Source organism: Caballeronia glebae (assembly GCF_001545035.1).
In the GTDB taxonomy this organism is placed as follows: domain Bacteria; phylum Pseudomonadota; class Gammaproteobacteria; order Burkholderiales; family Burkholderiaceae; genus Caballeronia; species Caballeronia glebae.
The window spans coordinates 1-111,628 of sequence record NZ_FCOJ02000021.1 but is presented as its reverse complement, the minus strand read 5'-3'; the positions used below and the strand labels follow the sequence as shown (position 1 = coordinate 111,628).

Genomic DNA, 111,628 nt, shown 5'->3' with positions numbered 1-111,628 from the left:
CCTCAAGGGTTCGCTGCGCCGGGCTCCCGCCCGCCCTTGACCCGCACAAACACCCACTCTGAATTCAAAAGAGGCAATCTTTCACTAACGCGACATGGTACAAGCCGACGATCACTTGCCCAGTCATGCGCCGTCTGAGGACGAGCCCGTTGCCAACCTCCTCCGTTAACACCTCGCGTTCCAGTTTGATAGTCCGGACGACTCGGTACCGCCCGGGTCGTTTGGCGCTAGGCGGGACACCAGGGAGCCTATCTCCTGGTAGTCGTCGCGCTGCGCGCCGCGCATCCCCGCCGGGCCCTGCCTTCCCTTTCTTTAGCGATTCCATTCGATAGCCCCGCACGTGGAAGAAACGTGCATCGACCGTCCGTATCTGCTGCGTGCTGCCGGCCACACGCTTCGCGTGTTGACCGCCACTGACTTTCTGCCGGCGCACATCGCAACGCGGACCCGCTTCGCGGTTATCTCGTCGTTGTGTGCTTTGCCCGCTGCTGCCAGCAATCGACTCGCGTGCCTTTCGGTGCGCGAATCGGCTATGCCGCCTCTACGGCTACCGCGCCGGCCCTGACGCATCTCTGCGCCCGTGTGCCCTGTCTTGCGACGGCACGACCTTGGCCATTTGCTCGGTAATTCGTTTGCGCTGTTCTCTCTCCGGTCGCGCCTACCGTTCGTCTTCCGTACAGGGTGTAGCGATGCCTCCAAGGCTCCCTACACCCCCATCCCCAAGTGCGTTCAATCGGCCGCGGTGTGTCGGGCGTCGTGCAACGTACCCAGCTTCGTATGCTGAAAGGATGTGTCGATGCGCATTGAGATAGAGGTGTTCGCAACACGGCGAAAGTGTCCGTGTGTCCGCATCCAATCCGTCTCAACTTGCTGATTCGGGCAAAACCGCCCGCAAACCCAATAGATATCGCGTGTCCGGCTTCCTCACCTTGGGTCGCCTTGTGCTTGACTAGCTTCAGAAAAAGGCCGCATCAATTTGCGGCCTGTGACAGAGGGCTTTTCGCTAGGCAAAGCGACGCCCTCGATGGTCCGTTCAGGAGGTCGATGCGCTGTTCGCGCAGTGGGTAATTAGCAGGATAGCGCGCAGACATGGCTGTGCGTACCCAAAAGCTGCCTAAATCATGCGAGCTTTTGCATCCTTGACATTGCGCGCCGCTCGGTACAGTGCAACAGGCGTATCGGAGAGTTTTCTCACCGATTTCGTCCCGATAACTGACAGATTAAGTCGCGCTTCGTGCATTCGGTCTTCATCTCACCGTTAAGGTGGAGATAACTGACACTCATCCGGACGTTTAGAGAAACCGAGCCGTCGCCACCGCCAATCTGCCACTTTTCTGTCAGATAACGAGCAGATAAGCAAACGAACTGATTCACCTCTGGAGAGAGAATGAACGCACTTAAGACGCATGCACCCGTCCTCGCTGTCGACGTTGGATATGGCAACACCAAGGTCGCTTTTCGCAACGGCTCAGACGTGTCAACGTTTATGTTTCCGTCGCTGACACCGCCGTACAAGGCGCATACGATCGCAAAAGAGAGCGCCGGGTTAATCACCACGCCCAAGACAGTCGCGGTGGAGGTCGAGGGTAAGCGCTATCAGGTTGGTCCGGGCGTACTTTTGAGCTCGCGCAACGGCGATGCGGGTGCCACGCTCAACGACGACTATTGCACGACGTCGAGCTATGCTGCGCTGCTGGCTGGTGCTTTTCATTTCGCGAACATCGCGTCGGTCGACCGCCTGGTTCTCGGCCTGCCGATGAGGAACTTTCACACCCGCGTGGCGCATCTGCGTGGTGCGTTCGCCGGCAACAACGCGTACGGCGAAGTCGAATTCGATGTTGGGAGCGTCATTGTGCTGCCGCAGCCTCTCGGTGCGTTGGTCAACTTCTCGCGGTATCACGAGTTCGACAAAGAGGACCCACACCTCATCATCGATGTCGGCTACTTCACCACGGACTGGGTAGTGGCAACCGGGCTGACGATCGACGAAGAGCGTAGCGGCGGTCATCACAGCGGCGCGTCTCACTACTACGAAGCCATCGCCGCTGTTATCAAGGAGAAACTGCATATCGACACGCAGGGAATTGAGCGGATCGATAAGGCGCTGCGCACCGGAGCGACGCTGCTGCTCAACGGGAACGACTATAACCTGCAGGAGTTTCTGCCTGAGGCGCAGACGGTCATCGACGCCGCGGTCAAAGCTATCCAAGCGGGCGTAAAGAACACAGTGGATATTCGGTCGATCGTACTCACTGGTGGAGGTGCGGCTCTATATAGGCACGAGATCCAGGCGCGCTTTCCCCAATTGAGGATCGACCATATGGCAGATCCATGCTTCACAAATGTAAGGGGGTTCCTTGCCGCTGGCGAGGCCACGCTGCTGCGCGATAAGAAGCGCAAGGAAGGAGTGCCCGCATGACAGGCGCCCTGGAGATCAAGGTAACAATCAGCGAAATCGCCACACCAACGCTGTTCGATGCTTTAGTTGCGGTCTCCAACCCTAGGCAACGCGCGGCACTCCTGAAGCGGCTGGCCGAAGAAGCTTTGAGAAGCAGCGTCTCGGGTCCTCGCGCCTCATTGGATCCCGGCATTGCGGACGCCGCCACGGTCTCGCCAAACAGGGACTCGGCCATCCAGCCTCACATCGGCGAGGCGGCAGTCGCTCCTCCACGAAGGGAAGCGCACAACGAAGCCGAGCCTGACTTCGACTACGCTTTTCTCGCTGAGAATTTAAACCTAGGATGACCCGGCGATGGTGATCAGGAGGCACACTTGACTTGCATTGCCGTCAAGTTCCGTCCGTTATCCGAGGTCGTGTGTGCTTTTCACGGCGACTTGACTTGGATCGAATGCTGGCAAAATAGAGACGTATCGACTAGGCCTGTAACGGCGGCGGAGAAAACATGAGCTTTTTGGATAACTTGCCGCAATTCGACTGGACACGAGGCGTGCGCATGTGGATCTTGGTCGCCGCAGGGCTGGCCTTGTGCGAGGCTGCGTGCCTTTTCAGCCGCGCGATCAAAAATCGTAAGCAACGAGGAGCATGATGTACGCGAAATTTATGGCACTACCGTTTGTGACCCGGCGCGTCATCATCGCGGCCGCGGCGTTCTTCTCGATGTTCTTGATTGTGCATTTGCCGAAGAACGGATTCAGCGAAACGTTGTTGTTCGCGGCCGGGCTCACCATGTTATGGGCGGTGGGTATTCTGATTCCTTTCCTAAAAATACTGTTCTTCGTGTTGAAGTGGCGTTTGAACTACGTCGTGCGCTTCAAATAGTCCCATTGTGACGAGAATCGGGATAGGGGCAGGCCTCGCGGCCCGACCCCTCCCACACCACCGTGCGTACGGGTCCGTACACGGCGGTTCGGATCGGTTGATCGGCTAGGGACGCAGTGATGGAAGACCGAGGGATCGCAGAAAGCGATTGGTCAACGCCCGTTGCAGTGCAGGGCTATTACTCAGCCGCCATGCATTGTGGGGTGACCCGGCTGTCTGGGCAGCAAGGGACCGGTCCACCCCTCGCGCCGTCAGTTCCCGGAAGCGGGTGTTCCCGCGTCGCCACTGCTTCCAGAAGAAGCAGCGAACCCGGCGGCGCACCCATTCGTCCAGACGCTGAAGGACGCTCGGCGTTTCGCAGAATCCAAAGTAGCCGCGCCATCCAGTCAGGTAACGGTTCAGCATGCCGATCAGTTGGTCAACGCTGACCCCGTGCGAGCGCTGGGTCATTTCCCGGATTCGCTCCTTGAACCGGCTCAGTGCCTTGGGCGCGATGCGCCGTTTGACGTGATCCCGGGTCCCGAAGGTGAATCCCAGAAACTTCCGCGTGTGAGGCTCGGCCACTGCGCTCTTCGTCTCGTTGACCGTCAACTTGAGCTTGCTGGTGAGGAAGGCTTTCAGCCCCGCCATCACCCGTTGGCCCGCGCGTTCGCTGCGTACATAGACGTTACAGTCGTCGGCGTACCTCGCAAATCGCAGTCCGCGTCGCTCAAGTTCCCGGTCGAGGTCGTCGAGCATCAGATTGGATAACAACGGTGACAGCGGACCGCCCTGGGGCGTCCCTTCGTCCGTTGCGCCAACCAGCCCGTCTTCCAGCACGCCCGCCGTCAGAAAGGAGCGGATCAGCTTCAGCACTCGCCTGTCGCTGACACGCTTTGCCACCCTGCTCATCAGGATATCGTGGCTTACGCGATCGAAGAATTTCTCGAGGTCCAAATCTACAATCCATCGATGCCCCGACTGGATGTAGCTTTGCGCCTTTGCCACGGCCTGATGCGCCGAGCGTCCCGGACGGAAACCATAACTGGAATCCGAGAACGTCGGGTCCCACCGCTGTTGCAGCACCTGCAATACCGCCTGCTGAACGAATCGATCAAGCGCGCACGGAATGCCAAGCTTGCGCACGCCACCTCCATCCGGCTTGGGTATCTCGACTCGTCTGACAGGTTGTGGCTTGTACGTGCCTTCCAGCAGCATGGACCGTATCGTCGGCCAGTGCTCACGCAGGTACGCCGGTAGTGCCTGAACCGTCATGCCGTCCACGCCCGGTGCGCCTTTGTTTGCTCTCACACGTTTCAACGCCTGCTTCAGGTTCTCCCGTTCGCAGACTTCCTCCATCAGTCGGTCACTAGCCGACGGGCTTTCAGACTCGGGGTTCGCCGCCATAGGTTCAGCCCCTCGATCAGCAGCCCTCGGGGCTTCACCCCTGCCTCCGCTATCGAGGACGCGATGCGTTTTCTGCTGCGCTCCCATGTCGAGTTCTCCGGCTTACTCGCCGCTCCTCTCCGTTTGGGCCTTCAGGCATCGCTGCCCTACTATGCCCGCTGCTGACTCCTGCGCGGTGGTCAACAACCCTTGCGAGCCGTTCAGTCCTGAGTCCAGGACACCGCGCAGGCCTCCCGAGGTAAGCCCAACCGCCTTCGCCACACACTCGCCAGATCTACCACCCCGGACCTTGATGGCTATGGACTTCGCGATCATTGGCTCGCTCGTCCGTCCGGGTAGGCCTCCCATCTGGTTTCTGTTCGTCAGGTCGTGGCTTTGCTACACGCTTCCTTCAGACCCCGCCTCACGACGACGCCCTTGCGTTTCGCTAGTCCTTCACCACCATCAGGTTGGACAGGGGACTCGCACCCCCAAGCTGTTGTGCATGCTCGGCGCACCAAAAAAAACCCCGACCAATGGTCGGGGTTTCGTTTAAACGGGGTGCTCAGTGCAGCAGAGATACGCCTTGTGCGCTCGCCTGTCGACGAATACAGTAAAACCAAGCAGTGTCCAGCGTGACGCCTTGTTGTTCCAGTCGGGCATGACCGCCTCGCTTCCGGTCGATGACGTCATAGGCTTCCGCCTTCGACTTCCCTACTCTGACCGAGCCGTTCTCCACGCCGGAAGTTGCCACGATCTCATACCGGCCAACAATCATGCTGAAGCTCATTTCCTCGTCTCCATTGGAAAAGCTCGGGCGGATTGCGGCCCCAGTAGGGACGAATCCCCACCGGGCAAAAGTTATTTTTAGCGGCCAGAAGGCCGTGGAATATCAGACGCGCAGTGCTTCGCGTCGCTCGCGGCAAACCACCATTCCAACTACAGGGCGATGCGCTGCATGAGATGCGCACCACTCGTCGGCAAAATCGGTTTCCCGCTTTTTAGGTCGGTGAACGAGAGCCGTGTACCCTTCCGCTCGCAGCCGCTTCGCGAGTCGCAGGGCCGCATCTACGCCGGGCGATTTGCCGGTGCGTGAATCGACCGCATCAAAGTCTGCGAAGATATGGACGACGCGGATGCCAAGGCCGTCCGGCACAACAAAATCGGCAAGAAGGATTCGATTCAGGCAATACCAGACCGGCACACCAAAGAGCATGTGCGCGGCGTACGCCGTCTCAAGACCTTCCGCCACGCCGATCTCGCCATCGACTGGATCCATCAGCCGGACTGCGCCGCCGTTGAGCTTATGAAGCGTCACGTCGTTCAGTTTGGCCGGAAGGATCTCGCCATCGTTAGTGACGATCGACGCTTTCGCTGGTTTCGATCGTTCCAGGAACGTGCGGTGCAGCGTTCCAAGGCGGCCGTCCGGCAGCGTGAAACGAGCGAGGATGCCGGGCCACTGACCGATAACTTTCTTCTCGTGCCGGTAATCGAGCATCGCCAAGCGCAGCGTTGCGGACGGCGCCACTGTCAGACCCGGCACCCGCTCGCGCAAGTACCGCGGAACGAGGCCATCGGAACCGACCAGCGTCGCTCGATTCCACATTGAGTCGAGGCGCTTGCGCGCCCACTCGGGATCGACCTTTCGGCCAGGCGCCGGGGCCGGCGGCTGCGCTCGGCTTTGCCGTGCCTCACACAGACTACCGCCTTCGAGTTCGATCATGAGTTCGCGGAAGGTCATTCCGGCGGACTTGCAGATCAGGTCGAAGCCGTCGCCGGCTTTGCGGTCGCCGTCGTTGCACTTGCGGCAGACCCAGTCGCCGCGGCCGCGGTTGTTGTCGTAGGTGAAGCGGTCGTTTCCGCCGCACATGGGACAGGGTGCGCCCTTCCCGGTCAATGAGCCTGCGGGTACTCCATACTTCTGGAGCAACGCAACCCACTGTTCCGGGGACAGCTTGACGTCCTTTACATTCATTGGCACTCCAGTTGTGGCGTGGTTGAGGTCGATGCCTGAATAGGCGGTGAAACCGTGCTCAAAAAAGCCGTCCGCCTCGCGCATGGCGAGCACAACGGGCGGCTTTTTTCAGCAGGGGAAGGGAATGGTGGGTGTAGCGACGAATGGAGACCTGTCGCGTGAAAGAGACGCTTCGCGGCTTCGCCTTACCGTTTCCGGATCGACGAAGCAACGAAGGTGAGAAAAAACAGGAAGCGAGGTGAGCTCTTACGGGATCAGATGGCAACCCACTCCCGACCCATCAGATAGGGCCTGAAGGGTATGTCGTCGTCTGAGAATCCACCGCCTCCTCCATACGACGGCGATTGCGGTTCGCGATTCGTCGGCGCGGGGTTGCTCCATCGCGGCTGCTGCGACCGTTCTTGACGCGCGGGCAGCTGAGTCTCGAAGTCGTCGTTCGAAGAGCGATCGCCAGAGGCCCGGCCGCCGAGCATCTGCATCTGCTCAGCCACAATCTCAGTCGAATACCGCTCTTGCCCGGCTTGGTCAGTCCACTTGCGCGTGCGGATTCTGCCTTCGATGTACACCGACGAGCCCTTTTTCAGATACTCGTTGACGATCTCAGCCAGCCGACCGAAGAACGACACTCGATGCCATTCGGTCTGCTCTTTCATCTCGCCCGATGCCTTGTCTTTGTAACGATCGGTCGTTGCGAGTCTGATATTTGCGACCGCATCGCCGCTCGGCAGGTAGCGCGTCTCAGGATCAGCCCCGAGGTTGCCTACGACGATGACCTTGTTTACCGATGCCATAAAAAAGCTCCTTAAGATTTATTCGAAATAGACCAAAGCCACTTGTCCCACAGCACTTGCGCGCCGCTGGCATCCAGCTTGGGTCGACCACGTCTATCGACAGCAGGTACTTTGATTTTGCCGAGGCGCCTGACCTGTATGCGATCGCCAACTTTGCAGTGGGCCTCGGCGATCGCGTCGCGAAGACCCTCGCCCTGCAGCACGTCCACACCTGTACGGTGCTCGAGCGTGATGCAGAACGATTCGTAGGTCCTCCCCGGTCGTTTGCCGTCGGGAAACTCCTTCTCGCCCCACTCTTTCAACACGCCATACCGCGCGCGCTCACTCGGCCGATGCGATGACTCGGCGGCTGGCGCTGGCGTCGGCGCGATGGCCTCAACGATTTGTTGGGGCGGTCGCGCGTCGCTCGGAGCGGCCGGACGGGTTGTCGCAGGCGGACGCTCGGCAAGCGTCTCTGTCGGGCGAGCGTCCTTGACCGCAGCCGCTATCGCCTCTGTCAGTGGACCCTTATGCTCACGCAGCACTTCCCAATGCGGAGCGAGCGCCGGTATCAGCTTCATTCCGACAGCGGTTGGCTGTAGCGCATAGTCAAAGGCTGGGCGAAACTGCACGACGACATCGCCCTCGTCTCGAAAGAGCATCGGTTGACCAGCGATCGCGATGTGGCGCTCGTTGGCTCCGCCTTTCCCGACTTCGACGGGAGATGATTGATTGGCGCGGTAGCGATTCCGACTCTGCGTCTCGGGCTGTACTCCGAAGAGCGTTCCCAGCAGTCGGTTGAATGTGGATGTGCTCATAGTTGACCTCCTAGAGCAGCGTGCCGAAGGACTCGCGACGCACCTCTTCCATGTCGCGTTTGAGCAGTGGGTTGCTCAGGATGACGTCTTGCAGGATCTCGGGATCGACGCCGTTGATCTGGCACACGAACCGATATGGCAAGGCGCCCTTCCAGAACTCCATGACCCAACCAAGGGTGGCCCGGTAGTCTTCGAGTTCCATTTTCTTTCTGTTTTTGAGTCGCTCGCTAAACAACGCAGCGCAGTCCATCAGCGACTCGGGCATGTTGTCGCCGCGTCTGCTGTCAGTCGCGAGACTAATCAGTGCGTCGACCATCTTGTCTTTGACGGCCGCGCTCCACAGGTGCGGATCGGGCAAAGGGTCAGGCTTGGCCTGGACACGCGTGATCGGCGCTGCGGGAGCGTCGAACATGTCCAGTTGCCATGCGGCTACTTCTGCTTGCATGGAAATCTCCGGATGAACGGGAACCCATGCCCCGCAACGGGAAGGTTCCCGTTGGGGTGAGGGTCAAGACCGCCCGGGCGGGCAGTCTTGACATTCAGGCGTAGCGACTAGCCGTCGGTGCCTGTCTTAAGTGGAACGACCACTGCGGACTTGGCGTACTGACGCTTGATATGCGTGGCGTTGTCGTCGGCGGTAGCCTGAACGACAGCGGCATGCGCAGGAGCTTTCGCATCCTCGACGTTCTCCTCCTTCAATGCCGACTTGATGGATCGCTTGATCCACGAGAAGACAACGAACGAGATGAACAAAAAAGCGAAGAACGAATGCGCAGCAAGCCACAACGCAAAGCTAACAGCGACCAACCAACCGGGCGATTTCATCGCCTTCAGAACCGACTGCTTCTGCATTTTTTCTCTCCAGAAAAAAGACGTGCTATGGGATGTCCAGCCAATACAGCGCTGGATGGCTTTCGATGCTCGGGTGAGCAGAGAAAAACGGCGCGCGGAGAGACGCTTTCGTAACGGCTCACTAAGGCGTGGCGAAAGCAGCGCTATGCGGGAGACAGGGATCAAGCGCGACCGCGAGTACTCGCGTGGCTTCGGTCGATGCGTCAAGACGCGGGGATGCAGAGCAATTTACGCCCGGTGTCGCTACAAGAGAGAGGCGAAAGCTCGCAAAAACATGGCGTCTTTCAAGAGACGGCCGATTTGTTGCGCATAAGGCGCCTTGCCAACGGCTGGAGGGTGTCAAGCTGGGTACAGACAAACCAACTGGACACCGCAATGCTTTTCGAGATCTTGGTCGCGGTCGGCGGCTACCATGCGTATCGGCATTTCGCAAAGGGTTTCAAGTGTCGCCCCTCGAAGGGCGGCTCCGACGCGATCGGCGCTGCCGGGAGGCAACCGCCCAGGCAAAGCTTCGCAAAACCCTCTACTGGCTGTGCGGGAACGACTTCTACTTGCACGAAGGCCCGCTCGTTATCGAACACGCGCCGGGAACCGAGTTCCCGACCGCGGAGATCGACCACCTCGCCGTGACGCCTTTTTGGCGGCTTCATTTTGGAGACGAAGAACCGGTCCGGCCAAATTGCCCCTTCGACCGCCGACGGCTACCTGACGCGCACCAGCGCGGACGGCATGCCGAAGCCCGACGTTCGCCGATCCATCAAAACCGCAGCAAGGTCCGCCTCCTCCGTGCCCAGTTGCCACCAATGTGGCCCGTGGTCGGAGCCGGCCTATTCGCTTCCGCGGACGCGGTCCTTGACGCCCAGTTCCCCTCGACCTCATCACGCTCGATGACCTGGCCCAGTGGCTTCGCACCAAGCGAGACGTCTTTGCTGGCGACAAGCCTGTGAGCGTTGTGCATGCGAAAGCTGCTGTTTCCTATATTTGCGGGCGGATCGAAAGCTGCAATCTAAAAACACAAGGCAAACGTAAGCAAAATGTAACTTTTCTGGTTGGAACTTGCCGCGAAAAGCAAGCCCTATTTTAGGTATCTTCTACCACTGATGTATGTAAAGTCTTACTGGGTTTGTCCGTTAAACGTTTGCGGCATGCACCAAAAATGTGCCGCTTTCGGCCTTGGCGGACTTAAAGAGGGATTAAAAAGTGCCCCTTTCCGCGCCGTCCGAACCTTACCTGCCGTTACTCTTTGTTACCGAAGTGCATACGGAATTACTGCAAGGCAGTCGAGAGACGCCTGCGGCGCGACAAGCAGCACCGGGGGTGCTGTAGCAAAATCTGGAGAGAAGAAATGCCAAACGGCGAGACGTCCAAGAACACCCCAACGAAGCAAAGCAATCTCCCTATCAAGATCGATGACGAGGACTTCAATGAATTCATGGTCCCTCGTGACGATCACAGCCGAGTTGCCCGCGCGAACATCGAGAAAGCTGCGCGCGAACTCTTCGGCGCAGAAGAGGAACTGATCGCCCGCCTGACCGACGCCATGATGGCAGTTGCGGAATCGCGCGAACGGATTGCGGCTGAAATGATCGCCCTCGGCAATCAATTGTTCCATTGCCACAACCTCGTGCGCAACAACATGACCGCGAAAGCCGGAGACAGTCGAGCCATACGCAATCGAGCCGCCAACTTGGCCTACGACTTCTTCGATAGAGCCATGAGCATCAAGCATTCCGCTGCTCGCAGTTACATGCGTTGCTACGAGCGCTTTGGCGACAACACCGAGGCGATCCGCATTTTCAACGTGGGCGAGTTGGACATGTTGAAGGCAAAGCACATCACCGACGCGACGATCAACGAGCTCATGGAGAAGAAGGAAAGCAATCCAGACATGACGCGCGCCGAGATGAAAAAGCTATTGGACGAACTCCAAAACCGCGAGAAAACGCTCGTCGACGCTGAGAATCAGCTCGAAAACGTCGCCTCGTTGCTAGAGGACAGCAAGACCGAGTTGTTCCTCGCTGGAAAGGAAGTCGCTCATCTCAAAGAGGAACTGGCAGCTAACGCGCGTGCCTTGACTGCAAAGCAAGAAGACTTGGCGAGGCTCGACGACCTTCTGACGCGACGGACAGCTGGCTTGAGCAGCATGGAAAAGGACATTGCGGATAAGGACAGGGAAATCGCGCAATTGAAGCGCGCATTTGAGACCCAGAAGCCGGTTGTCGAGATCAAAGAAGTCATTAAGCCTCCTGCCGGCTATGCAGCGATTTCCGATGCTGTGAGCACCAAGAACGCCGAACTTGCCGAGACGGAAAAGGCGCTCGATTCAGCGAAGCAGGCCCTAGAAACGCTGCAGCAAGAGCGAGACCGCATTAAGACGTCTATTGACACTTCCCAGAAGGTGCAAGAGTCGTTGACGGCTGCAACAACGTCCTACGAGAGTTTCGCCGGCAAGTTGTCGTCGGCGCAATTGGCGATGCAGGCGTCCAACAATCCCGCTGAACATCGCCCGTTGATCGAAGCGCTGGCTGGAATGTTGCAAAAGTCGCTTGTCGAGATCGACACGTGGCTTTCGCGATCCGATACATAACAACGAATACCTTCGACGGTGCGCGGTGTGCGCCGTGTTGTACACAAACAATAAGAATTAGCGATGGCCATCAAAACACTAAACGCGATCGAGACCAGCCTGACTCTGCCCACGTTTCTTGCAGAGAAGATCCAGCGCGCGAATTACTCCCTGACCGACGTAATGCACAGGGTGCTTACCCGGTATGAAGGAGCCGAGGCGGCGTTTGCCGTATCACTCGAAAACCTCGAGACGTTCAACCAGCACGCCGCTCCGAAGGCGACGCTAATGAACATGCCTTTTTTGGCGCTCCTGCCAACGCTTCCCAACCCTCGCGACTGGGAAACCTTTGTCGACGACGTGCTGGTCTCACCAACGGTCGCAGATCTCGCTTCGAACATGCCTGCCGTGGACGGCATGATCAGCCGCGACATTTTCCACTACAACTGCCACTACGTGACGCTGCTGAAGGATGTGCTGCACATGAACGTCCTGGCAGCGCCGTTGCTGGGCATCACGTTCGAGCTTGCCGAGTATTTAACGACAAAGCCCATGCGCCAGCTTGAGGCGGCTATTGGCCGGATCAAATTCCCTCTCTTCAAATGGCGCTTCGAAGATACATTGTTCTGGAAAGAGTACTGCACAGGCTGGCTTTCCAACGAATCGGTTGCGCACTACCTCATGCGCACGTCCCAGATTCCTGCTTCGGCGTTGCCCTACAAGGACTCTTGGTCGCATCTTCGGCTCGAACGCGCTGAACGCGACGAGTTCGCGCGACTCTTCATGGCGCAGGGATGCCGTGCCTCCACGGCGGTGGACTTCTTCAACCTGAACCGCACGACGGCGCGCACGATCTACAAGCAAATCCACGGCGTTAGCTCGCCAGTGGGGTGCAGGACGAAGTCGCTCACGTGGTACGTCCAAACGGCAGTCAACAGAGTCCAAGCCACTTTCGTGGTCTGGCTGTACCGATGTGCGCTTCAGAACGGCGCGAACATTCCAGAGGCCCTGATCGCAACGAATGACATCGCGGCGAATTTGTTCGGTGACGACCTCTTGATCACCGCCGATCGTGCGAACCACCTCGCCGGCGCGATGGCGATGGATTCGAGACTTTCCGTGGCGCCCTGCCGCTCTTGCAAGACAGACTATGTCCTCGCCAATGAACAGGGGAAAATCGAGCTGGCTAAGGACTTCGTCTGCCCGGGTTGCAGCTATTCCCTTAAATCGCGCCTTGCCTCGAAGCAGAAGAAGGCGAAGTCGTAATCCAAACTGGAGTTGAGCGATGTTACGTAAATTTTCAGTCGAAGCTGGACTCATTGTTTTCTCACGCGACGGCCGGGCGCAGTTCGGCTGGCTCGACCTCGAGACGGGCGCCTACTTCGGCGACGCCGACGGACGCTGCATTCCCGAAGCGGTTGGTGCCATCGAGTTCCACTCCGACGTGACGCATTGAGCCATGCAGGACTTCGCCTACCTCTTTCCCGACAGCGTCGTCGCATGGCTCCAGGGCCGCGGTGACGGACGGTTCAGGCGGTACGAGAGGCACTATCGCGCAGACCGAGCGACTGTATCGCACTCAAATGCATTCGACCTTGAGCGAAGCAACGGCCGCTTCTCGCAAAAATTCGGCTCGGACAGACGGCGGTTCGTCAGGGTGTTGGAAAGCAAAGCATTCGGCGCGCTCGCGACCTTCCTGGTCTTGCTTTGGGGCGGAACGGCGCTCCTGTCTTCGGTCGGGGCGACGCAGCCAGTAACGGTCGCAGCGGTGCTCGGCGTCGTTTTCGTCGTCTTGCGGGTGAAGCACTTCCGCGCCCGAGGACAGCAGCGATAGCAAACGGTTGCGATCAAACAACGGTGCCGAAAATTGGAACTCTTACCGGGTATTACAATGCGTGCGCCGCCGATTGGCCAACGGCAATTTGCCAACGACGAAAGCGGTTTCGAGGCGGTTTTTCAAGACGGCTTGACTTCGAACACCGCTCGATAAGATGAAAGTAAGCAGATCGCGGGGCGACTGCAACAACTAGATCGGAAACAACAAATGACCATTCAGAAAAGCTTCAAACCCTCGATGGCAGCGATCGCTGCATCGCTGCTGGTGGCCGCTTGCGGCGGCGGTGGTGGTAGCAGCAGCGATGCATCGCCTGCGGCCCCGGCGAGTGGCGCCAGCACGCCGGCGACGACGAATCCGGCGAATTTGACGACGCCTCAGTACCCGGCTGACAGCTTCCATCTGGCCGCGTTTAACCTGCTAAACCAACAGCGTCAGCAATGCGGCTTTCCGGCCCTTCAGGAAAACACCGCGCTCGATCAGGCGACGGCGGCACACGCGCAGTACCTTGCAACCAACAACGTTTTTACGGATACCGAAGTGGCGGGTAATCCCGGCTTCACAGGCGTGAACTACACTGATCGCGCAGCCCATTTCGGATATATGGCCACCAACGGTTCGGTCGGGGTGTCAGGTGGCTTCTATACGCCCGCCACGTGGACAGAAACACAATATGGTCAGCAAGCCGTCTATGGCCTGATTTCGGGCGTGTATCACATCATGATCGCTGCGTCGCCTACGAATACGGTCGGCATCGGCAAGGTCGCCACGACCTATAACGGTTTCCCGGAGGAATACTACGCACTGAATCTGACGAACTATCAGCAGGTCACGACCAACGCGCCGTTGACGTTCCCCTGCCAAGGAACGACTGGTGTTGCCTACTCGGCTGGTGGAGAAATCCCGGTCCCGCCTGCAACGTCCGGCAATTGGGGTACGCCGGTTGCTGTTGCGGGCAACCCGACTGACACCATCGTTATGCAAACGGGCACCATGACGGATTTGTCGTCGCACGTGATCGGCTTGCAGGTTCTCGATTCGGCCAAAGACCCGAACAAGATTCTTCCGTCGTGGATGGGCGTTGCGTATCCGACCACGCCGTTGTCTCCGAACTCGCAATACACGGTTTCGCTGACGGGCACCATCAACGGTGCTGCATTCTCACGTACCTTCAGTTTCACGACCGGTAACGTCATCGGCTAACAAGGAACGTCTCGTAATAGTTGGACAAGCCGCCAGTTGATCGGCGGTTTTTTTGGGTGCCGGACGCTGACGGAAAAACGCTCCGAAGCGTAGCTCCGAGGCGTTTTGGTTTGCGACTTTAACCGCCGCCTGGGTCCACGTACGGTATGTCCGGCGTCCTGAGGTATTGCCAGTAGCTTTCGGGCACCGGATCACCTGTAGCATTCACATAGGTACACATGATTGTCCACGTTGTCCCCGACTCGGCGCCTGCTTCCCAATACGGTCCTTGGGAGCCGTCGTGGTAGTACGATGTTGCCGCTCCTGCAGAGGAATTGTATTTATATTGTCGCGTCACTGGCCCAATCGCGATGCCGTCTTGCAGAGCGCGGGCTGCACACTGCGACTGAGGGTCCTTGATCTGTGGGTTAGCTGGTTGGCAAGTCTGTCCAACCCACGCCGCGCCGTTCCACGATGGAGCAGCCGTCTGGTTAGTACCGCTCGGGCACGCTGGCGGGGGCGGTATATTGCAGGAATAGCTCCAAGCTGTTCCTGTCCACACTGGTCCGATAGCGAAGCCGTATGCGCAATTAGGTTGCGGCGTGGCACATTGATACCGTACACCGAGCTTCTGCCACGAATACCCTGGATCGCAACCGGGAGCACGCGGAACGCCGATAGGATTCTGTACCCATTCCGCATTGGCAGTGACTGGAGCCGTCAGCACACCGCTAAGCGTCGCCATCAATGCCAACGAGATTCCCGTCCCAATTCTTTTCATGTCCTTATTGGTTTGAGTAGTTGCAGCCAACGTCGATTTGCGCTTGGAGGCCGAGCTGATCTTGCACAAGCGTATTTGCGCCGTCAGCCAGCACGTCATAGATCTGGAGCACCCATTGCGAGCCGTTCCAACCCATCGTGTAACGCGCGCCCGAGATCGGCGGATTGTGATTCGAATAGTCGGTCGTCAGCGATTGCGGGATGATGCGATACCACGCGGTGCCGCCGGGGCCGCATGACGGAGGTGTAACGCCCCATCCGTTATACCAACCGCTGTACTGGGCATCTGCCGACTGGTTGCTCACCAAAGTGCTCGCACCTACCCAGTTGCCCCACTTATTGCACACGTACATGAGGTTGTTGCGAATCGTCACTCCGTTCCAACTGCACTTGCTGGCGGTGTAGTTGATGTTCGCAACATCGCCGTTGATGGTGTTGCCTGAGACGGTCCCTGACGAACTGACGTCCCCGACGTTGAGCCCGGCCGGTCCCGTTCCCTGATAGTTCTGCACATAGAGGTTGCCCTTGGTACGCACGGCCGCGTTCACGCTGTCACCGTAGTACATCGCGCCGTTGTCGATCTGCAGGCTGTTGCCCGCCTGCAACTTCAAGACCTTGTTCGCACCGAGCGTGACATTGCCGACGTTCTGCATGTCCTGATTATTGGCGTTCATCGTGCCGGTCAGCGGCAGCGCACCATCACGGCGGTAATACGGCGAATTACCGTCCGCGCCAAAGCCGTTGATCGCCAATACCATCCCAGCCTTACTGCCTACTGGATTAGGCAGCGTCCAGCCGCCATGAATGCCGGTCACCGTCGCTGGCGCTCGGTTTGTCGAATAGCCGAACTGCGCACCTCCGGCCGCAGCGAGGACACCGGCTCCCGCGATGTCAGCCGTCTTGTCCGTCATGCTGATAAGCGGCAGGCTCGGATAGATTTGCGAGGCGATATGGCAATTGCCCGCTGCGGTCGAACAGTTGTCGGGCACAACTGATAGAGCGATCTGGTACGTGCCACCCCAAAACGGCCCATTCTTGAACGCAACCTTGTTGTTTGACTGCGCGCTCAGTTGCGCCAGCGTCGGAGCAGCGATAGGCGTGGACGTCGTCTGCGAAAACCCCGCTGGAATCAGCGACGCGTAGTTGTTGGTGATGTAACTGCCAAGCGCCGAGTTGATCGACGCAATATTCTGCCCTTCGATCTGAAGTAGATTTTGGCGCTTGGCAGCGATGTCTTCTTTGATTCCCTGTACCGTCAGCAAGGCCGCGCCGATCAGGACAATCAACATCTCAAGAATGCTTCCCATATCGGCGGCCCGCGATTAGGTCCGAGTGGTCCACAGCGCCATCGACGCCATTGCGCCGTTGGACGCGCAGGCCGTCGCAACCGTTGCCGGATTGAACGTCGTCGTCGGCGAGAAGATCGTCGTGCCGTTCACCGTCACCTGCGTGTACACGGTGACGAGTGCTGCGGCACTTAGCGAGCAAACCGTCGAAGTGACCGGATACGTCAGGATCAGCGCATCATTGGATGTGGTGAGCGTCCCAACGGCAGCGGTCACCGTGCCATTGAACATGCCCTTGACCGACGACTTATCCGATGCGACGCGCGAACCCGCCGAATCGAAGGCGTGGTTCTGCGCCAGGATGGTGAGGGCCTCCGCGGAGAAGTCGGCGTCGTTCTGCGTCGCGTTCAGGATCCCGGTGTGGAACATCTGCGCTTCGCTTTTGAACTGCGACGAATGAATCAGATCGAGCAGGTACTTACCGCCCGCATAAACGGCCAACGCAAGCAGTGCGGCACCTGCCATCACCGCGCCTGCTTCAATCATGGACAACTCGCCTGACTGCTTGTTCGCACGCGCCATCTTGAGCATGCGCGCGCGCCGCGCCTTGATGGGATCCGTCTCAATCGTGTCCATCTGGGCGGCTTCTTCTTTCTCGTTGGTCATTTTGTATGTCCTTAGTAGCTGGTAGCGGCGGGATTCCCCGATGTGAGATTGACGGCACCGGTGACGACATATGAGCCGATGCCAAGAGTCAGAAACAGTGCCGCCGCAAAGCCCAGCAGCATGAAGTGCGTCATCCGGGCGTTGCGCTTGACTGTTTCAACGACGCGGTCGAGCGAATCGCGGCCAAGGCTCTTGATAGCGGCTTCGAACTGATCGCGGCCCGCGGCGTCGGTGATCGTGTCCACGATCGTCACCGAGAAGATGCCGGTGTCAAGCGCACGCATCGGCTCATCGGATCGCGCCGTCAAGCGTCGATCCATGATCTTCAAATGCCAGCGCAGCCACGGATCGGCCGTCTTGAGAAGCCGGTCGAGCGCCGCGCGCAGCGTGAGGTTGGAATCGAACAGGCCTGCGAGCGAGACGATGAGCAGCGCCGCGCGGAGGTCGCGGCGATTGCGCCAAAGCAGCGGCATCCGATCGAATTTGTCCCGCATGGGCCCGGACCAACGCTTCAGGCTCGAGAAGTAAGCAAGCACAAAGCCGATCACCGCCGTGAGCGTGAGCCACCAATACTCGTAGCAGAACGTGTCGACGTGGTAAAGGAAGCGGCCAAGATCCGGCCATTGGTCGAGCGGCCGCACGTCGAGCACCTGCGGGAAGATGACGCCGCCAAACAGCATGCAGTATGCGTACATATATACGAGCAGCAGCGCCGGGTAGGCCATCTGCACGGAGGTAGTCGACGACAGCACGCGCTTGGCCTTCGCCGCCATTTCCGCGAGCTCGAAGCCGCGAACGACCGCATCCTCGCGTGAAGACTCGTCAGCGATGTCCAGCAGCGCATACTCGTCGCCGGGAATGAATGGCTTGATCGCAAGCGCGAAGCTCTCCCCGCGCTGCATCGTCTCGCGGATGCGCGCGAACACGCGCCACTGAAGCTTGCCTCGAGAGCGGCTCCGCTTCTCGTACGTTTCCAGCCGGTCGAACAGCGTCTCCGTGTTGCGCAGGCCTTTCGCTGCGATATCGAGGCGCGTCTCTCGGTAGAAGTCCTCGCGGACTTTTTGAAACCGCCAGCGCGCGACGACCAACTGCTGCCGCACGGGCAGCATCTTTGCGAACGTGGTGATCATGAAGGATTGCAGGGTTAGACCATCAAACCATCGACGCCGGGCATCACGCGGTACTGCGCGAACGACTGCATCGAGCGATTGATGAATTGTGGGTCAATCAATCCGCGCGAAGCCTTGAAAAGAGCATGTTCATATAGCGTCTTTCCATTCATATCGGCGTTAGCGAAGCCGGTACGACGCTCGCCGCGCCAAACTGCGCGCGCACCGGCCCAATCGCGCAGGGCAACACGCTCCAGGAATTCCGGGGTCGGGCGATACAACTCGGCAGCCAACGACGGGCGTTTGGTGCCGCCTGCCACCTTGCCGTTGCGCGTGAAAAGCCCCTTCAGCCGGCAGTGCTCGCAGCCGTCATAGTTGCGGCACGCCATCGCCGAGGTGTCGAGACCGAACTTCGTGCGCAGCAATTCCAGATCGGCTTTGGGCATCACGTCTTCGGCCGGCAGCTTGCAGTGCTCGCAAAGCGTCGGAATCAGCTTCTGGTTGCCCACTGCATTGATAAATCCCTCGGAAGCGAGCTCGTCGATCGGAAGTTGCAGCCGCCCCCCCGCCATGCGCATCACGGCCGCGATGATGTCGCCGGCGTGCAGCGAGAATCGCACCGGGTGACCGGTCAGCGCCAGTTCCGCGACCAAACCCATCACAACGCGATCGCGGACCTCGCCGATCGTCAAATCGTCCGGGTCCTGCCGCATCAGCGTTCGAATCACCTCCGCATACTTGCGGTTGGCTTCATCGTCGGTCTCGTCCGGGCGGCGGATGATCGAGTAGTCTGACAGCCACGGCATCGGATACTCGGACGGCTCGTTCACCGCGAACTGCTTCTTGAGCTCCCGATCTGGCAGCATGTACGAGAGCGCGCGGAGCGTTGTCGTCTTACCGGAACCGGTCTCGCCGGTGAGCGCCGTGATGCCGCCGCTCACAAAGTTGAGCGTTTCGATCAGCTCAAGCTGGCTCTTCTCAAGGCCCATGTCTTTGGGCAGCAGCACCGAATAGTTCTTGAAGTTGCCGTCGAGCAGACGCAGCGTGACGTCATAGCCGCCAACGAGCGGGGATGACTGCCAGCGCAAGTTGACCGTGTCCGTCTTGACGACCAGCGGAATCATCGCCGACTGCGGCGCGCTCGGCTGGAAGCTGTTGCCCGAGTTCGTGTTGCGCTGAACGAGATCGCTGTACGCCGCGAACAACGCCCGACGCACGATGGCCTTCGGCATGCGGCTGAACGTGTACATGTCGCCGTTCACGCGAAACCGAACTTCGACCTCGTTGTGAAACTCGCGTGGCTCAAAGTGAATGTCGCTCGCGCCGTATGCATGCGCGGCCTCAACGATGTCGCGGAAATTGCCGATCGCCCGGCTCGCTTCGCGAACCGTGGAGTTCGCAGACGCAGCTGCCTTCCCCGAGTAGATCGCGGCGATCACGGCATCGGTCGCGATCATCTCCTCGCGCACGAGAATGTCGTTCGCACCCAGATCCTTGATGAAGGTTGCGTACTGGGCCTTTTCCGCAAATCGTGCGGTCGCCACCGTGATTGCCACGCCCGGCTGCAGTTCGACGGCGACAAACTCCTTGCGCGCGGCCGCAGGAATGCGCAGCGCGGCATCGTCATTCGCTACGGTCAGAATGCGCTTGAAGTCAGGAAGTGAATCGGGCGACACGAGTTCCGGCCGCCCGGAAGACAATCCACCGCCCTCGGGTTGATCTTCGTCTTCCGCTGGCTGTTCCTGCTCTGCCTTCGTGGGCGCAGACATCGACTTTTTCTCGGCGGAGGCGATAGGCCGCTGAGGAGCGACATCCGCTTGCTTCTCGAACGCAAGCGGGCTCGCGTTTGCACCAGACCGGCCGCGCGTGTCAGAAGGCGAATCGTCCGCGGCGTCAGCATCGTGCGCAAGGTCTGCCGACGGCGCTACCACAGGCTGGAGTTCAGGCTGTGGCGCGTAGCTGGATTGGGCAGCGGCCGCCACCGATTCGACTGTCGAGGCTGCGCCATTCACTTGCACGCCGTGCTCCCTGGCCGCCAACGCCGCAGACATACTCGCGAAGGTGGGTCGTTCGAAACTGGGCGGGACGAACGGACGAAAGGCCACATCTTCATCGGTCACACCGGCCAGAGTTTCGGATCTCTCAGGCACCGCCTGCGCCGGCGAGTGCCAATCATCGCCAACCTCTGTGCTCTCGACGTCCTCAATGTCGCCCCCCGACAGCGCGCGACCGAGAAACGTGACTTGGGGATTCACCGCGCGCGTGCTCACCGGCGACGCCTGCTCGGTTGCCGTTTCGTCGGCCAATATTTCCCGCCGTTTGCGTTTTCCCGCAACCGGCTCACCGGCCGCGAACTTCGGTTCCGCACCCGTGCCGGGCTCAATGAAGCTCGAGCGCGGTGCGCGAAACCGCTTCAGGAAGCCACCACGCGGAGCATCTGGTGTGCCCTGCTCTTCTTGTGCGAAAAGACCCATTTCTTATTTCCCAAACGGTACGAAGGTGGAAGCCGTCGGCGCGATGCCGCCCGGAGGAAGCGGCGATGACAGATCAGTGATCGCCCTGACGGCTGGCGAGTCCGGAATCCCGGCGGGCGCGTCGGAGGGCGCAGCGATGGTCTCTGTCCAGTGGCGCTTGCCGTCGACAAGATTGACGGTGAAGCCGTCGATGGAGGCGACGGTCCAACCGTTGAGCAAGCGGCTGCCGCTGCGCGCGGTATAAGTCGTCCCTTGATAGTCATACAGCACGTAGGAGCCCGACAGGTCGGAGTACGCGCCCACGAAGGTTGCTGCAATGACGCGCTTCGACGGGACACTGAACTTGCGCTCAAACTTGGGCGCGGCTGGTGGGACCGCCGGCACCGGCGCAGCCGTTGCGCCGAGGGGCGAAGCAAGGCCGCCGCCGTTGCCCGGTGCTGCTGCCCCGCCTTGGCCACCTTGCGGACCCCGCATCGAGTCGACGAGCTTTGCGCGCGCGAGCTTGTCAATGTCGTCTAGCGTGAGATGACTTTCCTCCGAAACCGCCGCGCCGGCGACGAACATAAGCGCACCGAAGCAGGCGGCCCGTGCTGGCCACTTAGTTGAGAACATAGTATTTACCCTTCGCAGTGAAATGCACCCCGGTACCGTCGTCTTTCAGCTCAACGTCGAGGGTGTCCAGTGCCATGTTGTCGGGCAGGCGCGCGAGCAGCGCGCTTTGCCACTTGTATCCGTCGATCTGCCACGTGCCGCGCTGCACGAGCGGCCCCTGCACTTCGTCAGCCGTCGGTTGTCGCGCAATGAGACGCTCGGCGGGCTTGATATCAACGACGTAGCCGTGGCTATCGAGCGTGTCCGGCTTGGTGGAAAGCTTCTGCGGATCGGTCTGCAAGGTCTTGATGAGAGCCTGCTGAGTCGGCCACGTCGCTTGTTGGGCGAGCGCGACCCGTTCAGCGACGGTTACTTCAGGACCCCGCGCGGTCAGATGCCAACCGTCCGGGTTAAAGACGACCGGTCGCAACGACTCCGGCACGCGTGCGTCGAATTCCTTGAACGTGCCGCCCTGCCGCTTGTAGGTTGCGATGCAGGGGCCCGAGATCGTGCAGGACGCTCTCTGAAACTGCCATCCCGCAACGTTGGTTTCTTGCGCGCCAAAACTCGCGAGCAGCTTTGGTGCAAGCTGATTGGCAAGTGGAGCAGGCGCGGCCAGCGTGCGCATGACAGCCGACTGGTATTCCTGCATGAACGTCGGCGGGGGTGCCGGCGGCGGAGGCGGCGGGTTGAGCATCTCAATCAACTGCTTGCCGCCGAAGAACACGGCAGCGAGGATGACGAGCAACGGCACCGTCGTGGGCACCGCCACCGGGACCTTCTTGATTAGCCCGACCTTGGGCGCAACGAGCAGCTCGCGAAGGTCGAACGATTCGTCGACCGCGTGCAGTTGCGCGCCGTAACCCAGGGTCGCCAGTTCAAGCCCGGCTTTTGCGCACCCGTCCTCGATCTCGTCTCGCTTGTCGGCAAGCGCATTAAGTGCTACCTCCTGATCGAGCGAGACAGCGCCGCGCTGCACGAGCACCAAATGCACGCGCTCATCGTTCTGGATGAGAACGAGTACCGCCGGGCGCCGTCGGACGCGCTCCAGCGACGCAATACGAGCGGCGGCGGAGTACAGCTTGCCGCCCTTGCGCTGCGAAGGCTCCAGTTCGCAGAACCCGACGATGGTCTCGTCATTCGCCTTGTATTCGGTGTAGTGCGTCGCGCCGGACTCCTCGACGTAGTGTCGGCGTTCGGCGCGGGCACCCTTAGCGGAGTAGGCGCGCCAGTCCAGCCCGAAGACGAGCTTGGCGCCTTTTTCTCCCGGTATGGATTCGAAGTGCAAAGGCATTTTTACCCCGCGCTCACATCGACGGGACGACGGTTGCCGTCAGCATGATCACTTGGAACGTACGACCCTTATTCCACGCGCCCGAAAGACCACCGATGCCGTTGTTGCTGTTGCCGTCATAGCGATTGCCCACTGCGCCGTACAGCACAACCGTCTGTCCATCCGACAGTGCAATGGTCTGGTCGTCCTTGTTGCCGATGATGTCGGGCAACTGGATCTGCTGCAGCGTGTCGCCGGAACCGGTGCTGATGGTTGTGAACGGACCATTGAGCTTCGAGCTATCGCTCCAGTACGACAGGATGATCTGGTTGTGGTCATTGACCGACGGCAGGATGTTCACGAAGTCACCGACCGTCACCGACCCCGGTTGCAGACCCGGCACGCCAGCAGTACCGCCCGAGATGGAACCGAGGCTAGGCGTTGTTGCAGCGAGGTAGCCCTTTGTCTCGAAGGATCCGATCGAAACCGGCAAGCCATTGAGCGTCATCTTCGTTTGGGTGTTGTCCTGAACCGTTTTGCCGAAGGCGTTTAGGCCGCTGATGACTGCGTTGGTGCCTTCCATGGGCGAACCCGGCTTCAAGACGGACAAGCCCACGGTGCCGCCAATTGCAGTTGCCAACGACGCGGGCGAAGCAACCGAGATTGAGTAGCGCTTCAGGCCGTCCGAGATGCGGTTGAAGACGATGTCGGCGCTCACGCCGGCTTGCGACGAATTGCTCAGATCGACCTGCAGGGTACGGACTCGCAGAGCGACTTGACGGGTCGAGATCGCGTTCTCGCGCGCGAGCAACGCGCCCATGCGATCGACGGCTTCCTTGGTGTCGTGAACCATCACCAGGCGGCTTTGTGGATTGACCACGACTTCGCCGAGCGGCGACTTCAGCTTTTCCAGCTCCGACTGGATGATCGCAATCTGGTCAAACGTGCCATCGCGCCCGGTCGACGTGATAGACGAGAAAGACCCGGTATTGCCCGACGTGCCGCCCGTGGTGCCACCGGATGCCTGGTTGCCGGTCGACGTATCCGTGCCCTTCGACATGGTGGACTTGATGGACACCTTGCCCGGGATCGCCGCGATCGTGAACGTCTTGGTGACGAACCGGCTGATGGAAATGGTGCTGCCATCGAACGTCCAGTCGAGGCCAAGGTTTTCCGTCACGCCACGCAGATATGCGCCTACCTTGCAGTTACACGCCTGCGCGTACACCGGCTCAACGTTGGACTTTGCCATCGCTTGCGGCTGCATCGGGGCGCTCTGCCCGTTCCCGCCGTTGGTCTTCGGAATCAGCGCGTCGCGCGGAATGAACACATCCGGGCTCAGATGCACCGGATAACCGGTAGCCGTCGAAACGAGCGTCGCGATTTTGGACAGCGGCAGATTGCCCGGAAAGACGACCGACTTTTCGCGGAAGATCGCGGGAAGTGTCGCTTCATAGGCGACCGGTACCAACCGGTCGCCGAGGAACGCGGTCGGCACTTCCTCAACGAGCGACATCGACTCTGGGCCATTGCCCATCGCGCGCGTGGCTTCAGCATTGGTCGCGTCATACGCATGGTTCACGTCCGATTGCGAGACGGCGCAGCCGGTAAGCGATGCAGCCACGAGAATGGCAACGGCAGATTTGATTTTCGTGAGACGCATGGCGGTTACTCTTGGCAGTTGGCTGCGCGTGCGACGACGCGGATAACGTTATTGGTGTGCTTGCAGACGCGCGTGGGCGTGCGCATGTGATTGGTCGCCTGCATCACTTGCGTGAGCACCGATTTGAAGTCCCCGGTGAACGTCGCGTTGAACTCGAGTGGCAGGTCGTCATCGATCTTCCAGGCGAGTTGCCAGCCCTGCTGCTGCAGCCAGCGATCGAGCGCGTTGCGCATGTTGATGTCCTGCGGCGTGATGGAAAAGGTCAAAAGTCCACCGGGGGCCGTTGCACCGCCTTGGGACGGCACAACGATCGGAGCGACGTCCAACGAGCCGATAGGTGACGGCGCGGCAACACCCGGAAGCGCCGAAGGCGCAGCGCCACCGATCGCTGCCTTGAGCGCGGCAGGAGAAGCGGGAGCAGCAGGAACAACAGGGACCGCAGCCGCAACGTGCGCAGAAGGCGCCACCATCGCGAGCTGTGCGACTGGCGCCTTTGCGACCGGCGCGGAGAGCAGTTGCCAACCGTCACCGGGCGGCGGCGCAAGGCGAGACTGATCAGGCTCCGCTGCAGCAAGACCCGATACGGTCGTCAGTGCAAGACACGCGAACAAGTGGGCCACCATGCGCGCGGTGCGATGCGTTTGAAGAGAAAAAGTAGGCGTCATGTTGGTCAGTTCGCGCGTTGCAGGCGGCGGTAAATGTTGTTGGCGTAGATAAGCTGCTTGTTCGAGGAAACGGCGTTATAGGCACCGACCGCTTTCCATGTCGGACCGAACTGCTTGATGTTCGAAGCGAGGATCCAGGTCCCCACATAGGCGTTAACGCAGGCATCGAACAGGTGTTGCCGGGTGATGCCGAAGCGCCCGAGTTTTGGAAGCCAGGACGAGTTGATCTGCATCAACCCAATGTCCTCGCTTCCATCGGTATTGCGGTTCGTCACATACGGGCGCATACCCGACTCCTGCTGCGCGATCGCGCGTACCACTTGAACGCTGACGCGGTGATAGCGCGCGGCATCGTCAAGACAGTCGGCACGCGCATGCACGGAGACGGCCGCGCACAGCAGCGTCGAGATGTGAATCAAAGTCCGGTTCATGACGCGGGCCGATCGAAGAACCGCACATCATGTTTGCGCAGCACGTTGACAACGTTGCCGTCGGCGTTAACGATGAACTGGTCGGCGGTGCCGTTGAATTTGTAAAAGCGGCCCTTCTGCTCGCCCGAGCCCATGTGCGCCACGTCGGCGACCGTCACCTTGCCGACGGTGTCAGCGAACTTGAAGAACGTCGAACCGTTTTCATCAAACACGCTTTGCAGAGCAGCCTTGTTGGCCGTGTCGAACTCATAGACGGTTCCGGCGACACGGGCGACTTCGACGTTGTCGGTGCCGTTCGAGATCGTGAAACGCTCCGCGCGGTTGAACGTAACCACGTCGGTCGCGTCATCCCACTTCGGACGCAGCGATTTGCCGTCTTGCCCCGTCACCTTCAACTCAGTAGCGGGCTTGGCGGAAAACTTGATTTGAATGTGGCTGTCGTCCCCGTCGCGGATCGCCACTGCGCCCAGCTTGGCCGCGAGGACTGAACCTGATGCGGCAGATGCCTGCGCTTCCGCCTTCTTCGCGATATCGCCGATGGGATCGGCCGCAGCGCTAGCGCTAGCGCTTGACGCGGGCGCCGGAGTTGCAGCGACCTGAGACACCGGGGCGACGTAGTTGACCGCGACTGACTGTGGAGCCGAGCGGCGAAGTGTTACATGGTGAGAGTTGAAATCGACGTCGGCGTACAGGTCGGACGCGGCCACCAGCCGATCGAGCGACTGCATCCAGTTCTCGCCATCACGCGTGCCGAAGCTCGTCGACGTAGTCAAGTCGATGTCTTTCTGTGCCGACCCTGTCCAGCCCTGCGGCACCAGCGCTTTGACCAGTTGTGCGAGCGGCAGCGTGGCGTTCAGAGGCCGCGTGCTCTCGAGGCTGCTGCGCGGTCCGATAAGCGCGAGCCGACCGGAAAATCCAGTGAATCCCGCAGGGGTCTCAGTGCGCGCCTTGTCGCCAATGAATCGATTCGCTTTCTTCCAGTAAGCGGTGGCGCTCGAACCGCCAGCCGAGTAACGAATCACCTCGGGCGTGCCCGGCACAACGATGTACGGACCCTGACTGTGGCCACCGTCGACGCGCAACACCTGGCCGGCGCGCGGTTGGAAGTACGTGTCGCTGCCGTCGTTGAAGACGAGCGCCGGTCGTTCAAGCACATTGCCCGCGATCTCGTAGTCAAAGTCGAGCGGGTCCGTGCCAGCGGCCGCTGCGTTGAGCGTCACCGCGGCGAGCGCGATAGTGAGAAGAGAGAGCGTGTGCTTCATAGACCGCGTTCGATTTGAGAGAGGTGCTTCACGAAGCGCGCGAGGTATTCGCGGCCCGGTGCGGGATTGGCGCTGTGGTAATACGCGACGGCCTTGACGGCTGAGTGCGTGAGGCGGTAGTTCTCGTTGAGGATGTCTTCGGCCACGCGGATATTGGTCGCCGGCGCGAGCGCATCCCAAGCACTCTTGAAGCGCTTACTGTGGTATCCCCAGTTCACTTGCATCAGGCCAATGTCGAAGTCTGAACGGCCGTTGCTGATGAGGTATCGAATGGCTCGGTACGCGTCCTCGCGCGTGCGGAAGAAAAAGCCGCGACCGGCAACGTTTAACGTCCACGGCCATGCGCGCCCGTTATAGGCGGACTCGTTCAGCGCGATACCGGCGAGAATCTTGGGATCGACTGACGTGTGCATGACGTCGAACGGCGCTTGCGCGGACGCGCAAGCCCAGCCACCTTGCCGCTCTGCGATGCTCGCTTGTGCGTCATCGGTAAGATTCGCGGGGCGCAGCCACCCGGCTTTCACAAAGAGGCTTTCGAGGCTGACCGGCGAGCCGTCGATGCTCACGGCAACGCCACCGGAAGCAGCTTCGACCGTTTGGCCCTCAAAGCGGTTAGCCCATGCGAGGAACGGCTTCAGCCCGCAGGTGTAGACCGGCTCGCCCGGCAGCTCGACGATTGCGCGCTTTACGCCGTCATCGAGCACGATGCGCGTTGGGCTGATGATCGAATCGATGATTGCAGCATGGGCGCCGAACGCCATGACAGACAGGCATGCCGCCGCGAGAGCCTTACTCATGGTACGGCTCCATCACGATGTCTTGGGTGACCTGCACCAGAAACTTTTGGCCGGGCTCCACCGTGATCGTCGGCGGGATGTTCTGGTTGCGCTGCATGACGGTCTGGGCCGTCGCGGCCGCGACCTGCCCTGCCGTGTCGCCATATGTCGTGACGCCGTTAGGCGTCGCGGTCGTCGCCGTCTGCGAGCTGCTGTCGAACGCCTTCAGCAAAATCGCCGTAATGAAGCCCGCACCAAAGATCTTCAGGAAGTGGTTGTTCACGTCGCCCGAGAACCCGGCGTAGCCGTTTTGGTCGGCACCTTGCATACCGTTGAGCGGCACGCTCTTGCCGTTGGGCAGACGCAAACTCGTTGAGGCGACCAGCAGACGCTCCTGACCGACTTTGACGTCTGCGCTGTACATGCCGTTGATGAACGCGCCCTTCGGAATCATCAAGCAGTCGCCGCGCAGGCTGTCATACACATCCTCGTCCACCATCAACGCCACGCGACCCGGCTTGTCCGAGTTAAGCCCCTCAACCGTCTTGACGTGGATAACGTGCGGCGACGTCAACGTGCAGCCCGTCGACCGGCCATTGAAGGTTGTCCGTTCGATGCCGCCGCGCGAACCCGCATCGCGGAGAAAGGCGCGGTCGCGATCTTCGGGTGCCTGGCCCTGCTTCGCCAAGGCGATCGCCATCGCATCGGGAGTGTTGGCTCCCGCAGCGTTCCGAGCAGCTCGCACCTCGTCCAACGAAGGGACGCCAGCGGGGAGTACGCCGGTCGACGAGTTCGCCGAACGCGACGCGCCTGCCTGCTTGAAGATGGAAGACGTATAGATCGCGTCTTGCGCCGCTTGGCGGGAAAGCTCGCGCGTGTCCGTGCCCGAGCCTGCGACCTCTTCCTTGAAGTCCGCACCGGTCAGCATCGGTTTGATGGCGGGCTTCGGAGCCGCTGCTTCAGACGCTGCGCGAGCGGCTGCCTCCGACGCCGCTGCTTCGCGCTGCTGACGGATCATCTGGTCGATGTCGTTGTTGTTCGCGGCAGTGGGCGTCTCCGTACTCGACTTGAGTGCGGTCGCCCTCTTAATGCGCGCTTCTTCGTCTGCTTTGTTCGTCGCCTGTAGCTGGTAGTAGAAGCCGAGGCCGCCAATCACAACCGCAGCCAGAATGCCGATGCTCATGATCGCATTGCGTGGCGTTTTGCCTTTCACGAGTGCTTCTTGTTCCGCGCTGGGCGTAGCCGAGTCCGGTTTTTTCGCCACGATCAGAACACCCCGAAGAGGCGGCGGCGACCGCGCGTCACCGTGACCTCATCCTTGCCAGAACGCAGGACGATCTCGTCGGCGAGACGCTGCAGGACGAGGAAGTCTCCGCGGCGAATGAAGTTCGCGACGACACGGTCGCCGTGGTCAAGAATGAACGGAACCGGCCACTCCTGCGCTTTGGCAGGCATGCGCATCCAGACCGCATGGCCGTCGTCGAAGACTGTCTCGGGCGTGAACTCGGCGCGGCCATCGACACTGTAGTCCCAGTTCAGCTTGTCCGGCGCCACACCGATGCTTCCAGAATCGGCACCGCCGCGACTGCCAGTCGCCGTCGCGTCGTCGCGTGCGCTGACGCGAGCCATCGGCGCGCGCGGGTATTGGAAGCGCACCGTCTGATAGAACATCCCGCCCGCCGGCGACGCGATAAGCGTGAAGTCGTACTCGCGCAGATTCGTCGTCAGATGCAGCGTGTTGACTAGATCGGCCTTGTGCGGCTTGATGAAGACGTGGTTCATCTTGTCGTCGTCGATTTCCCACTGGACGCTGTCGCCCATCGCGGGGTCAGCAATCAGCTTCTCGCCCTTTTCCAGTTCGATCGTCGTCAGCTTGAGCGGTGCGGTCAGCACGCGGTAGATCTGGTCGCGGCTGTACGGGAAGACGCCGATGCGCGCATCGCCCGGCATCGTCAAAGGATCAGCGCCGCCGTTGAACGGATTGATCGGGCTCATGGGGTCGCCAGCAACCATCGCGGCATTGAACGCCGAGTCGCCGCTGGCTTTCTTAGCTAGAGCCGGTTGCGTGAGGAACGCTGCGCACACAGCGAGAAGGCACATGCCGATGACCGGCCGTTTGTTGAGAATGGTTGCGGTCATGCTTATGCGGTCCGCTCAAGGCGGAAGAACGGAATGAAGATGCCGAACGGGTTCGTCGTCAGCGCCTGCTCAGCAGTGGGCGCGACGATTTGATAGCGCAACGTCAGCGCGTACGACTTCACGTCCGGCTTGCCCGTGGCGCCAGCCTGCGAGGTCGTCGTCGTGAATTCGACGAGTACAGTTGAGTCTTCGAGCAGCGCGATGTTGCGCACGTCGACTTCGCGGATCAGTTTCTGGTTTGCCGTGATCTGCTGGAACGGTGTGTCGGCCTTCAGCCAGTCGCGGAACTGACCGGCTGCTGCGCCGATCATCTGTGCCTTCACCGCGTTGATGTTGGCGGTCATGCGCGAAGTCTCGAGGCGGTCCGACAGCACCGGCTCGATCGTGAACCAACGAACGGCCATGTCCTTGACCGTCGTGCGCACAGCTTGCGAGTCGGGCTTGTAGGCGACGAGCTCGGTCACGATCGGGTGCCCGCCGGTATCGGCAGACACGCCCACAACGCGAGTGACCGAAGGCGCAGGTTGCCGCGTCCATACCGCGCCGATGGCAATCACGGCAAGGCCGAACGAAATCAGCATCCAGCGGTTAGCCTCGAGCTTTAGCTTCGTGCTTGTCTCGAAGATAACTTGGCTCGGATCTTCCTCCGCGTACATGCCAGGAGCCGTAGACAGCACGGCCCGACGCTTGTTTTTAAAAAGACGCATGGCAACCCTTTATGAATGGTCACCATTGAAACAGCACGAGCGTCCTCCGTTTTTTCGAAAGAAGGCTAATTTCGTGCGCCATTTCCATGGTCTAGCGCACATCAGAACCAACGCGCGGTTGCCATGATGGGCGGCATTTCATAATACGAAAAGCGTGCCGAATAAGGGGGATGTGCATATTCGGCACGTTTTGTAACAACGTCTTTTTCCTTTAAATACAAGGACGTGACGTTGGGCACGGCGAAAACGGGACACTCTCCGGAGAGCGTCTCTCATCGTCCACGGACTCGTTTGAGCCCTTGTCTTAGTGAGCCAAGAACCTCCCGTGCCAAGGTGTGCGTCGAAGGCGGTTGAGTCAAACACCATCGCGGAGGCTAACGTTCCTGTCGGCGCCGGGCCGGACGGTAGGCATCCGTTGTTCGAGTATTGCTGAAACAACCGCACGTACCTGATTAAACGGGCTGGAACTTCTTTGCCCGGCGGCGTCGATTCGTAGCACGCCGTGCTCCTCGATCGTCCAGATGTCGCCGTCAGGCCCAGCAAAGGACTGCCTGCCAAGGCTCGCACTTGTTCCGTTTGATCTTTCGATCTTTCTCTTTTGAAGGTCGCCCCTCTTCTGGGCCGACGAAGGCGACATCAGTAGCTATCTGCGCAGGAGGGCATCGAGCAGTCACGTCGGTGACTGGTTTCTAACTCGCTTTGGAGTTGTTGTTGATCGGGGTGCGTCCGGCGGTTCCGTGCCGGTGGGCCCCTCGAGAGTACCCATCGCATGTGGACCCGATCGCGCCGATGAACGCAACTTCCAACCCTCGGGGGCGACCACGCCGTAACACTCGTTCAGGGATAAAGGCTCGTGTGGTCCAACGCCGACGCATACAAGCCATGTCGTCGATCGGTGCGGAGACACAATTCCGAACCAACGCCTAGCGTGGCTGAGGACTACACCTATAGGCGTAGTCTTTCACCGACATACGTAGCCTTAAACCACCACAAAGGTAGTCTTGCGGCTCCCGACAAAAGTAGTCCTGAACCGCAAAGACTACAGTTCTTTGGGTTATCCCCACTAGAAATGTAGTCCTATGAGCTTAAACGAGCTTAAGAATCAAGGGTTTAGGCGACGTTAACAGATGAGATTTGATTGATACTTAGAGATCAGATCGACCCCGGAAAGATCGGCACCAGCCCATTGAAGGCACAAGTTGAGGCTTCGACACCTTCTGGTGCTCGACGAACCCGACTTAGCCGATCCTTCCAAGACTACATGTCTCGGGGTGCTACCACCGCCTATCCGCAAAATTCTGCGAAAAGACTACATCTATCGGGCCCCTTTCCTCAGGAGGCCCCTATAGATGTAGTCTTCACTGGTGGTTAGTGCCCCTGCGCATCCATTATGGGCTGTTACGCCAGTTGGAAGCTCGATTTCCTAAGCGTAGTCAGTCAATGCGCCAAATAAATGTAGTCTTCACGGTGGTCCGGTCCGGCGTTGAGTAGTAAATAGGCTCATGTTCCGTCTTTCGCCACGGCAAATGTGGTCTTCATTGCCTCGCACTGTCAAAGAACCGAGGGTTCCCCCGCTGACTGGGGCTTGTTTTTGCCTTGGCCGTCGCGCGTTGTGGTAACGCAACATACTCAAGACTACTTTTATGGGCGCATCCCTGGTCGTTGCGACCGTCGATACCCGCATAACTTCGCCCTCAAGACTACATTTATTGGTGACCGGCGCGACAAGACTACATACCTTTTTTGACATGGGGCTTGGAGACGGTCATAGTAGCGCCTACATCGTTGGAGGGAGTATGGGCGTCAGGAACAGAAAAATCGAAAGCCAACTCTTGCTCCCGGTCGCTGCAGCGACGTCAGGCGCTTCCCACCTTGCTACACGGGAGGAGTCGACAACCGCGTCAATTGCCGAGCTCGGCAGCGATGCCGTGGAGGTTCTCACTGAAGAAGACGAGGCTGCGCTTCTTGAGAGGCTATCTTCTACGGACATGGCGCGGCTTTATTTGAGCAACGAATCAGAGGGCAAGAGAAACTACCAGCAGAGTCTCGATCTCTTCAGGGAAGGGATCCCGGTTACCCAAGTAAAAGAAGAACTCCTTCTGAAGAAAGTCAGCCAGCGAGTACGGTTTATAAACCCGCTAAAGCTTCTGCAGAGCAAGTTGCATAACGCTCTCATTTTCGTCGCACGTCCGACAATGTCGACGCAGCAGGTCTTCTCGGTCTCGCTTGATTATCTATCGTGGTTAGTGGACCACAACGTGAACGACTACGCCTACTTGAAAGCGTCACTGTCAGAGATGCAGCAAGCGCTTATGCAGATCCCGGATGGTAATCGATGGTTCTCAACACAGATGATTCAGGATGTTCTAATCGAAGGGACGACCCTACACTACAAGATTCCGGCGTTCCTATGCAGGCTCTACGCCGCGCCGGATCGATACCATCACGTCTCCATGAGGATGAACGCGCGATTCAAAAGCAAATACACCCTGAACCTATATGAGTTGTTGCGAGAGAACCTGTGGCGAGGAGAGACCGGTTACATGACGCTCGACGAATTCAGAGAGCGAATGGGCGTTGGCCAAGAGGAGTATACGGAGTTCAAACGTCTGAGTATGAGAGTGATACAACCGGCACTAGTGGAACTCGAGTCGCTGGGCGACATTTTCGCCTCGGTGCGATATGGCCGAGAAAAGCGATTCGTCACTTCACTTAACTTCGTCATAGTTCAAAATCCCAACAGCAAACTATTGTCTGAGAGTGCCTACCTTGACCCGGGCCGGTACAAAGAACTTCGGGAAGAGTTCGGCCTCAATCAGAAGCAGATTAAAGAGATTGCAGAAGCTTTCCCTATAGAACGGATCGAAGCGATATCTGATGTCTTGTTGTATCGCTACGTTCTCAACAGACAGAAAAACCCCGTTAAAAATTGGTTCTCCTTGTTTAAAAGTGCCCTGCGAGACGAAGAGGATCGTTATCTACTAACGAATTCGGAGAAGGCCGAACTCTCACTGTTCAGAGAAAAGCGGCAGCAGGCGGCGCTGTTAGAAGATAGTCAACGCCGTGAGCGGGAGTTGGAGCAGCGACGGACCGCAGCCCGGAAGCATCAGACCAATCGGATGGATGAGTATTGGGCACAACTTCCGGAAGGCAGCCGCCAGGAACTGTGGGACGGCTTCCTGAGCTCTCCGGAAGGAAAGCATTTCCGACAAGCTCGAAAACTGTCGTCCGGGAGCAGGCCCGACGTCACCCACCCGCTTGCAAGGGCGAGCTTTGCCGATTATCTCAATCGGTTAGCAGTAATTTAAGTGTTTCCGATAATAATATAATTTGTCAAATCTTCTCAGCCGGGATCCATGTGGGTCCGTTCGTGACAAGCGGATACGCCTCGAACGTCTCTTACCCCAATCACGGCTCACCACTCCAGTATCCGCTATCAAAACGTCTCGGGCGCACATAACCGGACGCGCTTTCGTCGTTACACATGTGCGTTGCGGCCTCATCCCTCACTACCGCGCGGTAAAACGCGCTAACGCCCATTTCTTCGTCTGGAAGCCCCCTCACCGCTACCTTGGGTGATATCTTCCAAGGTCCGCACGGTCTCAAAGCCTTTGCTGTTCGTGCGGCAATGGCGGCAATGTAGCGACCAGCGACTGCGGCGCGGGCCGGGTTACTTCACTACCACGTGGTAGCCACGCAGACTCAACGGCGACGGCTTGTGTACGCACTACCACGTGGTAGCCACGCAGACTCATGGGCGACGGTGCACGGCACGTGGTAGCCACGCAGACTCATGGGCGACGGTTCGTGCCTACCACGTGGTAGATGCAACCTCTTGGATCCCTCGCCGCAGCAGTCGCCCACGCTTATGGTAGTGCGATTCCATATCTCGCACGCGAAGTAGGCGCTGACACCGTATTGGGACCAATTCCTACGATGGATAGATTGAATCGGTCGTCCGTCGACGGCCGACACTGGCGCGCATCAAGCCGGCGGTAAGGCGACTAAGTGCCCCGCGGTTGCGGCCGGGGGTGTAACGGATAGGGATGACTAGTCCTACGGCGAGGGCATGTTAACGACGAGCCGGTTCGATCGATCGCTACCACGTGGTAGTGCCAATTCCGCAGTAACCTGGTAAGGGGGCTCGGAACCTAAAGTAATTTCTAGATTCTCACCGCGCTTGCTTGTAGAATCGCAAGAAAATCTTTAGGCATATACCGGAGCCGATGATGGGACTCGTAATCGCAGTCGCGAATCAGAAGGGCGGGGTGGGAAAAACAACAACAACGATGAACCTAGCTGGAGCCTTTTCCGCCTCGGGCTATCGTGTTTTTGTTGCCGACGCGGATGGACAGCAGTCGTGCATGAGTTGGGCTGCGACTGCAGATCCCGAAAAGCCGCTCCCTTTCCGCGTGGGGGCGGTCCGCAAACTTGAAAAGAACATCGGCAATGAGATCGGGCGATTGGCGGACGACTACGACGTCGTTCTTGTCGACTGTCCCCCGAACATCGACGACCTAACAACCGGTCGCGTCCTAGCAGTTGCCGACGCAACCATAGTTCCGACCAATGCGTCGCCTCTCGACCTTTGGAGTAGCGAAGGGATGATGGCACTGATTGAGCGGACACGGATCCATAACAAAGCCGGCAAATTTGCAATTTTGGTCAGTAAAACAAATTCGAAAACTGTTCTACACAAGCAGATGAGCGAGGTGTTACGGGAAAGCAATGTGTTGCTCCTACGAACCGCTGTACGGCAGCGAGAGGTCTATCCGCAGGCGGCGGCACTAGGACGGACCGTTTTTGATGTCCGCGGGATTCGCGGCGTGAAGCCGGCCAAAGAGGAAATAAACGCTCTCTTCGACGAACTCGTGGAGTTGTTAAACAGCGAGGAAGAGACTGCAGAGGTGTCGCATGGCTAAGTTAAACCTAACTAGCCGGGTCAGAGCCGGCATGGCTTTGGAACGTCAATCTGCGGAGGCGCGCCTGCAGAAGAATGCAGTCGCCGAGACTGCGCTGAGGGAGGCCGCAACGGTTGTCGGTGTGCCGCCGTTTCACGGCGATGACGTGGCGACAACAGTCCCGAGGCAAAAAATCAAAATTGCAGATACGGTTTCGAACCCGTACAACCCTCGAACTTTTTATAGCGCCGAGACGATTGATGGCTTGGCTCGTAGCCTAGAAGTAGACGGACAACTTGAGCCTATTAAGGTAACTCGGCTTTCGGAGTTTCCCGGAAAATGGGTGATTATCGACGGCGAACGGCGGGTACGCGCAGCAAAATCACGCGGCGCAGAATACATCGACGCGGAGTTGCACGAAGAGCGCCTGGAAAACAAGGCGCTTTATCTTCGAGCATACAAGGCGAACAAAGAGCGCGACGCGCAAACGGTTTTCGACGACGCAGTCGCGTGGAGCCGCCTTCTCGAACAAGGCATTTACCGAGATTACTCAGAGCTTGCCGCGGCCGTGAATGAAGCGCCGACACACGTGAACAAGGTGATACTTCTTAACAGTCTACCTCCCTCGTTCTTAAGCCGGATGGCTCAATCTTCGGCTACTGTCGGTCTTGCCCATGCGTACAACCTCAAGCTCATTCTCGAGCGAGGAGGGCAGGCCGTAGCCGAACATTGGCTTCAAGAGATCTTGGAAGGCCGAGCGAGCGTGAGACGGCTTGAACAAGCTGCTTCCGCAGAAGCACCGACGCGCCGGGCAGGTTCGAGGCGTGTTCATTACCAATCGCGAGTTCAATTCAAGCGGCGTGATGGTGGTCCTCTTGGGGAATTGAAGTTGTTCGCCGACGGAAGGACAGAACTTAGTCTCCAAGGCGTCGATGGCGAATCTCAACAGATGCTAGCTGAGCGCATGAAACAGCTTATCGAAAGTTGGACCCGCGAGCTTGACGGCGAGGCCTCGGTGTAATGATTTGAGGTGCGCAGAGGCGTGGAAGTCGCCCGACGATGAGGCGTCTTGTTCCTCACCGCCAGCTGAGGTAGACATCCAAAAAGTCCGCTCGCCAATTCAACGCTGAGTGCTGGACGACGGGGGCGGCAGCAGAGCCGACGCGGCCGATGCGTGAGTGAAGAAACGCAAGATTCTGGCCGGTAGGACGGACCCCATTCGGTTTACACAAAGGCCGAAAAGAACAACGAATTCACCGCCTTTCGCCGTTTTGCGCTGCGCTGCCACATCAGATAATCGCCGTGACAACGGGACAAGAAACAAATGACCGCACTCGCTGGCACACCGATATCTCGCGATCCTCTCGCACTTGCTGAGCTCTACCACTCAGGCCTTGGCACCTCATGGACAAATCGCCGCGAAGCGGTCACTGCATTCGCCCGGTTCACTCCGAAGGTGACTGCGGCAGCACTGAGTCGCGCCATTAATGTTTCGAAGCTGCCTCCCCCTGTATTGGCATTGTTTGAAACGGCCGGAATTTGGCACGAGACGGCTCGACACCTTGCAGGAATAGTTAGAAAGCACGGTGCCGACGTCCTCAGTCAGCGTGCGATAGAAATTGATCCGCTAGGACTGCATTGGTCCGAAATCATCAATCTTCTTGACGGACGGGATGCTCGGTCGCCCCAACGACGCTTTCGCGCGATTGCGCCGTTGACACTTGCCGCCGAATACAAGCGAGGAATTGAGGAGGGACGATGGACGTCGACGACCACTGCCGTCGCCGCGTGTCCGACGTGGGACCGGACGGTTCTGCAAAAAGCGATCGCCATCTCAGAGCTACCAGCCGAGGTGTTACAACTCTTTGAGCTGAAACGCCTCACATACGACCTCGGCGCTATCCTCGTAAAAATTCGAAATGCTATTGGCGAAAGCGAGCTGACTGCTCGTGCGAAAGAAATCTTGAGCGCACCTCGCCGTAGAACAACCGATGAGATTTTGGCGAAGCTGCTCGATGTGCGGCCGGAGCAGGGAGTGGAATTGGTAGTTCGCCGAGAAAAGACGTCAATGGTCTTTGAGTTCAAGGTTCCGCTAAGTGAGACCGAAGAGCTGATGACTAGTACTAAGGAGATAGCAGCACTGGTCCAGGTGGCGATGATGACCGTACGTTTCAAGCGCAACACCGACCCTGATCCGGGTCGGTCCAAAGCACGCTGGGCTGACAGCAAGGAGAAGCGCGCAATAGCCAAACGAATGGCCGCAGCTGGAAGGTCGCTTCGTGAGATCGCCGCGGATTTAGCGGTTTCGAAAACGACGGTTGCTCGTTGGACTTCTGAACAGAAGCAATGAAGGTAACGCGGCGTCGCGAGAAAAGTCAATATACTGAATTTGAGGAGCCATCTGATAATTGCTTGACGACGCCCCCACGAGCATTGGAGCAAGCAGCCGAAAGGCGATGAAGTGCTGTATATCCATACAGTTCCCAGATGCCGCTTACTGATTTCTTGCCGGTCAGCTACCACGAACTTAAAGTGCCTTGGTGCAGGTACAGGGGACGGGATCTCGGCGTGCAGCGTCTCGTCCTAGAGGTACAGCGCTTCCGCGGCGTTGTCGACGAGGCGTACCAGCGTCAGCAGGTAATTGAAAAGTGCTGGCGAGAGCAGGGGCATGGTCAACGCGTCGCGCTCGAAAAGCTGCGATGTCTTACTGAACAACAAAAGGACGCGCTAGCGAAGAGCGGCACCCGACGCCGAGTTTCACCGGTGAAACTGCGAAAAGACGAGGCCAGGTCAGTCGGTTTGGTTAGGGTTATCCCGAATACCGCAACGATGTGTTGTTGGATCGCTCATCAATATTAAGCGGACGCTTACCTATACTTAGATCACTGAAACGCAAACAGGGCTGTTTGCGAAGAACAAAGATCTGGAGGTAAGCATCATGAAACTCGCAACTCTCATCGTCGCCGCTGCTCTCGCTGTCCCGGCAGTCTCGTCCTTCGCGCAAAGCCAACCGGTGACGCGCGCGCAAGTTAAGGCAGAACTGGTGCAGCTCCAAAGAGCTGGTTACAACCCGAGTACGGAGCGGACGACGTACCCGGCAGAGATCCAAGCTGCCGAAGCAAAGGTCGCCGCACAGAACGGCCAGAATAGCTACGGTGGCGTCGCCGACACTGCATCGGCATCGGGCGGCCCGGCTCACACCGGCAGCAGCATCGCTCCGGTCTATTTCGGTCACTAATCGACCGAGCGAGCCAAGTAGCTCGCGCTAGGTACTAGAGAACTGGCCGCTGCCGGGATACGGCAGACGGCCAGTTTCCTTATCGGAACCTCCGCCACCGGCGTAGCCGATGGCTTGCCCAGCACTTAACTCGTCCTGGCTTTTTTCTCTTGAACCACGGAAAGAGTCGTGAACGCATGATGACGTGCGTCGCTGGAAACGCTCGCCTAGACACCGACAATTCGCGCCGATGAACGAATCGGTCGGCCTCCGCCGTACGCCTTCAATACGCACAATTGACGCAGTCCCATGTTATATGTACACTTTGAAGGTGTACAAATGCTTAAGGAGTCTGCTATGCCACGCACTGCGGTTGAAGATAACCAGCGAATGAATCTACGGGTGCCCCCTGAGGTGAAGTCGCGCCTCGCACGAGCGGCGAGCCTTAATCATCTCGACCTGACCAGCTTCGTGACCCAAGCCGCGCTGCGCGAGGCGGATGCGGTGATCGCGGCAGCGGAAAAGATCAAGCTCTCGGAGGACAGCTATCTACGGGTCCTGTCACTCTTGGAGAATCCGCCTGAACCAAACGAGAAACTGCTTGCCGCCGCGAAGGCGATGCCGAAATCGGTATGACTTTTCCGACGTGGCATGAGGAAGCTATAGGCAAACAACACGATCGTGGCGCTTTCGATTGCGCCGAAGAGGAGCTTAACGGCTACCTGAAAAAATACGCACGACAGAACCATGAGAACGGCGGCGCCAAGACGTTTCTAGCCATTGAGGACTCAACGGGCGGCATTCTTGGCTATTACACTCTGGCACCCTGTTCGGCACTGTACGAGGAAACTCCGGAATCGGCTCGAAAGGGCTTGCCTCGCCATCCGGTGCCTGGCTTCCGCTTGGCGCGTCTCGCCGTTGATAAAAGCGTTGGCGGGCGGGGCCTCGGCACGCAGTTGATATTAGCGGCCGGGCGTCGCTGCATCAGGGTCGCCGGCGAAGTCGGCGGTGTGGCACTGTTTATCGACGCAAAGAGCGAAAGGGTTGCGGAGTGGTATGCGGCTAGGGGCGCAATGCGTCTAGTGGGCGTACCGGAAAGCCTTCCGATACCGATGGTGATCTCACTCAAGACAATCGCGGCCGCTTTGAGAGTTGCGAATCAGCTTTGATGGCGGAACGCATTGAACGGACGCCGCTGGCTGTTGCACGGGGTCACACAACGATCTGTGAAGAAAAAAGCCCGCTCACGCGTCGTCGAAACGCACATCGCAGACTTCGGACGCGCGTCGGCGGCGTTCATCAAACTGACCACGCGGCGCCTACTTTGCAGCTGCGGACGTGCAGCATCTACGTGAAAAGACCGAACCGCGCGCCACTCCTTAATCGTTCCCAGGAGCGTCGTCTTTTGGACGGCGATAGAACTGGGCGGCTTCCCGCAACATCCGCTGCTTTTCAGCTTGAACATAGATCGACGTCGTCTGCAGCGACGCATGTCCGAGGATCTTCTGCACCACATCGAGGGGCACGTTCTCGGCTGCTGCGTGCGTGCCGAAGGTATGGCGAAACGAGTGCGTCGACGTACCGACTAGCAGTTTCATCTCATCGGTCGTCAAATCTCGCATTTCTTTGATGATCCGTTTCCTGACCCACTCCACCAGTATGTTGATCCCGTTCGCGTGATACCCGAGTGGTTTCCCATCGGCATGCTTGCGTTCGGCTCTTCCTGTCGAGGGGACGAAAATCGGTGCGAGTAGTGGGCCGGTCGATGCGCTCTCGAAATCCTCGCCGCGATCACGCCAGTGTGCCGCCAGCGCTTCGACCGTGGCGGGACTGACGGGCACGGTCCGCTCCTTGTTTCGCTTACCGACGATCGACAATTGCCACACGATATCGTCGCCGTCCCCGTAGGTGGTCGGCGACATTCTTTCTCTACGCGCGCTCGCCAGTTCTTCACGGCGAAGACCCGAGTCGGCAGCCAGGAGGAGCGCGACGCGCACCGATCGCCAATGGCTCGCCGTGTCGGGCTTACACTGGCTGTCGATGTAACCCCGCATGCGCGCCCATAGGTCGGCGGGCAGGGCGCGTTCGACCTTCAGCAGATTCTCGCGTTCAACAATGACGGGGTCCGATACTGCGGTCCAAGGGTTGCCTGCCAGATAGCGGACGTCCACCAGCCACGCGAACGCCGCGCGTAGAGCTCTGACGGCGTACAGCTGACTTTCCGGGCTCAGTTCGGTTGCCGCGAAAGGCCGCCAGCGGCCGCTTCCCCGTGGCTGGCGCGTACCAATGAAAGCCGGCGAGGGCGCTTTGAGGAAGTCGCGATAGGCCTCGCAATCGTCGGCTAGCAGAGAACTGAGCGGTTTGCGTCTTACGGTCACGGTCCAAAGAAGGAACCGCTCTAGCTCCTTGGTGTAGGCGCGCAGGGTTTTCGGTTGCTCGCGATAACGGTGCAGGTAGGCGCGGATCGCCTCGAGGTCGTTGTGCGCCATGATGTACGGGAAGCTGGCGTGGCGGTTGAGGCCGCCGGCGCCCGATAGTTCGCTCGGCAGCCGTACGCGCTCCAGTGGTGCCAAGACGCCCGGATCCGTATCGATCGTTACAAGTTCGCCTTCCGGGGCCGAAAACGGATCGTCGAGCGATACGTCCGCGCCGACGCGCGCACCGATCGCGTCTTCGTTCTGACGCAGCCACGACACCACCCGTTGCGCGCGACCCGGCCCAATGCGCGGAACAGCACGCCACCAACTTCCGCCCCGGCGGTTACAGAAGTCCACCAGATCGACCAGTGTGTGGATGCCAGCGTCTTTCAGCCGTCGTGCGACCAGCGGCCTGAACCACATGCCTACGCCATGTGTCGGCTCGGGCTTGGCGACGGCCAAGAGCGCCGCCTGCTCGACCATCTTCAGCGTGACGGCCGTCAGGCGCGCGCTACCGTGGGCTTTGGCCGACGACCTCAGGTGGTCGGCCAGCACCGACGAGCCATGTTCGAGCGCCAGTTCCACCAGCTCCGCCTGCATGCGCCGCAGAAACGACTCGACCCAGCCCGGCGTCGCTTCGTTGCCGTCTTCGTCTTCAGAAAAATACAGCCGCGTAATCGTCGACGCGGGGATGCGCTGCACATACGCGCGCAACGCCGCGAAGTGGTTGCGCGTGTACGCGGCGCGGCTTTTCGTGACGGTCTGCGGTTTATTGGCCATGGGCGGCTTCTTTTCGTTCGTCGGAGGCCCGTCTGTACGGGACGTAGATGCCCTACCCCTAATTTTAACCATTAAACGCAATGGTGATAATAGGATTTATCACCATTGATGGATTTGTAAGATGAATCATCGTGCCTGCCCGAAACCGGCGCTTGACGCGCCCGGCGGCCACCCTCAAGCGCGGCGCGCATAACCCAGGTGTACCCTGCATCGCCGGAGGGGACGACCATGAACGAACCGAGAACCAGAAGGGATCCAGAGGGCACGCGTCGGCGCATCCTGGAGGCGGCGACGCAGCAATTTTCAAACTGCGGACTGTCGGGGGCCCGCGTCGACGCCATTGCAACGGCCGCCGACACCAACGAGCGGATGCCCTATTGCTACTTTCAAAGCAAGGAAGGCCTGTACGTCGCGGTCCTCGAGGCGATGTATGCGGAATTTGCCCGTCATGAGGTGAGCCTTGACCTCGCGGGGCTGCAGCCTGCCGCCGCGATACGAACGCTTGCGCTTTCCATCTGGGAATACTTTCGCGCGAACCCGAGATGGCTGAATCTCATCAACAACGAAAATCTGCATGAAGGGCGCTACCTCGAGCGCTCGCCGAAACTGACCGAGGCGATTTCGCCCGTGATTGACTTGGTGCGCGGGACCTTGGCGCGCGGGGCCGCCACGGGGGATTTCCGGGCCGATGTGGACGCCTTGGATTTCTATGTCACGCTGGCCGCCATGGGTTACTACCTGGTTTCCAATCGGTTCACCCTGAAAGCGTTCGTCGGACGGGACTACACCGAACCGTCGACCACCGAGGCGATAACTGAGATGCAAGTCGAGATGCTGATTTCCTACTTGCAGCCAGCCGCGCCGGCCGCCTCGCCGTAAGCTTCCACGACCTCAGCACACTGACGAGGCGGCAGGGAATGGGTCGGCCGAGGCGATCCCCACACGCGGAGGAGGAGAAACACCAAAGCTTGGAGAAGGGACGGCGCGAAGCTCGACAGTTGCTGCATCGATGGCGGTCAGCGGCGAGCCAGCGGCGCACTTACCTATACAGCGTTGGCGACGACCTGCGACAAATGAGATGCCTTACCACCAATTGATATTGCTCCCCGAGTTTGCTCGCTGCTTAGCCGTCGCTGATCGCCTTCCCAAGAGAGCGGGCGCCAAACCAAACAAAGCATCAACTGGCTTTGGCGAATGATCGTTCGCTAGGGCTGGATGTTTCAATCAAGTCCATCAACGCGCAGGCGACGGCAATCTGCGCGGGTAGAAGATGCCGCGTTTCGAGAATCCGAGTGACACGGCGCCGCCAGTAAGTCAGGGGCAGCACCGGGTTTCGGGCGACGATTTCGAGTGCGACCGCGCGCTGCAGATGCCCAAGATCTGCGTCGATCATCAACAATTCATAAGCGGCAGAGGGAGGGTGGGGTTGAGGTTCCATGCCTTCATATCGGCATCGAAGCGAATTTCCTAAGCGCCTGCCGAAAAGATCGTGCGATTGGTGTGCTTGAGTGTTGCGGACCAGGGTCGCAGCCGTTGCCCTTGACGGAGCGGGGGCATACTGTGTCACCGGGCCCACGCAGAACCCTAGCCGTTCACCTACCTACGCGAGCCGGCCGACGCGCGTCAGCTTGCCCTTGTACTCAAGGAGTATCTCGCCCGCGCTGATTCGGGCCACTGCAAACACGCCACGTCCGTGAACAGGCGAGCGACGAACGAAGACGTCGAGATTTTAGGTGAGGCGCGCGGTCAGCGCGTCATGATCCGCTCAATTCATCCCGATGGGCGCGAGCGACTGACGGCCGTCAAGCTGGCCAATCTCCTTCCGCTTGAGAGCCAGTTGTTTTGATCCGGCCGCGGGCATTCGCGCCCGCCTGAATTCCCAAGACGTCACGACGCGTTGACCGCGTCCTTGAAGGCCTTACCGGCGGAGAACTTGACTGTCATTGCAGCGCCGATCTCGAGAGTCTCGACGGTTTGCGGTTTGCGCCCGGTGCGTGCTCCGCGCTCGGCGCGGCCGAAGCTACCGAACCCGACCAACGGCACCGCGCGCCCCCGCACTTACCTTTTTCGTGATCGTCGCCAACACTGCGGTGAGCGTCTCGTCTACCGCCGCCTTGGTGTTTCCGGGTTTGCGACGCCACCGCTTCGAGGAGGTCCCGCTTGTTCATTGCGTTCTCCTCGTTTTGACTGACCGCCACCTTACCGATAGGAGGCGGCGGCCGAGTGCCGAAGATCGTTTCGATCGATACGCGCAGACGTGATGTCAGGAGGAGATCTCGTGGGGAGCGGCCCAGCGTCGCTATGAACGCGCGGCGGCGGAAGACGCCAATGCGTTTTTCTTCGATCTTGATGACGGGCGCGTGAGCGACCGGGCTCAGGGTGGCAACTCGGCGCGCTGGGTGAACCATAGCTGTGAACCGAAGTGTGAAGCTGAGCGTGCCCCGAGCGGGCGGGGAGCGCTGGTTGGAGCGGCTGTTTGAAGCGTTACAAAAGGTACGCTTATGAGATAGCGCCTATCGATGTGCTCGACGCCTACGATGCGACGGTCAAGGCCGCCGCGGCAGCGGGCGTTCCGGCGCCGGACGTGCAGGCTCGTGTGCGACAACTCGTCGGAGGGCCTTCCTCGATTATCGCGAAGGTGCTCGCAACAAAACTGGACTGACCTCGGCACTGCGGACGCGACGAATGGGACGGCTGCCTCGAAACCGACGTGCGACCGAGTCAGAGCAATACAGCTTTGTGCAGCAGCTCGAGCGCCGTCAGTTCATCCAGTCGACCCGTGCGTGCTTTGCCCGCCAGCGTCTTGAGCAGCGCTTCCGCTATTGGCGAGATACCGTCCATACCCTGCAGACTTGTTGCAGAAGCCGGTGGAAACTCAGCATTCGCGAGTGCACGTGCCGGCACGCGGTCACCGTCGTCTTCCACGGCGTATGGTTCGATTGCCGCGGGTTGTTCGGTCTCGTTCGTCGGGGAGGCACCCACCGTCTTTACACTACGGGGCTGAGTCTCGGATACAACCGCAGCCTGTGCACTCCCCGAGGTAGCAGACGGCGTCTCACTTGGTCGCGCAGTAGGAGGCGATACATCCAGCGCGCCGGCGTCAAGCGTGGCAGCGCGAGGCGCTTGCTCTCGACTGCCTGCGCGAGCGCGTGACGCGGGCGCGAGCAAAACTGAGACGGACTCGGGTACTTCCGCTTCGGAGCGGGGCTGGTCCAACCAGCCAGCTGGCAAACCAAGCCGCTCTGTAAAGCGGTTCGCTTCGGCGTCGTCCATGCGCTTCTTGCCGTGCAGTCGATGCGCCATGTTGGACCCGGTCATTCCCATGACGAGACCGAGCTTGGCTTTCGATCCGTTGCGCCCCGTGAGCACATGAAGGTTCGCGCGTCGGATGCTCTCGACCGTGGCGCCATCGTGCAGGCTCAGTTGTTGGGGCGAGGTCGCTTCAATCACTCCGCGTCGGCCGGAAGCGGCTTTTGCAGCGGCTTTGCCGGTTGACTGCTTGGCGAGTTGGGCTCGACCGGTCTTTGCGGTGCTATGCGGGTTCTTCGCTTTCTGAGATGGCATTTGTGCATCCTCGGACGAACCGTCCGCAACAAACAACTGTTCTTGTGTGACTGGAATTGCCGGTGCCGGTGCCGGTGCCGGCGCCGATGCCGGTCCCGTCTGCGTCTTGGCGTCGTCGTCCAGCTCGTCGTCCGTTCGAACAAACTCGAGGGGCGCTTTCAAGCGAGCAATGAGTTCGGGCGAAAGGGCAGGGTAGGGCTGATCGAAAAAACCATGAGGCAGACCGAGCGTGGTCTCCATGTGAAAGGCAGTCTCGGGCGTGAATCTTTCGCCCTTCGTAAGCTCCGCGACACGCGAAAGAGTGGAATCCAGCGCCAAGGCGATATTCTCAGCGCCGACCGCATTGACCAAAAACTGAAACGACCGCGTCTTAATGATCGAGGCCGTCGCAGCCGGCTCTTTGGAAGGCGTCTGGGAGGACGTACGGTTGCGGGACGAGAAATTGGGTTTAGACAGATGATGAGGCTGGCGGCTGTTCGCCTTTTCTCGGTACCCCGCATTTCTCCCGCGGGTCTGACTCATAGCTTAAGCTCCAGTGCGGCGCATTGACTTTTCAACTTCGGATTATATGCGAGGGATCGTCGGCCGCCGCTATGCGAAAACCTCTTGACCTAATCTCAACATCCGTTCGCGCGGCGTCATGATACGTGGGGCGGTCGCGTTCTCGGCCTTTGCGGACGTTTGTCGGTTGACTATACGGCAGCTCTATGCTCGGAAACCGCCGTTCGTCGCTAGCTCCCATCTAAGCTACCGACCGCAGCCAATGGGTAACCTCAAAGTGAGCGACAGGTCCAGTTTGGACTTCTCTACGGGTTCAACGACCTTGTTGGTCATGGTCGCCGGGACTCGGACAGCGGTTCGCCCCGACGACTGCATTTGCGACCTCCCGTTGAGCACTTTCCTTTCGGCAATCTAAAGTTTTGCGAGAAGGGGCCGATAATAGAGCCTGTGGCTCCTTGCTTGCTGCCACGCGCCGGCACATCAGCCGATGAGGACCCAGCCGTTGGGGAGACGATCTTATTTGACCGACGGCAGCGTGGATGCCCGCTCAGGATCAGCGTCTCTGTGGCATCCGCACTTCTGATAGGCGATGACCGCGGGGCATTTCCTCAATAGCGCATCTCCGCGATTGCTCGAACGCGCTGGGCTAATCATCGCCCGCTTTCGGCTAAACCGGCGTGGTTACCGCCGCTACCGTTGCCATCGCGTTTAGGCGAACTCGATGCCGAGCTACCTTGATGGCCGGACGCTTGCCGCGCGCGAGTTGTAAATGCGCCTTTAGCCACGGGTAACAAATCGCGGCGTCGTTAATGCAGTTACGCGTCTCAGCTGTTTGCGTGCATGGAAGCAACTATAAAAGGTAGAATGCTAGAAAAACTTATCGCAGGCTAAAAGAAAAATATGGATCCAAGAAATCTTGTTCGGGGAGCGCTTGCTAACTATCGCACGAGTAGTCGACCAGGCGCGTCGAGTGATCCTTGGCAGAGGGACTTATACGTCCACCAGCAACTCAACAAAGCTCTCGTACTAGCCCGTAGAAGTTACAATCCTCGTCAGTTCTTTGAATTCAAACGATGGCTTGATCGCTTTTTGACGATTCAAGCACCGCACTTCCGAAAGCTGGGAACAGGACTAACCTCGCTAGGCGTCCTGCCGAAAGAGATCGAGGCGCAAGGACTGGAAACTGAGCTTCGCCTAGCTGTAGAGCAGCTCGTCACTAACAAGTCTCGTCTGGAAGACTTTGTATCGGACGCGGCGAAGATCTACGCTGCCATTCGCGCTCAGGACTTCGCTGGCGCGTCCGACGCATTGACTACCGTTGTCGAGCGGGAGGGCTACTCTTACTGGTCGATCGAAACCGAGCTGGCATTGACGCAATTCCAAGCCGGTGTTGAGCCACTCAAGGCCCGAATCGCCGAACTGGCGGTAGAAGCGCCTGCATGGAACCGATTTTTCTTCTATATGTTTGGCCTTCGCAATGAACCAGCTCAGGCGTCGAGCAGATTCAAGGCGATCGTGCGGAAAAGACTCGACGACTCATCAATGTCCGAAAGTCTAAAGCCGTATGCACGCTTCAGACTTTTCGGTCTTCTCGAATTTGAAGAGACCCGTCTGGCGCAAATTCTAAGCGGCGAAGGAATGTCGACTCTGATTGATCTGTTTTTTACAGTGATCAGGGTGACGCGCTTTATCATCGACCATCGAAATGCCTTTGCTGATGTAACTTCCGAGGCAGCGCGTCTGGCCTACATTGAAGTCTCTCCGTTCTTTGATTTGATTGCAGCTAACAAGCATGACGTCAACCTGTCAGAAGGGTACTCGTTCGAAGCAAGCGCTAACTCTCTGCTCGAAATAGCGAAATTCTCTATCGAAAAAGCGCTCGAAGGGACCACCGAGACAAGACGCAGCCAACTCGACGAGTTGATGATTGAGGGGATAGCATCGCTTTTGTCCACTCGCTCCGACGGACTGAAAGCTGAGGAGCTGATAAAAGCGAAGTTGAACCTCAGTTGGTTGCCGAATTTTGTCGTCCTCGGGGAGGTCGCGGATGTTCCACCGCTCCCGCGTCTTGTCGCGGCAGATGACGTTGACGTCGACTTGCCGATATTCTCCATTAACAGTGCGCTCGGCAAAGCAGTTCGCGGTGATCATGGCGGGATGTTGACGCAGGTGTTTTCCGCGCTGTCGGCACTCCGCCGGGGCGATTCCACGGCGGTGAAGGACGCGTTGGCGGGACAAGTGCCATCTCACAGATTTTGCCCATCTGTCCGCGACCTTTTCAGTGTACGTCTCGCCCAACAGCAACTCGAAGACGGTGAACTAGACGAGTTCCTAGGGACTTGCGCACGCGCGGGGATAGAAAACGACCGGCTGATTAGCCTACTTCCACTAGGTGACCTCTTTCAAGGCGCCAAATGGATCCGCCTGAAGCCATTGAGCAACTCTCTAACTCTATCGATTTGCCTCAACCTCTATCTCCGCTCCGTCGACGACAGAAAAGTTAGAACCTATAAGCGGTACGCAGTGGAGGAGCTTGCCAAAACGCTGGATTTGCTAAAAATTACGTCAATTCCCACGGCTTTGGTAGCGTTGGGTGAGCAGGTCAGAGACGTCGAATATTTCGGTTATAACGTCTGTGACATCGCGACATTGGAGTTGCTGCCTGGGATGGGAGACTCGCGCCGAGTGCTACGCGCAAGAAGTAAGCTTCTCCGTGAATTGGCAAAACTGCATTCGTCGATGGAGCTCACGTATCGACTTGAGGCTGACGAAATTGACGAGGGTTTGCAGGTAGACGATGGTTTGTCGGTCCTTGAGGACAGTAAGGTCCACGTGGACGAGCAAGTGATCCTGAATCACGTAAACCTTGAGCTTGAGGCCGACTTTCAACGATACAAGAAGCTGGTAGAAAGTGGTGTCGGGGTATCTGAGTCTATCGAGGATCTCATCGAGAGCTTCAAAGCACCAACCGCAAAGACGTTCCGGATCCCCAAAAACGACGCGGATGATCTTCTGGCAGAACTGGTTGGCTCAATCCTTCAGAGGTTTCTTTTTGATCCGGCGTCAGGACTCGATATCATCATTGGCCGGCGCATTCGACACGGAACGATCGCCGGTGAACTCAGGGGCGCGCTCGAAGGTGTAGAACTTATAGGTCAACGCTCGAAGCCCGGCGCGGCTTACGACCCGTCGTCGTTCGTTGCAGGCAGCTTGCACAAACTCGATGTGAAGAGAAAGAAGATTGCAGTCGCTGCTTTCTCGCGATTTTCTGAATCGATTGATCAGCTCGTTTCGCTCCTTCGAGACGAGTACTTTCACGTCAGATCGAAGACCAAATCCAAGGGAATTTTCAATGTCAACGTGATTCCGGTCATGTTGGCCTTGGCGCGATCGCTGGCCCAGACTTGCAACTCAATACACGAGTTCTCGAAAGAATGCGTCCAAATCTTCTGGTATCTCCTTTCTGTCCGGTTGGACGCCGTGCGTCCTCCAATAGAGACCGAGACTAAAAAGACCCTTCAATCGATATTCGCGAAGCTTGCGGAAGAGATACGGGCGCTTGGGTTGGACGACGCGCTGTCCGTGCGTGTTCAAAAGGCTTCCGAGGAGTTGCAGCATCGCGCATCAACAATTGCGACTTGGATCCGCGTACCCAAGTCATCTACGAAATCTGCGTTCTACCCTATGACCCGAGTGGTGGGTGTTGCGGCAGCGGTCGTCTGTGGTCAAAGACCCGGCTTCCGACCGAACATTACTTCGGACGTCCCTTCGGACTACGCGCTCGACGCTCATGGTTTCTCGTTAGTCGCAGATGCACTGTATATCGCAATTGATAACGTTGGGGAGCACTCCGGGAAAAAAGTAGACAACCATATCAAGATTCGAATCCAACCGAAGCCTGAGGACGGTTTGCTGTCGTTTGAAATAACAAGCGAGGTTGCGCCCACGGCGCGGACAGCAGAAAAAGAGGCTCGACTGTCGAAGATCCGGGGCGAAATCCAGAAAAAGCGGTACGCTGAGAACGCGCGGCGTGATCGGAACTCCGGTCTGTCAAAGCTGGCTGCTGTCGTTATGCAATCTGAAAAGACCAGTCCGAGCCTAGTGTTCGGGTTCGAAAATGACAGTCTTTTCAGTTTGAGGTTTGACCTCGTTCACATCAACATCCGAGATGGCTCTCATTCGACGGCTGACAATTTGGCTACATTGCGTTCACTCGAACTCACTGGAGAAAGCTGATCATGCCTTTGACGATACTCATAGTAGAGGACAGTGAAGCGAAACTCAGCAGCATTCAAGCGTTGCTTGAGCGAGAAATTACGGACGTTAGCATCCGAACAGCATGCTCTGTGCGGTCGGCAATAGATGATCTATTGGAATTCACACCAGACGTGATCATTGCGGACATGTCTCTGCCAACATACGATATCGAGGTTGGAGAACGTGGTGGGACGCCCCGACCATTTGGTGGCATTGAGGTGTTCGAGACCCTGGAGCGGGACGACGTGGTGATCCCCGTGATCGTGGTTACCTCCTATCCGCTCATTACAGACGGGCACGAAAGTCTGGGGCTCAAAGAGCTCTCGAAGCGCTTGGCCTCTGATTTTCCAGAAACATTCGAGGGTACAGTCTACTTTGATTCGGCATATTCCGACTGGGAGACCGAGATAAGTCAACTCATGAATAAGGTAAGGAAAAAGTTTCATGGCACTTAACGTACTGCTTCTTGAAGATGATCCGGCCAAGAAGACGAGATTGTTGTCGCTCCTGACCCAAAGGAAAGACCTATTCGATCGAGTTGACACAGCGATCTGTACGTCGGAAGCTCGACGTCGGATGGCAGAGCGTTCGTATGACCTGTTTATCGTCGATATCGTCGTGCCGCATGAGCTTGGTGGTGAGAAAAGCGAGAAGAATAGTATTGCGCTTCTCGAGGAGTTGGACGACGGTCACGGAGAGCTAAATCGCCCTCTCTTTGTGTTGCCGATGAGCGCGTCGGGCGAGCTGACCAGTGAAGCTCACGCTTTCTTTGTTGGTCGGCCGTGGGGAATTCTTCCCTATACTGAGACTACCGACGAGTGTTTGTCTACGGTGGAACGGGTTGCGCAATTCGTTGTTAAGGAGAAAGCGCACAATGCTGATTCCGGAAACGTCGACGTTTTCTTGATCACCGCTTTGGACGAACCAGAGTTCGCGGCCGTGGAGTGCGTGGACTTTGAATGGGAGGCCCTTGAGCCGCTTGACCGCTCCCAATTGGTCCGATATGGGCAAATGTCCTCGGGCGGTGAACGGTTTCGAGTAGCAGCAGGTTTCTGCTCAAGAATGGGACCAGTAGCCGCCTCAATCCTCACGACGAAGGCCTTGCTGATGCTACGTCCAAAGCTCATCATCATGGCTGGAATCTGCGCTGGAATCCCGGGAAAGGCGGACATCGGAGACGTTGTCGCGACCGACATCTCGTGGGATTGGCAAAGCGGCAAATACATTGATAAGCACGGCACAGAGGCTTTTCAGATTGCGCCGCACCAGATCGGAATCGACGACGCCTGCCAGAACGCACTGATTAGACTCAAGCGAGATCAAGAGTTTTGGGGGTCGCTATCGCCTCTCACCCTTGGCGTTAAGCGAACTAACCCACCGAAGCTCGTTATCGGACCGATGGCGACTGGTTCGTCAGTGCTTGCCGATGCTCGAGTCGCAGACCGTATCAAGCAGAACCAACATAAGAACGTGGTCGGCCTTGATATGGAAACCTACGCTGTATACGCGGCGGCTCGAGCTAGCGATAGTGAAGCAAGAGTTGTCTCTTTGAAGGCTGTTTGCGATAAGGGAGACAAGAAGAAGAACGATGAATACCAATCCTATGCTGCGGAGATTTCCGCCCGTACAGTAGCCAGATTTCTGGAGCAACACCTTTCGAGTCTGATTCGCAAACGACAGTGAGCCAGGAGTCGTTCACTTCGCTCCTCAGTTAAAATGGACGACTCCAACAAAAAGCACTCCACCGCACCCGAAAATGGCATAGACAAGATTGAAGCAATTCGAGTAGCTAAGATCGCCGGCCACAAACCCCAGCAAGCCAATCCGCCGACCTCGTAGAGCATCGTCTCGAGCGAACAAGTCGAGCGGATGTGGAGCGCTATCGATGGAGGGAAGCTCATGGGAACGGTCAAGGAATTTCAATGCCCCCTCCGCGTTCTTGATAAGGAGTCGGATTCGACAATCGAGCTTCCAAAATACATAACTCATCAATGCAATAACGCTCCCGACCCCCTCTAGCCCGCCCTTCCCAAAGTCTCCTTTCGCCAGAACGATTGCCCCTCCTACAAGGGCGGTGATCAGTGTCACATAGAATTGGAACGTCTGCATTCTCTGCCCTGCATGCAACGCGAAATACGACCATGCTTGGGTACGAAACGTCTTCTCTTGTTCTTCCGAAAGGTTTGAGCAATTCTGCATAGAAAATCCCGTGTGACTTCGATAACAAACAGCTTCTATAACAAAGGCTCCAATCGGCGATTACTGCGCCTTCCCTAGGCACAGAATTATATAGGAGGGGCTGCCGCCTCCGAGACACTCGTTCTCACTCTCAGCGTCCCTCCGGAGCTGGTCGTATCGGCTCGGAGCAACCGACACTGTTGGATTTGCGACGAAGCGACGCCAGATTCGACGCGAGCGGAACTAATCACGCTTTTAAGCAGAATGATCATGACGGACCTTGCGTTACATGGTGCAGAAGTATACAGATCTCGTGAGGTGGAATTGTGGCAAGCTCGAGTGCCCGTTTTGCCGGCTTCGCTTGTGTCGGGCTGGCCCACTCAGTGTTTAGGATGCCGCTGCTGTAGTCGGGCTGGCAGATGAGTTACATCTCAAGAGGACGTACGGATGCCTTTAGGGCCTTCGATGTTGACCGCGAACGTCATCTCTATATGAACGCCTGGTCTGGTCAGTAGAGCAGCCGTCTACAAACGGCCGATTCAGGTTCCTCCGGCAGGTGCCGGCATCAGCACCCGAGCGTTAACGCGGCGAGTCGCTGCTGTCAAACGACGGGGATCGTGCGAGACGAGGAGGGCTTCCGCGTTGAGAAGTTGCTGGCGGAAATCGAGCCGTTAAAAGAAGAGTAGTTATCTTTATAGCCGCGACCTCTGACAATTCTTTGGGGAGCTTGATACGCGCACACAACGCGGTGGGCCTCTGAAGAAAATTTTGCGTCGCGTTACGCTGATAACAACATAACCTGTGCAGACGAGGGGACCGAAGCATCTTCGCATTTGCGAACGTGCTTCAAATTCGTAGCGTCAGGCATGCCGCCAGTAGTTCCTAAGTTCCTAAAGTCAGTGCGAGCCGCTCACACTGGCGCACCAGCCGTTCTCGGAACTCTGTGGGTAATGGCGCGCTGTCGCAACACCGTACTTCGCCACGGGTAAATCGACGATTTTGCAGGAACACGCCAGTCCGTCGACCGTTGCGGTCGGCTGTCAGGGCCCGTTTGCAAGCTGGCGAACCGAGCATGCCGGCGCCGTTCATGGCGAGCAGCGGTTTTCGCCCCAATTCTGTCAACGATGCACCTTCGATCCGATGCTGGCGATGGCCCGCGCGGGCATAGGGGCAACGACAGTCGATGTCGTCCGACGCTCCGGCGCGATGCATTTTGCGCGGTCGCGGTAGTTGCCAACGAGACCGCTGGCCAAAACCACAGCGATGTGTGTCGCGATTCGTCTCTTTCGACGATGGGCACGCTGATAGACGAGCCCTAGACTTCATGCACTATGGCGGATGCCAGTAGGAGCTACCGTGTTTCAAGGGAAAAGGTTGCGTGTTGAGCCGTTGGGTGACGCAGGCATTTTTGAACTGTGTTTCGATCGGCAAGGCGAACCCATCAACAAATTTGCCTGCCGGACAGTCGAGGAAATGCGGCTGGCGAATCGACATCTGCTGACCAGCTGAATCTGCGCGGGATCCCGGTAAACAGTGCAAAAGATGTTTCATCGTTGGCGCAGACATCAGCGAATTCGGTGCCAAATTTGCGCATCCGGCAGAGGCGGCGAAAAGACGATCGCGCACGGCGACTTTCGCCTTGGCATGAATCTGTGCGAATGCTGATTCGTTGATCTTCTGTAGGCCGGGCAGTGCAACGCGTCCTCCCGGGCTTTTGCGTCGACCGAGGTGATGACAGGGGATGTGGAAACTGTCCCGAAACTTGGGTGGCCAGCTGTGTGTCATCTGCCAGTGACAATCGTAAATTTGTGGTTGCGATGTTCACGTACTCCGCCGGCGCTCAAGCTGTATTGCTGCATTGCCGAGCGATCTCTGCGATGGAGTAGCCGATCCCAGACTGCGGGTTGTTCATGAAGACCGTGCAATATCGCAGTGAGGGAGCGGGTGGGCGCGTGTGAACCATCTGTAATCGTCCCGAATGGACATAATTGCTGACAATGGATTCAGGCAAACAGCTGATACCGATTCCGGCTTCAATCAGTCCCGCCATTGCTAAGACGCTGCTTCCGCCGAATACGCGCCTCGGTTCCACGCCGGCTTCACTAAATAACCTGCGGCACAACTGCGTAATGATCGATCTCTCGTCTTGTTCGATAACCGCCGCTGATGATAGTTGTTGCAGGGTGACAGGTGTGTCCTTCGGGAAAAGCCCGGGCGCGCAAAACCACGCGAACGGAACGGAATTTAGTTCAACGCGCGCTAACGTGCGTTGGGTGTCGGTCTCAGGTACAAACGCGATGTCTAGTGAGCCGTCAAGGACCTTCGTGCGTAGCTCAACAGACAGGTGCATTAGTTCGGGCTGCACGACGACGTTCGGATAAACTTCCTTCATCTTCCTAATGAACAGGGGAAACCATGTCGTTGCGACGAGCTCTGTAATTCCTATTTGAAGTATTCGCGCAACGCTACGTGTTGAAGACTGAAGTTCATCCAGGTGCGCGACTCCTTCCAGAAGGTCCTTACATAGTTCGAGGAGCTCTTGCCCTTTGAGGGAGAGCTTTGCTTTGCTACGCTGAGAATCGAAGAGGGGCTCGATGACCATGGATTCTAGCTCCTGCAAACGTTTTGTTGCCGCAGACTGTGTTATGTGCAGCTTGCTTGCGGCCCGGTCGACCGTGCCAAGGCGTGCAACCCAGAAGAAGGCTTCGAGCTGTTTGATCGTCAACATGTCCTATCCTCGAGTTTTAGCCGATAGCGCTTGCAGCTGATATGCGACCTCGAAATTGCAGCACGACTGCGCTAGCTTGATGATTCTTTGGTGAAATGCGGTCGCGGCATCCGCCCGCGTCAGTGCGACGTAGGAAATGTGCGGCAATCGAGGTGTGACCTTCAGTTCGCGAAGGACACCGTCACTTAAGAACGGGGTACATATTGCACTGGGCAGTAACGCGATTCCCAAGCCCGAAAGGGCCATCCCGGCAATCGCGACTAGGCTCGTCGTCCCGACCTTATTGCGATTGTTGGCACCTGCTTTTGCAAGCCACGGGTCGATGATTGAAGCTATGCCAGACGGGGCTTGCTGCATTAGCAGCGGATAATCAGACAAAGTACTAGCCTTCATGCCGATTGCGGGCGCATCGAACTCTGGGCTGCAGCACCAATGGTGAATCACCCTAGCCAGCGGTAAGGAGGGGAGACTAGAAGACTTGAACACGTCCGGAACGAACGCGAGGTCGACTTCTCCGGCTATCAGTCGCTCGTGCAGGATGAGACTGGAGTCAACCACCAAGTCGATTGTCACGGACGGGAACGCTGCGCGCATAGATTCCATGAATTTGGGAAGCCAAGTCAGTGCGCAAAGTTCGGTCACCCCGGCACGGATCTTTCGATGAATGACGTCGCTCCGTGCGACGGCGTCTATGATCGCGTCTCGTTGCCGAAGGATGGCCCGTGCTCGAGCAAGCACTTCTCCTCCCTCCAAAGTTAATCGCGCGGCGCGGCCGGAGCGGTCAAGAAGCGGCCAGCCGAAAAGCTCCTCGAACTCCTTCAGGTGCCGTGACACAGCCGATTGGGCAATCCCGATGCGCTCCGCGGCAGCCTCGAAAGTACCGGTCTCAACCAGCGCTACCAGCGCCTCCAATTGTCGGAACGTAGTCATAGGGAAATCCCGTGCATTTCATCTCAAAGATGAATGAAGACATATCGAAAAATATCACTTTCTCTAATTATATTGATTTGCAATGATTTCTCAACGGCGGCGGTTTCATCAAGGACTCGACGCTGCATCACAACATGGAGCTCAAATGACTGCAAAACTCAAGCTGCTTTGCGCGGTGTCGCTCACCTTCGTCGCGGGCGTCGCCGATGTCGCTCACGCCGATGAGCTTTCAGACATCAAAGCGCGCGGTACTCTCGTGTGCGGCGTGCTCAGTACCCTGCCGCCGTTCGGTTTCCAGGACCCGGATACTCGAGAGGTTGTTGGGTATGACATCGACTTCTGCAAGGGAGTAGCCAAGGAACTGGGCGTTAAGCCCGAACTGAAGGTGATGTCGCTGGACTCGCGCATCCCCGAATTGACCCAGGGGCGGGTCGACATTTTGGCAGCCGTGCTGGGCTATAACCCCCAACGCGCGCAACAGATCGACTTCTCCAAGGCGTACTTCGTCAGTCAGCAGGTGATGGCGGCGAAAGCCAGCAGCCCTTTCAAGCACCGAGATGACCTGGCAGGAAAGCGGATAAGCACAATCAAGGGCTCGAGCAACATTCCGGTCATTCAGCGGGTGCTGCCGACTGCGCAGCAGATCAGCTACGACGATGGTCCTTCGGCATTCATGGCGCTCGTGCAAAACAAGGTCGACGGGTTCGTACTCTCGGAAACCCTCATGCGCCGATTCATCGAGAAGCTCGGCCCGAATGCCAACCAGATCTCGGTCCTGACGCCCCCTGTCGGTCTGGAGTATTGGGGCCTGGGCGTAAAGAAAGGTGAGACCAAATTGCTCGAGGCCGTCAACACGGCGCTGGACAACATGGAGAAGAGCGGTCAGTCCCAGCAGATATTCCAGAAGTGGCTCGGCGACAAGTCGACGTTGAAGATGACGCGGGATTTCAAGACCGCACAGATTCCGTCGAACTGAGGCAAGCGCGGCGCACACCGGCGCCGGCCCGCAACCAGGAGTTCTTGATGTCTCTTCAACTCGACTTTAACTCAATCATCGCTGCGCCCTACGGCGCGGAGATGATTCACGGTGCGAAGGTCACGCTTTTAATGACCGCAGAAAGCTGGGTTCTTGCGGTTGGTCTCGGCACCGTGCTGGCGGTCGCTCGAGCCACCGGCAACGTAATCGCAGATCGCTTCGTTGCCGGATTTGTTGCCTACCATCGAAACGTTCCGATGCTGGTGCAGATCATCCTGTGGTACTTCGGCGTGCCGACGCTCCTGCCAGACAGTATGCAAAGTTGGGTGAATGCACATAACGGCGAGATGTTCTTCGCCGCCATTGCCATCGGACTCTGTATGTCAGCGTACTTCTCGGAAGACATCCGAAGTGGTCTGCGTTCTGTGCCGTGGGGCCAGCACGAAGCGGCGAGATCACTCGGGCTTAGCTACAGCCGATCGATGCGCTATGTGATTCTGCCGCAGGCGTTCCGTGTTGCGATGCCACCTTTCATCAATCACACAGTTCTTCTGTTCAAAAACACCAGCTTGGCCATGGTCATAGGCGCCGCAGAGATGACATATGCCGTTCGGGAGGTTGAGAACCAGACGTTTCGGACGTTTGAGTCCTATGCTGTCGCAACGGCGTTCTACCTCGCTGTTTCTCTTGGATTGATGGCACTCGGCGCGTTCGTCGCGCGGCGTAGCAGCGTTCCCACGAGGTGATCATGATTGACATCATAAGAGACAACTGGTTGGTATTTCTTATCGGCCAATATCCGAACGGCCCTTTGGGCGGCCTCGCTCTGACGCTAATCTTGTCTGTGCTTGGTTTGGGCCTGTCCTTCCCAATCAGCATCGGGCTGGCTCTGTGTAGGACCGGTTCAATCCGCTGGCTGGCGAACATCGCCACCGTGTTCGTCTACATCATCCGCGGCATCCCCTTGGTGATGCTGGTCTTTTGGACGTATTTCCTCGTGCCGGTCTTGGTTGGGCATACGGTCTCCGGGGTGACGACGCTGCTGTGCACGCTGGTGATCTATGAGGCTGCGTATCTCTCGGAGGTGATTCGGGCGGGACTTATGTCCCTGCCCAAGGGGCAGTTGGAGGCAGCGAGGGCTCTCGGGCTAGGCTATTGGCGTACGACCTGCTTTGTTTTACTTCCGCAAGCACTGTACAACATGGTTCCAAGCATCATCAGCCAGCTAGTCTCGACCATTAAAGAGACCTCGATCGGCTACGTCATCAGCGTTCAAGAGCTCACGTTCGCTGCAAATGCTGTCAATAACAATCTGCTGACTCGTCCCTTTGCGGTCTTCATGATCTTGGCGCTTACCTATTTTGTAGCTTGTTTCACCCTTACTCAGGTAGCTCATTATTTTGAACGAAGAGTAACTCGCCGCCGCACCCGTGTGAATGTTGCAATCAGGAGTCTGGAAAATGATACGGTTCTCGAAAGTCAATAAGTTCTACGGGGCGCACCACGTCCTCACTGATGTCACCGCGGAAGTGAAGAAAGGCGAGGTCGTCGTCGTGTGCGGCCCCTCGGGTTCCGGCAAGTCCACGCTCATTCGAACAATTAACCGTCTGGAAGAGATCCAATCGGGGACGATTGAGTTGAATGGCCAAGACGTCCATTCCCGGTCTGTGAACGTGAATGAATTCCGTACGGGCGTCGGGTTTGTGTTTCAGTCGTTCAATCTCTTTCCTCATCTTTCAGTCACCGACAACATCTGTCTAGCGCCGGTCAAGTTGGGCAGACGCAAGCGTGAAGACGCGAAGAGGCAAGCGATGGCCCTGCTTGAACGGGTGGGACTCTCGCATAAGGCTGACGCGTATCCACAGCAGCTCTCGGGTGGCCAGCAGCAACGTGTTGCGATTGCGCGAGCACTTGCAATGGAGCCCCCAGTGATGCTGTTCGATGAGCCCACGAGCGCACTGGACCCAGAGATGGTCGGCGAGGTGTTGAATGTGATGAAGTCCCTCGCAAGAGAGGGCATGACAATGGTTTGCGTCACTCACGAGATGAATTTCGCACGTGAGGTGTCGGACACGATCTGGTTTATGGACAACGGAGTTATTCTGGAGCGCGCGGCGCCCAGCAAATTTTTCAGTGCGCCCAATCATGCCCGAGCCAAGGCTTTCCTGTCCGATATTCGGTCCCACTAAGCTATGACGGAAAAAGCAAGCAAAAGAATGACTTCTCGTGACGTGACGGTTCTTGGAGCAGGTATCGTCGGGCTTTCGATCGCGCTTAGACTTCATCTCGATGGGTTCAAGGTGACAGTCGTGGAAAAGAGCGAGCCGATGCAGGGCGTGTCATTCGGTAACGCTGGTTACTTGTCCGAAGCCAATATATTTCCGCCAGCATCGCCCGACATGCTGCGACAGTTGCCGAAGTTTATGCTCTCAAAGGATGGGCCGCTCGTAATCAAGCCGGACTATGCGACAAAGATGCTTCCGTGGGCCGTCAAGGCGGTCTCGGCTCTCAAGCCCAACTCCTATCAGAACATTTTGAGCGGGCTTGCGAGCTTAACGTCCGTGGCTTATGCGAGTTTCTCTGAGCTTTTGGAGGCCGCTAACGCTGTGCACCTTCTGACCAGGGAGGGCGGTTTAGTCGCCTTTAGAACACTCGCTGGCTTGGAAGCTAAATCTCGTGCCTTGCCCACCTGGAACTCTTTTGGATTGGCGGCTGAACGTCTTTCGGCAGATTTGATCCGGGACATGGAGCCGGAATTGAGCAATGAGATAGTCGGCGGGATCTTTTTCAAGAATTCTGGACGGTGCAGCAATCCGAGAGCGTTAGGGGAACTGTATGCGAGACGGCTCATAGAAGACGGTGTGAGGTTCGTCAGAGACGAGGTCAGGGGCATCGAGGATGTCGGCAGTAATGTGCGCATTCATACCTGCACCGAAACGATTACCGCTGAGCGCGTAGTGCTGGCTATGGGATTTCAAACAGGCGCTCTCCTGGCGAAGTTCGACGTGAAAGTTCCGATGGTGTCGGAACGCGGGTACCACTTGATGCTGCCGCGTGCCGGTGTTCGGCTTCAGCGACCAGTCGTTTTCGGCGAACCTCATTTCGCTGCTACGCCGATGGACGAAGGTTTGCGTCTCGCTGGTACTGCGGAGTTCGCACGAGCCGACGCGCCGCCCAACATGGAAAGAGCCCACATGCTCGCGAGGTTGGCGAAGCGTTACCTGCCCAATTTAAGCGGCATCGACGCAACGCCTTGGATGGGTGTAAGGCCGTCATTGCCTGACGGTCTTCCGGCAATTGGGGTGATGCGCAGTTCTCCGAGAGTCGCCTATGCCTTCGGTCATGCGCACAATGGACTGACGTTGTCAGCAATCACGGCTCGATGCATGTCGGCGCTCTTGCAAGGGTTGGCGGCGCCAGTGGACCTCCAACCGTACCGACTCGAGCGTTTTTTGCAAACCGATCGTTCAACAGCTTAGTAACCCCATGTTCCCTTGTTGGAGGATGTATCTCCGAGGAAACACAAATGAAGGAGCGTCATGAGCAACAATCAACTGACCCGATATCCGAGTCCCCTGACGGCGCCGCTCTCCAAAGCGGTTCGCGCCGGCGATTTCCTGTTTCTGTCGGGACAGACGCCGAAGGACGACAATCTCCAGCCATTGCGAGGGGAAATTGAAGTGCAGACGCGTAACGTCCTGGACGCGATTTCAGCGACTCTTTCGGAGTTGGGTGCTGACCTGTCGCAGGTGGTCCGGGCAACTGTCTGGCTGTCTGACATCAAGCTGATGTCGCGATTTAATCCGGTCTACGAGGAATACTTTGCAAACGCGTTGCCAGTTCGCAGCACGGTCGAGGCTCAACTTTCCAATGCGGTTGATTTAGAAATCGAAGTGACAGTTTTTGCCCCGCAATAGAAAACTGCGTGGGTCACGACAGGCGGATGGAGGGTGTTCCTCCGAGTGCCAAGGCCTGATTTTTCTATCGAACGGGGCCTCCTTTAGAGGGATGTTTTGGGACAGTGTTGAACACGGCGACGCCAATAGATGCGGTACACCCGATTTAGCTGGGCTCTTGACAACGGGTCGGCGTAACCATCCGTCATGGCGGAGTGCGTCACAGAACAGGCAAGCGCCGATCCACCTCACGCCCCACCGCCTCGGACGGTCTTTGCTGTGAGCGAGCGACAATTTAGTATCCCGCAACCGTCGGCCTGTCTCCCAAGTCGACGTTTCAAAACCGAAGCAATCGGAGAATCATGAGGAATACTCAACTAACCCGCTTCTCAAGCCCTCTTACTGCGCCTCTGTCAAAGGCAGTTCGCGCTGGTGACTTCCTGTTTCTCTCTGGCCAGACGCCGAAAGATGAGAAACTCCAACCGCTTCGCGGCGACATTGAAGTCCAAACTCGCAACGTTCTCGAAACGATATCAGGGACCTTGGCGGAGCTTGGCTCGGACCTGACGCAGGTCGTGCGTGCGACCGAGTGGCTTTCGGACATTCAGTTGATGGGCCGGTTCAATTCGGTCTACGCCGAGTTCTTCAAGGGTGCCCTACCCGTCCGAAGCACCGTTGAGGCTAAGCTCTCGCAATCGGTGGACGTTGAGATTGAAGTGACTGTCTTCTCGCCAGCGAAGTAACCACGCTTCGCGCTCGGCCGCGGGCTTCTTCTTCCAAAGTCTTCGATCTCTTTTTGATTTCGGCTCTGCGCTTGCCCGGCGCGGGGTCACGTTTGCGCCTCGCCGCCTTAATCGGAACAAAAGCGATGTATCTGTATCAACAAAAATCGCTTTTTTAGTTTGATCTCGACCGCTATCGTATATCCCATGACGCTTATGCGTTGTGGCAACCTCTAACGGAGTTTCTCATGGGTTTTCTTGGCTCTCGTATCAATCCTGCGCCGAGCGTCGCGTCTGACAATGTAATTAACACCCTCAAGAACGTCGTAACGCCGCATCTGAGCGACAACATGGGTCGTTTGGTCGGAGCAGTGGGACTCACGCGCTTCAATAAGACGGGCAAGTTGGTCGGCACTGCGCTTACCGTCAAGACGCGACCCGGCGACAATCTCATCATCTACAAGGCGCTGATGATGATGCAGCCGGGCCACGTCCTGGTCGTCGACGGCGGAGGTGAACAGCACAATGCCTTGGTCGGCGAACTGATTAAGCTCCACGCTGAGCAACATGGCTGCGTTGGCTTCGTCATCGACGGAGCTATCCGCGACGTCGCCGCATTCGAATCCTACCCGTGCTATGCCCGTAGCGTCAGTCACCGCGGACCATATAAGGACGGTCCGGGTGAACTCAACGTTGCTGTCTCCATCGGCGGTCAAGTCGTCAACCCCGGGGACCTCGTGGTCGGTGACGAGGACGGTCTTGTTTTCTTCCCGCAAGAATGTGCGGAAGAGTTGCTGGCTCTTGCGGGAAAGCACGCTCAGAAGGAACAGGGTATTCAAGATGAAATCGCCACCGGTCGACGCGAGCAGCAATGGATTGACAAACTTCTGCAGGCAAAGGGACTCGCCTGAACGAGTGCATCGAGGATTAGCGTGAACAAACCAATCGAACTTTCCGTGCGTCTCAACCGCATTAAGCCGTCCGCAAGCGTGGCCGCAAAGGCATTGGTCGATCGGCTCCGCGCCGAGGGCCAGGACATCATCGATTTCACCATCGGGGAACCTGACCTGCCGACGCCGCCAAACGTCGTCGAAGCGGCCGTTACTGCAATGCGCGAGGGCCAAACGCGGTACACCGCGGCCAACGGCACCCCAGCGCTGCGCAAGACCATTGTCGAAAAGCTCGCGCGCGATAACGGTTTGCATTACAAGTCGGAAAACATCGTAGTGGGCAGCGGAGGCAAGAACATCATCTTCCTGGCGCTGTCGGTCACGCTCAATCCTGGAGACGAGGTCATCATTCCCGCGCCGTACTGGGTTTCCTATCCAGATATGGTTGTCGTGAATGATGGCGTACCTGTAATCGTGTCGAGCGCTGCGTCCTCCGGCTTCAAGCTTTCGCCGGAACAGTTGGAGGCAGCCATTACACCGAAAACGAAATGGCTCATTCTCAATACGCCGAACAATCCAACGGGCGCGGTCTACAGCCGTAGCGAACTAGTCGAGCTCGGCAAGGTGCTCGAGCGGCACCCCAATGTTTGGGTAATGTCGGACGAAATCTACGAGCATTTTGTCTACAACGGCGCGACACACGCTTCTCCGGTCGCTGTCATTCCGTCTCTTCAAGAGCGCGCGCTCATCGTGAACGGGGCATCGAAGGGGTACTCGATGACCGGCTGGCGCATTGGCTATGGTGCAGGTCCAGTCCGACTGGCGAACGCAATCACCACGCTCATCACGCAGACAACGACGTGTCCCAGCGCTATCAGTCAGGCGGGCGCGGTCGAGGCGTTCGGTGGGTCGCAAGACGCGCCGCTCCGTGCGGGGAAGGTGTTCGAGCAACGCGGCAAGCTGATGCGTGAACTGCTGAGCGGTATTCCCGGCTTTGACGTCGGAGAACTGACAGGCGCGTTCTATCTCTATCCGTCGGTCGCGGGCCTTATCGGAAAAACTACCCCCGCAGGCGAAGTCCTCTCGTCAGACCTTGATGTCGTGAGATATCTGATTGAGGAAGCAAAAGTGGCAACGCTGGATGGCAGCGCATATGGAGTGTCTCCGCATCTGCGCTTCTCGTTTGCGACCTCCGAAAAGTCTATTCGTGAGGGCTGTGACCGCATCTCGCGAGCTTGCGCGTCATTGCGTTAAGGTCAAGTGCGTCTAGAGTTTGGCTTCCCTCTGAGCGTTCGACAAACGCGAACAATCTCGATAGAACCGAAAACATTCAAGGAGAATCATGGACAGAAACGAAACCTCTTCCGTACGCGAGGACGCGTCGTCACATCGCGACTTTGACGTCGGGGGCGACTTCTTGAGCCCGATCAAGCATGCTGGGATGGACAAGAGCGACCCGTCCTACGATTGGGACTGGATGTGCGAATCGTTGCCGTTCGCGGCCGCGGAATGGTGATGCAGTCGGGACCTAAGTTAGCGTCGGCGCGAGCAGGTTGGCCTTGAAATCACAGACTTCTTTCGCGAGCCGAGCCACCTGGCTGCTCAACGAAAACTGATGTTCCGATCGGTAGAGTGCGACGTACTGCACGGGTGGCAATGCCGGTCGCGTCCTCAAAATCTGAAGCACTCCCGCGTCCACCAGATAGCCCAGGCAGTGAGCGGGCAGATAGCTGACGCCTAGCCCTGATACCGTTAGGCCGACCTGCGCAATCAGGTTGTTGGATACAAGGAAGCGCGTTGGGTTGACTGAGTTCTCGCTCAAAAATTGGGTGTACACCTGACCCGTTCCGGAGACATTCCCCTGAAAGATGAGGGGGAACTCGATGATGTCCTCCAGCGGGATGACCGAGCGCCCAGGGTGCAACGCCGGCGCACACATCCAAGCATTCTCGACTGCGCCCACCTTGGTTACCGTGAACCGCTCGGTAAAGACCGACTGTGGCACGATGACCAGGTCGATGGTGTCTGCCGTCAATCTCTCCCGAAGCTCCGCCGTCGACTCGACTTCTGCTTCGACCAGCACCTTGGGGTAGCTCTCACGAATCGCCGCTATGAGTCGCGGAAGCCACGTGAGCGCTGTCAGCTCAGTCACCCCAACACGAATCCGCCGCACCAGCACCTCTTTGGAGCTGACGCGGTCGATGATCGCATCTCGCCTCTCAAGCAGCTCTTTCGCATAGTCGAAGAGCTCGCTGCCCTTCTCGGTCAGCCTCGCGGTCCGATGGCGACGGTCGAAGACCTGAAAGTCGAAGCTCGTTTCCAGCTCCTGAATTCGCTTCGAGATAGCGGATTGACTGGCGTTCAGCTTGGACGCGGCCTGTTCGAACGAGCCGAGCTGAACTATCCAGTAGAGCGCTTCCATCTGCTTGAACGTGAGCATGTCCCAGTCGCTTTCCCGACGTAAAAAGCCATTCTATCGTTAGCAGCCCGACTTGCGGACCAGCCAGAAATGGAAAAGGCGTACGGCCAGTCGTACGCCTTTTCCTTGCCTGTAATACGGTTCAGTTGGCCGTGTTCGAGCTTAGAACAGGTGGCGGATGCCGAGCGCGGCGCCTACCTTTGAGTTACGCCCATAAAATGGCGTTTGGAATGCCGGGATGGCCGCCGTCGTGGTCCACACGCCCGACAGTCTCGTATAGTCCGCCTCTGCATAGACGACCGTTGCCTTACTTAACGAATACTCGACCATTGGCGAGAACGTCCAGCGATTGCCGCTTTCGTTGTTGTGACGCATCCGGTCATAGTACAGCGCCGCCGTCAGACGAAATGCGGGAGTGAACTTCTGGTTGACTGCCACGTATCCAGTGTCGTTGTTGTATCCCGCGACGTCGAGACGCGAGCCCACGTAGCCAAAATAGGCACGGGTAGTGCCGTTATCCCAGGTGCCAGTCAGTGACCAGACCTTCTGCTGACTGGCGGGGTTGGGAAGGTTGAAGTATGCAGTCGTGACGTCGTTCATCACTTGATACGTCGCACCGATGTCCCAGTAGCCGCTATTGAACCCAAGACCAATGGCTGGCGACGACGAAGTATGGATGCTTCCGGCAACGTTGCCGAACGTATACGCAGCGTCCACGTAGAACGGTCCGTATGTATTGCGGTACTTCACGGTGTTGTCGAGGCGGGCCCCCGTGTAGTTGCCACCAATGTAGCCGTCTATGGCGAGATTGGCCAATGCGAAAGGGTCGTGGGAAGAGACGATGTCATGGGTCACCGTGTATTGACGACCGAGCATGAGCGTGCCCCACACGTCTTTTTGCAAGCCGACGTAGGATTGACGACCGAACTCACGTCCACCTTGAAGGAAAGTACCGTTCGCGGGCGAGAAGCCATTTTCCAAGACGAAAATTACTTTCGCGCCACCACCGAGGTCTTCGACGCCCTTCAGGCCCCAGCGGCTGCCATAAATGACACCGTCAGACATCAGGTACTGACCGTCGCCTGCCGCGTTCGCATGGCTGTTGTAGCGAAGCGTGGTATCGATGATTCCGTAGAGCGTAACGCTGGACTGCGCGTAGCAGACGCTTCCCATGGAAAGCAGGCACGCTGCGGCAATGTATCGAGTTTTCATGTTCCGAGTTCCAGATACTATGGTTCTATGTAGTTGTACTAATCCACCGACTTGGAAATGTATATCGGAGCCGGCCGGGCAGCCAGCTCCTATCAACCTATCTCATTGATTGGAGAGCTTGCGAGGCAAAGCGAGTGCGAGCAGACCCGCGATAACCGCGATCGCTGCGATGAAAAGAACGCCGCCCTCCGTACTTCCCGTTGAGGTCTTGATGACACCAACGATGTAGGGGCTAAAGAATCCGCCAAGGCCACCCAAAGAGTTGATGAGGCCAATTGCCGCAGCCATACCCATTCCCGCCAGAAAGAGACTGGGTAGCGTCCAGAACATCGTTGCCGCAGCGTAGGCAGACGCTGTCGCGAACGTGAGCGCTACGATGCAGGCCGTCGGTGACGACTTGAGGGGTACGCTGAGTGCCAGGCCAACGGCGGCGCACAGGAACGGAAGCGCGGTGTGCCACCGACGCTCCAGCTTGCGGTCGGAACTGCGGCCGACCACATTCAGCGCGATGGCACCCGCGGCGTAGGGAATCGCGGTGACCAATCCCAGGTTAAGCGGATTCGAGATCCCCAGGTCTTTGATGATGGTCGGCAGCCAGAACGAGATGCCGTAAATCAGGAAAGACTGTCCCAAGCAAATTAGGACCAAATGCCAGACCCGCAGGTTCTTGATGGTCGCCATGAGCGAAGTATCGCCATTGACCGCAGCCATCTTGCGGTCGTTTTCTGCAGCCAGGTCAGCGGCAATCGCATCCTTTTCGGACGCGCTGAGCCAGCGTGCCTCACTTGGCTTGTTGTTGAGCAACCATGGCAGGGAGAGGCCGATAAGCACGGAGGGCGCGCCTTCGAGCAAGAACAGCCATTGCCAACCGGCAAGGCCTCCCGTGTGCTTCATGCTTTCAAGAATCAGGCCGCTTACCGGTCCACCAAGCACGCCGGAAATTGGGACAGCCGTGTAGAAGAGCGCTGTCATCCGTGCTCGGACGTTCGACGGAAACCAGAAGGTGAGATACAAAATGATACCGGGGTAGAAGCCCGCTTCTGCCACTCCGAGCAAGAAGCGCAGAACGTAGAACTGGGTGGGCGTCTGCACGAAAGCAAAGCCCATGGAGATAAATCCCCATAAAATCATAATTCGGCACAAGGTCTTCTTCGCGCCAATTTTTACCATCAGCATGTTGCTCGGCACCTCAAACAACAGATATCCGAGAAAGAAGATTCCAGCCCCGAATCCGTAGGCCGCTTCCGACAACTTCAAATCATCCAGCATCTGGAGTTTCGCCAATCCGACATTTACACGGTCAAGATAGGCAAAGAAGTAAGACGCAACGAGGATGGGCAGAACCCTCAATGCGACCTTTGTGTAAAGCGTGCGGGAATCACCCGCGGCGTTCGCCGTCGCAGCGGGTGAAATCGACGATACAGTATCCTTCGTATGCACTTGGGGTCTCCGTCCAATGGGTTGATTAGTTTGACGTGAGTGTCGATAAAGGAAGGTCTGTCACAAGCATGTGACCCGGCGCGTGCCCGATACCGAGCGGAAGGTTGGCGCTAATCATTGCCACTTGAGGAGTGACACCACATGCCCAGAAAACCGGATACTCGCCATCGCGGACCTCGGAGCGGCCGCCGTAATCAATTTCATCGACATCACGGATGCCGATGGCAGCGGGGTCACCAAAGTGAACCGGCGCTCCGTGAACGTTGGGATAGCCTGACGTAATCTCGATCGCTCGAATGGTGTCGGCCGCATTGAACGGGCGCATTGAGACGACCAGATTTCCTCCGAACGGTCCTACCTGCTTGTTCGGAATGTTCGTGTTGTACGCAGGAACCCCATACCCGAGCTCTAGGTGGCGAATGCGCAGCCCGGCAGTCTTAAGAATGTGCTCGAACGAGTACGAGCAGCCAATTGCGAAGGTCACGAAGTCATCGCGCCAGAGCTGGAGTAGCGTGCGTTCTTCACCAGCGAACTTCCCGTCGCGATAGATGAAAAAACCGGGCACATCGGTGCGAACGTCGATGTCCTTTCCGAGGGTCGGCAGATATGGGCTGCCAGCTTCGGACACCGCGAGAATGGGGCATGCCTGGGGGTTTGCGCCGCAGAATCCGGCGAAGTCATCGGCGACCTCCTTGGGCAAAATCGCTACGTTCGCCTGGATGTAGCCATCGCAGATACCTGCGGTGTTTCCGGTGAATTCGCCGCGACGCACGCTTTGGCGAAACTCGTAAGGGGTCATCGAACAGCTCCTGGTTGTCGCCGCGAAGGCATATGAAAATTGTTCCGCGCCAATAAGGCCAAAAACAGCGATATTTTTCGATAGTTTTTCATGAGAAAAAGTAAAGTCCCATCGTTTTTCGCTGTGACATTGTCTTGTCGCCGCGAAGCACCGACAGCGGGCGCTTTCCGCGTTTACAACACCTTTTTGCATGTTAACAGTTCAGTAAATATCGTTTGTCCTCAACTTAATGGGGAGCAACAATTGCTCAGCCCGAACAACGCACGGCCCACAGCGCCGGCTTGATACCCGCAGGTGGATGGACATGGACATAGAGAAGATTCAGCAACTCATTAACATTCTTTCCGAGTCTCAGCTCAATGAGCTGGAACTGTTCGAAGGGGATTGCCGCCTGTGGATTTCTAAATCCACTCGCGGTCAAAGGGCGGCTCCGGTCATCTCGGAGCCACAGGTCTTTCAACCGGAATCCGGCCCTGAACCGGCGAGCGTGCCCGTAAGCGCCGCCGCGCGGAAAGAGCCCGAGGACTTCAAGGTCACTTCACCGATGGTGGGTACGTTCTACCGAGCGCGTACACCACAGGACAAGCCATTCGTCGAGGTGGGAAGTGTGGTGAGCGTCGGCGACACTCTGGCCGTCGTGGAGGCAATGAAGATGCTTAATGAGATAACGGCGGAAAAATCGGGAACGATTAAGGCAGTTCTCTGCGAGAACGGTGTACTTGTGGACTACGGTGCTCCGTTGTTTGCAATTGAATGATTGTATCCACGCTCTTCGCAAATAACCGGTACGCACGATGTTCGAAAAGATTCTTATCGCTAACCGTGGGGAGATTGCGCTTCGCGTGCAGCGGGCATGCAAGGCTCTTGGTATCAAAACAGTCGTTGTCTTTTCCGAGGCGGACCGCGATGCGGTGTATGTGCGCGATGCGGACCAGGCAATCTGCATCGGACCCCCGCCGTCTGCGAAGAGCTACCTCAACGTCGACGCGATTCTTTCCGCGGCCCTCGCGACGGGCGCCCAGGCAATCCACCCTGGGTATGGCTTCCTGTCCGAAAACGCGAAATTCGCCGAGCGCGTGGAAGCGGAGGGACTTGTCTTCATCGGGCCTCGCTCGGAGACGATTCGACTGATGGGCGACAAGGTGTCTGCGAAGCAGGCGATGGTTCGTGCCGACGTCCCGTGCGTGCCTGGCTACACAAAGGCGCTTTCGGGTGACCCGGGTGAGATTCGTGAGATGACGCAGAGTATCGGCCTGCCGGTCATAATCAAAGCAGCGGGTGGCGGCGGAGGGCGCGGTATGCGGGTCGTGTATGACGAGGTAGATGTTGTGGCTGCCGTCGCAGCCACGAGCGAGGAAGCTCGTCTCGCCTTCGGGCAGCCCGACGTTTATATGGAAAAGTACCTGCGGGCGCCGCGACATGTCGAGATTCAGGTTATCGCAGACACCCACGGCAAGGCTGTCTGGCTTGGCGCGCGAGATTGTTCGATGCAGCGTCGGCATCAGAAGGTCATCGAAGAGGCTCCTGCACCCCTCATTGCGCCAGAGAAGCTTTCAGAGGTCGGACAGCGATGCGTCGACGCTTGCGAAGCCATGGGCTATGTCGGCGCCGGAACCTTCGAGTTTCTCTTCGAGAACGGAGAGTTCTATTTCATCGAAATGAACACGCGCGTGCAGGTCGAGCATCCGGTGACCGAAGCTGTGACCGGGTTCGACATTGTTGTTGAACAGATCAAAATCGCCGCCGGCGAAAAGCTTTCGATCTCGCAGGAGATGGTTGATTCCCGCGGCCATGCAATCGAATGCCGTGTCAATGCCGAGGACCCTAAGACGTTACTGCCGTCACCGGGCAAGATAACGTCCCTTCGAGTTCCTGGCGGTCCTGGTATCCGCTTCGATTCCCATGTCTACCCCGGGTACGTTGTGCCTCCCTTCTACGATTCTATGGTCGCAAAGGTCATCGCTTACGGGAAAACGCGGGAAGAAGCGATTCGCCGCATGAGAGTCGCGCTGTCCGAGCTAGAAATTGAGGGCATTCGAACGAACATCCCGCTACACATGGCCCTGCTGCACGACGCCGCATTCATCGAAGGTGGCGCCGACATCCACTACCTTGAAGAGAAGCTGAAGAGAGAGCGCGAAGCGGCATAAATTGCGTAGCGACGCGCCGGAGCGAACAGAAGGAGCAAATATGAAGGCAATCGACATCAACTGCGATATGGGCGAAGGATTTGGAGCCTACGCGATGGGCTCCGATACGGAGATGCTTAATATCGCGTCCACCGCAAATCTTGCCTGTGGGTATCACGGTGGCGACCCGATGATTATGTCGACCATCTGTAAAGCAGCATTGAGCCGTGGCGTAGCCGTTGGCGCGCATCCGGGCTACCCAGATCTCTGGGGCTTCGGCCGGCGAGAGATTCCTTTCTCGCGAGAAGAGCGAAAACAGCTGGTCGCATATCAAATCGGCGCGCTCGCCGCGGTGGCGAAACTTGCGGGGCACCGAATCACGCACGTGAAGGCTCATGGTGCCCTTGGTCACCTCGTTGCCGACAACGAGGAAGCAGCCGCCGATTTTGCGGAGGTCATTGCTGGCATTGACTCGAGTTTGAGGCTTTCCGTCATGGCAGGCAGCCTCTTGGAGAAGGCAGGAATTGCCGCTGGGCTCCAGGTCGCGCGGGAGATCTACGTCGACCGTGCGTACACAGAAGAAGGTCGCCTTCTTCCACGCAGTCAGCCTGGCGCTGTCATTCACGACGCAGAGGTCGCGATGGAGCGGGTGGCAAATATGGTTGCCGAAGGCTGCATCATCACGCAATCAGGCAAGCGGATTCCGGTCGAAATCGACACCGTTTGCGTTCATGGCGACTCGCCGGGGGCCGTCCCGATGGCGAAGGCGGTCCGCAAGCGCTTGGTTCGCGATGGCTGGACGATTCAACCTTATGCCGGGCGCTGACTCGCGCCCCTACAGCTTCACGGAAGGCGCAGATGCATACCGAGAAACCATTCTTAACCCTGATGGGAGAGGCCGCGGTTATGCTGGACGGAGGCCTTGAGCAGACCGCCGACAGCCAGTCACACGTTTGGGGTGTGGCCGCCGAGGTTGAAAGCTGGCCCGAAGTCAGGGAAGTCTCCATTGGCATCAACAATCTGATGGTCCTCTTCGACCCTCTGTCCGTCGACTTTGAAAAGCTGAAGGAGCGCCTGCTCTGTGCGTGGCGCGAGACCCCACCGTTAGTCCGCGCCGGGCGCACTGTCGAAATCGCAGTGAAATACGGCGGCGACAACGGTATCGACCTTCGGTCGGTCGCCAAGGAGACCGGGTTGAGTGCTCGCGACGTTGTCGATTTGCATAGTGGCAGCGAATATGTTGTACAGGCGCTAGGCGCCCATCCAGGTTACCCGTATCTATTCGGCCTTGATTCTCGGCTTTCGGTGCCCCGACGCGCCAGTCCTCGCGCTTGCGTGCCGGTTGGTTCGGTCGTGATTGCAGGCAAGCAGGCCGGAATTATCACCTGTGCTTCGGCATCCGGTTGGCACATTCTCGGCAAAGCGTCGCTTCCCTTTTTTGACCCGAACCGTGAATCGCCCGCGCTGCTCGCGCCAGGTGACCGCGTCACCTTTGTCGTGGAGACCGTCGAGCTGTGATTGAAATCCTGAATGCGGCCCCCTTGGCTACAGTTCAAGACTTGGGGCGACATGGCTACCGCAGTATCGGTGTGGGCACCTCCGGCGCGATGGACGACCTCGCGCTGCGTGTATGCAACATTCTCCTCGGAAACGAGGAATCTGCAGCGGCCATCGAGATCACGCTCGCACCGTTCAAGGTAGTCTTCCGTGAGGATGTGACCTTCGCTCTCACGGGCGCTTGCTGCGAAGCCATGTTAGACAATGTCGCAGTGCCGCCATGGTGGGCAATGCAAGCGAAGGCCGGGCAAACGCTGAATGTCTCACGCATGCTGCGGGGCGTTCGCGGCTACCTAAGCGTGTACGGCGGCATAGAGGCGCCACGCGTGATGGGTTCTGCAAGCACGGATCTTAAGGGAGCATTTGGCGGGTCTCACGACGGCCGCTTTCTCAGACGTGGCGACACCCTTGACGGGAACGGGGCCGTACATAGGGCTGGCGCGCTCCCGGCCGGAGGCTTCGGGGTGGAAAGTGCCTTTGAAGCACTTATGTCGATAGAGGAAATGCAATCTGGTGTAACTAAGGTTCGCGTCGTACCGGCAGCGGAATGTGTGCGCTTGAGCGATATCAGCGAGAAGGTGTTCTGGAATGAGCCGTGGACCGTAACGCCTGACAGTAATCGACTTGGGTACCGTCTAGCAGGAGAGAAGCTTCAACTCAAGGAAACGGTCGAGCTTCTTTCTCACGGAATCCTGCCTGGGGTGGTGCAGCTTCCACAGGGCGGTCAGCCCATCATTCAGATGCGTGACGCTAATACGACAGGCGGCTATCCGAAAGTAGGTGTTGTCGCTCGCGCCGACCTGTGGAAGCTTGCCCAATGTCCAATTGGCTCGCAAATCCGATTCCGAAAAGTTACCCGCGAGCAAGCGGTGGAGGGACTCGTTGACGTCGAATCCTACATCGCACGTTGTAAGAAAGCTGTCCGGTTCCAACGCGCCCGATGGGAGGGAATGTGAATAGCAATCCGAACGCCAAAACGGCGAAGATCAGAGACAGAGGTCCTGCAGATGTCGTGGCATGGACACGCGCGTTACGCGACAGCGTCGAGAAAAGCGCCATCAACCAACTGGAGCTGAGCACGCCCGGCTTTCGCGTCTCGCTTTTTCGGCGCGATCAAGCGCGGCCAGGCGTTCCCATGCTCGCAGGGGCAAATTCGCAAGTTCAGCCCCTGAGTACGCAAGCCAGCAAGCAGCTCAAATCTCCCGCGATTGGACACTTCTATGCTCAGCACCCGGCAATAAGTGGAAAGGTGCGTAGAAGCTTGCCGTGCGATGTGACACTCGGGACAATTATCGGGTTCATCAAAATTGCCAATGGATACTCGCCGGTTGTAGCGTCGAAAGACATGCGCCTGGATGAGGTTATTCCGGCCGACGGCGACATCGTCGACTGCGCGACAGTTCTTTTCAACTTCTCGGAACCGGCGCAGCGCGCGGACTAAGAGACCCTCGCCGAAACGGCGTCGAATAGGAGCATCTTGAATGAATTGTCGCGGAGAATTTTTCTCAGAAGCCGTGATGGGCGATGTGAAGGGCAAGTTCCATCTGGTCGATGTGGACGCGAGCGGACGTGAACGCTTGTTCTTCGACAATGCCGGCGGCTCTTTCCGGCTGAAGGACGCCGTTGCCGCATTCGCTGCAATGGATACTATTCCGGACAATCCCGAGAGAATCCATGCAAGCGCGCTGCATCTGCAGGACGTCATCGCAACAGGTGAAAGCGACGTCCGCACGATACTGAATGCAAGTGGAGGAAGCATCTTTACTGCGCTCACGGCTTCCGAGGCTATGTTTGACATGGTTCGAGCCGTGATGGAAAACTCGGTTGGCGACAACGCGGTGACGACCATACTCGAGCACCCGTCATCTTTCGACTCAGTGAAGATGTACTGCGAGCGCACAGGTCGCGAGTTGCGAATCGCACGAAGCAACCCGGAGACCGGGGGCGTTGATGTCGACGAGATAGTCGGGCTTGTGGACAGCAAGACGGTCCTCCTCAGCGTTATGTACGCATCGAACATTTCGGGCGCAAAGTTCGACCTGTCCACAATCGTTAACCGAGCGAGAGCCAAAAACCCGCATCTCTATATTGTCGTGGACGCTGTGCAACACGCTCCGCACGGAGTAATTGACCTCAAGGAGACGCCAGTCGACGGCATCAATTTCGCTCCATACAAATTCTTCGGATGTCGTGGGTCAGGTATCGCATGGCTTTCGCCTCGAGTCGCGGCGTTAACCCATCATCGGTTGCTCGCAAAGCCGCAGGAATCCTGGCAGTTGGGCACACCTACTCCAGGGCAATTCGCGGTGGTTTCAAAGATCGTCGACTATGTCGCATGGCTCGGCTCACAGTACAGCGGTAAGCAAGACCGTCGAGAGCTCTTCCTTGAAGGGATGCACCGGATTGAGTTGCACGAACGCGCTCTGCTTGTCGCGTTGCTTGATGGTCACGGCACGCATCGAGGTTTGAGGGCAATGCCCGGTGTCGATGTGTTCTGGGACCATGACGACTTCGAGCGGCGCGACCTAATCGTCGGGGTCGGCTTTGCGAGGCTTGAAGCGGCTCAAGCCGTTCGCGAATACGAAAAGCGAGGTGTGGTGGTCTATGAACGAGTCGCAACGAGCGTGTACTCGGGACGCATGCTGAAGTCATTCGGGATAGAGGGAGCAGTACGACTCTCACCGCTTCACTGCCATGCACCCGGCGATATTGAGCGGTTCCTTGGGATAACTGAAGAACTCGCAGCACTCTAAAGGTCGTCGGGGGCAGGTCGGTCGCCGGCGCGACTGAGTTTTTCCTCGGTCACCGGGCCGCTCTGGAGATGTGTTTTGCAAAATTTGATTAACGGTTTCATTAAGTTCCAGACTGAAGTGTTTCCCGAGCGAACCGAACTCTTCAAACAGTTGGCGCGGTCCCAAAGTCCTGAAGTGCTCATCATCACGTGCTCAGATAGCCGCGTCGTACCAGAGCTCTTCACACAGCGTGAACCCGGTGAGGCCTTTGTGATTCGCAACGCGGGGAACATTGTGCCGTCATACGGCCCTGAGCCCGGCGGCGTCTCTGCATCGGTCGAATATGCAGTCGCCGTGCTGGGTGTGAAGGAGATTGTAATTTGTGGACATTCTGACTGCGGAGCGATGAAGGCCATCTCAACCTGCATGTGCCTGAATCATTTGCCAGCAGTCGCGAACTGGCTCAGGCATGCCGATGCCGCGCGAGTCGTGAACGCGTCGCGCAAGCACGCATCGCCCGCGGAAAAGCTCGATGCATTGGTGCGAGACAACATCATCGCTCAACTCGCCAACCTACGAACACACCCATCCATCGCACTGGCTCTCGAACAAAAGAAAATCAATCTGCACGGGTGGGTTTACGACATTGCGCACGGCGCGATTGACGCACTGGAAGGTGGCTCCGATAAATTCGTCTTGCTGTCGAACCATCCTCGCGCATGCGCTCAGCGTACGCACTAAACGCAGCCTCAGGCACCGTGAGGCGTTTCATATCAAGCATTTGTGAGCTGCATGCCGGAGTTCAACAAGCGCTCGTTCTTGCGCTTCCTCAGCTTCATGCCATATACGATCCACACGGATCTTCGAGCCCAGTGGCGCTCGCGAACGACATCCATGCACAGCTCCCTCAGCGTTAGCGCGCTATTTGCTCGGCCCGCGCGCCGGGCTTTTTTTTTGAGACCTTCCGATAGCAAGTCCGACTACTGGAAAACCATGGCTTTGCATCGCAGGAACGACTGACGAAACATCGCAAAAATTCCCTATCTTAGGGTATTTGCTCTATGCACAATCTCTTCGTGGTCAAGCTTCGAAAACCATCACGTCGTGAACAAGGAGGGAATGTTATGAAAGCTCGTCTGAGGATCGCAGCATTATTGGGACTGCTTATAACCATCGCTGCGCCGGCCCAGGAAACGGTCGTAGCGAGCAACGTGCTGGGTCCGGAGGGGCCATTGGTTGTTGATGGAAAACTCTACTTTGTCGGGTGGGAGAGCAATCAATTGGTGCGGATGGATGACGGGAAACAGACGGTCATCAACAGTGATTCCAAGTGTAGCCAAAATGGTTTGGCGCTTACTAAAAGGAAGACGTTCCTTCTTGCGTGCGACGCCGAGCCTGGCGCCATCATCGAAACCGATTTGAACGGCAAAGAGTTGCGCCGGTGGGAAACTGTTGCTGAAGGTCAGCCAATGGCCGGTGGTGTAAATGACATCGTCGTCACCTCGAATGACGGCGCATATGCGACGCTCACAGGTCCGGGCGGAGACCAGCCGCCTGTTGTGGGCAAGGTGCTTTACTTGAGGCCGGGCGCAAAGCAATGGCAGGTCGTCGCTGACCACCTGAACCATGCGAACGGCATCGCGGTCTCTCCGGACCAGAAGACACTCTATGTGGCAGAGACCTTCGGGAACACGATCAAAATGTTCAAGATTAACAGCGATGGCTCGTTGCACGACCGGGCGAACTTCGCGTTTCTGAATCTTCTCGTGGATGATCCCGTCAAATCGATGGCGCTCGGCCCCGACAGCATGAAAGTTGATCATGCCGGCAATCTGTACGTCGCCCAGTGGAAAGGTGGGAAGGTGTTGAAGATCTCGCCCAAAGGACAACTTCTGCACGTCTTCAAGATAGCCGAGGGGGATGGAACCACCAATGTAGCCTTTGACGAGGGCGAGAAGAACCTCTACGTGACAGTCGTCAAAGACACTACGGACAAAAAGTACGCTGGGTCGGTTGTCCGATTGCCGAATGAATAGGTTTTCGTACAGGCCGCTCCCATATATTCTGTGTTGGTGCTGCAGCGAACTAAAGCGCTCTACGTCCGGCGTAGCGAACCTTTGAGGCGGCGCCTTGCATCGACAGCAGGGACATGGCTGGGTGCGGCAAGATGCTGCAACCAGCCATGGGGGACGATGCGGACGAATCAAGTATTTCAACCTGCCTTGGAAGCGAGCCCCGTGGTACGAGCAAGGTGTCGACGTCGACAACACGACCGAACGACAACTCACGCTTGTCGGACGGTTTGGTACAGAGCGGAGCGGAACCAGACTCGGGCGTCCAATGTTCGGCTCCAGGTTGCGGTTTCGCAGCGCTGGAGCTAGCTGGCGCAGCAGATGCCGGTTGGAGCCGTAGTAGGGATCGTCTTTCTGTCCTTGCGCCGTGATTAGTTTATCTGCTCACCTCAAGTGGAACACGTGCTCGCGTCCGCGAACGCAGTCGGTGGCCGCCGGCCTAGAAGGGGTAGATTAGTCGTAGACGGGGAATTGCTTCGTCAGGATGCCAACGTGTTCGCGAACACGAGCGATGTTCGCGTCGCTATCAGGATTGTCGAGCACATCGGCGACGAGATTTGCGACTTGCCGGGATTCGTATTCAGCTAAGCCGCGGGTCGTGATAGCGGGCGATCCCAAGCGGATTCCGGAAGTGACAAAGGGAGTTTGCGGATCGTTGGGTATCGCGTTCTTATTGACGGTGATGTTCGCATCGCCCAGTCGCTTCTCGGCATCCTTTCCCGTAATATTTTTCGCGCGCAAGTCTACAAGCATCAGATGACTTTCGGTGCGGCCGGAAACGATTCGAAGTCCGCGAGCGATCAAGGCGTCAGACATCGCGCGTGCATTTTTAATCACTTGTCGTTGATACAATCCGAATTCTGGCGACAGCGCTTCCATGAAAGCGACTGCTTTCCCCGCAATAACGTGCATCAACGGTCCACCTTGAATGCCAGGAAAAATAGCAGAATTGATTGCCTTTTCATGCTCCGCCTTCATCAGAATAAGGCCGCCACGAGGACCACGAAGGCTTTTGTGCGTCGTGGATGTGACAAAGTCTGCATGCGGCACTGGACTAGGATACTCGCCTGCCGCCACCAGCCCAGCGTAATGGGCCATGTCAACCATGAAAAGTGCGCCGACTGCTTTAGCAACACTCGCAATCCGTTCAAAATCGATACGCAGGGAGAATGCGGACGCGCCGGCGATGATAAGTCGCGGTCTTGTTTCTCGAGCAAGTCGCTCCAAAGCTTCGTAGTCGATGTCCTCGTTGGCGTCGAGGCCGTAGCTCACGACATTGAACCATTTCCCACTGATGTTCAACGGCATGCCGTGGGTCAAGTGGCCGCCTTCAGCCAAACTCATACCCATGATCGTATCGCCAGGCTTCAGTGCAGCAAAGAAGACGCCCTGATTTGCTTGACAGCCGGAGTGCGGTTGGACGTTGGCGGATTCTGCGCCAAACAGTCGCTTCGCTCGGTCGATGGCGAGCTGCTCGACGACGTCGACAAATTCGCAACCGCCGTAGTACCGCTTTCCGGGATAGCCTTCCGCATACTTATTAGTTAGCTGCGAACCTTGAGCCTCTAGTACGGCGGGCGAGGTATAGTTTTCAGATGCGATCAGTTCGATATGGTCTTCTTGACGACCGTTCTCGCTTTGGATGGCGGCGTATAAGTCAGGATCAATCTGCTCAATGGTATGGATGCTTCGTCTGAACATGGCTTTCGCTCGTCAGGAGATGATGTTGGCAATTGTAGGTTCGGTCGCCACGTCTCAAAATTGCTGATCTATGACCAACGTGCGATCCGTCGCGTGCTTGAGGTCGATCGGATGGTGAATCGGGGTGTACTATCTCAGCGTCAGGAAATTGGATCTCCTGAGTAATCCTTCTGAGTCGTTAGGCGAGGTGCAGCGGATGCGTCGCGTACAGCACCTCTACGGTCGATGAACAACGGCTTGCTAAACGCTGGGCTTGGCTGCAACCCCGTCGATTTCAACCAGCACTCCGTTCAACTGGCAGGAAATCATGGTGCGAGGTGGACGAATTTCCCCCATCACTTCGGCATACACCGAATTGAACCGAGAGAAGTCAGACGGGTCGGCCAGATAGGCTCTGATCTGAACCAAGTCCTTCAGATCACACCCGGCGCTCTGCAAAACCTTTTGCACGTTTCGGATCGTGGCGACCGTTTGCTCTTCGAGTGTTTCGCCGAGGATTTTTCGGTCGTCATCCCGCGGCACTTGGCCGGCGAAGAACATGAGGTCGCCGACGACACGCCACTTGTTGTAATGCCCGCCAGCCGGAAGGGCGTCAGAAGTGTCCATGGTTTTCCTTAGCGTTCGCAACCGAGCTGGTCGCGATATTCCCAGGTGCCGTCCTTTGTCAGGACAAGCGCGCGACGGTAGAGATACGCTGTTGTGCAGGCGTGGCGCGGAACGAGGGCTACTCGATCGCCGGGAGTCAGATTCGGCGCAGCAGCGATCGTATGTTCTTCCTTCATCCCTACGATACGTTCAACCCCGAAGAATCGCTTATCCATGGGAATGTCGGGGGCGATCGCTTTCGAGCCGGCGTCCAGCGTGAGGGTCTCGCCGTGAGCTGAAAGCACGGACGAAACCACAAATGCGCCGACTCTCCAACCGTAGTGTGCAAGGTCGACCTGATGCTGGGAGCTCGAATAAATCCAGCTGCCCGGCGAGACGCGCGCGTTTGAGTGTTTCGCCCAGAACGGGAAGGTCCAGCTACCGCCACCGACTACATCGGTGCTGAGCCCTTCCTTCTCGGCTTGAGCCAACATACAGTTCAGTTGCTCGAGGATCGTCAAAAACCGTGCTTCACGAGCGGCGGCTTGCGCATCCTGAATATGTCCGTCATAGACATGCCAGCCGTTGAATTTCGCGCATTGCTGAACCTTCCTTGCGAGAGCGAGTGCGGGTTCCCCGATCTCGACGCCAGTCCGTCCCATCCCAGGGTCGATGTCTACACGCAGGCTCACATTGGGATGCTTGCCGTAGGCGAGGGCCTTGATCCACAAGTCCAGGCCGAGCTCAGTATCGACCAGGCCAGTCACCAACGCCTCGGGGTATGCATCGGCAGCTTTGATGACACGAGTAATTGCCGCAGAGCTGGTGGTCGGGTAAGACCAGATAACCTCTTTGGCGCCGCCTTCAAGCACCATTTCGACCTCCCGTGGCGTGGCAGTCTTGAACGCTGTTACCCCATTCGCTACGAGGAACTTCGCGATCCAAGGCGAGCGATGAGTTTTCACGTGAGGCACCATGCGATGGACGCCGCCCGCTAACTCAGCAGTCACGCGGAGATTGTGCTCGACTGCATCTTCGACAACGACGAAGCAGGGAGTTTCTATGTCGGATCCCGGCATCGGAAGCGTCGGGTCCAGGAGATCGTTATGCGGTACGTTCATGCGTGCCTCTTACGAGATGTTTTGTGTCTGTCAAACATCGATCGACGTTCGGTCAACTGTGAGCAATGGCCCTCAGCCGAAGCGGAACTCAGCGCGTTCGATGTCTCTGGGCCTCGCGCGAGGCCTATAGTCCAAGTCGTGGCGGATAGGTCGCACAGCGCTCTGTCCGGTGAGCCAACAGAGCGTCTTGCGCCGACACAAGACAAATTCTGCGCCCCGTCCGAGATAACGAAAAGTGAAATATTCCGATGCCGCCTCATTCATTTTTGATATGAAAAAACGGGGTGAGTATCGGTGAGCCCTTGAGCCAAAAGGGTGAGGGCGCTTTTTCTCTATCTAGTTCCAGATACGGAACCGCGTGTTATCGAGCTACGACGGGTTTGAAGCCGACTGCCTACTTGCCCACTGATCAACGATGAACGTATCCTTCGACCACCGCAACGTCGCGCCTTGACGCACCCCGCATACCCATCTGTTCTTCTGGAGTTATCCTCATGATCGTTTTCGTTACCGGCGCTTCAGCCGGATTTGGTGCTGCAATCGCTCGCAGATTCGTAAAGGGTGGCCATCAGGTGATCGCCGCAGCTCGACGTAAAGATCGCTTGGATGGTCTGGCGCAGGAACTCGGGGACGCGCTCTTGGCTGTCGAGCTCGACGTGCGAGATCCAGAGGCGGTCAGATCGGCAGTAACGACTTTGCCGAGAGACTTTCTGGAGGTTGATGTCTTGGTGAACAACGCCGGTCTTGCGCTGGGGCTGGAACCCGCGCAGCGAGCAAGTCTTGAAGATTGGAAGAACATGATCGATACGAACTGTACGGGGCTCGTGAACGTGACGCATGCGGTCGTGTCCGGAATGGTGGAGCGCGACCGAGGACACGTCTTGAATATGGGTTCGGTAGCGGGCACGTACCCTTACATCGGTGGAAATGTATATGGGGCGAGCAAGGCTTTCGTACGGCAATTTAGCCTTAATCTGCGATCCGACCTGGCGGGCACCGCTCTACGCGTAACCGACATCGAACCTGGGCTTGTTGGCGGGACAGAATTCTCGAAGGTGAGGTTTCGAGGCGACGATGCTAAGGCATCCACCGTCTACGAAGACGTGCAGCCGCTGACGGCTGAGGATATTGCCGACACAGCGTATTGGATTGCGACGAGACCGGCGCACGTGAATATCAACGCTATCGAGTTGATGCCGGTAGCGCAGACGTTTGCACCGCTCCAAGTTCACCGCAGTTGACCCTACGTTTTTTCCGATGCGGACGGCCCGGAGAATCCGTGTGTCAGTGAGCAAGAAGATCGGGCCAATGATTGCTGCGTTCGGTTTTTGGAACTTGCGGTCCTGCGCTTTTGCCTGCATACCAAGGCTCCGATCGTCGTCCGGGGAGTGGGCTGCGCAGAAAAACGACTGCCTTGTTGTCCGTGTGACCGCGTGAACCTGATTCTCACCGACGACTCCGTAGAAGATGCGTCGAGGACGTGTCGAATTAGCGAAGATTCCGAAGTGCGGACACTTCCTGATGTGGGTAATCCGGTGGTGATGTCGAATGCCAGCACGGACTTCATCGAGAGAGCGGGATCAATGCTAAAGGTAACAACAGCATACCTTTTGGGACCCGTATTTTGTGGCGTGCGGGCTGAACGACAGACCTTCAGCTCTCGGGTCTGTTCGCACCGGAGGGAGGTGCATCATCGAATTCCCAAAACCACAACGGACATGCCCAACAACGCTGCGGCCAGCGCGCTCTTTGAGCATGACCGACCGATGTGATGGCAGTGCATTTTTCCGTCCGACGGTCGACCTAATGCAGCGAAACCTGGAGTCGCAAAAGAGCGACCAAAAAAGGGCGCGAAGAACTTATTTCTCGAAAATATTACGTTCCTTTCGGTTAACTCGTCACGTGTCCAGAGCGGATCAAGCGTGCCAAGATGCTGCTTATCCGGCGATCGGGCCCCGCCGTTGCACCATCCGAGCATTATTTACGCGGCTTGGTCCAGCACGTCAAATGAAAGCGGTCTGGAAGCAAAAACGCTGGTTGAACGCTGTGATTCGGGTTCGCGTACTCGGGACAATCCTTAATTTTTACCCGTTGACATATGACGTCTCACCTAATACCTTGATGTCTCCGACAGGTTGGCTGTAATGGCCCGCTTGGTCCGAAGTTATCCGGCGTGCGAAAAAACGCAGCGGCGCCCGAAATCAACTCAACTTACGAAGGCCGAGGTCTCACCATGAAACGTGCATTCGCTTGTAGTCGTCTGGCCAGCTACTTGGTCCTCGCCACCGGACTTGCCTTCAATGCAGCCGCTCATGCCGCTGACGTGACGATCGGTTTCGCCGCGCCTTTGACCGGCGGCTCGGCTCACTATGGTGTCGATTTGAAGCGAGGCGTCGAGTTGGCTCTGGACGACGCGAATGCGAAGAATCTTCAGATTGGTGGCAAGCCGGTCCACTTTGTTCTTGATGCGGAAGATGACCAAGGCGACCCGCGCATGGGCTCGCAAGTTGCGCAGAAGATGGTTGATGCCAATGTCGCGGGCGTGGTTGGTCACTTCAACTCGGGTACGAGCATCCCAGCCTCGCGGATTTACAACATGGCTGGCATTCCAATGGTTTCGCCGACGGCGACCAATCCCACACTAACCGCGCAAGGCTTCAACAATGTCTTCCGAGTTGTGAACTCGGATGCCCAAATGGGCAAGCTCGCGGGCCAGTCGGCGGTGCAATCGCTTAGGGGCAAGAGCATTGCTGTCATCGACGACCGTACTGCTTTCGGACAAGGCATGGCTGACGAGTTCTCCAAGGGCGTAGAAGCAGCCGGCGGAAAGGTTGTCGACCGCGAGTACACCACCGACAAGGCCGTCGACTTCAAGGCACAGCTGACCAAAATCAAGTCGTTCAATCCTGATGTGGTGTTCTGGGGCGGCCTGGACCAACAAGCTGGATTGCTTGCGAAGCAGATGCGACAGCTCGGCATTCGAGCCGTTATGCTGGGTGGCGGCAGCTTCGAGAACGAAACATTCCTGAAGGTGGCGGGTCCCAGCGCGGAAGGCGCGACGTCGTGGGACTACGGCATCCCTTTGTCGAAAACGAAGACGGGCCGGGAGTTCGACGAGAAGATGAAGAAGAAGTACAACGAGGGCGTGGTCGCCTACGCGCCTGCAGCGTATGACGCAACGTGGGTGCTCATCAACGCGATGATTAAGGCAAATTCTACGGACCCGAAGGTCTATGGGCCGTTCGTCAAGTCGGTGTCGTTTGAAGGCATCTCTGGAAGCATCGCGTTCTTGCCCAACGGCGACATGAAAGACCCGACTGCCACCTTCTATAAGGTCGTTGACGGTAAGTGGGTTCCCCAAGCGGTGGCTGTGGGCGACAAGGTGGACCCCATCACCAAATAAATCTCTCTCAGCATGGCAACGTGGATGCGTCTCGAATCGTGCGGACGCATCCATGCTTGCCGAGTGCTTACGTTCTTCGCATACATGCTCGCTCGGATGTCATTCTTCGCGCGCTCCCATCAAGTGCAATCCTGCACGCAGTACGCTCAAATTGCTTCCATGGAAACTCCCACAAGCGTCGGCGGCATCGTCCCCAATCACTCTCGCTCGGTCGACGAGGCCGTGCATGCTCCGAGCATCTCGAGTACCCGACGAATCGTTGGAAAAGATGAACTTCGCCGGGTCGTATTGGCATCCGTCGTAGGAAGCTTCGTAGAGTGGTTCGAATTCTCGGTTTATGGGTATCTAGCGACCGTCATGGGGCGAGTCTTCTTCCCCACGAGTGAGCCTGGCACGCAACTCATCGCGTCCCTGGCCGCGTTTGCTATTGCATTCTTCGCGCGGCCGTTCGGCGGGGTGATATTTGGGCCCATCGGCGACAAGTACGGGCGAAAGAGCGTTCTCACCGCAACCATCATCCTGATGGCGTTCGCCACGTTTTGCATAGGGCTTGTTCCCGACTACCGAACGATTGGGATAGCGTCACCAATCCTGTTGCTGCTCTTGAGGCTGCTTCAAGGGGCATCCGCCGGAGGCGAGGCGAGCGGGGCAGCTATCTTTGTGGCTGAGTATTGCGCCGACAAGAACCGCACGCTCATGACGAGCTGGATTGAAGTCGGATGCATGAGTGGCTTCTGCTTCGGAGCCTTGGTGGCTGCGATACTCGCATACGTGTTCAGTTCCGATCAGATTGACGCATGGGCGTGGCGCCTGCCGTTCCTGCTCGCGTTGCCATTGGGTGCCATTGGGCTCTACATTCGATATCGTCTTGACGAAACTCCTGCTTTCAAGGCGGCACATGGAAAAGGCGGCTTTCGCGAGCTTTTCTCGACGCATTCAACGGCGCTTCTGCAATCGAGCGGCATCATCATCGTGACGAACGTCACGTTGTTCATCGTGGTGACGTACATCCCGACCTACTTGGTCAGCACGTTAAAGCTTACGGCGTCGACAGGGTTCACGATTGCACTGATTTCGCAAGGCTTTCTCATTGTCACCATTCCGGTTCTGGGCTGGGTCGCAGACCGAATTGGGCGCAAGGCGATGATGTTGCTGGGCAGCGTCGGCCTCATGGTGCTCGCGGTTCCTTGCTTCAACATGCTGACCGTCGAGAACGAAGTCACGCGTTTGCTCGCATTGCTTGGCTTGAATCTTTGCCTTGCCGCGCTGCTGTCGTGCATCTACTCGAAGATTCCCTCACTGTTTGATACAGGGGTGCGTTTCACCGGAATGGCGATTAGCTACAACGTGTCCGTGGCTCTATTCGCGGGAACGGCCCCAATGATTAACTCCTGGCTGATTCAAGCAACGGGAAGCCGCCTGATACCGGCCTACTACCTAATTGCAGCAGCGGCCGTTGGCGTCATGGCGTTGCTTTCGTGTACGGACAGGACAGGCAAGCCAATGCGAGGAGACCTGCCGAACCACTGAAAGAAAAAAAGCGCAGCCAAACTGGCTGCGCTTTTTGTTGGTACCAAGGAATTTTGCGCTCAGGAGTCGAGGTCGGTCAGACCGCTTCTCGGGAACTGGTGAGGTTGTGGTAGCGGTCCAGACTCTCGTTTAGATGCTTTCTCATTGCTCGGCGAGCCCCGGTCACATCCTGGCGCTCGATGGCGTCGATAATGTCACCGTGTTCTCGCTGAATACGTCGAATGTAGGTCTTGCGTTCCTTTGGATTTGCCTTGCCGTGCTTCAGGCGAAGGTCAATGATGATTTCCTGGCCGAGGGACCTGAGAATCGAGGCGAAATGCGGGTTCTCAGAGCATACGGCAACGGCCAGATGGAACTCGAAGTCGGCGCGTGCACACTCGGCGTCATCGTCGACCGCGACAATCTCCATACGTGAGTAGACTTCTTTCAGCGCGCGCAGATGGGCTTCGGACCGTCGTTGAGCCGCATAGGCAGCGCACTCGGTTTCGACGCCGCTGCGCAACTCCAATACGTGCATCGAGTTGTTCAGCGTTGTGGAGTCGATGAAGCTGGAGTCGCCAGATTCTCCGGGCGCGTCCGCAACAAAGACGCCGATGCCGTGTCGTGCGATGAGTTTGCGACCAAGCTTGAGCGATGCGACGGCCTCTCGGATGACAGTGCGGCTCACGCCGAACTCCGCACAAAGTTCCGGTTCGGTTGGCATCTTGGAACTGGGAGGATAGTCGCCCCGGTCGATTCTGTCGTTCAGAGCCTGGATGACCAGCTCAGTCAGACTACGGCGCTTCCCAGAGCTTGCCGCATTCTTAAGTAAGGTTTCTGCGTCGAAAGTCATTACGAGTGCCTCACACCGGACAATTTGCGCCGCGGCCTTCGAATGTGTGCCGCGGAGGGCGCGGGCCGTCAGACCTGCGCCGTATGACATATTACGACATTATCACGGTGGGACGGCATTCGCCCGTGGCGATCGCGCGCATGCGCCCGAGCGCCATCAGGCGTAGATGTAGCCCCCACTCACGATAACGTTTTCGCCGGTTGCATAGGTGTTCCGTGCACTGGCCATCATGACCACCCAATGAGCCATTTCCTCCGGCTCTGCAGCGCGGCCAAGCGGATTCGCGGCAGCAAGTTCATCAAGGAAGCCGGCCGCCTTTGCCTTCTCCGTAGCAAAGCCTGCCGGAGCGACGGAATTCACGAGAATGCCGTCTTTCGCGACTTCCTGAGCAAAGGACTTGGTCAAACTAACAACGGCTGCCTTGGTTGCCGCATAGTGCGCGTTTTGAGGATGCGCTTTGAATGCGTCTACGGAGGTGATATTGACGATGCGTCCCGCAACATGCTGCTCGACCTTGGGCCGGCTGCGCATATGTTTTATGGCCGCGACAGTCATATGGTATGTGCCTTTGATATTGACTGCGTTCTCGATGTCCCAATCCTCGTCGGATATTTCGAGCATCGGTTTGCGCGGATAGATGGCAGCGCTATTGATGAGGCAGTCGACGCGTCCGAGGGCGCTCAGCGCTTGCTCGAAAGCCGCATGCGCCGTCTCGCGTCGGGTGATATCGCCTTCGACACCCGTCACGTTGTGCCCTTGAGCCTTGAGTATCCCAACCGTTTCAGCCAATAGCGGCGCATTCTTGTCAATCAATGCGATGTGCGCGGCGCCATCCGCCAGCATTAGCTTTGCAATGGTCAATCCGAGCCCCGTTGCACCCCCTACGATAACCACCCTTTGATTCTTCATCAAATTATCCTGCTAAATGAGGTTATGCTTCTGTGGAGACAATCTGAGAACCACCCGGTGCCTGGTCGGTGGGAAACACCTCGAGTCTTGAGACATCCACTGAGTCCGGAAGTCTGAGGGCTGTCGAGATGAGTTCCGCAATGTCCTCGGGCTGAATTGAGCGATAGCCGGCATACAGTTTTTCGTTGGCCAGCTGTTCACCGAGTGCGGTACGGTAGAGGTTGGTCTGAACGCGCCCCGGAGCAATCTCAGTCACGCGCACGCGACTACCCAGCAGGTCACAACGCAGAGAGTCGCAGAACATGCTGACTGCGGCCTTGGTGGCGCCGTACACCGCAGTATTGGGATGCGGGAATCGACCTGCACTCGAGCCTACGAAAAAGAGATGCCCACGCTTGCGCTGCATCATTCCTTCGAGTGCCATATGGGCCAGACGCAATGGCGCACCAAGATTGATGTCAATCATGCTGTCGATGTCGGCAGTGGAACACGCATCGAACTTCTTGAGCGCAGGCAAGAGCCCGGCGTTGTTCACAACGACGTCGACCTCCGTACCCGCAAAAACTCCGTTTAACGGAGTGGGGTCACGCAGGTCGAGCGTGATGGGCGTGACGCCCCCACCCGCTGCGAGTTCGTCGAGCGCAGCCGCGTCACGCCCTACGGCGTAGACATGCAGGCCGTCCTCGACGAGCCGCTTCGCAATGGCACGTCCAATCCCACTAGACGCACCGGTTACCAACGCATTTCGATACTGAGTGGATTTCATTGCTTGGGGGGAGGGTGGTGATGCGTCGACGGGTTAGATGACCCCTTCCTCGAGGAAGGGCTTGTTTTCGACCACTCGCTGATAGCCGAGTGGCGCGAGGTCAAGAGACCGATATTGACCGTAGGTAATCAGTTCGCTCAGTCCTCGGCCCACGGCAGGGGACTGTTGCAGACCATGACCGCTGAACCCATTAGCAAACATAAAGTTCGTCACTTCGGCATGTGGGCCGACTACCGCGTTGTGGTCCAGCATGCAGAAGTCGTAGTGGCCTGCCCATGAGCTGACGACTTTAATCGCCTCGAAAGCAGGTACGCGCTCAGCAAGCGCGGGCCAAATCACTTCCTCGAACTCGGAATGGATGACGTCAAAATCATCCACATCGGCGAGCGGGTCCGGTTCCGGGTAGCAACCAGTCAGGTAGTACTTGCCCTCCGGACGGAAGAAGATGCCCGTGGTGTCAATGGTGAGCGGCACAATGCCTTCGAGCGGCGTGCGACAGTCGAACACAAACAGACATCGCTTTCTCGGCTCGACTGGGATTTCGAGACCGGCCTTGCGGGCCATGGCCGGACCACGCGTACCCGCTGCATTGATTAGAAAGCCGCAGCCAATCTCTTCGCCGCTCTTCAAAACAACGCCGGTAATCTTCGAGCCTTCACGGCGAATATCGACGACCTCGTTCTCGATATACTCGACACCCAACGAACGCGCTTTCTTGCGCATACCTTGAAGCAGGCCGTAGCTGTCGAACCAGCCTTCGCCAGTTTGACCGTAGACACCGTTCACCAAGCCTTCAGTGTTGAGCCAAGGGAAGCGGGATACGAGCTTCTCCGGGTCGAGCAGCACGACGTCGGCGCCGTTCTCGCGTTGGGTCTCGTAGTTGCGCTCAAACATCGGCGCACCCGTCGCATCGCCCAGGTACAGGTACCCGTTCTCCTTGAAGCCGAGTTCAGGTGCATCGCCGTCGACCGACACGAGTTCATGGAAGTTGCGGATGAACTCGGTGCCGAACTGGGAAATCTTGATATTCAGCGGGTTCGAAAACTGATGCCGAATCGAGGCGCTCGAGAGGGCGGTAGCCGACTGGGCGTAAGACCAGTCACGCTCCACGACGAGAACCGAACCCGTAAAATCCGTGTTCGTCGCGAGGAAATATGCGGTCGCGCTTCCAACTACTGCGCCGCCCACTATGACGACGTCATAGTGGGACTTTTGTGCTTGCTGTGCCATCTGGATGCAATCCGTAGGAGACGTTCAGGACCGAGGCGCCTAGCTGGCTTTCGGGTCTTCAAAGTGCCCATCCGCCGCGAAGGAGCCGCCCTGGTACTTGACGGCAGGGTGCTTCGGGTCCGGCAAGGGGGTATTCGCGTAGACTTCCGCGGCAAACTTATCAGCCGAATCCTGCGGACGGTATCCGAGATAGGCTGCCTCGGTGTTGTCCCAGAAGTTGACGCTATTGTTCGAGTTGCCGTAGACAATCATGTGACCAACGCTTGGCGTCATCAGCGCGCGAACGCAAAGACGTGCGAAATCGTCGTAGGACAGCCAGGTAGCCAACATTCGGCGGTCGACGGGTTTCGGGAAGCAGGAGCCGATACGCACGCACACCGACTCAAGGCCAAACTTGTCGTAGTAATAGCGCGACAGGTTCTCGACAAACGTCTTGCTGACACCGTAAAGACTGTCCGGACGCTGGGGCACGTTCGCGTCGATGGTCTGCGCCGACTCATAGAAACCAATGGCGTGAACCGAGCTCGCGTAGATGACGCGCTTCACGCCGAACTGCCGGGCCGCTTCATATACGTTGTAGCTGCCGACGATGTTCGAATCGAGGATGACCTGGAAGGTGTTCTCCCGAGGAGCGCCGCCGAGATGAATCACCATGTCCACGCCCTTCATCATGTTGAAGACCGCATCCCGATTTGCGAGGTCGCATTCATGAAGAACTTCGTTCTCGCGTTGCGCGCCCAACGGCGCGCGGTCGCTCAGGGTCAGCTTCTTGGCGTAGGGGCGCAGTGCTGCGCGCAGCACCGAACCCAGCGCGCCGGCGGCGCCGGTGATCAGGATGTTTTCGAACGGAGGCTTGCTGATTGCTGTCATCTGCTTCTCCTTACTTGCCTGCGGCTGCGTTGAGCTCGTCCAGCGACAGACCGTAGTCTTGGCGTAACTGCGCCTCGGAGATGTACTCGTTGCGGACGTCGCGGAGCAAAGCTTCTTTGGAGCGTTGTTGGGGCGAACCGACTCCGCCACCACCAGGCAGAGAGAGCGTCACGCGCTCATGCTCGCCGACCGCCTGCGTACCTTTGCCTCGCATCTTGGTGCCGTCGGAAAGCGTGACTGCTCCGGCTTCGCCCGATTGACCACCCGACTGTCCGCGAGCCGGATGGTCGATGCGGTCAAACATTGCATTGAACCGGAAGTGATAGCCTTCGCGCGGTCCGATTTCGACGATTTGACCGAGTCCGCCACGATGCTCGCCAGCGCCGCCCGAACCCGAACGCATCTCCTTTCGCCATACGACGATGGGACCGACCTGTTCGGTCGCCTCGACCGACATCGCATGCACACCGCTCGGGAATGCAGTTGCGGACAGACCGTCGAGTTCCGGACGCGCGCCAGTACCGCCGCTGTTGAACATCAGAATTTCACTACCCTTCAGACCCGAGTCTTCGCGAACCGGGCGCGCGCTGACATGGAGGTTCCACAGCGCGCCAGAGCCTTCGGCAGGCGCGCGGTTAGGAACGATTTTGTGCAGAGCGCCCAACACCAGGTCAGGGACGAAGTGTCCAAGCACGTGACGAACTGCCACCGGACTCGGATGCTGTGCGTTCAAGATGCAACCTTTGGGAGCCTGCACTCGGAAGGGTTCCAGCGAAGCCGCGTTGTTCGGAACTTCCGGCGCGATGATGCACTTCAGGCCGTAACAGGCATACGCCTTCGCGTAGAGAAGCGGAACGTTGATGCCAAAAGGGCTCGCCGGCGAGGACCCGGCGAAGTCCGCGAGGAGGTGGTCGTCGGCGACGGTCAGCGTAACGTTGAGCTTGACGGGCGTGTCGTATCCATCGAGCGTCATATCGTTCGTCTGCGTTTGCTTCGGCAGTGCTGCGATGCGCTCTAGCGTGGCTTCACGACTGCGCGCGAGAATGAATTCGCCGATGCCTTCAACGTCCTTCAGGTCGAACTCTTTGAGCATCTCGATGAGACGCTTGTGTCCGGTCTCATTGCAGGAGGCCAAGGCGTAGAGGTCGCCTACGACCTTGTCGGCTTCGCGAACGTTGTGACGAAGGATGTTAACCAGGTCACGATTGATCTCGCCTCGCTCAATCAACTTCATAATCGGCACGAAGAGGCCTTCTTCGTACACTTCGCGCGAGTCCGGGCCAAAGCCACGGCCGCCGATGTCGACCACGTGGGCGGTGCTGGCGAAGTAGCCAATCAGTTCGCCGTTGTGAAACGACGGGGAAACGACTGTAAAGTCGTGAAGGTGGCCGGTACCCTTCCAGGGGTCGTTCGTCAGATAGACATCGCCCTCGTACATGCGCTCGATGCCGATGTCATTCATGAAGTGCTCGACGGCCTCAGCCATCGTGTTCACGTGACCGGGCGTGCCCGTGACAGCCTGTGCCAGCATGCGGCCTTGTTTGTCGAAGATACCTGCGGACAGGTCACCTGCTTCACGCACGCTGGTGCTGAATGCGGTACGAATCAGGGCCATCGCCTGTTCTTCGACGACGGAAATTAGACGATTCCACATGACCTGCATGTGGATAGTGTCAAGGTTGCTGAGTGACATTGTGTTACTCCTGATTTGCAGTGGCAGCGTGCAGTGCCTTCGATACCGCGAGAAGGCATCCGTCGGGCTGAACCGTCGCGTTGAACGACGACGTGACGAGAGTAGACGTCTCTGGCTCGACAATGATGGCGGGGCCGTTCACGGTCTCGCCCACTTTCAAAGCGCTACGCTCAACGATGGCGGCCTCGACGAACTTGCTCAACGCCGCGTCGAAAATCTTGCGCGTCGTACCGACCTTTGCTGCATCGCGCGAGGTGACCATCCGAAGGCGTTCGACCGGGGGCAGGGGCGAGCTTGCCTTGACTGCCCAACTGACAATTTCGATGTCCAGCCCGTCGATAGGGCGGCCGAAGAACTGCGTGTACGCCTTGGTGAACGACTCGGCGAAGTTATTGCGGTCCTCGGCCGTGAAGCGCCGATGCGGCAGCGCCACTGGGATTTCCCAGCCCTGTCCGACGTAGCGCATGAAAGCCTTGATTTCGACCGTCGGCTCCGCCTCGCCTGAACCTTGTCGAGCAAAGTGAACGCTCTCCTCGGTGAGTTGTTCGACGATTTCGTTGAGGGCTTCGGCGTCAAACTTGGCGAAGCGCATGCTTACGCTTCGAACACTCTCGTACCCGAAAGGTGCGCGCAGAAAGCCGATAGCCGAGCCAACGCCGGCGCCGGGCGGCACGATGAACTTTTTGATGCCACTCTTTTCGCAAAGGCGCGCGGCGTGGAGCGGGCCCGCTCCGCCAAAAGTAATCATCGTGTAGTCGCCGATGTCCTTGCCGCTTTCCACCGCATGGACTCGGGCTGCATTGCTCATGTTCTCATCAACGACTTCCGCGACGCCATAGGCGGTCTCTTCCGCGCTGAGGCTGATGGGGCCGCCCACGTCCGAGACCATTGCGCTCGCCGCGTTATCCGTCGACAGCGGAATAGAGCCGCCCGCGAAGTTGGCTGGGTCCAGGCGACCCAGGAGCAAATCTGCGTCTGTGACGGTCGGCTGCGTACCGCCGCGTTGATAACAGGCCGGACCCGGCTCCGACGCCGCGCTGTGCGGGCCAACGCGAATCTGGCGCATCACATCGAGCGATGCGATAGAGCCGCCGCCGGCGCCGATTTCGACCATTTCAACGACCGGAATGGAAATGGGCATGCCGCTGCCCTTCTTGAAGCGATAGGTGCGAGCGACTTCAAACGTGTTTGCGGTCTTAGGCGTGAGGTCGTCGATGAGACAGATTTTGGCGGTGGTGCCGCCCATGTCGAAGGAGAGCACCGTGTTGAGGTCATAACGGGCTGCGATATGCGCGGCGAAGATTGCGCCGCCCGCCGGACCGGATTCAACCAGGCGCACCGGAAATTCAGACGCGCTCTCGACGGAGACGATGCCGCCGCCAGAATGGATGATGAAAATCGGGCAAACAGCACCGGCTTCCCGAACCTTGCCCAACAGGCGGTCGAGATACGATTTCATGATGGGTCGAACGTACGCATTTGCGCACACCGTATTGAACCGCTCGAACTCACGGATTTGCGGCGATACTTCGCTCGAAATGGACACCGAGACGCGGGGCACTCGCTTGAGGATGGCATCGCGCATCAGGCGTTCATGCGCGCCATTGACATAGGCGTGGATGAAACCGATGGCGACACTCTCGTAACCGCCTTCCTCGATACGCTGGGCGAGAACCTGAATTTGGGCTTCGGTCGGTGCGAGCAACACCCCGCCTTGTGCGTCGATGCGCTCGCTGAGAGTGAAACGGTTAGCACGCTCGATGAGCGGCGGCGGCAACTTGATGTTCAGGTCGTACTGCTCGAACCGGTTCTCGGTCCGCATCTCGATGGTGTCTCGAAAACCCTCGGTGGTGATGAACGCAGTCCTGGCGCCGCGTCGCTCGATGAGCGCGTTCGTCGCGAGCGTGGTGCCGTGGATGATGACCCCGATGTCCTTGAGCTCAATACCAGCCTTCTCTGCAACGATGCTGATGCCTTTGATGATGGCGCGCTCGGGCGCCTCGTAATCCGTCAGCACCTTGGTGGAAAAGAGGTTCCCACCGAGTTCAAGCGCGACATCGGTGAAGGTCCCACCGATGTCAACACCAACTCGTGCTTTGTCGTGACTGGCCACCATGACTCTCCTTGTAAACCATGACATGCGCCGAGCGATTGCTCAGCGCGAATTCCCGATAGCTGACGAACATTGCGGGGGCGGTGTCGCGCCTAGAGGACAGTTTCTGTCTTCCTCCGCTCCCTGGCCAAACGTCGATCCGAGTCATTATTTTTGCCCGTTGACATATGATGAGTGACGTCTTAATCTGATGTCAAGCGAACAAAAATTTTCTGGCCTTCGAGCGCATTCTTCTCCAACGTGCTGCGCTTGTAAAGCGATGTTTTATAGAGAATAAAGCGAAGTGGAGGCACCGCGGGATTCGTGCTGGAAGGCTTCTCGGTATCCTTCCAGAAAAATATGAATTCTGAAAAATTTATGTTTTTTTTGATTTTTGGCCCAGAATGAGCCCGTACGATCAGGGGCCGTTTGGAAGGTGTGGCGATTGAGAGCGCGGTGGACTGCGCGAGCGGCAGGCGATGGAGGGATGGGTTAACCCGCAGACGCCAAACTATTGGTGTCGAGTGCAAGAACACAGGCAGTTGAAGTTGCGCGCTACCTCGCTTGGCTGGCATGTGAGACACATATCAAGGAAAGACGATGAAGGTACTTGTACCGGTGAAGCGCGTTGTTGATTACAACGTGAAAGTGCGCGTTAAGTCAGATTGCACGGGCGTGGACATCGCCAACGTGAAGATGGCGATGAACCCCTTTTGTGAAATTGCCGTCGAAGAGGCGGTGCGCTTGAAGGAAGCGGGTGTGGCCTCCGAGGTCATCGCGGTCTCGTGTGGCGTGACGCAATGTCAGGAAACGCTGCGTACGGCGTTGGCCATCGGCGCGGACCGCGGGATTCTCGTGGAATCCACGGAAGAGCTGCAGCCGCTCGCGGTCGCCAAGATTCTCAAGGCGCTTGTCGACCACGAAAAGCCAGACTTAATCATCCTTGGCAAGCAAGCCATCGACGACGATTCCAATCAGACCGGTCAGATGCTCGCCGCGCTGACCGGGCTGGCTCAGGCGACGTTTGCATCGAAGGTGACGATTGCGGACGGTCGCGCAACGGTCGCGCGCGAGGTTGATGGCGGCTCGGAAACCCTGTCGCTGAAATTGCCCGCCGTGGTCACGACTGACCTTCGCCTGAACGAGCCTCGCTACGTGACGCTCCCCAACATCATGAAGGCGAAGAAGAAGCCGCTCACGACCATCAAGCCCACGGACCTCGGCGTCGATGTCACGCCGCGGCTGAAGACATTGAAGGTCAGCGAGCCGCCCAAGCGTAGCGCCGGCATCACCGTGCCTGACGTAAAGACGCTCGTCGAGAAACTCAAGACCGAAGCGAAAATGCTGTAAGGAGATGCGCGAAATGACGACTCTGGTTATTGCGGAGCACGACAACACGTCGATTAAGCCCGCGACATTGAACACGGTTGCAGCTGCTGCGAAAGTGGGCGGTGAGATTCATGTTCTGGTGGCAGGCTCCAATGCGCAAGGCGCGGCAGAGGCCGCGTCGAAGATTGCGGGCGTGGCTAAAGTGCTGCTGGCCGATGCGCCCCAACTCGCAGATGGTCTCGCCGAGAATGTCGAAGGCACGGTGCTGAACATTGTCAAAGACTATTCGCACCTGTTGGCACCAGCGACAGCCTACGGGAAGAACATCGCACCGCGCATTGCAGCGCATCTGGACGTCGCACAGATTAGCGACATCACGGCGGTCGACAGCGCTGATACTTTTGAGCGACCCATCTACGCGGGAAACGCAATTGCGACGGTGCAGTCGAGCGACAGTATCAAGGTCATCACGGTGCGCGCTACCGGCTTCGACCCGGTGGCAGCTGAGGGTGGCAATGCTCCTGTCGAGAAAATCGAAGCCACATCCGATGCAGGCGTCTCGCAATTTGTCAGCCGCGAGGTCACGAGGCTTGACCGGCCGGAGCTGACGAGCGCAAAAATCATCGTGTCTGGCGGACGCGGTCTGGGCAGCGGCGAGAATTACACGAAGATTCTCGAGCCGCTTGCCGACAAGCTCGGGGCAGCCTTGGGCGCCTCACGCGCGGCGGTCGATGCGGGTTATGTACCCAACGATTTCCAGGTAGGTCAGACCGGAAAGATTGTCGCTCCTCAGTTCTATATAGCAGTCGGCATCTCCGGGGCAATCCAACATCTGGCCGGCATGAAGGACAGCAAGGTCATCGTTGCCATTAACAAGGACCCGGAAGCGCCCATTTTTGGCGTGGCGGACTACGGTCTAGTCGGTGATTTGTTTGAGCTCGTTCCTGCTCTTGTTTCATCGCTCTGATATCGCGTCGTCTACTCATAGCCCTCGACGAGCGCTGAGCGCCGCACACTCGTGACTCGTCGAATCTCAAACATGGAGAACCTCGAAACATGATTTCCACGACCGACCCGCACATCAACCGGAAGCCGCGCAACATCTCGCAGGCAGAATGGGAAACTCGCGTGCAACTGGCCGCTGCGTATCGCCTTGCAGCAAAGTTTGAACTCACCGACCTCATCTATACGCATATCTCCGCGCGAGTTCCTGGAACGGACGACCAGTTTCTCATCAACCCGCACGGCTGGTTCTTCGACGAGATCACCGCGTCGTCGCTGGTGAAAATCGATGTGAACGGCAATCCGATTGGCGACGACCGCTTTGAAGTCAACGCGGCGGGCTTCACCATCCACAGTGCGCTCCACCAGGCGCGCCACGACGTCGAGTGCGTGGTCCACCTTCATACGACCTACGGCATGGCAGTAGCGGCAATGGAATGCGGTCTCTTGCCGTTGAACCAAATCAGCATGCAGTTCTACAACCGGGTCGCGTACCACGAGTACGAGGGCATCTCGCTCGAGCTAGACGAGCGCGAGCGCATTGTGAAGTCGATTGGCAAGAAGGAGTATCTCATCCTTCGAAATCACGGCTTGCTCACAACGGGGCGCTCGGTCGCTGAGGCCTTTACGCGCATGTACTACCTCAATAAAGCTTGCGAGATTCAGGTCGCGACGCTCTCAGCTGGCCAAAAAATCGTTATTCCTTCTCCGGAAGTGTGCGAACACGCGGCCAAGCAGCACGACGACTATGCGTATCTCGACACGGTTCACCTGGACCGCGAATGGACAGCGTTGTTGCGACTGCTGGACCGCGAAGGCGGCGACTATCGGGTCTAACCGATCCGGAGGCGCAGTGTCGTGACCGGCTGACTTCGATGGCTACTTTTAGCATTTCGGGTCGGCGTCTGTAGGAGTCGGCCGGTCCTGGTCCTTATGTCGCTGTCAGGCAGTTTTCAAAAGTGTTGACCTATCAGTTCTCATCGACGCGAGCAGTTGAGCTCAGCGACATGCGCTTTCCGTTCTCGGTCGGTTGGCATGCCGAACGTGGAGCGCACTACATTCGCAGAGGCGCGGGCGAGGGGCATCTTGAAGCAGGCGCGATTGCCCGCATTAAAGCCGAAGAGCTGTTCGACATCTGCTTGGTTCCTGACCACACAGGAGCGGTAGCGGGAACGATTGAACTCGAAGTCGATACGCTCGCGAGCGGTCCGGAACCAGATTGGGTTTCTCTTGCTACTGCCTTCCTGGAGTGTTCGCCGAGTTTCGGACTGGCCCTGACTCAGGAGATGTTCCGGCTTCCATGGTACGGATGGGGCCCGGAGACAGTAGCAACAAAATTGGAGACGACGCGCAGATGTGTACAACAAAAGCTCTTTCGCGAAGCCTACAGCTTCTACGCAGCGCTGCGCCGATGTCGCCGTCTCCACAGTCTTCTCAATAGGGACGCACAGAAGATAAGAGCCATCGACGGCCAACAATCGAACCCCATACATCATTTGCCGCGGTCCTGGAACAGCCGCCCAACTCAATCGAGCAAATTGGTTATGTGAGACACGCTGCAAAGCGGCGGTGGCTCAATATCGTCCCGCGCATGCCCCATGCAGCGGTCGATAAAAAGGTCTAAGGAGACAAGCAAGTGTCAGATTCTGCTCATTTCAAGAAGAGCCTCACGGCTTTTGACTTGACGCTAATAGGTTTTGGTACCGTTTTCGGTTCCGGGTGGTTGTTTGCCGCGAGCAACGTGGCTTCCATGGCAGGCCCGGCCGGCATTTTCTCGTGGGTAATCGCCGCAGTTGCAGTGCTGAGCCTGGGTGTCGTCTACTGCGAATTGGGCGCTGCCATCCCAAGTCCAGGTGGCGCAATCAGCTACCTCGAAATTTCGCACGGCCCGATGGTGACGTACCTTATCGGCTTGATGACGGCAATCTACATGTCGAGCATCGTCGGTCTCGAAGTCGTCGCAGCCCGGCAGTACGCGGCAGCTTGGTGGCCCGCGCTCAATATACCTGGTACCAGCAACTCGAGCACATTGGGCTGGTTTCTGCAGTTGGCTCTGATACTGGTGTTCTTCGCACTGAATTTCTTCAGCGTGCGGACGTTCGCATTGGCGAACAACATTGTGACGGTCATCAAATTCGTCGTGCCGGCAACAATCATCGTGACGTTGCTGGTCTTCTTCAAACCCGCGAACTTCCATGTCGCGGGATTTGCACCGGCTGGGTTCGCCGGAGTCGAGGCGGCCGTGTCGAAGGGCGGGGTGATTTTTGCCTTTCTCGGGCTCACTCCCATCGTGGCGGTCGCAAGCGAGGTTCGAAATCCGCAGCGGTCGATTCCTATCGCGCTCGTATCGTCAATCCTGCTTGCCGGGCTGCTCTACATTCTCCTGCAGGTCGCCTTCATTGGCGCCGTTCCCACGTCGATGGTGAGCAAAGGGTGGCATGCAGTCAGCCAGAGCCTCTCGCTTCCCTTCTACGACATCGCAATGCTGCTCGGCGCTGTGTGGTTGAGCGTCATCGTCGCGATTGATGCGGTGATATCGCCCTCGGGATGCGGCAACATCTTCTTCGGCGCTACGCCCAGAGCCATCTTTGCGTGGTCGAACTCCGGCACGTTCTTCCGTACCTTTTCGAAGGTTGACGAGAAATCGGGCATCCCGCGTCGGGCAACGTGGCTGACCTTGGCGCTGTCGATTTTCTGGACGCTGCCTTTCCCGTCGTGGGAAGCGATGATTTCTGTGGTATCTGCTGCGCTTGTCGTGAGCTATGCGGTCGCCCCGGTTTCGGTCGCGGCGTTGCGCAAGAGCCATCCTGAGATGGCTCGACCCTTCAGGGTCAAGGCTCTAGGTTTCGTCGGGCCGCTATCGTTCGTCGTGGCCACCCTTATCGTCTACTGGACGGGATGGAAGAACCTGTCATGGCTGCTTGGCGTACAGGTTGTCCTGTACGTGATTTACCTGGCGGCGATGAAGCGCGCATCTGTCGGGCATCTCACGTTCGGGCAACAAATTCGTAGCTCGCTCTGGCTTGTTGGCTACTACCTACTGACGATGTTGGCGTCGTATTTGGGGCCGTTCGACGGTATCGGCCTTATTGCGCACCCCTTCGACACGCTGTTCGTCTGTCTGCTTGCACTCGGCATCTACTACTGGGGGCTACACACTGGAGCGCCGCGTGGCGATTGTCGCTTTGCGAGCGAGGGCGATAACAGTTCCTCTCGAGCGCGATCGCAGGATAGAGAGGTTGCAAGTACATTCCCGGTGTAGTGGCTTTCCGCGTTTGTGATGTGGATTGGAACACGCTGGCGAACCTGTCGCGTGTTTCCAGCATCCGGCGGTTGAGAAAATCGGACGCACTGCAGGAGCGCTTCCTCGGTCGCTTCGCGGGTAGCAGCCAATCCGCAAGGCGCGTAGAACCAGGCCAGGATACTCACCGGCCAAGTCTTCAACAACGGTCACCATCTCTTACAGCGTGCACAGTGCCGCCTGAACCGTTGTTTGTCGAAGGGCGCATTGGGTGCTTCGACTTTGTTTCGCGAAATCGCTTCCAGCATCGGGGTGGACTGCATTGCGGCGAGGAGCGATTTCGGATCGATCGCGCATCGCCAAATGGGTGTGACGGCACGCGATGAACGTCTCAAAGCGCGTGTGCGTGCCCATGATCGCCTCCGCCATCATTTCTGAGCGATTTTGTGGCTCGTCGCAACGCCGTGTCCCGAATAACTCTACCGCGCGTTGGACGAGAGCTCGCCGAGTTGGCAGACAGTTGACGACAATGCCTGTCGCGCAGGCCACGGATTATCGTTAAGCACACTCTCACGCGCGCGCAAAATAGTCTTACCTTTCGTTTTCCTCCAGCGGTATGACGCGTTCGGAATAGCCAGCCACCGTGAATGTTAGTAGGTTTGGCCTTCAGATGAGCCCTGCCTGAGAGGGCTCATCGGGGCGCTTGTCCCGGTCGCATAACAGCGATGAAATACGACCTGACGGGCCTTGCGCTTTGCCCACTGGTCCCGGAATCCTTTCCGAAGCCCCACTTTTAGACAGTGCCTCGGACAGGCGGAGGACTCTGGGGGGGCGATCGACCACCGCATTCTCGTGCGGCGATACCAAGTTCAAAGAATGGCGATATTGCAAGGTTTCATCGCCGCAGCACCGGCGCTGTGTACTCGCCAGGAGAGTTCCCCCGCGGCGCAGGGTTTACACCATCTATACCGCCAACCTGCACCTATGCGAATGTACGTACATTCGAACAGGCGAACAGGCGGATAAATTAAATGGAAAATCTTCCTAGCAAATCCACGCGAGCGCTCGACGGCGTACGCGTTCTCGACATCTCGAATTTTCTCGCCGCGCCGATGTGCGGCATGTTCCTCGCCGACCATGGCGCGGACGTAATCAAGGTTGAACGCCCGCAAGTCGGCGATGAAATTCGCCGTTGGGGCGAAACCAAGGACGGAGTGGGGCTGTTCTACAAGGTTCTGAATCGCGGTAAGCGTTCGGTGACGCTGGACCTTAAGACGGAAATCGGCGCGGAAGCGGTCAAAAAGCTGGTCAAGGACGTCGACATCGTTATCGAGAACTACCGCACCGGTACGCTGGAGAAGTGGGGACTGGGATACGACACCCTGAAGGAAATCAATCCCGGCCTCATCATGGTCCGCATCACAGGCTTCGGTCAGACCGGGCCGTACCGCTATCGGCCGGGTTTCGGCACGCTCGCCGAGGCCTACGCGGGCTATGCCTTTATCAGCGGCAATCCGGACCAACCACCGCTCCTGCCGGGCTTCGCCCTCGGCGACGCCAGTACCGGCATGATGGCCGCCTTTCTCACAATGGTTGCTCTCAACGAAAAGCGCCGTACCGGTCGGGGCCAAGTAGTCGACTTGGCAATCTACGAGACTCTACTGACATTGCTCGGACCGCACGTAGTCAACTACGACCAACTCGGCATGATTCAACAGCGAAATGGCAGCCGACTGCCATTCACCGCGCCTCGCAACACGTACCAGACCGAAGACGGGAAGTGGCTCGCCATTGCCGGCAGCTCGCAGGCCGCGTTCGAGCGCATCTGCGAGATGATTAACCGCCCTGACCTGGTGGAAGACCCGCGGTTTGCAACGAACCGCGCGCGACTGGACAACGACAAGGCGCTCGACGAACAGATTCAGCAATCGATTGGTCGTATGGACCTGGAAACGGTCATGCACCGGTCCGAGGAACTCGGAGCGACGGCCGCGCCCGTCAATGACGTATCGATGATTTTCGAGGACGCGCAAATCAAAGCCCGCGAAAACATCTGTCACGTGCCCGACAGCGAACTTGGCGCTCCCATCGGCATGCAAAACGTTGTCGGCCGGCTGACGGAGACGCCGGGCCGTATCGACTCGGCGGGGCCAGCGCTCGGCGCGCACAACCGCGAAATCCTCATCGAGCGCCTTGGATACACCGAAGCGCAATTGCAGCAGTACGGAATCACCGTCTGAGGGGCGCGCGATGAACCTCGATTCTTCAGAAAATCCTAGTTCTCGGCTGGAGGCCGCTAAAAATGGGCGACAATACGCACATTCGAAGCATGCTACTGGCACAGGACCTCATGGCGACAACATCCGACGCAGCGCCGGAACGCCTCGCGCGCAGCGCGGGGCAACAGCCGCTGTACTCGACGCTCGCGGAGATGCTCTCGCGCGAAATTTACGAGGGCAAGTATCCTCCCACAACCACACTGCCATCCGAGAAAGAGTTGACGGAGCGGTATGGCGTGAGCCGGCAGACCGTACGATTTGCACTGCGGATGCTGCGGGAGCGAGGGCTCATCTCGTCTCATCCGGGTATCGGGACGATTGTGCGCGAGCCGGTGCGGACGCAGGGACGATTCAAGGCGCTCAATTCGGCCGAGGCTTTACTGCAGTTCGTCGAGGGCACGGAGATGCACGCGACGTCGCTGCGCGAGATAATCGTGGACGCGGAGCTCGGCGAGCAAATCGAGTGCAAACCGGGCCTGCTCATGTCGGAGGCAACCTTCGTTCGCAAGACGCCGGGCGAGGACTTGCCAATGAGCTTCGTCAAGATTTATGTGCCACCTCGCTTTGCAGCCGCGCAGCAGAAACCAATTGTGTCGAACACCCCCGTGTATCAGAACATCGAGAAGATGTTCAACGTGCGCGTGAGGGAAATTCGACAGGACGTCACGGCGACCGTGCTGGACGAGGAGCTTGCTGGGATCCTGCAAACGGCACCTGGCGAGGCGGCCTTGCAGATGACGCGTTTTTACTACGACGAGAACCAGCAACTGCTGCAGGTCACAGTCAGCTTTTATCCGCGCAGTCGGTACACGCAGTCCGCGCGCTTCCGGGTGGACGACGAGGCCTGAGCGCCGACTCGAATTTCGTCCGTTTGACGGAGGGGCGCGCGCGATGAACGCTCCTTCCAAAATCCGCATTCAGCGTAACGACCGTCACGCGGTCGTTACGCTCGACAATCCGCCGATGAACGTCGTATCGGCGCCGCTTACGCGCGAGCTCTATGCAGCACTGCGCGAGTTGGAACTCGATACCGAAGTCCGCGCTGTCGTGCTAACAGGCGCTGGCGAGCGCGCGTTCTGCGCGGGTTCAGACATCCATGAGATAACCGAGTTGCTCACTCCCGGCGCCGTGCTGGAGCGGAAGCTCATCTTCCAGAACAAGGTTTTCGAGCTGCTGCGCACGTTTCCGAAGCCCACAATCGCAGCGCTCAACGGCTACACCTACGGCGGCGGACTGGAAATCGCAGCATGCTGCGACATGATGATTGCGGAAGAACAGGTCAAACTGTGCTTGCCGGAAATCAAACTTGGGCTTTTCCCGAGTAGCGGTGGCACCTACCGCGTCGCCCGCAAAATCGGCGAAGCGCGCGCAAAGAAATTGGTACTCACAGGTGAACCCATCAACGCGCAAACCGCGCTGAATTGGGGGCTCGTGAATGATGTCGTGCCACGTGGCGAAGCGCTGCGACAAGCTGAAGCGCTTGCGTCAACGCTGGCAAGGCAGCCTGCCGACGCCATGCGCGCAGCCAAGCGCCTCATCAACGCGTGCTTCGATATGCCAGAGGCAGCACTCGTTGCTCAATCACTCATGGAAAGCGACCAAATTTTCTGCTCGACTGATGCGGCAGAAGGCGTCAGCGCGTTCCTTGCGAAACGCACGCCGGAGTTCAAATAAGACCATGACCTATCCGTTTATTAGCAAACTGCGGGTTATCGAAAGTTCCGCATTCATCGCCGCACCGCTCGCCGGTCTCACGCTCGCGCAATACGGAGCGGACGTCATCCGCATCGACAACATTGGTGGCGGCATTGACTACGGTCGCATGCCGCGGATGCCACATCCACAAGGTCGAGGACGCAGCCTCTATTGGACCTCGCTCAACAAGGGCAAGCGCTCAATTGCCATCGACCTGCGCAGACCGGAGGGGCGCGAGCTTATCCAAGCGCTTGTCACTGCACCTGGAGAGGATGCGGGAGTGTTGCTCACCAATATCGGGACGCCTTGGCTTTCCCATGAGTTGCTTGAGCAGCGCCGGCATGACGTCATCACGTGCACGATTCAGGGCAACGGAGACGGCAGTACAGCTGTGGACTATACGGTCAACTGTGCTACAGGCTATCCGGCGGTCACGGGCGGCGGCTCGGTGGAGCATCCGGTGAATCACGTGCTCCCGGCGTGGGACATTGCGTGTGCATATCAAGCCGCGTTCGCCGTTCTGGCGGCAGTCAATCATCGACGCATCACGGGAGCGGGAAGTGAACTGAAACTTGCCCTCGCTGACATTGCGTTCAGTGCGCTTTCGCACCTTGGGGTGCTCTCCGAAGCGGAGTTGCTTCAACAAGAGCGCCCGTCAATTGGCAACCATCTCTACGGTGCATTCGGCCGCGACTTCGCGACCAAGGACAGCCAGAGAGTGATGGTTGTTGCGATTTCAGCGGGCCAATGGAAGGCACTCATTCGCTGCTGCGACATCGCGGACGCAATCGCATCGCTCCAGGACAAGACAGGACTTGATTTCAGCGACGAGGCACAGCGGTTCGAAGCGCGTGACAAAATCGCTGCGTTGATTGAGCCGTGGTTTGCCGAGCGTCCGTTCACCGAGGTGAAGATAGCACTCGAAGAAAACAAAGTGTGCTGGGGGCAGTATCAAACTGTGACGGAATTGTTGGCAAACGACCCTCGAGCATCGCTCACGAACCCGGTCTTCGAACGCGCGGTAACACCCGGCATCGGTGAACACATGAGCGCCGGCGCCGCTGTGCGGGCGCCAGCATTACCTCGAGAGCCCATGAAGTCTGCGCCATACCTCGGAACGCACACGGACGAAGTGCTGAGCGGCCTGCTTGGCCTTGATAGCGGTGCTATCGGGCGACTGCACGATGCGCGCATTGTCGCTGGCCCCGAGCAGGACCCCACGTTTGCATAGCAGATACGAATGACACGACGGCGCCACGCGCGCACTGATGCAGGAGACGAAACAATGAACGCAAACACTGGAATTCCGCTATCGGACACCTTGAAGAAGCGCTGGCTGATTATCATGCCAGCCGCCTTCATTATGTACATGATTTCCTTCTTCGACAGGGTGAACGTGGGGATGGCGCTGCCCCACATCACAAAGGAAATGGGCTTGACCTCGGTCCAGGCAGGATGGATTGGCGGCGCGTTTGCCTGGGGTTACATCGTTACGCAGTTGCTCGCGGGCATTCTCGCGCTCCGCCTCGGCCCCCGCAAACTCATCGGGATTTGTCTCGTCCTGTTTGGCTGTATAGCCATGTTCACTGGCTTTGCGCGTACCTTCGAAGAACTGCTCGCGATTCGGTTCGTGCTTGGCCTCGCAGAAGGTCCAATCTACGCGGCCACCTCGATGCTGCTCGCGCAGTGGTTTCTGAAGCCGGAGCGCGGCCGCGCTTTCGGCGTGTGGAATCTGAGCGTTGCGGCCGGCGGATTCCTTGCGGGACCGATTTCCGCTGCTGTTCTTGCGCATCACAACTGGCGCGTCATGATGGTGGTTGAAGGCTTGCCGGCCGTTCTCTTCTGCATCGTGTGGTTCTTCGCGATTCCGCGAAGCCTTGAAGCGGCCCGCTGGCTGTCTGCGCCTGACCGCAAGACGATCGAAAATTCTCTGGCTGAGGAGCAAGCCACGCATGCGGACAGAGAAGTCGATTCTTGGGCCACCATCTTCAAAGAGCCGTCGGTCTGGATGCTCCTCATCGGTTTCGCCTGCAGCCAAATCATTCTGTATGGCCTCACACTTTGGCTGCCTACGATTTTTAAGTCTGACAACCGCATCAGCGGGATGATGGTCGGCGTGCTTTCCGGCGCACCTTTCGTTATGTCGATGCTCGGCATCTACTACATCACAAGTCGCTCCGACAAACATGGCCAAGAACGCCGCTGGCATGCCGCTGTGCCGATGATTGTCTCCGGCGTGTGCTTGTGTGTCCTTGCGAGCGTCTCCGCGCAGCTTCTCTACGTTCAGATTGCACTGATTCTCGCAATTGGTTTCATGCTGAAAATGCCGACGCCGCTCATCTCATCCTATCTCACAGAGATTTTGCCGCTGCGCAAGGCGGTGCCCGCGGTTGGCATCGTGATTGGAGGAGGGAGTTTCCTCGGGCAGTTTCTGGGGCCACTCATCGTGGGCTACACGAAGTCTTTGTCCCCTGGTTTCGGCCCTTCGTTTGTAGCACTTGGTGTGGCCGGCGTTGTGGGCGGCGCTCTCCTGCTCGCAGCCCGTTCGGGAGCGAAGCGAAAAAAGGAAGCCATCGGGCATGCTGAGCTGGCGCGTGAGCAACGGGGCTAATGGTACTCGAAGGACGGGAACAAGAAATGGAATTCGACACTCTCTACGCTGGCTGGACGAGCCGCACTGAAATTCTGCATGAGCACGTCGATGCACGCCGGGTCGACGCGCTCGCAGCTACACTCGATGTGTCGATGGACCTCGCCATTGGTTGCGCGCTGCCTGCCGGATGGCAATGGCTCTTCTTCAATCCGGTCGCCCGCCGCGGCGAACTCGGCAAAGATGGGCATCCACGTCGCGATACTCAAAGCAGTTTTCTACCGCCGGTACCGCTGCCACGCCGCATGTGGGCGGGCAGCAGGATGCAGTATCTTCAGGAAGTGCCAATCGGCTCGGACGTGACGCGCAGGAGTCGAATCACGAAGCTGGTCAAGAAAGAGGGCAGGGCAGGCAAGCTCTGCTTTGTCACCGTCGAGCATCGAACGGGCGTGAAAGGGGCCGACTGCATTGTCGAAGAACAAGACATTGTTTATCGCGAGGCGTCCTCCGCATCGTCGAGGGCAGAGACCGCACCTGATGCCCCTGTTGAGTTCAGACAGGCCGTCACTGCGGATAGCACGCTTCTGTTTCGCTACTCCGCACTGACGTTCAATGGGCATCGCATTCATTACGACAAGCCGTATGCCTGCGAGGTAGAGGGTTACCGAAATCTTGTTGTGCACGGTCCGCTTACCGCAACACTCTTGCAAAATTTCGCTACCAGTTGCAGGCCAAACTCTCGACTGAGCCAGTTCGAGTTTAAAGGACTCAGTCCACTGTTCGTCGATGAAGCCTTCGAGCTTCAGGCGTGGGCCGATGCGGACGATTCAAGTCTGTTGCAAATGCGGGTCATTGATACCCGCGGTTCGTTAGGCATGCAGGCCAGCGCTCATTTCGAAAGTCGTTGAAACGAAACTATCAAAGGAAGTACGATGCCCCAGACTAGCAACCATACCTGCCGGTCCTTTCTCTTTGTTCCCGGCAACAAGCCCGAGCGCTTTGCGAAGGCGCTCGGGAGTGGCGCTGATGCGGTCATCATCGATTTGGAGGACGCTGTTGCATCGGACGACAAGGATGACGCGCGTCGCATGATTTCGGAGTTTGTGAACCTAGAGCGTAAGGTAATCATCCGCGTAAATGCCCGAGGAACTCCGTGGTATGAACAAGACGCGTTGTTGTGCAAGTTGCCGGGAGTTAGTGGGATTGTTCTCCCAAAAACGGAGAGCGCGTCAGATGTTGTCGACCTAATTTCACGCATCAAAGCGAAGACGCCCGTCTATCCGCTTATCGAGAGCGCACGTGGCATGTGGGACACTTTGCAGATCGCGAAAGCTCCCTTTGTCAGGCAGCTCATGTTCGGCACGCTCGATTTCATGGCCGACATGAAAATGGAACTCGAGAATGCAGAGCTGAACTCTTACCGTGCGCAGTTGTCCACTGCCTCGCGAGTTGCAGGCATTAGCGCTCCAATTGATGGTGTCACGACTGAAATCAATGACGCTGAATGCCTGCGTCGCGACACGGTGAACGGCAGGCGATGGGGTTTTGCTGGCAAGCTCTGCATTCATCCGAAGCAAGTGCTGACGGTCAATGCTTCGTATGCTCCTTCTGAGGCGGAGATCGACTGGGCTAGGCGTGTCCTTGATGCATTCGAGCTTTCTGCCGGAGGAGTTGTCTCGGTTGATGGAGAGATGGTGGACCGACCGGTTGTATTACGTGCCCGAAGTCTGCTCGAATTGGCGGATGCAAACTAAACCTGCAGCCGCGCTCGCGACCCTTGCCGGTGACCCACGTCAATCCTGTGCGCCGTCTATCTAAGCCGATGTCAACGAGAGGCGGAGCGACGGAGTTCTTTCTGCCCGAGCCGTCGCGAGAGGCCAACGGTAGTTCTTCGAATTAACGAGAGGGCTGCCTTTGCATCCCGCATGCTATGCCGCAACACGCAGCATCGCGAGCTGTTCAGAAAACCATGCAGCGCTTGATTCACGAGCGCTCCTCGCTGTGGACGCAGGCGCCTGTAGTTTGGGGTCGAACGGCATGGCATTAATGCAAGAGCAGCGTCATTTAGAGTCTACGACTTCGCCATCGGCTGCGTCTTTTACCTCTCGCCAGTAGAAAGTTTCCACCTGCCCAAGGTGCTCGAGCATTGCCCTTTCTGCAGCGTCCGGCCTGCCGGATGTAACGGCTTCGTAGACTTTTTTATGTGCTTGATAAGCGGCTCGTTCAGCGTCGTCCGCTCGTAGCGAAACGGTTCGCTGTTCCGCGAGCCACGAGGCAAGCGCCATGTGCAGCGAAGTGAATATCGAGTTCTGAGGAATTTCCGCGAGCACGAGATGAAACCCAATGTCGGTGCGTGTGAACTCGTCCGTCGACCCAATAGCGGCTTCGTTTGCGTCCAACGCTGACTTCAGTCTATGCAGGTCACTCTTCGTCGCATGGGCTGCGGCGTAGCGCACCAGCATCGCTTCGAACATGGCTCGAGCTTGTTGCAAGTCCTTGACACCTTTCTCGTCGGCCAGGATGTGCTTAACCGCGCCGGATAACTCCTCAACGACCGACTTAGCCGTCGGCCTTGTGACCGACGCGCGCTCGCCATTGCGAATGGCCACAAGGCCCATGCGTTGGAGCGCGAAAAGCGCCTCTCTAACCGAGGTGCGGCCGACGCCGAACATGGACATGAGTTCTCGCTCAGACGGCAACTGCTGCTCGGGCTTGAGCTCCCCGCGGAGCATCATCGCCTGCAACTGCTCGCAAATTTCCTCAGATATTTTTCGGCGTCGGATGGGTTCAACGATTAGAGCCATAGCACCCGTCTTAAAGGGGACACATTAGCGGACTTAGAGGAGCAGTTTGTCCGCGCCTGTTACCTATCATACCAGCGACGTGAGCCTGACTTAGGCAGATTGTGACCTGCCAAGCGGCGATCCGGGGGTAAACCCCGCGCCATCACAACGCAATCAGGCGCGATCACGGTGGTATGATAGGTCTATAGGTGATACGCATACCAGAGTGCGTGTGCCACAAACGGAACAGGAGACTCAAATGTCGCTGTCGGTCGAACAGACTGCGCACAAGCAGAGCACACGCGGAACGCTCGGCTTTGTTAAGCGCAACCTTTATGTCCAGGTCCTGATTGCCGTTACTATCGGCATCGCACTGGGCTATTTCTCACCGCAGCTTGCAGTCGCAATGAAGCCGTTTGGCGACGGTTTTATCAAGCTTATTAAGATGACAATCGGCTTGGTTATATTTTTTACGGTTGTCTCTGGCATTGCGGGAATGCAAAGCGTTGGAAAGGTAGGTCGGGTTGGAGGATTCGCAGTCGTTTATTTCGAGATCTTTTCGACGATTGCTCTCCTTATTGGCTTGCTTGTTGCCAACGTGCTGAAGCCTGGTGTGGGATTTAATGTAGCGGCTGCACACCTCGACGCCGGCTCCATTAAGCAGTATGTCAGCAGCGCGCACGGCCAAGGCCTCACGGAGTTTTTCCTCAACATCATCCCATCAACACTGCTCGGCGCGTTCACCGCAGACAGCGTTTTGCCTATCGTGTTTGTGTCTTTGTTGATGGGTATCGTGCTACGCCGGGTTGGGGAACGTGGAAAGCCCGTTCGTGACATGGTCGACTCGTGCTCCCATGTCATTTTCGGCATCATTGGTATCGTCATGCGGTTTGCGCCCCTTGGTGCGTTTGGAGCGATGGCATTCACCATTGGGAAGTTTGGTATTGGTTCGCTCCAATCGCTGGCGTTTTTAGTCCTCACGTTTTACGTCACGTCCGCGCTCTTTGTTGTATTCGTTCTAGGCGCCGTTGGTCTCTGGTGCGACTTCAACATTTTCTCTGTTTTGCGCTATTTCAAAGACGAGTTGTTCCTTGTACTCGCGACCTCGTCGTCGGATGCTGCGCTCCCATCGCTCATGGAAAAGCTGGAGAAATTGGGCTGTGAAAAAGGTGTCGTTGGGCTTGTGATGCCAGCGGGTTACGTTTTCAATTCGGACGGTACAAATATCTACATCACGCTGGCCGTTCTATTTATCGCCCAGGCGATGAACGTGGAGCTGACCATCGGCCACCAACTTCTGATTCTGGGCGTCGCTTCGCTCACAACCAAAGGGTCGGCAGGGGTGCCTGGCGCCGGCTTCGTGGCGCTCGTTGCAACGATTGCATTGGTGCCGGCTATACCCGTGGCCGCCGTAGCGATGCTTCTCGGAATTGATCGAATGATCAGCGAAGGGCGGGCCATCGTAAATGTGATTGGAAACGTAGTGGCAACTTTGGTCACGGCAAAGCGGGAAGGAGGGTTGGACACCGTGCAGATGAGGTCGATTCTTACTGAGCGTCGCTCCTTCCGATAAGCCTTGATAGGACACTGGAACAATCGAACCTGGACAACATCATGACCGCTGAAAACAGCCTTCTTATCCCTGAATCGACGCTGCTTCAATACTCCGTTAATATGCTGTCGCGGGTGGGAGTACCTGCCGACGAAGCAGAGCTAGTCGCAAGCAACCTTATCGAAGCCGACCTTCGAGGCGTCGCATCGCATGGAATCGTGCGCCTGCCTATCTACATCAAACGAATCCTGGACGGCGGTACGAATCCAACACCAAAGGTCAACATCGTACGGCAAACGCGTACGACCGCAGTTGTCGATGGAGACAACGGACTTGGTCACTTCGTAGGCGTCAAAGCGATGGAGATCGCCATCGAAAAGGCTGCCGAAGGCGACGTCTCCTTTGTTGCGGTTCGGAACAGCAATCATTTTGGCACCGCCGCGTACTACGCCGAGATGGCGGCCCGAAAGGGAATGATTGGATTTAGCTTTACAATCGGCGCTATAAACCACATGGCCCCGTGGGGCGGCGCTGAGGCCATGCTTGGAAACAATCCGTTTGCTATTGCATTCCCGAGTCGTGAGCCGTTTCCGGTCGTCCTTGACATGGCCTGCAGCGTCGCCGCACGAGGCAAGATTATTGTTGCTGCGAAGGAAGGAAAGCCGATCCCCTCGGATTGGGCGACGGGCCCTGACGGCTTGCCGACAACAGATGCTGCCGAGGCACTCAAGGGCTTCGTGATTCCAGTCGGCGGTCCAAAGGGCTACGCCTTGACGCTTACTGTCGGACTCCTGAGCACGATGCTCTCCGGTGCAGCATTCGGGCGTGACGTTGGCGAACTCTACGAAAAGACCGCAGACGCGCAAAACAGCGGCCATCTGTTCGGAGTATTGCCTGTGTCGTCGTTCGACGATCTGGAAAGCTACCTCGACCGAATGGACAGAGCGATTGCAGATTTGCGAAATGCTAAAAAGGCCACCGGCGTTGACCGCATTTATATGCCGGGAGAGCGCGAGTACCTTGCTCTGATCAAGCATCGCGAAAACGGCGTTCCTATTGGCCCCGCGCTTGCGCGTGAACTTGCGGAACTCGGTCGCAAGCATGACGTTGACTTTGAGGTTTCTCTCTGAAGGGAGGAACCTTGGATTCGAGAGGGCGCTCGCTCCACCCAATTGGGCGATCATCCTTTCGGCGTTCGGTCTTCAGGCCGAAAGTCCTTCCCGCACCTTTAATATCCGAGAGGTTGATATGTTTGTTGTGGCAGTTGAATTTGTGGTGAAGTCGGAACATGCGGAAGCTTTCGAGAGAGCAGTGATTGAAAATGCCGAAGATTCGCTGCGGCAAGAACGAGATTGCCTCGTCTTCGATGTCTGTCGCAGCATTACTGGAACTCAATTTTTTCTCTACGAAGTCTACGAAGACGCAGACGCGTTTGAACATCACCTAACTTTGCCGCACTTCCTTACGTTCTCGGAAGGATCAAAGGACTGGGTCTGCAGCAAGAAGGTCAATACGTTCGCACTCGTCGGCGACCTCCGCTCGCCCAAAGAGTCGACCTCTGAAGGATGAGTTATTGTCAAATCTGGTGTTTGCCAGGCGGGGCCCGGTCAGGCGGCAAGCGGTTGCTGAGCCGGTGTGCTGTCG

At 57.8% G+C, this 111,628-nt stretch carries 101 protein-coding genes and 1 pseudogene; 58 read left to right on the top strand and 44 right to left on the bottom strand.

All coding sequences use genetic code 11. The annotated features are described in order from the left end of the window. The first annotated feature begins 1,387 nt into the window (after positions 1–1,387). The 3 genes from AWB82_RS16620 (at position 1,388) to AWB82_RS16610 (ending at position 3,280) form a co-directional block, all read left to right on the top strand. A complete protein-coding gene (locus tag AWB82_RS16620) occupies positions 1,388–2,419 on the top strand; it encodes a PRTRC system protein D (RefSeq protein ID WP_086969034.1) in 1,032 nt (343 codons plus the stop codon). Continuing rightward, positions 2,416–2,745, top strand: coding sequence for a hypothetical protein (locus AWB82_RS16615; RefSeq protein ID WP_086969033.1), 330 nt, complete (start codon positions 2,416–2,418; stop codon positions 2,743–2,745). Before AWB82_RS16620 ends, AWB82_RS16615 begins: the two co-directional genes overlap by 4 nt. A gap of 298 nt (positions 2,746–3,043) precedes the next feature. Next, positions 3,044–3,280 carry a hypothetical protein gene (locus tag AWB82_RS16610; RefSeq protein WP_143756751.1) on the top strand — a complete coding sequence of 79 codons (237 nt, stop codon included), beginning with the start codon at positions 3,044–3,046 and terminating at the stop codon, positions 3,278–3,280. A gap of 105 nt (positions 3,281–3,385) precedes the next feature. Here AWB82_RS16610 and ltrA read toward each other — a convergent pair whose 3' ends face one another. The 7 genes from ltrA to AWB82_RS16570 all read right to left on the bottom strand — a co-directional run bounded on the left by ltrA (position 3,386) and on the right by AWB82_RS16570 (position 9,060). Continuing rightward, positions 3,386–4,753, bottom strand: a complete 1,368-nt coding sequence (gene ltrA, locus AWB82_RS16605; RefSeq protein ID WP_061160352.1) for a group II intron reverse transcriptase/maturase — start codon at positions 4,751–4,753, stop codon at positions 3,386–3,388. A 457-nt stretch (positions 4,754–5,210) separates the two neighbouring features. Next, positions 5,211–5,435, bottom strand: a complete 225-nt coding sequence (locus tag AWB82_RS16595) for a hypothetical protein (protein ID WP_086969027.1) — start codon at positions 5,433–5,435, stop codon at positions 5,211–5,213. Positions 5,436–5,537: 102 nt separating this feature from the next. Beyond that, positions 5,538–6,620: a primase-helicase zinc-binding domain-containing protein gene (locus tag AWB82_RS16590; protein ID WP_086969054.1), complete on the bottom strand. Its 1,083-nt coding sequence runs from the start codon at positions 6,618–6,620 to the stop codon at positions 5,538–5,540. Positions 6,621–6,874: 254 nt separating this feature from the next. Then, positions 6,875–7,411 (bottom strand): single-stranded DNA-binding protein, encoded by a 537-nt coding sequence (locus tag AWB82_RS16585; RefSeq protein WP_086969025.1) that lies wholly within the window; start codon positions 7,409–7,411, stop codon positions 6,875–6,877. An 11-nt stretch (positions 7,412–7,422) separates the two neighbouring features. Beyond that, positions 7,423–8,208 carry a hypothetical protein gene (locus AWB82_RS16580; RefSeq protein WP_086969023.1) on the bottom strand — a complete coding sequence of 262 codons (786 nt, stop codon included), beginning with the start codon at positions 8,206–8,208 and terminating at the stop codon, positions 7,423–7,425. 10 nt (positions 8,209–8,218) lie between these two features. Continuing rightward, positions 8,219–8,653 (bottom strand): hypothetical protein, encoded by a 435-nt coding sequence (locus tag AWB82_RS16575; protein ID WP_200818127.1) that lies wholly within the window; start codon positions 8,651–8,653, stop codon positions 8,219–8,221. A 107-nt stretch (positions 8,654–8,760) separates the two neighbouring features. Then, positions 8,761–9,060 (bottom strand): hypothetical protein, encoded by a 300-nt coding sequence (locus AWB82_RS16570; RefSeq protein WP_086969021.1) that lies wholly within the window; start codon positions 9,058–9,060, stop codon positions 8,761–8,763. Positions 9,061–10,405: 1,345 nt separating this feature from the next. On the opposite strand from AWB82_RS16570, the gene AWB82_RS16560 reads away from it, so the two are divergent. The 5 genes from AWB82_RS16560 (at position 10,406) to AWB82_RS16545 (ending at position 14,663) form a co-directional block, all read left to right on the top strand. Beyond that, a complete protein-coding gene (locus tag AWB82_RS16560) occupies positions 10,406–11,647 on the top strand; it encodes a coiled-coil domain-containing protein (protein ID WP_086969017.1) in 1,242 nt (413 codons plus the stop codon). Positions 11,648–11,710: 63 nt separating this feature from the next. Then, on the top strand, positions 11,711–12,892 hold the full coding sequence (locus AWB82_RS16555) for a FlhC family transcriptional regulator (protein ID WP_086969015.1): 1,182 nt from the start codon (positions 11,711–11,713) through the stop codon (positions 12,890–12,892). 19 nt (positions 12,893–12,911) lie between these two features. Beyond that, positions 12,912–13,082: a hypothetical protein gene (locus AWB82_RS37955; RefSeq protein ID WP_200818126.1), complete on the top strand. Its 171-nt coding sequence runs from the start codon at positions 12,912–12,914 to the stop codon at positions 13,080–13,082. 3 nt (positions 13,083–13,085) lie between these two features. Beyond that, the gene (locus tag AWB82_RS16550; protein WP_086969013.1) at positions 13,086–13,460 is read left to right on the top strand and encodes a hypothetical protein; all 375 of its coding nucleotides are present in this window, start codon (positions 13,086–13,088) and stop codon (positions 13,458–13,460) included. A gap of 210 nt (positions 13,461–13,670) precedes the next feature. Continuing rightward, positions 13,671–14,663: a CAP domain-containing protein gene (locus AWB82_RS16545; RefSeq protein ID WP_086969011.1), complete on the top strand. Its 993-nt coding sequence runs from the start codon at positions 13,671–13,673 to the stop codon at positions 14,661–14,663. A 764-nt stretch (positions 14,664–15,427) separates the two neighbouring features. On the opposite strand, the gene AWB82_RS16540 is transcribed toward AWB82_RS16545, so the two are convergent. Genes AWB82_RS16540 through AWB82_RS16475 form a run of 14 tightly spaced genes read right to left on the bottom strand, consistent with a single transcriptional unit; the run spans position 15,428 to position 30,413 of the window. After that, complete coding sequence (locus AWB82_RS16540; protein WP_143756750.1) at positions 15,428–16,729, bottom strand: hypothetical protein; 1,302 nt, start codon at positions 16,727–16,729, stop codon at positions 15,428–15,430. A gap of 15 nt (positions 16,730–16,744) precedes the next feature. Beyond that, complete coding sequence (locus tag AWB82_RS16535) at positions 16,745–17,374, bottom strand: type 4 pilus major pilin (protein ID WP_086969008.1); 630 nt, start codon at positions 17,372–17,374, stop codon at positions 16,745–16,747. An 11-nt stretch (positions 17,375–17,385) separates the two neighbouring features. Next, a complete protein-coding gene (locus AWB82_RS16530; protein ID WP_086969006.1) occupies positions 17,386–18,504 on the bottom strand; it encodes a type II secretion system F family protein in 1,119 nt (372 codons plus the stop codon). Between the two features lie 14 nt (positions 18,505–18,518). Beyond that, positions 18,519–20,957 carry a GspE/PulE family protein gene (locus tag AWB82_RS16525; RefSeq protein ID WP_235023327.1) on the bottom strand — a complete coding sequence of 813 codons (2,439 nt, stop codon included), beginning with the start codon at positions 20,955–20,957 and terminating at the stop codon, positions 18,519–18,521. Between the two features lie 3 nt (positions 20,958–20,960). Further along, on the bottom strand, positions 20,961–21,521 hold the full coding sequence (locus AWB82_RS16520; RefSeq protein WP_086969004.1) for a hypothetical protein: 561 nt from the start codon (positions 21,519–21,521) through the stop codon (positions 20,961–20,963). Positions 21,522–21,555: 34 nt separating this feature from the next. Then, complete coding sequence (locus tag AWB82_RS16515; RefSeq protein WP_235023326.1) at positions 21,556–22,842, bottom strand: hypothetical protein; 1,287 nt, start codon at positions 22,840–22,842, stop codon at positions 21,556–21,558. 13 nt (positions 22,843–22,855) lie between these two features. Next, positions 22,856–24,484 carry a type II secretory pathway protein gene (locus AWB82_RS16510; RefSeq protein ID WP_086969002.1) on the bottom strand — a complete coding sequence of 543 codons (1,629 nt, stop codon included), beginning with the start codon at positions 24,482–24,484 and terminating at the stop codon, positions 22,856–22,858. Between the two features lie 5 nt (positions 24,485–24,489). After that, positions 24,490–25,149: a toxin co-regulated pilus biosynthesis Q family protein gene (locus AWB82_RS16505; RefSeq protein ID WP_407643008.1), complete on the bottom strand. Its 660-nt coding sequence runs from the start codon at positions 25,147–25,149 to the stop codon at positions 24,490–24,492. Positions 25,150–25,154: 5 nt separating this feature from the next. Next, positions 25,155–25,580, bottom strand: coding sequence for a lytic transglycosylase domain-containing protein (locus AWB82_RS16500; RefSeq protein WP_086968998.1), 426 nt, complete (start codon positions 25,578–25,580; stop codon positions 25,155–25,157). Further along, positions 25,577–26,842, bottom strand: a complete 1,266-nt coding sequence (locus tag AWB82_RS16495; RefSeq protein WP_086968996.1) for a TrbG/VirB9 family P-type conjugative transfer protein — start codon at positions 26,840–26,842, stop codon at positions 25,577–25,579. The genes AWB82_RS16500 and AWB82_RS16495 overlap by 4 nt, the downstream gene beginning before the upstream one ends. Then, positions 26,839–27,639, bottom strand: coding sequence for a transglycosylase SLT domain-containing protein (locus tag AWB82_RS16490; RefSeq protein WP_086968994.1), 801 nt, complete (start codon positions 27,637–27,639; stop codon positions 26,839–26,841). The genes AWB82_RS16495 and AWB82_RS16490 overlap by 4 nt, the downstream gene beginning before the upstream one ends. Further along, positions 27,632–28,831, bottom strand: a complete 1,200-nt coding sequence (locus AWB82_RS16485) for a TrbI/VirB10 family protein (RefSeq protein ID WP_235023325.1) — start codon at positions 28,829–28,831, stop codon at positions 27,632–27,634. The genes AWB82_RS16490 and AWB82_RS16485 overlap by 8 nt, the downstream gene beginning before the upstream one ends. A 53-nt stretch (positions 28,832–28,884) precedes the next feature. After that, positions 28,885–29,757, bottom strand: a complete 873-nt coding sequence (locus AWB82_RS16480; RefSeq protein WP_086968990.1) for a TrbG/VirB9 family P-type conjugative transfer protein — start codon at positions 29,755–29,757, stop codon at positions 28,885–28,887. A gap of 2 nt (positions 29,758–29,759) precedes the next feature. Continuing rightward, entirely contained in the window at positions 29,760–30,413 is a 654-nt protein-coding gene (locus tag AWB82_RS16475; protein WP_407643007.1) for a type IV secretion system protein, read from the bottom strand. Positions 30,414–32,107: 1,694 nt separating this feature from the next. Here AWB82_RS16475 and AWB82_RS16470 point away from each other — a divergent pair. From AWB82_RS16470 to AWB82_RS16440, 7 genes are all read left to right on the top strand, one after another. Beyond that, positions 32,108–33,772: a replication initiation protein gene (locus AWB82_RS16470; RefSeq protein ID WP_086968986.1), complete on the top strand. Its 1,665-nt coding sequence runs from the start codon at positions 32,108–32,110 to the stop codon at positions 33,770–33,772. Between the two features lie 921 nt (positions 33,773–34,693). Continuing rightward, on the top strand, positions 34,694–35,386 hold the full coding sequence (parA, locus tag AWB82_RS16465; protein WP_086969046.1) for a ParA family partition ATPase: 693 nt from the start codon (positions 34,694–34,696) through the stop codon (positions 35,384–35,386). Beyond that, positions 35,379–36,386: a ParB/RepB/Spo0J family partition protein gene (locus AWB82_RS16460; RefSeq protein WP_086968984.1), complete on the top strand. Its 1,008-nt coding sequence runs from the start codon at positions 35,379–35,381 to the stop codon at positions 36,384–36,386. Before parA ends, AWB82_RS16460 begins: the two co-directional genes overlap by 8 nt. 303 nt (positions 36,387–36,689) lie before the next feature. Then, positions 36,690–37,715 carry a helix-turn-helix domain-containing protein gene (locus tag AWB82_RS37125; protein WP_143756749.1) on the top strand — a complete coding sequence of 342 codons (1,026 nt, stop codon included), beginning with the start codon at positions 36,690–36,692 and terminating at the stop codon, positions 37,713–37,715. Between the two features lie 588 nt (positions 37,716–38,303). After that, a complete protein-coding gene (locus AWB82_RS16450; protein WP_086968980.1) occupies positions 38,304–38,603 on the top strand; it encodes a DUF4148 domain-containing protein in 300 nt (99 codons plus the stop codon). A 336-nt stretch (positions 38,604–38,939) separates the two neighbouring features. Next, entirely contained in the window at positions 38,940–39,218 is a 279-nt protein-coding gene (locus AWB82_RS16445; protein ID WP_086968978.1) for a type II toxin-antitoxin system TacA family antitoxin, read from the top strand. Then, a complete protein-coding gene (locus AWB82_RS16440; protein ID WP_086968976.1) occupies positions 39,215–39,751 on the top strand; it encodes a GNAT family N-acetyltransferase in 537 nt (178 codons plus the stop codon). The genes AWB82_RS16445 and AWB82_RS16440 overlap by 4 nt, the downstream gene beginning before the upstream one ends. Positions 39,752–39,961: 210 nt before the next feature. Here AWB82_RS16440 and AWB82_RS16435 read toward each other — a convergent pair whose 3' ends face one another. After that, on the bottom strand, positions 39,962–41,779 hold the full coding sequence (locus tag AWB82_RS16435) for a phage integrase family protein (RefSeq protein WP_086968974.1): 1,818 nt from the start codon (positions 41,777–41,779) through the stop codon (positions 39,962–39,964). 228 nt (positions 41,780–42,007) lie between these two features. On the opposite strand from AWB82_RS16435, the gene AWB82_RS16430 reads away from it, so the two are divergent. Further along, complete coding sequence (locus AWB82_RS16430) at positions 42,008–42,658, top strand: TetR family transcriptional regulator (protein ID WP_086968971.1); 651 nt, start codon at positions 42,008–42,010, stop codon at positions 42,656–42,658. A 298-nt stretch (positions 42,659–42,956) separates the two neighbouring features. Here AWB82_RS16430 and AWB82_RS37120 read toward each other — a convergent pair whose 3' ends face one another. Both AWB82_RS37120 and AWB82_RS16420 read right to left on the bottom strand, forming a co-directional pair. Then, entirely contained in the window at positions 42,957–43,217 is a 261-nt protein-coding gene (locus AWB82_RS37120) for a hypothetical protein (protein ID WP_143756747.1), read from the bottom strand. 449 nt (positions 43,218–43,666) lie between these two features. Further along, positions 43,667–43,947: pseudogene (locus tag AWB82_RS16420) on the bottom strand (HU family DNA-binding protein). A 105-nt stretch (positions 43,948–44,052) separates the two neighbouring features. On the opposite strand from AWB82_RS16420, the gene AWB82_RS38990 reads away from it, so the two are divergent. After that, positions 44,053–44,259, top strand: a complete 207-nt coding sequence (locus AWB82_RS38990; RefSeq protein ID WP_327344930.1) for an SET domain-containing protein-lysine N-methyltransferase — start codon at positions 44,053–44,055, stop codon at positions 44,257–44,259. Continuing rightward, complete coding sequence (locus tag AWB82_RS16415) at positions 44,256–44,441, top strand: hypothetical protein (protein ID WP_086968967.1); 186 nt, start codon at positions 44,256–44,258, stop codon at positions 44,439–44,441. Before AWB82_RS38990 ends, AWB82_RS16415 begins: the two co-directional genes overlap by 4 nt. Before the next feature lie 59 nt (positions 44,442–44,500). Here the strand turns inward: AWB82_RS16415 and AWB82_RS16410 are convergent, their stop codons facing one another. Continuing rightward, positions 44,501–45,865: a hypothetical protein gene (locus AWB82_RS16410; protein WP_086968966.1), complete on the bottom strand. Its 1,365-nt coding sequence runs from the start codon at positions 45,863–45,865 to the stop codon at positions 44,501–44,503. 1,068 nt (positions 45,866–46,933) lie between these two features. Here AWB82_RS16410 and AWB82_RS16400 point away from each other — a divergent pair. Genes AWB82_RS16400 through AWB82_RS16390 form a run of 3 tightly spaced genes read left to right on the top strand, consistent with a single transcriptional unit; the run spans position 46,934 to position 51,784 of the window. Beyond that, complete coding sequence (locus AWB82_RS16400; RefSeq protein ID WP_086968962.1) at positions 46,934–50,080, top strand: hypothetical protein; 3,147 nt, start codon at positions 46,934–46,936, stop codon at positions 50,078–50,080. A 2-nt stretch (positions 50,081–50,082) separates the two neighbouring features. Then, a complete protein-coding gene (locus AWB82_RS16395; RefSeq protein WP_086968960.1) occupies positions 50,083–50,556 on the top strand; it encodes a response regulator in 474 nt (157 codons plus the stop codon). Continuing rightward, positions 50,546–51,784: a phosphorylase family protein gene (locus AWB82_RS16390; protein ID WP_086968958.1), complete on the top strand. Its 1,239-nt coding sequence runs from the start codon at positions 50,546–50,548 to the stop codon at positions 51,782–51,784. The genes AWB82_RS16395 and AWB82_RS16390 overlap by 11 nt, the downstream gene beginning before the upstream one ends. 24 nt (positions 51,785–51,808) lie before the next feature. On the opposite strand, the gene AWB82_RS16385 is transcribed toward AWB82_RS16390, so the two are convergent. The 4 genes from AWB82_RS16385 to AWB82_RS16370 form a co-directional block, all read right to left on the bottom strand. Next, positions 51,809–52,210, bottom strand: a complete 402-nt coding sequence (locus AWB82_RS16385) for a hypothetical protein (RefSeq protein ID WP_143756745.1) — start codon at positions 52,208–52,210, stop codon at positions 51,809–51,811. A 1,398-nt stretch (positions 52,211–53,608) separates the two neighbouring features. Then, the gene (locus AWB82_RS37660; protein WP_159462595.1) at positions 53,609–54,064 is read right to left on the bottom strand and encodes a hypothetical protein; all 456 of its coding nucleotides are present in this window, start codon (positions 54,062–54,064) and stop codon (positions 53,609–53,611) included. Positions 54,065–54,119: 55 nt separating this feature from the next. Continuing rightward, complete coding sequence (locus AWB82_RS16375; RefSeq protein WP_086968954.1) at positions 54,120–55,007, bottom strand: LysR family transcriptional regulator; 888 nt, start codon at positions 55,005–55,007, stop codon at positions 54,120–54,122. A gap of 3 nt (positions 55,008–55,010) precedes the next feature. Continuing rightward, positions 55,011–55,937: a LysR family transcriptional regulator gene (locus AWB82_RS16370; RefSeq protein ID WP_086968952.1), complete on the bottom strand. Its 927-nt coding sequence runs from the start codon at positions 55,935–55,937 to the stop codon at positions 55,011–55,013. 145 nt (positions 55,938–56,082) lie between these two features. Between AWB82_RS16370 and AWB82_RS16365 the strand changes: the two genes are divergently transcribed. The 10 genes from AWB82_RS16365 (at position 56,083) to AWB82_RS37655 (ending at position 63,937) form a co-directional block, all read left to right on the top strand. Continuing rightward, positions 56,083–56,913 (top strand): ABC transporter substrate-binding protein, encoded by an 831-nt coding sequence (locus AWB82_RS16365; RefSeq protein WP_086968950.1) that lies wholly within the window; start codon positions 56,083–56,085, stop codon positions 56,911–56,913. Positions 56,914–56,960: 47 nt separating this feature from the next. Beyond that, on the top strand, positions 56,961–57,659 hold the full coding sequence (locus tag AWB82_RS16360) for an amino acid ABC transporter permease (protein ID WP_086968948.1): 699 nt from the start codon (positions 56,961–56,963) through the stop codon (positions 57,657–57,659). Between the two features lie 2 nt (positions 57,660–57,661). Beyond that, positions 57,662–58,399, top strand: a complete 738-nt coding sequence (locus AWB82_RS16355; protein ID WP_086968945.1) for an amino acid ABC transporter permease — start codon at positions 57,662–57,664, stop codon at positions 58,397–58,399. Further along, positions 58,374–59,102 (top strand): amino acid ABC transporter ATP-binding protein, encoded by a 729-nt coding sequence (locus tag AWB82_RS16350; RefSeq protein WP_086968943.1) that lies wholly within the window; start codon positions 58,374–58,376, stop codon positions 59,100–59,102. The genes AWB82_RS16355 and AWB82_RS16350 overlap by 26 nt, the downstream gene beginning before the upstream one ends. Positions 59,103–59,129: 27 nt before the next feature. Next, positions 59,130–60,392 (top strand): NAD(P)/FAD-dependent oxidoreductase, encoded by a 1,263-nt coding sequence (locus AWB82_RS16345; RefSeq protein ID WP_159462594.1) that lies wholly within the window; start codon positions 59,130–59,132, stop codon positions 60,390–60,392. Between the two features lie 60 nt (positions 60,393–60,452). Continuing rightward, positions 60,453–60,830 carry a RidA family protein gene (locus AWB82_RS16340; RefSeq protein ID WP_086968939.1) on the top strand — a complete coding sequence of 126 codons (378 nt, stop codon included), beginning with the start codon at positions 60,453–60,455 and terminating at the stop codon, positions 60,828–60,830. Between the two features lie 341 nt (positions 60,831–61,171). After that, positions 61,172–61,552, top strand: coding sequence for a RidA family protein (locus tag AWB82_RS16335; RefSeq protein ID WP_086968937.1), 381 nt, complete (start codon positions 61,172–61,174; stop codon positions 61,550–61,552). 227 nt (positions 61,553–61,779) lie between these two features. Then, positions 61,780–62,442 carry an RraA family protein gene (locus tag AWB82_RS16330; RefSeq protein WP_086968935.1) on the top strand — a complete coding sequence of 221 codons (663 nt, stop codon included), beginning with the start codon at positions 61,780–61,782 and terminating at the stop codon, positions 62,440–62,442. A 21-nt stretch (positions 62,443–62,463) separates the two neighbouring features. Then, the gene (locus AWB82_RS16325) at positions 62,464–63,675 is read left to right on the top strand and encodes a pyridoxal phosphate-dependent aminotransferase (RefSeq protein ID WP_200818125.1); all 1,212 of its coding nucleotides are present in this window, start codon (positions 62,464–62,466) and stop codon (positions 63,673–63,675) included. Positions 63,676–63,763: 88 nt separating this feature from the next. Then, positions 63,764–63,937, top strand: coding sequence for a hypothetical protein (locus tag AWB82_RS37655; RefSeq protein WP_159462593.1), 174 nt, complete (start codon positions 63,764–63,766; stop codon positions 63,935–63,937). Between the two features lie 12 nt (positions 63,938–63,949). Here AWB82_RS37655 and AWB82_RS16320 read toward each other — a convergent pair whose 3' ends face one another. The 4 genes from AWB82_RS16320 to AWB82_RS16305 form a co-directional block, all read right to left on the bottom strand. Next, positions 63,950–64,861: a LysR family transcriptional regulator gene (locus AWB82_RS16320; protein WP_086968931.1), complete on the bottom strand. Its 912-nt coding sequence runs from the start codon at positions 64,859–64,861 to the stop codon at positions 63,950–63,952. Positions 64,862–65,002: 141 nt separating this feature from the next. Beyond that, the gene (locus AWB82_RS16315; protein WP_086968929.1) at positions 65,003–66,052 is read right to left on the bottom strand and encodes a porin; all 1,050 of its coding nucleotides are present in this window, start codon (positions 66,050–66,052) and stop codon (positions 65,003–65,005) included. A 102-nt stretch (positions 66,053–66,154) separates the two neighbouring features. After that, positions 66,155–67,492 (bottom strand): MFS transporter, encoded by a 1,338-nt coding sequence (locus tag AWB82_RS16310; RefSeq protein WP_235023324.1) that lies wholly within the window; start codon positions 67,490–67,492, stop codon positions 66,155–66,157. 25 nt (positions 67,493–67,517) lie between these two features. Next, positions 67,518–68,291 (bottom strand): putative hydro-lyase, encoded by a 774-nt coding sequence (locus AWB82_RS16305; RefSeq protein ID WP_086968927.1) that lies wholly within the window; start codon positions 68,289–68,291, stop codon positions 67,518–67,520. 304 nt (positions 68,292–68,595) lie between these two features. Here AWB82_RS16305 and accB point away from each other — a divergent pair, with 304 nt between their 5' ends. From accB to AWB82_RS16260, 9 genes are all read left to right on the top strand, one after another. Next, a complete protein-coding gene (accB, locus tag AWB82_RS16300) occupies positions 68,596–69,048 on the top strand; it encodes an acetyl-CoA carboxylase biotin carboxyl carrier protein (RefSeq protein WP_086969042.1) in 453 nt (150 codons plus the stop codon). A 37-nt stretch (positions 69,049–69,085) separates the two neighbouring features. Beyond that, on the top strand, positions 69,086–70,441 hold the full coding sequence (gene accC, locus AWB82_RS16295; protein WP_086968925.1) for an acetyl-CoA carboxylase biotin carboxylase subunit: 1,356 nt from the start codon (positions 69,086–69,088) through the stop codon (positions 70,439–70,441). Positions 70,442–70,481: 40 nt separating this feature from the next. Continuing rightward, positions 70,482–71,246, top strand: coding sequence for a LamB/YcsF family protein (locus tag AWB82_RS16290; RefSeq protein ID WP_086968923.1), 765 nt, complete (start codon positions 70,482–70,484; stop codon positions 71,244–71,246). Positions 71,247–71,278: 32 nt separating this feature from the next. Further along, the gene (gene pxpB / locus AWB82_RS16285; protein ID WP_086968920.1) at positions 71,279–71,938 is read left to right on the top strand and encodes a 5-oxoprolinase subunit PxpB; all 660 of its coding nucleotides are present in this window, start codon (positions 71,279–71,281) and stop codon (positions 71,936–71,938) included. Then, positions 71,935–72,933, top strand: coding sequence for a 5-oxoprolinase subunit C family protein (locus AWB82_RS16280; RefSeq protein ID WP_086968917.1), 999 nt, complete (start codon positions 71,935–71,937; stop codon positions 72,931–72,933). Before pxpB ends, AWB82_RS16280 begins: the two co-directional genes overlap by 4 nt. Continuing rightward, on the top strand, positions 72,930–73,418 hold the full coding sequence (locus AWB82_RS16275) for a hypothetical protein (protein WP_143756742.1): 489 nt from the start codon (positions 72,930–72,932) through the stop codon (positions 73,416–73,418). The genes AWB82_RS16280 and AWB82_RS16275 overlap by 4 nt, the downstream gene beginning before the upstream one ends. A 40-nt stretch (positions 73,419–73,458) precedes the next feature. Next, complete coding sequence (locus tag AWB82_RS16270) at positions 73,459–74,730, top strand: aminotransferase class V-fold PLP-dependent enzyme (protein ID WP_086968913.1); 1,272 nt, start codon at positions 73,459–73,461, stop codon at positions 74,728–74,730. 75 nt (positions 74,731–74,805) lie between these two features. Beyond that, positions 74,806–75,450 carry a carbonic anhydrase gene (locus AWB82_RS16265; protein WP_086968911.1) on the top strand — a complete coding sequence of 215 codons (645 nt, stop codon included), beginning with the start codon at positions 74,806–74,808 and terminating at the stop codon, positions 75,448–75,450. Positions 75,451–75,833: 383 nt separating this feature from the next. Next, positions 75,834–76,745: an SMP-30/gluconolactonase/LRE family protein gene (locus AWB82_RS16260; protein WP_159462592.1), complete on the top strand. Its 912-nt coding sequence runs from the start codon at positions 75,834–75,836 to the stop codon at positions 76,743–76,745. A 489-nt stretch (positions 76,746–77,234) separates the two neighbouring features. Here the strand turns inward: AWB82_RS16260 and glyA are convergent, their stop codons facing one another. The 3 genes from glyA to AWB82_RS16245 all read right to left on the bottom strand — a co-directional run bounded on the left by glyA (position 77,235) and on the right by AWB82_RS16245 (position 80,188). Continuing rightward, on the bottom strand, positions 77,235–78,482 hold the full coding sequence (glyA, locus tag AWB82_RS16255; RefSeq protein ID WP_086968907.1) for a serine hydroxymethyltransferase: 1,248 nt from the start codon (positions 78,480–78,482) through the stop codon (positions 77,235–77,237). A gap of 240 nt (positions 78,483–78,722) precedes the next feature. Beyond that, positions 78,723–79,088, bottom strand: coding sequence for a RidA family protein (locus AWB82_RS16250; RefSeq protein ID WP_086968904.1), 366 nt, complete (start codon positions 79,086–79,088; stop codon positions 78,723–78,725). A gap of 8 nt (positions 79,089–79,096) precedes the next feature. Further along, positions 79,097–80,188, bottom strand: a complete 1,092-nt coding sequence (locus AWB82_RS16245; RefSeq protein ID WP_086968902.1) for an alanine racemase — start codon at positions 80,186–80,188, stop codon at positions 79,097–79,099. A 494-nt stretch (positions 80,189–80,682) separates the two neighbouring features. Between AWB82_RS16245 and AWB82_RS16240 the strand changes: the two genes are divergently transcribed. The 3 genes from AWB82_RS16240 to AWB82_RS16230 all read left to right on the top strand — a co-directional run bounded on the left by AWB82_RS16240 (position 80,683) and on the right by AWB82_RS16230 (position 85,121). Beyond that, entirely contained in the window at positions 80,683–81,429 is a 747-nt protein-coding gene (locus tag AWB82_RS16240) for an SDR family NAD(P)-dependent oxidoreductase (RefSeq protein ID WP_086968900.1), read from the top strand. A 992-nt stretch (positions 81,430–82,421) separates the two neighbouring features. After that, the gene (locus tag AWB82_RS16235; RefSeq protein WP_086968898.1) at positions 82,422–83,591 is read left to right on the top strand and encodes a branched-chain amino acid ABC transporter substrate-binding protein; all 1,170 of its coding nucleotides are present in this window, start codon (positions 82,422–82,424) and stop codon (positions 83,589–83,591) included. Positions 83,592–83,750: 159 nt separating this feature from the next. Continuing rightward, entirely contained in the window at positions 83,751–85,121 is a 1,371-nt protein-coding gene (locus AWB82_RS16230; RefSeq protein WP_159462591.1) for an MFS transporter, read from the top strand. A gap of 76 nt (positions 85,122–85,197) precedes the next feature. Here AWB82_RS16230 and AWB82_RS16225 read toward each other — a convergent pair whose 3' ends face one another. The 7 genes from AWB82_RS16225 to AWB82_RS16195 form a co-directional block, all read right to left on the bottom strand. Then, complete coding sequence (locus AWB82_RS16225; RefSeq protein WP_086968894.1) at positions 85,198–85,953, bottom strand: FadR/GntR family transcriptional regulator; 756 nt, start codon at positions 85,951–85,953, stop codon at positions 85,198–85,200. A 156-nt stretch (positions 85,954–86,109) separates the two neighbouring features. Further along, entirely contained in the window at positions 86,110–86,862 is a 753-nt protein-coding gene (locus AWB82_RS16220; protein WP_086968891.1) for an SDR family NAD(P)-dependent oxidoreductase, read from the bottom strand. A gap of 22 nt (positions 86,863–86,884) precedes the next feature. Continuing rightward, positions 86,885–87,628 carry an SDR family oxidoreductase gene (locus AWB82_RS16215; protein WP_086968889.1) on the bottom strand — a complete coding sequence of 248 codons (744 nt, stop codon included), beginning with the start codon at positions 87,626–87,628 and terminating at the stop codon, positions 86,885–86,887. A 33-nt stretch (positions 87,629–87,661) separates the two neighbouring features. Then, the gene (locus AWB82_RS16210) at positions 87,662–88,858 is read right to left on the bottom strand and encodes an NAD(P)/FAD-dependent oxidoreductase (RefSeq protein WP_086968888.1); all 1,197 of its coding nucleotides are present in this window, start codon (positions 88,856–88,858) and stop codon (positions 87,662–87,664) included. A 39-nt stretch (positions 88,859–88,897) separates the two neighbouring features. Then, complete coding sequence (locus AWB82_RS16205; RefSeq protein ID WP_086968886.1) at positions 88,898–89,728, bottom strand: NAD-dependent epimerase/dehydratase family protein; 831 nt, start codon at positions 89,726–89,728, stop codon at positions 88,898–88,900. 10 nt (positions 89,729–89,738) lie between these two features. Further along, entirely contained in the window at positions 89,739–91,421 is a 1,683-nt protein-coding gene (locus AWB82_RS16200) for a hydantoinase B/oxoprolinase family protein (protein WP_086968884.1), read from the bottom strand. A 4-nt stretch (positions 91,422–91,425) separates the two neighbouring features. Beyond that, positions 91,426–93,537, bottom strand: a complete 2,112-nt coding sequence (locus AWB82_RS16195; protein ID WP_086968882.1) for a hydantoinase/oxoprolinase family protein — start codon at positions 93,535–93,537, stop codon at positions 91,426–91,428. Positions 93,538–94,113: 576 nt separating this feature from the next. Here AWB82_RS16195 and AWB82_RS16190 point away from each other — a divergent pair. From AWB82_RS16190 to AWB82_RS16135, 12 genes are all read left to right on the top strand, one after another. After that, complete coding sequence (locus AWB82_RS16190; RefSeq protein WP_086968880.1) at positions 94,114–94,863, top strand: electron transfer flavoprotein subunit beta/FixA family protein; 750 nt, start codon at positions 94,114–94,116, stop codon at positions 94,861–94,863. A 13-nt stretch (positions 94,864–94,876) separates the two neighbouring features. After that, positions 94,877–95,809: an electron transfer flavoprotein subunit alpha/FixB family protein gene (locus AWB82_RS16185; RefSeq protein ID WP_086969040.1), complete on the top strand. Its 933-nt coding sequence runs from the start codon at positions 94,877–94,879 to the stop codon at positions 95,807–95,809. 89 nt (positions 95,810–95,898) lie between these two features. Further along, on the top strand, positions 95,899–96,681 hold the full coding sequence (locus AWB82_RS16180) for a class II aldolase/adducin family protein (protein WP_086968878.1): 783 nt from the start codon (positions 95,899–95,901) through the stop codon (positions 96,679–96,681). A 122-nt stretch (positions 96,682–96,803) separates the two neighbouring features. Continuing rightward, positions 96,804–97,394 (top strand): hypothetical protein, encoded by a 591-nt coding sequence (locus AWB82_RS37110; RefSeq protein WP_143756740.1) that lies wholly within the window; start codon positions 96,804–96,806, stop codon positions 97,392–97,394. A gap of 86 nt (positions 97,395–97,480) precedes the next feature. Further along, positions 97,481–99,106, top strand: a complete 1,626-nt coding sequence (locus AWB82_RS16175; RefSeq protein WP_086968876.1) for an APC family permease — start codon at positions 97,481–97,483, stop codon at positions 99,104–99,106. A 1,010-nt stretch (positions 99,107–100,116) separates the two neighbouring features. Beyond that, positions 100,117–101,325: a CaiB/BaiF CoA transferase family protein gene (locus AWB82_RS16165; RefSeq protein ID WP_086968872.1), complete on the top strand. Its 1,209-nt coding sequence runs from the start codon at positions 100,117–100,119 to the stop codon at positions 101,323–101,325. 62 nt (positions 101,326–101,387) lie between these two features. Further along, positions 101,388–102,212 carry a GntR family transcriptional regulator gene (locus AWB82_RS16160; RefSeq protein WP_235023323.1) on the top strand — a complete coding sequence of 275 codons (825 nt, stop codon included), beginning with the start codon at positions 101,388–101,390 and terminating at the stop codon, positions 102,210–102,212. A gap of 43 nt (positions 102,213–102,255) precedes the next feature. Beyond that, positions 102,256–103,038: an enoyl-CoA hydratase/isomerase family protein gene (locus AWB82_RS16155; protein ID WP_086968870.1), complete on the top strand. Its 783-nt coding sequence runs from the start codon at positions 102,256–102,258 to the stop codon at positions 103,036–103,038. A gap of 4 nt (positions 103,039–103,042) precedes the next feature. Further along, a complete protein-coding gene (locus AWB82_RS16150; protein ID WP_086968868.1) occupies positions 103,043–104,290 on the top strand; it encodes a CoA transferase in 1,248 nt (415 codons plus the stop codon). Between the two features lie 54 nt (positions 104,291–104,344). Next, on the top strand, positions 104,345–105,670 hold the full coding sequence (locus AWB82_RS16145; protein WP_086968866.1) for an MFS transporter: 1,326 nt from the start codon (positions 104,345–104,347) through the stop codon (positions 105,668–105,670). 26 nt (positions 105,671–105,696) lie between these two features. Continuing rightward, on the top strand, positions 105,697–106,557 hold the full coding sequence (locus tag AWB82_RS16140) for an FAS1-like dehydratase domain-containing protein (protein ID WP_086969036.1): 861 nt from the start codon (positions 105,697–105,699) through the stop codon (positions 106,555–106,557). A 24-nt stretch (positions 106,558–106,581) separates the two neighbouring features. Next, complete coding sequence (locus AWB82_RS16135) at positions 106,582–107,403, top strand: HpcH/HpaI aldolase/citrate lyase family protein (protein WP_086968864.1); 822 nt, start codon at positions 106,582–106,584, stop codon at positions 107,401–107,403. Between the two features lie 306 nt (positions 107,404–107,709). Here AWB82_RS16135 and nanR read toward each other — a convergent pair whose 3' ends face one another. Beyond that, entirely contained in the window at positions 107,710–108,453 is a 744-nt protein-coding gene (gene nanR / locus AWB82_RS16130) for a transcriptional regulator NanR (protein WP_086968862.1), read from the bottom strand. 238 nt (positions 108,454–108,691) lie between these two features. Between nanR and dctA the strand changes: the two genes are divergently transcribed. Genes dctA through AWB82_RS16115 form a run of 3 tightly spaced genes read left to right on the top strand, consistent with a single transcriptional unit; the run spans position 108,692 to position 111,553 of the window. Continuing rightward, a complete protein-coding gene (gene dctA, locus AWB82_RS16125) occupies positions 108,692–110,005 on the top strand; it encodes a C4-dicarboxylate transporter DctA (protein ID WP_086968859.1) in 1,314 nt (437 codons plus the stop codon). Positions 110,006–110,046: 41 nt separating this feature from the next. Then, positions 110,047–111,114, top strand: coding sequence for an Ldh family oxidoreductase (locus AWB82_RS16120; protein ID WP_086968857.1), 1,068 nt, complete (start codon positions 110,047–110,049; stop codon positions 111,112–111,114). Then, the gene (locus tag AWB82_RS16115) at positions 111,086–111,553 is read left to right on the top strand and encodes a putative quinol monooxygenase (RefSeq protein ID WP_200818124.1); all 468 of its coding nucleotides are present in this window, start codon (positions 111,086–111,088) and stop codon (positions 111,551–111,553) included. The genes AWB82_RS16120 and AWB82_RS16115 overlap by 29 nt, the downstream gene beginning before the upstream one ends. Positions 111,554–111,628 lie beyond the last annotated feature (75 nt).

Excerpts from the sequence above, each read along its gene's own strand:
- AWB82_RS16620 (WP_086969034.1), top strand. The coding sequence starts at position 1,388 with ATGAACGCACTTAAGACGCATGCACCCGTCCTCGCTGTCGACGTTGGA.
- AWB82_RS16615 (WP_086969033.1), top strand. The coding sequence starts at position 2,416 with ATGACAGGCGCCCTGGAGATCAAGGTAACAATCAGCGAAATCGCCACA.
- AWB82_RS16610 (WP_143756751.1), top strand. The coding sequence starts at position 3,044 with ATGATGTACGCGAAATTTATGGCACTACCGTTTGTGACCCGGCGCGTC.
- ltrA (WP_061160352.1), bottom strand. The coding sequence starts at position 4,753 with ATGGGAGCGCAGCAGAAAACGCATCGCGTCCTCGATAGCGGAGGCAGG.
- AWB82_RS16595 (WP_086969027.1), bottom strand. The coding sequence starts at position 5,435 with ATGAGCTTCAGCATGATTGTTGGCCGGTATGAGATCGTGGCAACTTCC.
- AWB82_RS16590 (WP_086969054.1), bottom strand. The coding sequence starts at position 6,620 with ATGAATGTAAAGGACGTCAAGCTGTCCCCGGAACAGTGGGTTGCGTTG.
- AWB82_RS16585 (WP_086969025.1), bottom strand. The coding sequence starts at position 7,411 with ATGGCATCGGTAAACAAGGTCATCGTCGTAGGCAACCTCGGGGCTGAT.
- AWB82_RS16580 (WP_086969023.1), bottom strand. The coding sequence starts at position 8,208 with ATGAGCACATCCACATTCAACCGACTGCTGGGAACGCTCTTCGGAGTA.
- AWB82_RS16575 (WP_200818127.1), bottom strand. The coding sequence starts at position 8,653 with ATGCAAGCAGAAGTAGCCGCATGGCAACTGGACATGTTCGACGCTCCC.
- AWB82_RS16570 (WP_086969021.1), bottom strand. The coding sequence starts at position 9,060 with ATGCAGAAGCAGTCGGTTCTGAAGGCGATGAAATCGCCCGGTTGGTTG.
- AWB82_RS16560 (WP_086969017.1), top strand. The coding sequence starts at position 10,406 with ATGCCAAACGGCGAGACGTCCAAGAACACCCCAACGAAGCAAAGCAAT.
- AWB82_RS16555 (WP_086969015.1), top strand. The coding sequence starts at position 11,711 with ATGGCCATCAAAACACTAAACGCGATCGAGACCAGCCTGACTCTGCCC.
- AWB82_RS37955 (WP_200818126.1), top strand. The coding sequence starts at position 12,912 with ATGTTACGTAAATTTTCAGTCGAAGCTGGACTCATTGTTTTCTCACGC.
- AWB82_RS16550 (WP_086969013.1), top strand. The coding sequence starts at position 13,086 with ATGCAGGACTTCGCCTACCTCTTTCCCGACAGCGTCGTCGCATGGCTC.
- AWB82_RS16545 (WP_086969011.1), top strand. The coding sequence starts at position 13,671 with ATGACCATTCAGAAAAGCTTCAAACCCTCGATGGCAGCGATCGCTGCA.
- AWB82_RS16540 (WP_143756750.1), bottom strand. The coding sequence starts at position 16,729 with ATGGGAAGCATTCTTGAGATGTTGATTGTCCTGATCGGCGCGGCCTTG.
- AWB82_RS16535 (WP_086969008.1), bottom strand. The coding sequence starts at position 17,374 with ATGACCAACGAGAAAGAAGAAGCCGCCCAGATGGACACGATTGAGACG.
- AWB82_RS16530 (WP_086969006.1), bottom strand. The coding sequence starts at position 18,504 with ATGATCACCACGTTCGCAAAGATGCTGCCCGTGCGGCAGCAGTTGGTC.
- AWB82_RS16525 (WP_235023327.1), bottom strand. The coding sequence starts at position 20,957 with ATGGGTCTTTTCGCACAAGAAGAGCAGGGCACACCAGATGCTCCGCGT.
- AWB82_RS16520 (WP_086969004.1), bottom strand. The coding sequence starts at position 21,521 with ATGTTCGTCGCCGGCGCGGCGGTTTCGGAGGAAAGTCATCTCACGCTA.
- AWB82_RS16515 (WP_235023326.1), bottom strand. The coding sequence starts at position 22,842 with ATGCCTTTGCACTTCGAATCCATACCGGGAGAAAAAGGCGCCAAGCTC.
- AWB82_RS16510 (WP_086969002.1), bottom strand. The coding sequence starts at position 24,484 with ATGCGTCTCACGAAAATCAAATCTGCCGTTGCCATTCTCGTGGCTGCA.
- AWB82_RS16505 (WP_407643008.1), bottom strand. The coding sequence starts at position 25,149 with ATGACGCCTACTTTTTCTCTTCAAACGCATCGCACCGCGCGCATGGTG.
- AWB82_RS16500 (WP_086968998.1), bottom strand. The coding sequence starts at position 25,580 with ATGAACCGGACTTTGATTCACATCTCGACGCTGCTGTGCGCGGCCGTC.
- AWB82_RS16495 (WP_086968996.1), bottom strand. The coding sequence starts at position 26,842 with ATGAAGCACACGCTCTCTCTTCTCACTATCGCGCTCGCCGCGGTGACG.
- AWB82_RS16490 (WP_086968994.1), bottom strand. The coding sequence starts at position 27,639 with ATGAGTAAGGCTCTCGCGGCGGCATGCCTGTCTGTCATGGCGTTCGGC.
- AWB82_RS16480 (WP_086968990.1), bottom strand. The coding sequence starts at position 29,757 with ATGACCGCAACCATTCTCAACAAACGGCCGGTCATCGGCATGTGCCTT.
- AWB82_RS16475 (WP_407643007.1), bottom strand. The coding sequence starts at position 30,413 with ATGTACGCGGAGGAAGATCCGAGCCAAGTTATCTTCGAGACAAGCACG.
- AWB82_RS16470 (WP_086968986.1), top strand. The coding sequence starts at position 32,108 with ATGGGCGCATCCCTGGTCGTTGCGACCGTCGATACCCGCATAACTTCG.
- parA (WP_086969046.1), top strand. The coding sequence starts at position 34,694 with ATGGGACTCGTAATCGCAGTCGCGAATCAGAAGGGCGGGGTGGGAAAA.
- AWB82_RS16460 (WP_086968984.1), top strand. The coding sequence starts at position 35,379 with ATGGCTAAGTTAAACCTAACTAGCCGGGTCAGAGCCGGCATGGCTTTG.
- AWB82_RS37125 (WP_143756749.1), top strand. The coding sequence starts at position 36,690 with ATGACCGCACTCGCTGGCACACCGATATCTCGCGATCCTCTCGCACTT.
- AWB82_RS16450 (WP_086968980.1), top strand. The coding sequence starts at position 38,304 with ATGAAACTCGCAACTCTCATCGTCGCCGCTGCTCTCGCTGTCCCGGCA.
- AWB82_RS16445 (WP_086968978.1), top strand. The coding sequence starts at position 38,940 with ATGCCACGCACTGCGGTTGAAGATAACCAGCGAATGAATCTACGGGTG.
- AWB82_RS16440 (WP_086968976.1), top strand. The coding sequence starts at position 39,215 with ATGACTTTTCCGACGTGGCATGAGGAAGCTATAGGCAAACAACACGAT.
- AWB82_RS16435 (WP_086968974.1), bottom strand. The coding sequence starts at position 41,779 with ATGGCCAATAAACCGCAGACCGTCACGAAAAGCCGCGCCGCGTACACG.
- AWB82_RS16430 (WP_086968971.1), top strand. The coding sequence starts at position 42,008 with ATGAACGAACCGAGAACCAGAAGGGATCCAGAGGGCACGCGTCGGCGC.
- AWB82_RS37120 (WP_143756747.1), bottom strand. The coding sequence starts at position 43,217 with ATGGAACCTCAACCCCACCCTCCCTCTGCCGCTTATGAATTGTTGATG.
- AWB82_RS16410 (WP_086968966.1), bottom strand. The coding sequence starts at position 45,865 with ATGAGTCAGACCCGCGGGAGAAATGCGGGGTACCGAGAAAAGGCGAAC.
- AWB82_RS16395 (WP_086968960.1), top strand. The coding sequence starts at position 50,083 with ATGCCTTTGACGATACTCATAGTAGAGGACAGTGAAGCGAAACTCAGC.
- AWB82_RS16390 (WP_086968958.1), top strand. The coding sequence starts at position 50,546 with ATGGCACTTAACGTACTGCTTCTTGAAGATGATCCGGCCAAGAAGACG.
- AWB82_RS16385 (WP_143756745.1), bottom strand. The coding sequence starts at position 52,210 with ATGCAGACGTTCCAATTCTATGTGACACTGATCACCGCCCTTGTAGGA.
- AWB82_RS37660 (WP_159462595.1), bottom strand. The coding sequence starts at position 54,064 with ATGACACACAGCTGGCCACCCAAGTTTCGGGACAGTTTCCACATCCCC.
- AWB82_RS16375 (WP_086968954.1), bottom strand. The coding sequence starts at position 55,007 with ATGTTGACGATCAAACAGCTCGAAGCCTTCTTCTGGGTTGCACGCCTT.
- AWB82_RS16370 (WP_086968952.1), bottom strand. The coding sequence starts at position 55,937 with ATGACTACGTTCCGACAATTGGAGGCGCTGGTAGCGCTGGTTGAGACC.
- AWB82_RS16365 (WP_086968950.1), top strand. The coding sequence starts at position 56,083 with ATGACTGCAAAACTCAAGCTGCTTTGCGCGGTGTCGCTCACCTTCGTC.
- AWB82_RS16360 (WP_086968948.1), top strand. The coding sequence starts at position 56,961 with ATGTCTCTTCAACTCGACTTTAACTCAATCATCGCTGCGCCCTACGGC.
- AWB82_RS16355 (WP_086968945.1), top strand. The coding sequence starts at position 57,662 with ATGATTGACATCATAAGAGACAACTGGTTGGTATTTCTTATCGGCCAA.
- AWB82_RS16350 (WP_086968943.1), top strand. The coding sequence starts at position 58,374 with ATGATACGGTTCTCGAAAGTCAATAAGTTCTACGGGGCGCACCACGTC.
- AWB82_RS16345 (WP_159462594.1), top strand. The coding sequence starts at position 59,130 with ATGACTTCTCGTGACGTGACGGTTCTTGGAGCAGGTATCGTCGGGCTT.
- AWB82_RS16340 (WP_086968939.1), top strand. The coding sequence starts at position 60,453 with ATGAGCAACAATCAACTGACCCGATATCCGAGTCCCCTGACGGCGCCG.
- AWB82_RS16335 (WP_086968937.1), top strand. The coding sequence starts at position 61,172 with ATGAGGAATACTCAACTAACCCGCTTCTCAAGCCCTCTTACTGCGCCT.
- AWB82_RS16330 (WP_086968935.1), top strand. The coding sequence starts at position 61,780 with ATGGGTTTTCTTGGCTCTCGTATCAATCCTGCGCCGAGCGTCGCGTCT.
- AWB82_RS37655 (WP_159462593.1), top strand. The coding sequence starts at position 63,764 with ATGGACAGAAACGAAACCTCTTCCGTACGCGAGGACGCGTCGTCACAT.
- AWB82_RS16320 (WP_086968931.1), bottom strand. The coding sequence starts at position 64,861 with ATGCTCACGTTCAAGCAGATGGAAGCGCTCTACTGGATAGTTCAGCTC.
- AWB82_RS16315 (WP_086968929.1), bottom strand. The coding sequence starts at position 66,052 with ATGAAAACTCGATACATTGCCGCAGCGTGCCTGCTTTCCATGGGAAGC.
- AWB82_RS16305 (WP_086968927.1), bottom strand. The coding sequence starts at position 68,291 with ATGACCCCTTACGAGTTTCGCCAAAGCGTGCGTCGCGGCGAATTCACC.
- accB (WP_086969042.1), top strand. The coding sequence starts at position 68,596 with ATGGACATAGAGAAGATTCAGCAACTCATTAACATTCTTTCCGAGTCT.
- accC (WP_086968925.1), top strand. The coding sequence starts at position 69,086 with ATGTTCGAAAAGATTCTTATCGCTAACCGTGGGGAGATTGCGCTTCGC.
- AWB82_RS16290 (WP_086968923.1), top strand. The coding sequence starts at position 70,482 with ATGAAGGCAATCGACATCAACTGCGATATGGGCGAAGGATTTGGAGCC.
- pxpB (WP_086968920.1), top strand. The coding sequence starts at position 71,279 with ATGCATACCGAGAAACCATTCTTAACCCTGATGGGAGAGGCCGCGGTT.
- AWB82_RS16270 (WP_086968913.1), top strand. The coding sequence starts at position 73,459 with ATGAATTGTCGCGGAGAATTTTTCTCAGAAGCCGTGATGGGCGATGTG.
- AWB82_RS16260 (WP_159462592.1), top strand. The coding sequence starts at position 75,834 with ATGAAAGCTCGTCTGAGGATCGCAGCATTATTGGGACTGCTTATAACC.
- glyA (WP_086968907.1), bottom strand. The coding sequence starts at position 78,482 with ATGTTCAGACGAAGCATCCATACCATTGAGCAGATTGATCCTGACTTA.
- AWB82_RS16250 (WP_086968904.1), bottom strand. The coding sequence starts at position 79,088 with ATGGACACTTCTGACGCCCTTCCGGCTGGCGGGCATTACAACAAGTGG.
- AWB82_RS16245 (WP_086968902.1), bottom strand. The coding sequence starts at position 80,188 with ATGAACGTACCGCATAACGATCTCCTGGACCCGACGCTTCCGATGCCG.
- AWB82_RS16240 (WP_086968900.1), top strand. The coding sequence starts at position 80,683 with ATGATCGTTTTCGTTACCGGCGCTTCAGCCGGATTTGGTGCTGCAATC.
- AWB82_RS16235 (WP_086968898.1), top strand. The coding sequence starts at position 82,422 with ATGAAACGTGCATTCGCTTGTAGTCGTCTGGCCAGCTACTTGGTCCTC.
- AWB82_RS16230 (WP_159462591.1), top strand. The coding sequence starts at position 83,751 with ATGGAAACTCCCACAAGCGTCGGCGGCATCGTCCCCAATCACTCTCGC.
- AWB82_RS16225 (WP_086968894.1), bottom strand. The coding sequence starts at position 85,953 with ATGACTTTCGACGCAGAAACCTTACTTAAGAATGCGGCAAGCTCTGGG.
- AWB82_RS16220 (WP_086968891.1), bottom strand. The coding sequence starts at position 86,862 with ATGAAGAATCAAAGGGTGGTTATCGTAGGGGGTGCAACGGGGCTCGGA.
- AWB82_RS16215 (WP_086968889.1), bottom strand. The coding sequence starts at position 87,628 with ATGAAATCCACTCAGTATCGAAATGCGTTGGTAACCGGTGCGTCTAGT.
- AWB82_RS16210 (WP_086968888.1), bottom strand. The coding sequence starts at position 88,858 with ATGGCACAGCAAGCACAAAAGTCCCACTATGACGTCGTCATAGTGGGC.
- AWB82_RS16205 (WP_086968886.1), bottom strand. The coding sequence starts at position 89,728 with ATGACAGCAATCAGCAAGCCTCCGTTCGAAAACATCCTGATCACCGGC.
- AWB82_RS16200 (WP_086968884.1), bottom strand. The coding sequence starts at position 91,421 with ATGTCACTCAGCAACCTTGACACTATCCACATGCAGGTCATGTGGAAT.
- AWB82_RS16195 (WP_086968882.1), bottom strand. The coding sequence starts at position 93,537 with ATGGTGGCCAGTCACGACAAAGCACGAGTTGGTGTTGACATCGGTGGG.
- AWB82_RS16190 (WP_086968880.1), top strand. The coding sequence starts at position 94,114 with ATGAAGGTACTTGTACCGGTGAAGCGCGTTGTTGATTACAACGTGAAA.
- AWB82_RS16185 (WP_086969040.1), top strand. The coding sequence starts at position 94,877 with ATGACGACTCTGGTTATTGCGGAGCACGACAACACGTCGATTAAGCCC.
- AWB82_RS16180 (WP_086968878.1), top strand. The coding sequence starts at position 95,899 with ATGATTTCCACGACCGACCCGCACATCAACCGGAAGCCGCGCAACATC.
- AWB82_RS16165 (WP_086968872.1), top strand. The coding sequence starts at position 100,117 with ATGGAAAATCTTCCTAGCAAATCCACGCGAGCGCTCGACGGCGTACGC.
- AWB82_RS16160 (WP_235023323.1), top strand. The coding sequence starts at position 101,388 with ATGGGCGACAATACGCACATTCGAAGCATGCTACTGGCACAGGACCTC.
- AWB82_RS16155 (WP_086968870.1), top strand. The coding sequence starts at position 102,256 with ATGAACGCTCCTTCCAAAATCCGCATTCAGCGTAACGACCGTCACGCG.
- AWB82_RS16150 (WP_086968868.1), top strand. The coding sequence starts at position 103,043 with ATGACCTATCCGTTTATTAGCAAACTGCGGGTTATCGAAAGTTCCGCA.
- AWB82_RS16145 (WP_086968866.1), top strand. The coding sequence starts at position 104,345 with ATGAACGCAAACACTGGAATTCCGCTATCGGACACCTTGAAGAAGCGC.
- AWB82_RS16140 (WP_086969036.1), top strand. The coding sequence starts at position 105,697 with ATGGAATTCGACACTCTCTACGCTGGCTGGACGAGCCGCACTGAAATT.
- AWB82_RS16135 (WP_086968864.1), top strand. The coding sequence starts at position 106,582 with ATGCCCCAGACTAGCAACCATACCTGCCGGTCCTTTCTCTTTGTTCCC.
- nanR (WP_086968862.1), bottom strand. The coding sequence starts at position 108,453 with ATGGCTCTAATCGTTGAACCCATCCGACGCCGAAAAATATCTGAGGAA.
- dctA (WP_086968859.1), top strand. The coding sequence starts at position 108,692 with ATGTCGCTGTCGGTCGAACAGACTGCGCACAAGCAGAGCACACGCGGA.
- AWB82_RS16120 (WP_086968857.1), top strand. The coding sequence starts at position 110,047 with ATGACCGCTGAAAACAGCCTTCTTATCCCTGAATCGACGCTGCTTCAA.
- AWB82_RS16115 (WP_200818124.1), top strand. The coding sequence starts at position 111,086 with ATGACGTTGACTTTGAGGTTTCTCTCTGAAGGGAGGAACCTTGGATTC.